Raw genomic sequence first — 114,792 nt, 5'->3', positions numbered from 1 at the left:
TGCGCTTCAACGGGATCGGCAAGACGTTTCCCGGGGTGAAGGCGCTGGATGGCATCAGTTTCGTCGCTCATCCGGGGCAGGTTCACGCCTTGATGGGCGAGAACGGTGCCGGCAAATCGACCCTGCTGAAAATCCTCGGCGGTGCTTACACGCCGAGCAGCGGCGACCTGCAGATCGGCGAGCAGACGATGGTCTTCAAGTCCACCGCCGACAGCATCGCCAGTCGGGTGGCGGTGATCCATCAAGAGCTGCATCTGGTCCCGGAAATGACCGTGGCGGAGAACCTGTTCCTCGGTCATCTGCCGGCCAGTTTCGGCCTGATCAATCGAGGCGCGCTGCGCCAGCAAGCGTTGGCCTGCCTCAAAGGCCTGGCCGATGAAATCGACCCGCAAGAGAAAGTCGGGCGCCTGTCCCTCGGTCAGCGACAGCTGGTGGAGATTGCGAAGGCGTTGTCCCGTGGCGCGCATGTGATTGCCTTCGACGAACCCACCAGCAGCCTGTCGGCGCGGGAAATCGATCGCTTGATGGCGATCATCGGGCGTCTGCGCGACGAAGGCAAAGTGGTGCTTTACGTGTCCCATCGCATGGAAGAAGTGTTCCGCATCTGCAACGCGGTGACGGTGTTCAAGGACGGCCGCTACGTGCGCACGTTCGAGGACATGAGCGAACTGACCCACGACCAGTTGGTGACGTGCATGGTCGGGCGCGACATTCAGGATATCTACGATTACCGCAGCCGCCAGCGGGGCGCTGTGGCGCTCAAGGTTGACGGTTTGCTCGGGCCGGGACTGCGCGAACCGGTGAGTTTCGAGGTGCACAAGGGCGAGATTCTCGGGCTGTTCGGCCTGGTGGGCGCGGGGCGTACCGAGCTGTTCCGGATACTCAGCGGGCTGACGCGCAACACCGCCGGACGCCTGGAGCTTCGTGGTCATGAGGTGAAACTGCGTTCCCCCCGTGATGCCATCGCGGCCGGGATTCTGCTGTGTCCCGAAGATCGCAAGAAGGAGGGCATCCTGCCGCTCGCCAGCGTCGCCGAGAACATCAACATCAGCGCACGCGGCGCCCATTCCACGTTCGGTTGCCTGTTGCGCGGCTTTTGGGAAAAGGGCAACGCCGACAAGCAGATCAAGGCGCTGAAAGTGAAGACGCCGAGCGCCGAGCAGAAAATCATGTACCTGTCCGGCGGCAATCAGCAGAAGGCCATTCTCGGCCGTTGGCTGTCGATGCCGATGAAAGTCCTGTTGCTCGATGAACCGACGCGCGGCATCGATATCGGCGCGAAAGCCGAGATCTACCAGATCATCCATAACCTGGCTGCCAGCGGCATCGCGGTGATCGTGGTGTCCAGCGACCTGATGGAAGTGATGGGTATTTCCGACCGCATCCTGGTGCTCTGCGAAGGCGCGATGCGCGGCGAGTTGTCTCGCGCAGAGGCCAATGAATCCAACCTGCTGCAACTGGCTTTGCCGCGCCAACGTGCTGACGGCGTGGCGAACTGAGAGGTGACTATGACCATCCAAAACAACGCTCTGCCCACTGCACGCAAACCTCTGGACCTGCGGCGCTTTCTCGACGACTGGGTGATGCTGCTGGCGGCGGTCGGGATCTTCGTGCTGTGCACGCTGCTGATCGACAACTTCCTGTCGCCGCTGAACATGCGCGGCCTGGGCCTGGCGATTTCGACAACGGGCATCGCGGCCTGCACCATGCTGTATTGCCTGGCGTCCGGGCATTTCGATTTGTCGGTGGGCTCGGTGATTGCCTGTGCCGGCGTGGTCGCGGCGGTGGTGATGCGCGACACCGACAGTGTGTTTCTCGGCGTGAGTGCGGCGCTGGTGATGGGGCTGATTGTCGGGCTGATCAACGGCATCGTCATCGCCAAGCTGCGGGTCAACGCGTTGATCACCACCCTGGCGACCATGCAGATCGTTCGTGGCCTGGCTTACATTTTTGCCAATGGCAAAGCGGTCGGCGTGTCGCAGGAGTCGTTCTTCGTCTTTGGTAACGGCCAGTTGTTTGGCGTGCCGGTGCCGATCCTGATCACCATCGTGTGCTTCCTGTTTTTCGGCTGGCTGTTGAATTACACCACCTACGGGCGCAATACCATGGCCATCGGCGGCAACCAGGAAGCGGCGTTGCTGGCCGGGGTGAACGTTGACCGGACCAAGATCATCATCTTTGCCGTGCACGGTGTGATTGGCGCGTTGGCCGGGGTGATTCTGGCGTCGCGGATGACCTCCGGGCAGCCGATGATTGGCCAAGGGTTTGAGTTGACGGTGATCTCGGCGTGCGTGCTGGGCGGGGTGTCGTTGAGCGGCGGGATCGGCATGATCCGGCATGTGATTGCCGGGGTGTTGATTCTGGCGATCATTGAGAATGCGATGAACCTGAAGAACATCGACACGTTCTATCAATACGTGATTCGCGGTTCGATCTTGCTGTTGGCCGTCGTGATTGATCGTCTCAAACAACGTTAACTTCGCTTTGTGGCGAGGGAGCTTGCTCCCGCTGGGCTGCGCAGCGGCCCCAAAATCACTGTTTTGATTCAGGATTTTGCGAGTGCTGCGCACTCGAGCGGGAGCAAGCTCCCCGCCACAGTGATTACTCCTTCCGTCACCTCCCTTAAAAAGTCCTTGCCCGCACCATCGCGTTTCGGTTATCACTTTGTACATGATTAGACAGGTACGATTTGACAAGAAACAACGGGTGGTCGACGAACTCATCCGGCGGATTGAAAGCGGCCTCATGGAGGACGGCTTTCTGTTGCCGGGCGAGCATCAATTGGCTCAAGAATTCAAAGTCAGCCGCGGCACGCTGCGTGAGGCCCTTGCCGAGTTGAAACGACGCAACTACATCGCGACCCAAAGCGGCGTCGGCTCCATCGTCACCTTCGACGGTGTGGTGCTCGATCAACGCAGCGGCTGGGCGCAAGCGCTCGCCGACAGCGGGGCGCTGATCAATACCGAAGTGCTGCGGCTGGAGGCCGTCACGCGGCCTGATTTGCTGCCGCGCTTCGGCACCGACCAATTCATCACCCTCGACCGGCGCCGTCGCTCCACCGATGGCAAGCTGGTGTCCCTCGAACGCTCATTGATGCCCGCCACCGGAGGCCTGGAAAGCCTGCCGCGGGTCGGCCTCATCGACAATTCCCTGACCATCACCCTGGCCGCCTACGGCTACATCGGTGAACGCGGCGATCAATGGATCGGCGCAGAACCCTTGAACGCCGAAGACGCCGCGTTGCTCGGTCGTCCGGTGGGCACCGTCTTCCTCAAAGCCTTGCGCACCACCTACGACCGGCAAAACCGGTTCATGGAACAGGTCGAAAGCTTGCTCGACCCGGTGCATTTTCGTCTGCACCTGCAGTTTGGAGAGTCGAAATGACCGCGCTCGACCGTGCGCTCGGCGCGTTCTACGGACTGGCCCTGGGCGATGCGCTGGGCATGCCGACGCAATCCCTGAGCCGCGCCGAGATCTCGGCGCGCTTCGGTGCGATCACTGATCTGCAAGACGCCGGCCCCGATCAGCCGATTGCCGCCAACATGCCCAAGGGCTCGATCACCGACGACACCGAACAGGCGATTCTGGTCGGTCAATTGTTGGTGGCCGGTGAGGGCCGGATCGAACCGGCCGTGCTCGCTCAGCGGCTGATCGAATGGGAGGCCGGGATGCAGGCCAAGGGTTCTCAAGACTTACTCGGCCCTTCGACCAAGCGCGCAATCGAAATGATCCTGGCCGGCCACTCGCCGGAAGAAGCGGGGCGCTACGGCACCACCAACGGCGCGGCGATGCGCATCACGCCGGTCGGTATCGCCACGGATGTCGCCCAGCCTGAACGTTTTATAAGCGCCGTCGTGCAGGCCTGCCAGGTCACCCACAACACCACGCTGGGAATTTCCAGTGCGGCGGCGGTGGCGGCAGTGGTTTCGGCCGGCATCAACGGCATGGACCTGGGCGAGGCGTTGAACCTCGGTCAGCAGATCGCCCAACAAGCCGAAAGTCATGGCCACTGGGTGGCGGGCGGACGGATTGCCTCGCGCATCAGCTGGGCGCGGACCATCAGCGTCGACAGTGACAAAGCGTTGCTGGCGGATTTGCTGTACGACGTGATCGGCACGTCGGTGGCTTCGCAGGAATCGGTCGTGGTCTCGTTTGCCCTGGCGCAACAAGTGGCCGTTGGTGAAATGAACGCCTTCGAAGCGCTGTGCATGGCCGCGAGCCTGGGCGGTGACACCGATACCATCGCGGCGATACTGGGCGCGATGCTCGGGGCCTGCCTGGGGCTTGGGAGTTGGCCGGTGGCGATGATCGAACAGGTCAAAGCCGTTAATGATCTGGAGCTGGAACCTTTGGTAAAAGGGCTTCTGGCCTTGCGCTGACTGACCTGGCCTCTTCGCGAGCAGGCTCGCTCCCACAGGTACCGTGCGGCTTGCATTATCCCTGTGGGAGCGAGCCTGCTCGCGATGGGCGCACCGCCTATTCGAATTGATAACCCCGCAATGGAAAGCACGAATACGGCCAGGATCGCCGGGATGTAGTTTCGTCTTCCGTCATTGCCCACAACCACAACAAAGGCAACAGGAGCATTTTCATGAGTTCATCGAACGCCGGGCAAAGCGCCGGGCAACTGGAAACCCGCGGCATCGAACCGGTGCCGGAAGCGGAGTGCAACGGTCACCCGCTGCAACTGTTCTGGGTCTGGTTCGCGGCTAACATTTCCATTCTCGGCCTGCCGCTGGGTGCCACGCTGGTGGCGTTTCGCGGGTTGGCGATCTGGCAGGCGATCATCGTTGCGATCCTCGGCGCCGCCGGTTCTTTCGCGGTGGTCGGGATCATCTCCATCGCCGGTCGTCGTGGTCGTGCACCGAGCCTGACGCTGTCGCGCGCCATCTTCGGGGTGCGCGGCAACATCGGCCCGACCCTGGTTTCGCTGATGTCGCGGCTGGGCTGGGAAACCGTCAACACCACCACCGCCGCCTTCGTGCTGCTGTCGCTGTGCTCAATCCTGTTCGGTTCGCCGGTGGAGGCCAAAAGCGCACCGGTGTTGACCCTGGTCTTCATCGCGATTTTCGTGCTGCTGACTTTGTCGGTTTCCGGCCTTGGTCACGCTACTTTGCTGGTGATCCAGAAGTGGGCGACTTATGTGTTCGGTGCGCTGAACATTCTGGTCGGCGGCTTCCTCTGCGCCACCATCGACTGGAGCGCGGTGTTCAACGCCACGCCTGCGCCTTTGAGCGCGATGATCATCGGCATCGGCACCATGGCCGCCGGCACCGGGATCGGCTGGGCCAATGCCGGTGCCGACATGTCGCGCTATCAGCATCGCAGCGTCAAAGCCGTGCGCCTGGTCGCGTCGGCGGCCTTTGGTGCGGGGATTCCGCTGGTGCTGCTGATTACCCTCGGCGGCCTGCTGTCGGTGGGCAACAACGACCTGGCCTCGGCCACCGATCCGATCATCGCGATCCGCGACATGCTGCCAACCTGGATGGCCGTGCCGTACCTGATCACCGCGTTCGGCGGGCTGCTGCTGTCGAACAACCTGTCGGTGTATTCCGCCGGATTGACCACGCTGACCCTCGGCCTCAAGGTCAAGCGCGTCTACGCCGTGGTGGTCGACATCGTCGCGATCTTCGCCGGTTCGATCTACTTCATGCTGATCGCCGACAGTTTCTACGGCCCGTTCATTACCTTCATTTCGCTGCTGGCGGTGCCTATCACGGCGTGGGTCGGGATCTTCGTCGTTGACCTGATACATCGTCATTACTACAGCCCCAAAGATTTGCTGGACGTCAGCCCGAGCAGTGCCTACTGGTACAACGGCGGTATCGAATGGCGCGCGTTTGGCGCGTGGGCGCTGGCGATCGTGCTGGGCTTCAGCTTCACCACCATTGGCACCACCGAACAAAACGTCTGGTTCCGCGGTTTTCTTTCGGATTCGTGGCTGGGCCATAACGGCCTGGGCTGGATCGTGACGTTCCTGGTGGCCGGCGGGATTTATTTTGTACTCGGTGGGGCCAGGGATCGTCGTGCCGCAATGACCGAGAACGCTCATGCCTAGATTGCTGCACACCGGCCAGGTCATCATCGACCTGGTCATGGCCGTGGACAAACTGCCGCAACCGGGCGGCGATGTGCTGGCGCAATCCGCCAGTTTCGAAGCCGGCGGAGGGTTTAACGTGATGGCCGCCGCCGCGCGTAACGGGCTGCCGGTGGTCTACCTCGGTCGTCATGGCACCGGTCGTTTCGGCGACCTGGCCCGTGAGGCGATGAAGGTTGAAGGCATTCGGATCGGCATCGCACACAAGGCCGAACGGGATACGGGGTTGTGCGTTGCGGTGACCGATGCCTCGGCTGAGCGCAGTTTCATTTCCTACATCGGCGCCGAGGGCGAATTGACCACCGAGGACCTGGCGAGCGTGCCGGCCGAGGCGGGTGACTACGTGTATGTCAGTGGCTACAGCCTGTTGCATGTCGGCAAGGCCCAGGCGCTGCTGGATTGGGTGCTGGGTTTGCCGAAAGTGATCAACGTGGTGTTCGATCCCGGCCCGTTGGTGGACTCGCCGGACGCGCCATTGATGCAGGCGTTGTTGCCGCGCATTGATCTGTGGACAAGCAACAGTGTCGAGGCACTGCGGTTTACCGGGGCGGCGGACATTGCCGAGGCGCTGGACAGGCTCACCGATCACCTGCCGGCCGAGGTGTTGATGGTGGTGCGCGATGGGCCGCAAGGGTGCTGGATCAGTCAGCGCGGCGAGCGAGAGCATCTGCCCGGTTTCAAGGTTGAAGCGGTAGACAGCAATGGTGCTGGCGATGCCCATGCCGGGGTGTTTCTGGCCGGGTTGGCGCGAGGGTTGTCGGCGAGTGAAGCGGCGCGGCGGGCGAATGCGGCAGCGGCGCTGGCAGTCACTCGGTGGGGGCCGGCGACTTCGCCTGGGACTGCTGAGGTGGATGCGTTAATCAGGAAGACTTTCGGCGCCTGACATAACGCTTTCGCGGGCAAGCCTCGCTCCTACAGGGATTTGGTCATACGCGGATTTTCGCTACCCTAACCTGTAGAAGCGAGGCTTGCCCGCGAAGGGGCCACTACATTCAATAAAAAAAATCAGGCTTCTACCCAGCCTTGCGCAACGCCTCAATCAACTCTTGTTTACGCATGCTCGAGCGCCCCGGAATCTTCTTCGAAGTCGCTTCCTTCCTCAAACTGTCAACCGTCTGCGTCTCTCGCGAAGCCTTGCTGTCACGCGAATGACCTTCGCGACTGGCCACCGCACGCCGTGACGATTCCTTGCGATCTTCTGATTTGGCACTCGCCGGTTTCTTGCGCCCGGAGCCCCCCTTGCGTTCGCCGCCACCGGACTGCTTGTTCACCGTTGCCCAGGCGCGCGCCTGCGCTTCATCCTTCGAGACACCTTTGTGCTCGTAGCCTTCTTCAATGTGCTCGGCCTTGCGCTTTTGCTCGGCGGTGTATTTGTCTTTGCTTCCACGAGGCATGGGATTTCTCCTGCTACTTGTAGAGTCGCTCAAACGGTCGCAGCCGCGCACGACTGCGACCTGATCCATCTTGTTAAACGTCCAGCTTGCGCGCCGCCTCAACCCCAGCCGCGCTGAGTTTGATCGGCAGTTGCAGCGAGTGTTCGCCGGCCTCGTTGCAGGTCACATGCCCGTGCTGAATCAGCCCGCGATCCTGCAGCGTGGCGAGGGTGCTGGCCACGATTTTCTCCCCCCGGTAATTGTCCAGAACCTCCTTGCCCAAGCCATTTGGATGGGCGTGCAGCAGACGGGTCAGGACTTCTTTCTCAAGGTTGTTATCGACGTTCATGGTTACCTCTTCATGGATGTGGATAGGTGAAACTCGCGTGGGCGAACTATTGGCTGGCGCCGCCTTCGGAACCCGAGCCACCGGTGGTGGTTTTCGAGCCCATGCCGGCGCCGGCGTTATCCGGTGTCTGGGTGTCCGGCATGTTCATGCCACCTTGGCGGCCCGTATCGTTGCCCTGAATCCGTGGGTCGGTGCCCGTTGACGGAGGCTGGCTGCTGTCGACGCCCGTGCCGTTGGTGTTCATGCCGGGCGAGCCTTGGGTGGTCGGATTTTTCTGACCTTCGACCGGGTTGGTCGGGCCGGTACCCGTGGCGGTGGTCGCCGCGAAAGCGGCAGAGGACAACAGCGTGGCGAGAGCGAGGGCGGTCAAGCGGGACATGATCATGGTGTCGTCTCCATTTAATTAGAGTCCTTACCTGATGTTGGTCCGCCCCCCGATTTGGATTGGTGCCTGATGAACGACGAACGGTTCAGGCCTGTTGCAACGATTTGCTGCTGTCGACCCGACGCCAGATCAAGCGGCCCAAGGTGATCAGCCAGTTCAACAGCCCTATGGCGAGAACTGTGAGTAGAAGTGTCGTCATTCCGTGTTCGACGATGATCTTCCCTGCGAGCAATGGAAAGCCGAATACACCGATGAAGTACGACAGGCTGAACAGCAACAACGATTGCGAAGTGGTGCCGTGGGGCGTTTCGTTCGCCGCCAGGCCATTGATCACCGAGTACGTCAGCCCGTAGCCGACCCCGAGCATCATCGCTGCCAGCACGTAGCTGAGCTCGCTATCGACCACGAAGCTGAACAGCACAATCGAACCCGCCATCACGCCTGACAGCAGGCACGAAGCGCGCAATGCATCGCGCTTGACCACGACCCCGGCGATCAACATCCGGCTGCTGATTGCCGCACCCATGAAGCCGAAAAAGAACAGCGAGTAATCCAGCGAGCGAGACGCTGCGTAACTGGTTTGAAAGCTCGACAGGCCGCCGAATACGCACCCGCCGAGGCCGACCATGATGATCGGAAACACTGCCCTGGACGACAGCACCTGAGTCGTCGCACGCCAGGAAATGCGGGCGACAGTGGCGGTAGGCGAGGGCGTTTTTTTCAGTTGCGAATGCAGCCGCCAGAACAGCAACACACCCATCAGGCTGGCCAACGCGGCAAGGTAAAAGGCGGCGGTGACGGGATAACCGAACGCACTGGCCGCGCGGCCCAACAGCGGCCCGCTGCCGATCCCGGTCATCATGCTGCCCGACAGCAGCGCAAAGTATTTCGCGCGTTGCGCGGGCGTCACCAGGCTCGCCACGATCATCGGCCCCAAGGTGTAAAACACCCCCCAGCCCAGCCCCAGCAGCAGTCCGAAAAACAGCAACAGATTGCCGAACCCCGGCGTCAGCGCGAAGCCCAGGCTGGCCGCCACCAACAACACGCCGAACAGCGCAATCGAACGCGCCGCGCCGAGCAGGTCAGACAGGTGCCCGGAGACAACTACCGCCGCAAATGTGCTGAGCATCGCCGCCGAAATCACACTGCCGGCATCATGTTCGTTGCCGCCCCGTGAACCGATCAACAGTGACAACAGGAAGGTCGAGCCGTAGGACAGCGACAGCAAATAACTGGCGAGGCAAAACAGGCCGAACACTCTGCTTGAGACGTGGGGCGTAGCGGTAGACATGACGCGGTTCCTTGACCCGATAAAAACGCTGACCCTCTATCTACCATGTACCTCGACATTGTTAGGTCTGGGGTTATCGATGCCAGGGTTAGCGCGGGCCGGAGTAATGCGCTCAGGTGATGCCGATTTCTTCCTTGAACAGCACCATAAAACCCTTCAGGCGCTCATGCCTGACGCGCGCCAGCCGCTGGCCGGTGATCGTCTGGAAACCGTCCGCCAGGTGCAGCAACTTGGTCTGAAAGTGATCGAGGCAAAAGCGTTTGTCATCGTAGTCCCGCGCTGTCGCTTCCGGGTCTTGCGGGTCGTAAAGGGCGCTGCCCATGCGTCCGGCGATATAGAACGTGCGCGCTACGCCGAGCATGCCGAGGGAGTCGAGGCGGTCGGCGTCCTGCAGGACTTTGGCTTCGAGCGAGGACGGGGTGATGTTGGCGGAAAAGCTGTGGGCTTCGATGGCGTGGGCGACTGCGCTGATTTTTGCACTTGGCCAAGCCATGTCGCTTAGCACGGCAGATGCTTTTTCAGCAGCCAGGCGTGAGGCCTGTGAGCGCAACGGCGAATTCTTTTCCACCGCCACGCAATCATGCAAAAGCACCGCCGCCAGCAGCACTCCGAGATCGCCGCCTTCTTCAGCATGAAGCGTTCGCACGTTGTGCCACACCCGTTGCAGATGGGCCCCATCGTGGGCGCCATCTTCCGAGGGTTCCAGTGCGTGGGGTAGCAGTTGCGCTGCGAGAAGTTGCAGCGGCGCGAAAGCATCAGTGGCCATGACTTTCCTTTGAAGTGAACGCGCTTTTGTGGCGAGGGCGCTTGCTCCCGCCGGGTTGCGAAGCAACCCCATCCCGGGAGCAAAGGTATTTCAGTTAAAACCGAGTTGCCAGCCTTTACGACTGCTTCGCACTCGGACGGGAGCAAGCTCCCTCGCCACAAACCACGCGCCGACTTAGTATGGCGTTTTCAACTTTCGACAAAGGCACGTCCATGACGATCGAGATCCGCCCGGCAACCCCCAGCGATGCACCGCAAATCCTCGGGTTCATCACTGAACTGGCCGACTACGAACGTGCCCGTCACGAAGTCATCGCCAGCGTTGCCGACATCGAACGCAGCCTGTTCAGCGAAGGCGCCACCGCCCATGGCCTGATCTGCCTGCGCGACGGCTTGCCGATCGGCTTCGCGGTGTTCTTCTTCAGCTATTCCACCTGGCTCGGCAGCAATTGCCTGTACCTCGAAGACCTCTACATCACCCCCCAGCAACGCGGTGGCGGCGCCGGTAAAACCTTGCTGCGCCACCTCGCCAAAATCGCCTGCGCCAATGACTGCGGGCGCTTCGAATGGAGCGTGCTGGACTGGAACAAACCGGCGATCGAATTTTATAAGTCGTTGGGCGCGCAGCCGCAGGAAGAGTGGGTCCGGTATCGGATGGATGGGAAGGTGTTGCGCGAGTTTGCTGAGGGGAGTTGATCCTACCCGTCTAGTCCGTCATCCTCTGCGCCTTTGCGCGCTCACGGATGACACCTGCAATGTCTATGACGTCTTCATCACTCGACACTCGTCATGTTCGCCATCGACTGTCCGGTTGGTTGAACGATGGTGGTGCATTTCCTTTGCGCCCTGATGGTTGCCACCATCGCTATAAAACTCAAAAGCAAGGAGCTTTAACTTGAGTGGAAAACCTGCTGCGCGCGTTACAGACCCTACTTCGTGCCCGTTACCCGGACATGGCACCAATCCGATTGTTTCTGGATCACCAGATGTTTTCTTCGATGGTCTGGCAGCTGCTCGCATGACGGACAAATCTGCCTGTGGCAGCCCGATTACCGGCGCTGTTTCGGGGACGGTATTCATCAATGGTCTCAACGCCGCAACCCTCGATAGCACGGGCGGGCACGGCAACGTAGTTATCGGCGGTTCCGGGACCGTTATCATCGGGCAAAGCGGAGGCGGAGCAGCTTTTAGTGGGTTGCTTCCGATGCCGGTGTATTTTACCGACAGATTACAAGTGGTGAATGACGCGACCGGTGGGCCGATTCCTTATCACCCCTATACCATTCAACGTGGTGACGGCAGCGAAGAGCATGGCGTGACGGATGCGTCCGGGTTTACTCACACAGTCAGTTCCCATTTGGCCGAGACCATTAAATTGTTTGTGGAGTGATTGGCATGGCGGGTGAAACTGCGGCGGTGAAACAAGCGTTACCTAAAAGAGAATAAAAATACATACATTGACCTGTAAGACTGATCAGGCTGTTAAGCAGGTGCCTGTCACCTTGCGAGACTTGGTTATATTTTTTATTGGTGGTGCGGGCGATCAGGAAAGTTACTACGGCACAGGGCCTAATAATATCGATTATGTGCGTCGAATTGCTGTTGACGACGCAAAACAACTAGAGATTTTGAAGCGCTGTCCTTCATGGGCGCTCAGTTATAATGCTTTTATTAGTGATGATGATCTTGAGCGCAATGTGTTGAGTAGAATACCTAATTGCTCCTCCGCGATTTACATCGTTGGTCACAGTCTCGGCGGCTGGAATGGTGCCCACCTTTCCAGTGTACTGACAGACAAAGGCTTCAAAGTAAAAATGCTGATTACACTGGACCCCGTGGGTGAAGGGAAAATTGTTTACGGCATCTCAAGTATCTATAGACGAGAGCCGATCCCCAAGGCTGACTATTGGGTGAATATTCGGGCAGCAGCGGTAGACTGGAATGCGTCGGATCTGGTCGCGGACTTTGGTGAACAGTGGGAAGTAACACAAGGACCCAATGTGATGGGGCGGGTGGATGTTAACCATGCTGATGCAGACAGAATGTTTGTGCAGACATTGCCAGGAGGCAAGTCTGCCCGCCAAATATTCAATGAATCGATTTTGAACTACTTCAGGGAGTGATTCTGGATGCATAAATTTTTTTTGTTTTTAGCAATCTTGATGAGTGCATCGTGTTCTCTCAATCACGGAAGACCTGTCGCAACACTTGAGTATTCCAGTGTAAACGAACTTCGTAATACTGGAATTTACCAGGTTTTTTTCAATTCCGATGTGGAGCTTATTGGATTGTTTAAGTCGCGAATAGGTGAGGGGTTAGTCTGTTCTTTAGAGGATGATCTTGATTTTAGCGAAGCGCACCATATAAAGCGTTCCGGGTTTGGTTTGGTGGAAAAAGTGAGTGAGTCTGCACCATTGCTCTATCGAGCGAATGTCATTTTTAGTGAGTCGGAAAGCGGAAAAGGAGGAGAGGATTATTTGGAAAGAGAGGCCCTTATTCCGCTATTGAAGAAGCGTGATTTAATTTCGTGTGTTTATCGAGTTCATACTACTACATACAATACGTACTTCTCCCAAGTCATGCACGTGCCGACCGCAGAGCTGTTGAAGGCTATTGCTCACCAGTAAAACGAATCCATGCGATTCGAGGATGTTTTGCCGGGGTAAACAGCCTCTCAATAACTCAGTCACTGGCTTCCCGATTACTCTTGATCAATCCGTCGAGGACTTGTCGAACAGTAATCTTGAAAGCCCCGGCCTTCCTCTCATCAAAGGCCGTTCGCCATGCCATATAACCCTGACTGAAATCCGTAATCTCTGCAGTTTCCCCCACCCGGTGGGTGATGCTGCGTTCCAAGGCTTTTGCCTGGAAGGGTAGGTGTGGCATTTCATTGAACTCGCTACCTGTCACCGGATTGATCATCTGAAAGCCATCGACCCTGATGTGAATAACCTTGCCCAATTTTGGATAATTTTCGATTTTCAGGATCGTCAGTGTCGATCCATCCTCGCCCGGCCGGTTTTTGTAGGCCCAGATATCGCCCACCTTCAATTCTTTCGATGCGCTGAATGCTGCGGTGGACCAGAGAGCACTGCAGAACAGCAGCGCCTTTAAAGCAATCTTCATTTTTCTTCCTTGAGGGCTGGGTGCCGTTCCGATGGCCGGGCATTTTAAGGCGTTGGCGAAGAAAATCCTGTCACACCTGTAAATCCCACAATATGGGAGTCATATTTATATATTGAGATTTCTCCGCGTCAGGGTTTATAGTCCAGCTCACTCACTGCCAATAAACAAAACAGGTGAAGCGATGCTGGCGCAATTGATCGCGCTCGATTGGGGGACGACCTCATTACGTGCTTACAAACTCGCCGCGGGTGGCCAGGTGCTGGAACAGCGTTCGCTGTCGTCCGGGATCATGCAGCTGCCCCGGACACCCCGAATCATCAACGGTCAGGAATGCGCCGACGGTTTTGAACTGGCCTTCGACGAGGCGTGCGGTGACTGGCTCGACGCGCAGCCGGATTTGCCGGTGATTGCCTGTGGCATGGTCGGCAGCGCCCAAGGCTGGCGCGAAGCGGCCTACTGCGATACACCGGCGAACGTCGCCAATCTCGGAAATTCCCTACAAACCCTTCGCAGTCTTCGCGGTGTTGATGTGCACATCGTGCCGGGCGTGATTCAGCGTTCGCGCTTGCCAAACGTGATGCGCGGCGAAGAAACCCAAGTGCTGGGTGTCCTGCAGAATCTGCCGGTCGAGCAGGGCGCTGACCTGTTGATCGGCCTGCCAGGCAGTCATTCGAAATGGGTGGAAGTGGCCGACGGCTGCATCGTGCATTTCGACACCTTCATGACCGGCGAGATCTTCGCCGTGCTCAGTGAACACAGCATTCTCGGGCGTACCCAGCAAAAGGGCGCGTCGTTTGATGACCAGGCGTTTGATCGCGGTGTGCAAGTGGCGCTGTCGGCGGAGGGCGAGATCGGTCCGTTGTCGACGCTGTTCAGCGCCCGCAGCCTCGGGCTGACCGGTGAGCTCTGCGCCACTGCCCAACCGGATTACTTGTCCGGCCTGCTGATCGGCCACGAACTGTCGGCGCTGGCCAACGTTCAGCGACGCCGACGCAACAGCGTTCACCTGCCTTCAATCATCCTCATTGGCAACTCCCAACTGTGTGCCCGCTACAGCCGGGCCCTCGACGCCTGTGGTTTTGCCCGCGTGACCCTGGCCGAACAAGCCACCGAACGCGGGTTGTGGCAATTGGCGGTCGCCGCCGGACTGATCGCCGCACACCCATCCCGTTCAACCTGACTGGAGGTCTGACATGCTCAAGCAAGCACTGGCGCAAAACGGTCTGATCGCGATCCTGCGTGGCCTGCGCCCGCAAGAAGCGGCCGCCATTGGCGAAGTCCTTTATGCCGCCGGATTTCGCGTCATCGAAGTGCCGCTCAATTCCCCTGAGCCCTACGACAGTATCCGCATCCTGCGCAGTACTTTGCCCGCCGATTGCCTGATCGGCGCGGGTACGGTGCTGACACCGGAACAGGTCGAGCAAGTGAAAGCGGCGGGCGGTCAGGTGATCGTCATGCCGCACAGTGATGCCAAAGTGTTGCGGGCAGCAAAAGCGGCAGGGTTGTACCTGTCGCCGGGCGTTGCTACGCCGACCGAAGCCTTCGCCGCATTGGCCGAAGGGGCGGACGTGCTGAAGATGTTCCCGGCCGAGCAGATGGGGCCGGCAGTCGTCAAAGCCTGGCTCGCGGTGCTGCCGGCCGGAACCATTCTGGCGCCGGTTGGCGGGATCACGCCGGACAACATGCAGGTGTTTATCGACGCCGGTGTGAAAGGTTTCGGATTGGGTTCCGGGTTGTTCAAACCGGGCATGACGCCTGAGGACGTGGCGGTAAACGCCAAGGCCTATGTCGCTGCATGGAACGCTCTGCGTTAAGACTTTCTGGCGCCGAGCGCGCTACATCTATAAGAGAGACAACAGATGAAAATCACCAAACTCACCACCTTCATCGTTCCGCCGCGCTGGTGCTTCCTCAAGGTCGAAACCGACGAAGGCGTGACCGGCTGGGGCGAGCCCGTGGTCGAAGGCCGCGCACATACCGTCGCCGCTGCCGTTGAAGAATTGTCCGACTACCTGATCGGCAAAGACCCACGCAACATCGAAGACATCTGGACCGTGCTCTACCGCGGCGGCTTCTACCGCGGCGGCGCGATTCACATGAGCGCCCTGGCCGGTATCGATCAGGCGTTGTGGGATATCAAGGGCAAGGCCTTGGGGGTGTCGGTCAGCGATTTGCTGGGCGGTCAGGTGCGGGACAAGATTCGCGTGTATTCGTGGATCGGTGGCGACCGTCCGGCGGACACCGCTCGCGCGGCGAAAGAAGCGGTCGAGCGTGGTTTCACGGCGGTGAAAATGAACGGCACCGAGGAGCTGCAATTCCTCGACTCCTTCGAGAAAGTCGACCTCGCCCTGGCCAACGTTGCCGCCGTGCGTGACGCGGTGGGCCCGAACGTCGGCATCGGTGTGGACTTCCATGGCCGGGTGCACAAGCCCATGGCCAAGGTGCTGATGAAGGAACTCGATCCGTACAAACTGATGTTCATCGAAGAGCCGGTGCTCAGCGAAAACTACGAAGCGCTGAAGGAACTGGCGCCGCTGACCAGCACCCCGATTGCCCTCGGCGAGCGCTTGTTTTCGCGCTGGGATTTCAAGCGTGTGCTCAGCGAAGGTTACGTCGACATCATCCAGCCGGATGCGTCCCACGCCGGTGGCATCACCGAAACCCGCAAGATCGCCAACATGGCCGAGGCCTACGACGTGGCGCTGGCGCTGCATTGCCCGTTGGGTCCGATTGCCCTGGCGGCGTGCCTGCAACTGGATGCGGTTTGCTACAACGCGTTCATCCAGGAGCAGAGCCTGGGCATCCATTACAACGAGAGCAATGACCTGCTCGATTACGTGAAAGATCCGCGAGTGTTCGATTACGACAAAGGCTTCGTGAAGATCCCGAACGGCCCGGGCCTGGGCATTGAGATCAACGAGGAATACGTGATCGAACGCGCCGCTGTCGGCCACCGCTGGCGCAACCCGATCTGGCGCCATGCCGATGGCAGTTTTGCTGAGTGGTGAGTTCCTCCTGACTCCACCATGGTGATCGTTCCCACGCTCTGCGTGGGAATGCCTCACCGGGCGCTCTGCGTCCGCTCTTGGGACGCGGAGCGTCCCTGGCTGTATTCCCACGCGGAGCGTGGGAACGATCACGACCTCAATAAACATAAGAAGAGGCATTCCCCATGCAACCGCAAACCCTTACCGGGCAGGCGTCGTTGGTGGCGCCCAGCCGCAAGCGTTTTTTCATCATGGTGCTGCTGTTCATCACCGTGGTCATCAACTACCTCGACCGCAGCAACCTGTCCATCGCCGCCCCCGCGCTGACCAGCGAACTGGGCATCGACCCGATCCACGTCGGGCTGATTTTCTCGGCCTTCGGCTGGACTTACGCCGCTATGCAAATCCCCGGCGGATGGCTGGTGGATCGGGTGCCGCCGCGCATCCTTTACAGCGTTGCGTTGCTGCTATGGTCAATCGCCACCGTCATGCTCGGCTTCGCCGCCAGCTTCATCGCACTGTTCGTGTTGCGCATGGCAGTCGGTGCCCTGGAAGCTCCGGCGTATCCGATCAACAGTCGGGTGGTGACCACCTGGTTCCCCGAACGCGAACGCGCCACGGCCATCGGTTTTTATACCTCCGGACAGTTTGTGGGATTGGCGTTCCTGACGCCGGTACTCGCCTGGCTGCAACATGAGTTTGGCTGGCACATGGTGTTTGTCAGCACCGGTGCGGTCGGTATTCTCTGGGCGGTGATCTGGTACGCGGTGTATCGCGAGCCACGGGACTTCAAAGGTGCCAATGACGCCGAAATCGAGCTGATCCGCGAAGGTGGCGGGCTGGTGGATATCCAGGCCGAGCAAGCCAAGGTCAAGGCGAAATTCAGCTGGACCGACCTCGGCATCGTTCTGACCAAACGCAAGTTGTGGGGCATCTACCTCGGTCAGTTCTGCCTCAACTCGACGCTGTGGTTCTTTCTGACGTGGTTCCCGACCTACCTGGTGAAATACCGTGGCATGGACTTCATCAAGTCCGGCCTGTTGGCGTCGCTGCCGTTTCTCGCCGCCTTTATCGGCGTGCTGTGTTCCGGGTTCTTCTCCGACTTCCTGATCCGTCGCGGCTACACCGTGGGCTTCGCGCGCAAGTTGCCGATCATTGGCGGCTTGCTGATTTCCACCTCGATCATCGGCGCCAACTTTGTTGAATCGACACCGCTGGTGATTGCCTTCCTCGCGTTAGCGTTCTTCGGAAACGGGCTGGCTTCGATCACCTGGTCGCTGGTATCAACGCTCGCTCCGGCGCGGTTGCTCGGATTGACCGGCGGGGTGTTCAACTTCATCGGCAACCTGTCGGCGATTACCACGCCGATTGTCATCGGTTTCCTGGCGACCGGTGATTCGTTCGCCCCGGCGATCACCTACATCTCGGTTCTTGCATTGATTGGCGCGCTTTCCTACATCCTGCTGGTCGGCAAGGTCGAGCGTATCAAGTTGTAGTGGCAGCCATCGGGCGACCATAATGCCGCCCGTTCACTCGCTCAACGGTAAAGGCTGGATATGCAGGAAGACGCCCCAAAAATCGCCAAGGACGCCGCGCCGACCGGCACTCAGACACTGCTTCGTGGCCTGGGTGTGGTTCAGGCCGTGGCCAGCGGCGCCCGCGATCTCAAGGAAATCGCCCGGCTGATCGGTACGACGCGCAGCACCACCCATCGTCTGGCCAGTTGCCTGGTGGACGAGCGTTACCTGCGCGTGGTGCCGCAAGTCGGTTACCTGCTGGGGCCGAAGCTGATCGAGCTGGGGTTCCAGGCGCGTGAAGAGTTGCCGCTGGTGACTCTGGCCGGGCCGTATCTGGACGAGTTGTCGGCGTTGACCGGCGACACCATTCACCTGGCGATTCGTGAAGGCGACGAGGTGCTGTATCTGCACAAGAATCCGGGGCGCAATGGCCCGGAAATGCGCTCGCGGGTCGGCCATCGCATGCCGTTGGCGCGCACCGGGATCGGCAAGGCCTTGATGCTGGATGACTCGCAGGAAGAATGGCAACGGCTGTACGAAGTCAGCCTGCCGGCGGGTGGGAAAAATCTGTTCTGGCCGCTGCACCCGGAGCAGTCCTGGGAGCAGTTTCAGCAGCGCATGGTCGAATACGTGGCCGGCGGTTATGCCTTCGATCTGGAAGATAACGAACCGTCGATTCGCTGTGTGGCGGCGCCGATCCGTGATGCCAGTAAACGAATCGTCGCCGCCATCAGCATCGCCAGCACCGTGCCGTACATGCCGCTGGAAAAAATGGCCGAGCTGATTCCCCTGATCAAAGGGGTCACGGCCCGGCTCTCGGCAGAACTCGGCGCGAAGGTTTAGACCTTCAACGTCGCCATGTCGATGACGAAGCGGTACTTCACGTCACCGGCGATCATGCGGGCGTAAGCCTCGTTGATCTGGCGGATGTCGAGCATTTCGATGTCGCAGGTGATGTTGTGCTCGGCGCAGAAATCCAGCACTTCCTGGGTTTCGGCAATGCCGCCGATCAGCGAGCCGGCCAACACGCGACGGCTCATCACCAGTTTGCCGGCGTGGACCGGTGGATCGACCGGTTCGATCAACCCCACCATAATGTGCACGCCGTCGAAACGAAGCGTATCGAGGTAGGGATTGAGGTCGTGCTGCACCGGAATGGTGTCCAGCAGGAAGTCGAAATGTCCTGCGGCGGCCTTCATCTGTTCGGCATCGGTGGACACGATCACGTGGTCCGCCCCTTGACGACGACCTTCTTCAGCCTTGCTCGCCGAGCGGGTGAACAGCGTGACTTCCGCGCCCATCGCCTTGGCGAACTTGATGCCCATGTGGCCGAGGCCGCCCATGCCGAGAATCCCGACCTTGTCGCCGGCCTTCACGCCGTAGTGCTTTAGCGGCGAGTAAGTGGTGATGCCGGCACAGAGGATCGGCGCGGCACTGGCCAGGTCGAGTTTCTCGGGGATGCGCACAACGAAATGCTCGCTGACCACGATGCTGTCGGAGTAGCCGCCCATGGTGTTGCTGCCATCGACCCGGTCCGGGGTGGCGTAGGTCATGGTCGGACCTTCGAGGCAGTATTGCTCGAGGTTGGACCGGCAGGCTTCGCAGCTGCGGCAAGAATCGACCATGCAACCGACGCCGACCAGATCGCCGACTTTATGTTGGGTGACGTTCGCACCTATCGCTGTCACTTTGCCTACGATCTCGTGGCCGGGCATCAACGGGTAAACGGCAATGCCCCACTCGTTGCGGGCCTGATGGATGTCGGAATGGCAGACGCCGCAGTAGAGAATATCGATTGCCACATCGTCGGCTCTTGGGCTGCGGCGTTCGAATTTCACGGGGGCGAGGGGAGTGGTAGCCGACTGGGCGGCGTATCCGATGGCGGTGTACATGGTGAACCTCGCAAAAGCAATGACAAGTGAGGCGGCGCATTTTGGGCGCCGTGCCTGCCACGGGCCATGGCGATTCCTCCGGGTGTCATGCCTATTCCTCCGGCATCAGCGTTCGTTTGATCAAATGGGCGATCAGACCTGCGATGATGCTTTCATCCCTTTTTCCGCGACTTTTTTGTGAAGATTTCTCATGTTGTTAACCCGTCATCTTGATGCGAATGCCACGCTGGTTTCGCTGATCGAGCCCCTGACCACTCGCGATGGTTTCGCTCCTACGGCGTTGCCGGGCGTCCAGGTTTTACGGGCCAGTCGCGATGTGGCCCGTGGTCCGCAGATCTACGAGCCGAGCCTGGTGATCATCGCCCAAGGCAGCAAACTGGCGTATTTGGGGCCGCGCACGTTGGAGTACGGCGCCGGGCACTACCTGATTCAGGCATTGCCGGTGCCGTTTGAGTGCGAAACGTTTTCGGCGCCGGATGGGCCGATGCTCGGGGTGTCCATCGCCATCGACCGAGTGTTGCTCGGTGAGTTGGTGTTGGCCATGGGCCTGGTGCCGGGGCGCACGGTTCCTGCGCAAACACTGGAGTCCATGACGTCGGCGGTGCTCGACGATGCGATGCGTGGTTGCGTGGAGCGGCTGTTGCGTTGCCTGCACGATCCGCTGGAATGCCAGGTCATGGGGCCGGCGCGGTTGCGGGAATTGTTGTTCGTCGCGTTACGCGGTCCGCAAGCCGATGTGTTGCGTGCGCTGGTGGAGCAGCAAGGGCAGTTCGCCCGGATTGCAGCCTCGCTCAACCATCTGCACGGGCATTTCACCGAGCCGTTGAATGTGGAAACCCTGGCCAGTTGCGCGAACATGAGCGCGTCGACCTTCCATGAGCATTTCAAGCGCAGCACGTTGTTGTCGCCGGTGCAGTATTTGAAGCGCTTGCGCTTGCTCAAGGCGCAGCAGTTGTTGCTCGCCGAGGGTTTGGGCGTGGCGCAGGTGGCGCATCGGGTCGGGTATCAAAGCACGTCGCAGTTCAGTCGTGAGTACAAGCGCTACTTTGAGCGTAATCCGGGGGATGAGCGCGCTGCCTGAGTGGGTAGTGGTTCCTCTGTAGGAGTGAGCCTGCTCGCGATTGCGGTGGGTCAGTCGACATTTATTCTGAATGACACAACGCAATCGCGAGCAGGCTCACTCCTACAGGGGGATTATGGTGTGGGGTAAATGGCGGGCAACAAAAAGGCCCCCATTCCGGGAGCCTTGATGTTCAGGCGTTCGGCTTACATGTTCGGGTAAGTCGGGCCGCCAGCACCTTCCGGCGCCACCCACGTGATGTTCTGTGCAGGGTCCTTGATGTCGCAGGTCTTGCAGTGAACGCAGTTCTGGGCGTTGATCTGGAAGCGCTTCTCGCCGTCTTCCTTGGTCACCACTTCGTACACGCCGGCCGGGCAGTAACGCTGGGCAGGCTCATCGTACAGCGGCAGGTTCTTGGCTATCGGAATGCTCGGATCGGTCAGCTTCAGGTGGCACGGCTGCTCTTCTTCGTGGTTGGTACCGGAGATGAACACCGAGCTGAGTTTGTCGAAGCTGATCTTGCCGTCCGGTTTCGGGTAGTCGATCTTCTTGCAGTCGGCCGCCAGCTTCAGGCAAGCGTAATCAGGTTTGGTGTCGTGCAAGGTGAACGGCAGTTTGCCGCCGAAGATGTTCTGGTCGAGCCAGTTGAAACCACCGCCGACGATGGCGCCGAACTTGTGGATTGCCGGGCCGAAGTTGCGGCTGGCGAACAGTTCGTCGTAGAGCCAGCTCTTCTTGAAGGCGTCGACGTAAGTGGTCAACTCTTCGGTGCCGTCTTTTTCAGCGAACAGCGCCTCGGCCACGGACTCAGCGGCGAGCATGCCGGATTTCATGGCGGTGTGGCTGCCTTTGATCTTGGCGAAGTTCAGGGTGCCCAGGTCGCAACCGATCAGTGCGCCGCCCTTGAATACCATCTTCGGCAGCGAGTTCAGGCCACCTTTGCAGATGGCACGAGCGCCGTAGCTGATGCGCTTGCCGCCTTCCAGGTACTGCTTGAGCACCGGGTGATGCTTGAGGCGCTGGAACTCGTCGAACGGCGACAGGTAAGTGTTGCTGTAGGAGAGATCGACGATCAGACCGACGACCACCTGGTTGTTTTCCAGGTGGTAGAGGAACGAGCCACCGGTGTTCTCGGTGCCCATGATGTCCATCGGCCAACCGGCGGTATGGACCACCAGGCCTGGTTGATGCTTGGCCGGATCGACTTCCCAGATTTCTTTCAGGCCGATGCCGTAATGCTGGGCGTCGGCTTCGCTGTCGAGGTTGAAGCGTTTGATCAGCTGCTTGCCGATGTGGCCACGGCAACCTTCGGCGAACAGCGTGTACTTGCCGCGCAGTTCCATGCCAGGGGTGTACAGACCTTCCTTCGGTTGGCCTTCGCGGTCAACGCCCAGATCACCGGTGATGATTCCGCGAACCACGCCGTTCTCGTCGAACAGCGCTTCCTGAGCGGCGAAGCCTGGGTAGATTTCTACGCCCAGGTTCTCGGCCTGCTGGGCCAGCCAGCGGCACAGGTTGCCCAGGGAGATGATGTAGTTGCCATCGTTGTGCATGGTCTTGGGCACAAAGAAGTCAGGAATTTTTTGCGCGCTGTCGGCGTTTTTCAGAACGAAGATGTCATCGCGGGTCACTGGTGTGTTCAGCGGGGCGCCGAGCTCCTTCCAGTCCGGGAACAATTCGTTCAGGGCGCGGGGTTCGAAGATCGCGCCGGACAGGATGTGTGCGCCGACTTCGGAGCCTTTTTCGACCACGCAGACGCTGATTTCCTTACCGGCTTCAGCAGCCTTCTGCTTCAAGCGGCAGGCGGCGGAAAGACCCGCGGGGCCGGCACCGACGATGACCACGTCGAATTCCATGTATTCGCGTTCCACAGGTTATCTCCTACTCAAGGCTCAACAGTTTTTTTTTCTAATTGGAGGTTTGGTGTCGCATCCATGAATTCCTGCGCAATGCGCGGAACAGGACAATCGTATGACCACCTTTCTCTCTGGGTGGCGCATTATATCTACACCACTCCTAGCGTCCAATACAAACGTTTGTTTGAATTGGCTCAAAGCCAGAGAAATCAAAGTCACGCGGCTTATGAACGGCTATTTTGCCGTATTGACCGGAATAGGCGTTCCGGTCAAGATACGGTCGGTTTTGCGCTCGCCGTAGGCTGACTGTTGGGTTCAAGAGCACCTCTAAAGACAGGGCGATGGCAGTACAGGGTGATGCGCAGCGCAGTTTTGGTGCGCAGTTTACACGCCGCGATAATGAATGACTCGTCGGTCACCACTGACGAACGGTCATCACGCCTCGTGAGCAAGGTTCACTCGATACACCTGCCAGCGTTTTTAGAGGTGCCCTTGCGCCGATGAGCATCAAACCGCCAGGTTCGCCTAGGCGACTTTCTTTTCACCGGAGAGTAACGAGGAATCCATGAAGGTTCTTGTAGCTGTCAAACGCGTTGTGGATTACAACGTCAAGGTTCGCGTCAAGGCGGACAATTCCGGCGTCGACCTCGCCAACGTCAAGATGTCGATGAACCCGTTCTGCGAAATCGCAGTGGAAGAAGCCGTGCGCCTGAAAGAGAAAGGCGTTGCGACTGAAATCGTCGTCGTCTCCATCGGCCCGACCACCGCTCAAGAGCAACTGCGCACAGCGCTGGCTCTGGGTGCTGACCGCGCCATCCTCGTCGAGTCCGCTGAAGATCTGACTTCCCTGGCCGTTGCCAAGCTGCTCAAGGCTGTTGTCGACAAGGAACAGCCTCAGCTGGTGATTCTTGGCAAACAAGCCATCGACAGCGACAACAACCAGACTGGCCAGATGCTTGCTGCATTGAGCGGCTACGGTCAGGGCACCTTCGCTTCGAAAGTCGAAGTGTCCGGCGACACCGTTGCCGTGACCCGCGAAATCGACGGCGGCGCGCAGACGGTTTCCCTGAAACTGCCGGCCATCGTCACCACCGACCTGCGTTTGAACGAGCCGCGCTACGCGTCCCTGCCAAACATCATGAAAGCCAAGAAGAAGCCTCTCGAAGTGCTGACTCCGGACGCTTTGGGCGTTTCCACCGCCTCCACCAACAAGACCGTGAAAGTCGAAGCGCCAGCTGCACGCAGCGCGGGTATCAAGGTCAAGTCGGTGGCTGAACTGGTCGAGAAACTGAAAAACGAAGCGAAGGTAATCTAAATGACTATCTTGGTTATTGCTGAACACGACAACAAAGTAGTGGCCCCGGCCACGCTGAATACCGTGGCTGCCGCTGCCAAAATCGGCGGTGACATCCACGTTCTGGTTGCCGGCCAGGGCGTTGGCGCCGTGGCTGAGGCCGCTGCGAAAATCGCTGGCGTGGCGAAAGTGCTGGTGGCCGACAACGCCGCCTACGCTCATCAATTGCCGGAAAACGTCGCGCCGCTGGTAGCCGAGCTGGGCGCTGGTTACAGCCATATCCTGGCTGCCGCCACTTCCAACGGCAAAAACATCCTGCCGCGCGTTGCCGCTCAGCTGGACGTTGACCAGATCTCCGAGATCATCTCGGTCGAAAGCGCTGACACGTTCAAGCGCCCGATCTACGCCGGTAACGCCATCGCGACCGTTCAGTCGAACGCTGCAGTGAAAGTGATCACCGTGCGTGCCACCGGTTTCGACCCTGTGGCTGCTGAAGGTGGTTCGGCGTCGGTTGAAGCGGTTGCTGCTGCTCACGACGCTGGCACTTCCAGCTTCGTTGGCGAAGAACTGGCCAAGTCCGATCGTCCAGAACTGACCGCTGCCAAGATCGTCGTTTCCGGCGGCCGCGGCATGCAGAATGGCGACAACTTCAAACACCTGTACGCCTTGGCCGACAAGCTGGGCGCTGCCGTGGGTGCTTCCCGCGCCGCGGTCGACGCAGGTTTTGTACCCAACGACATGCAGGTCGGTCAGACCGGCAAGATCGTTGCTCCACAGCTGTACATCGCCGTCGGTATCTCCGGCGCGATCCAGCACCTGGCCGGCATGAAAGACTCCAAAGTGATCGTTGCGATCAACAAGGACGAAGAAGCGCCGATCTTCCAGGTGGCCGATTATGGCCTGGTGGCTGACCTGTTCGAAGCCATCCCCGAGTTCGAGAAGCTGGTCTAATCCAGTCGCTTGACTTATAAAGAGCCCGACCTTTTGGTCGGGCTTTTTTTTGTTCCGGATTTGAGTGGAGAGTGTTGCCATGGATTTGCGTCGCGTGGGTGGCTGGTCATTACTGCTGGGGCTGACGGTGCTGCCGGCGCTAGCCGTGGCGGCAGGCAAGTGCGAACGCCTGGTGGTGACCGGAAGCCCGGACGCGCCGCCGTACTTGTGGCAAGACCCGCAAAACCCCAAGCACCTGATCGGCGCCAGCGCAGACCTGTTGCAACACGTGGCAGGGGAGTTGGGCATCAAAGTCGAACTGCTTTACGCCGGCAAGCGCGCCCAGGCCCTGGACGAAGTGCGCAGCGGACGCATGGACATGCTGGCCGACGCGCCGTTGACCGTCAGCGAGCTGGACACCCTGGATTACATCCATCCGCCGTTGCTGGAAAACGACTATCTGGTCTGGACCCGAAAAAACTCGGCATTGGTCTATAACCAGGCGCAAGACCTTCACGGCCATCCGGGTGCCGTGTCGGAAAAGTCTCGAATGACCCAGGCATTCGGCACTTTCGCCGACCAGCAATTGACCCTCGTGCGTACCCCGAACCTGACCCAGGCCTTTCAGAAACTGCTGCTGGGCGAGGTGGAGTTTGTCCTCGCCGGACGCTACTCGGGCATGGCCGCCGCGCAATCGCTGAGCATGGCCAACGACCTGATCGCTCGTCCCCAACCGGTCGACAAACCTGGCCTGTTCCTCGCGGTTTCCCATAACTCCGCCTGCAACGATCCGTGGTTGCGCGGACAGCTGGCCAAAAAGATGACAGAATTGCCCGCGTCCGGACTGACGGAAAGCGTGCTGCAACGCAATATCGAGCGTTGGACAGCGCAGCAACAGCAACCCGTCAGTACCCCAAAACAGTAGGGATTTTTAGTGAGTATTCGACCTCTTTTCGCTGCCCTGGCCGTTCTGGCTCTGGCGGGTTGTGCAGCCGATCCGGCGCCGAATGAACAAATACGCTTGACCGAACAGGCGCTTGAACAAGCCAAAGCCGTAGGCGCCACCGCCGCCGACGTGCCGGAACTCAAATTGGCCGAAGACAAGTTTTCCCGTGCCCAGGGCGACATGACGGATCAGTCCTACAGGCATGCGCGCATGCGGGCCGAGCAGGCTGAACTGGACGCGCGTCTGGCTGAAGCCAAGGTGCTGACCCTCAAGAGTGAGGAGCAGTTGAATGTGCTCAATACCCGCATCACTCGCCTGCGCAAGCAGCTGGGAGATGCCCAATGAGCCTCAAGTCCAAAGCACTCGGCGGATTGATCCTCGCAGGTTGTGCAAGCCTTTACGGCTGCGCCGGCCAACACAGCGAAACTGCATTGCAGCAGGCCGGGACTGACTTCCAGAAGGTCAAGGAAGACTCCAACGTGCTGCGAATCGCGCCCAAGGACGTGATTCGTGCCGGTGAATCCCTCGCCCGTGCTGATCGTCTTTCCAGTTACTGGGGCAGCGGTTCGGATGTGGTGCATTACGCCTACCTGAGCCAGCGCTACAGCGAAATTGCCCGTGAGCACACCAATCAGGTGCTCAACGAAGAGCGCGCGGCGAAGCTCGAACTGGAACGTCAGCGCCTGCAACTGGCCTTGCGCGAATCCAAATTGCTCAGCGTGCAGCAGCAAGGCAAGTGGCTCGAAGAACAGATTGTCGCCCTGGCAACCACCCAGACCGACCGTGGCCTGGTGATGACCCTGGGCGACGTGCTGTTCGACACCGGCGAAGCGGAGTTGAAGAATTCGGCGAACCGCGTGGTCCTGAAGATCGTGCAGTTCCTGCAGCTCAACCCCAAGCGCGTGGTCCGTATCGAGGGCTACACCGACAGCACAGGCGGCAAGCAGGACAACCTCAAGTTGTCCCGTGACCGTGCGCAATCGGTGGCGAACGTGCTGATGGACCTGGGTATCGACGACAAACGTATCAAAGTCGAAGGCTACGGCGATGAATACCCGGTGGACGTGAATGCTTCCGAGCGTGGTCGTGCACAGAACCGTCGGGTGGAAATTGTGTTCTCCGACGAAAAAGGCCAGCTCGGCGCCGCCCGCTAAGGGCTGCGTTACTGGAAAACCCGGCCTGCCTGACAGCGCCGGGTTTTTTTGCGCCTGCCAATTGGCTCTCAAAACAGTACAGTTTTTGCTGACACTGCACTGTACGGTCGACTATTGTGGCAACTGTCCCAGTACACTTCTAAACTGTTCCGGTATTGTTTCACACAAGAATAAAATGCCCGTGAAATCGAGTGCTGCGTCATGACCAATCTCTTGCTCTACCAACGTATTGCTCAGCAACTGGCCGAAGATATCCGTCGTGGTGTCTATCAACCGGGGGAACGCGTGCCTTCGGTGCGCAAGATGAGCTCGCAGCTCAACGTCAGCCATGCGACTGTTTTGCAGGCTTACGCCAATCTCGAGGATCAAGGGCTGATCCGCGCCCGGCCGCAGTCGGGTTACTACGTGCACCAGACGCCGGCCCTGACGGCGCCCACGCCGGACATCGCCCGGGTCGAGCGGCCCGGCCTGGTCACCCGTAGCAGCATCATTCAGCAAGTGCTGGTCGAATCCCGCCGCGAGGGTGTTTTTCCCTTGGGCGCAGCGGTGCCGAGCGTCGATTATCTGCCGGTCCGCGCCTTGCACCAGCAATTGGCAAAAGTCACCCGTTTCCATAGCCCGCGTGCCTTCAGCTACATGTTCAGCCCCGGTTTTGAACCGTTGCGCCGGCAGGTGGCGATCCGCATGCGTGATGCCGGCGTGGTGGTCGATCCGTCCGAAGTGGTGATCACCCACGGCTGTGTCGATGCATTGCAGATGTCTCTTCGCGTGCTGACCCGGCCGGGCGACCTGATCGCCGCCGAATCGCCCACTTATTACGGTTTGCTGCAATTGGCCGACTTGCTGGGTCTCAAAGTCATCGAGATCCCCAGCGACCCGGCGACTGGCATGAGCCTCGAAGCCCTGCAATTGGCGGCCAACCAGTGGTCGATCAAGGCGCTGGTACTGACCACGCGTCTGAGTAATCCACTGGGCGGTACCATGCCCGAAGAGCGGCAGAAACAACTGCTGCGCCTGGCCTCGGATTTCGATATCCAGATCGTTGAAGACGACATCTACGGCGAGTTGATGTTCGAACAAGGCCGGACCAAATCGCTCAAGGCCTACGATCGGCTGGATCGGGTGATTTATTGCTCGAGCTTCTCCAAGACCCTGTCACCGGGCGTGCGGATTGGCTGGATGATTGCCGGCAAATACCAGCAAGAGATTCAGCGTTTGCAAACGTTCAGCACGCATTCGGCGTGCAGCGTCACGCAGATGGGCATCGCCGCGTACCTGGAGAATGGCGGTTACGACCGTCACTTGCGCTACATCCGTCAGGAATACCGCAAGAACCTGAGCGCCTTCCAGTTGGCCGTGCAGCAGTATTTCCCGGAAGGCACGCAGATGACCCGGCCCACCGGCGGTTTCATTCTGTGGGTCAGTCTGCCGGGGCGGGTCAACACTCAGGAACTGCATGTGCGTGCGTTGCAGCAGGGCATCAGTATCGCGCCGGGGCTGATTTTCAGTAACACCGAGCAGTTCAATCACTGCATCCGCTTGAACTGTGGAACGCCCTGGAACCGTGAAGCCGAGCGCGCATTGATGACCTTGGGAATGTTGGCGACTCAACTGTGCCAGGAGACGACCAGCGGTTTCTGACAAGTGCGTCGGTCGTTTCGTACACGTGCTTGTCATGTTGCGTACAACAGGCGAGCATATGGCCCTCTGCCGTTAGCGTCGTTGGTTCCATGAAACCGATTTTTCCTGCCGCCTGCCTATCGATCTGCCTCCTCTTGACCGTTAATGTCCAAGGCGTCATGGCGGCTTCGACTCAGGAAAAGCCGGCAGCCAGCGCAACAACGTCGAAAAAACCGGTTGCCGCGAAGAAAACTACTGCGGTGAAAAAAAACGTCGCGCCAGTCAAAAAGAAACCGGCTGTGCTGAAAAAGCGGCCGCCGATTGCTTCAAAGTCGAAATCGGCCCGAGAAGTGGCGAAGACTCAACTCCCTTCCGCCGATCTGGACCTGAGCCTGCCTAAAGATTTGGTCGAAGAGCTGAAACCGGTCGGTACGGTCCCTATGCCACGACGCGACTCCGTGTTGCCGGAGATGTTCGGTGACAAGAACAGTCAATTTCAGCTCAACGGCCGGCTGCTCAGCAACGAAATGCAGTTGCAACTGCGCAATGAAGAGCGCCGGGACGTCGAAGGCGCAGCGCTGGATTTCGAGTTCAAACAGTAAATCTGCACTGATTCGTGACCCGCGACCCAGACGCTTTGTCGGAGACTGGTCAGTCACGTTCGTTTGAGCGTAAAAACCCCGGTCCAGGTAATTTAAAACAGCTGTTTTAGCGGTTACTCTGTGCCCCGTCCATTAACACATCACCCGTCGCGAGGAGCTTGTCGTCATGAAATGCCGTGAAGGCTGTGGCGCCTGTTGCATTGCCCCTTCCATCAGTTCACCGATTCCCGGCATGCCCAATGGCAAAGCCGCTGGCGAACGTTGCATCCAACTGTCTGTCGATAACCTGTGCAGCATTTTCGGCGATCCACAACGTCCTGCCGTATGTTCGGCGTTTGAAGCCGACGTTGAAGTCTGCGGAAGCAGCAGTGACGAAGCGATCAAGCTGCTGGGATGGTGGGAGCAGATGACGGCTGCATGATGTGTCCTGAGAACGGAACTTCAACAAAAAGGAATAAGACTATGGGTTCGCTGCATCGAATGGCTGTGCTGTGTGGTTTGACGGTGGTGCTGGCCACCACGGCTGCACAGGCCGAGGACTGGAAAGTCGCCAAGAATGAAGACGGCATCAAGGTGTCCCTGAGTGAAGTGGCCGGTTCCGATTACAAAGCGTACCAGGGCGTCACCCTGATGAAGACCACCATGGCCAAATTGCGCGCGCTGCAGGAAGACGTGGCAGGCGCCTGCACTTGGATTCACGACTGCAAGACCCAGAAGCTGCTCAAGCACGAAGGTGATCAGAACTGGACCTACACCCAGTTCAATACCCCGTGGCCGGTGACTCCGCGTGATTCGGTGTTGCATATCACCACCACCGAAGGCGCCGACGGCAGCCTGACCCGCAAGCTTGAAGGCATGCCGAAGTACGTGGCTGAGGAAAAGGGCTTCGTGCGAGTCACCAAGGTCGACGGTTTCTGGAAGTTCGTCCCCAAGGGTGACCAGATCGAAGTGACCTACCAGGTGCACACCGAGCCAGGCGGCAGCATCCCATCGATGGTCGCCAACAAGTTCGTGGTCGATGCGCCATTCAACACGCTCAAGGCCCTGAAAGAGCGCGCCGAGAAGTAATCGCACGCTGTTTCATGAAGCGCCCCGACCTCTCGGGGCGTTTTTTATTGGGCAATCGTCAGTTATGCGCAATCCATGTGGGAGCGAACCGGCTCGCGATAGCGGTTTCTCATCCGAAAGAGGTGTCGACTGATCCACCGCTATCGCGAACAGGCCGGCTCTCACCGGAATATTTTGTTTCCAGATATACGTTGCACAAAATTTTCACAACGCCTCCAAGACAATTCGCCCGCGTCAGCCTGCCGGGCACTAATCAATGGCAATGCTGCGGGTGATCGTGCAACATTTGCGCACCGCGCAAGCCCCGGGGCCGTGAACTGGCCAACAGAGGGCAGGGCGCCGCTTTATTTTTGAAACTTCAACTTCCAATGGGTCCTAAAACGACATGGCAAACCCGGACGCCCTGAGTCAGCAGCGAGCTTCTAGTCGCCTGCTGCAACCGACCGTCAAATCGCACCTGGCCTACACGCTGCTGTGCGCCATGGTCATGATGGTCATGTTCAGCCTGCTGCGCGTTGCGCTGCTGGTCTACAACCGCGAAATGATCCAGGATTCACCCGCCTCGACCTTCATCGAGGCGTTCGCCAATGGTCTGCGTTTCGACCTGCGCCTGGTGGTCTACCTCTGCATTCCGCTGATTCTGGCACTGTTCAGCGCCCGGGCCATGGCCGCTCGCGGATTCTTCCGCTTCTGGCTGACCATCGCAGCGAGCACCGCGCTGTTCCTGGGCTTGATGGAGATGGATTTCTACCGCGAGTTCCACCAGCGCCTCAATGGCTTGGTCTTCCAATATGTGAAGGAAGACCCGAAAACCGTGATGAGCATGCTCTGGTACGGTTTTCCTGTGGTTCGCTACCTGCTGGCCTGGGCTTTCGGCACGTTGATCCTGACCCTCGCGTTCAAGGGCGCCGACCGCGCGACCCGTCCTCGCGGCCCGTTCAGTGGCGGCAGCATCGGCGCGCGCCAGATCGCCCCGTGGTATACGCGAGGCGTCGTGTTCGTGGTCTGTCTGCTGGTTTGCGTGGTTGCCGCTCGTGGCACCCTGCGTCAGGGCCCGCCGCTACGTTGGGGTGACGTCTACACCACCGATTCGAACTTCGCCAACCAGTTGGGCCTCAACGGCACCCTGTCGCTGATCGCGGCGGCCAAGAGCCGGATGTCCGAAGAGCGCGACAACATCTGGAAAGCCACGCTGGACCAACCAGTGGCTCAGCAGACCGTCCGCGATATGTTGCTGACCCCAAGCGACAAACTGGTGGATGGCGAAACTGCTGCCGTGCGTCGTAACTACTCCCCGGCCGCTGACAAGACCCTGCCGATCAAGAACGTCGTTGTGATCCTGATGGAAAGCTTCGCCGGTCACTCGGTGGGCGCGCTGGGTCGTCCGGGTAACGTCACGCCGTACTTTGACAAGCTGTCCAAAGAAGGCCTGTTGTTCGACCGCTTCTTCTCCAACGGCACCCATACCCACCAGGGCATGTTCGCCACCATGGCCTGCTTCCCGAACCTGCCGGGCTTCGAATACCTGATGCAGACCCCGGAAGGCAGCCACAAACTGTCCGGCCTGCCACAGTTGCTCAGCGCCCGTGACTACGACGATGTGTACGTCTACAACGGTGACTTCGCCTGGGACAACCAGTCGGGCTTCTTCAGCAACCAGGGCATGACCAACTTCATCGGGCGTAACGACTTCGTCAACCCGGTGTTCTCCGACCCGACCTGGGGCGTCTCTGACCAGGACATGTTCAACCGGGGTCTGGAAGAGTTGAAGGCCCGCGACGGCAAGGACAAAAAACCGTTCTATGCCTTGCTGCAAACCCTGTCCAACCACACGCCTTACGCCTTGCCGACGCCTTTGCCGGTCGAGCGAGTGACCGACCGTGGCAGCCTCAACGAACATTTGACCGCCATGCGCTACTCCGACTGGGCGCTGGGTCAGTTCTTCGAGCAGGCGCGTAAAGAACCGTACTTCAAGGAAACCCTGTTCGTGGTGGTCGGCGACCATGGTTTCGGCAACGAGCAGCAGATCACCGAAATGGACCTGGGCCGATTCAACGTACCGATGCTGCTGATCGGGCCGGGCGTGCAGGAAAAATTCGGCCAGGTTGACCACACCGTGGGCACCCAGATCGACATCGTGCCGACCATCATGGGGCGTATCGGTGGCGACGTGATTCACCAGTGCTGGGGGCGTGACTTGCTGAACCTGCCGGAAGGCGACAAGGGCTTCGGCGTAATCAAGCCATCGGGCAGCGATCAAACCGTAGCGTTGCTGACCGCGGATCGCGTGTTGGTGCTGCCTAAGGAAATGCCGCCCAAGTTGTATCAGTACGAACTGGGCGCCAATTCGAAAGGCGAACTGATTCCGGCGTCGGCTGACGAAGCGGCCCTCAAGCAGAAACTCGAGTCGTTCATCCAGACGGCCACCAAGAGCCTGATCGACAACACCGCCGGTGTGGTTGACGGCAAGCCGGACTAAGTTTTCGGCGCAATAAAAAAGAGGCCCTTCGAGGGCCTCTTTTTTTTGCTGTTAAATCTTTATATCTTGCCAAGTAACAGCAGAATCAACAGCACCACCAACACCACGCCGATGATACCCGACGGGCCATAACCCCAACTTCTGGAGTGTGGAAAGACCGGCAAACCACCTACCAGCAGGAGAATCAGAATTACGATAAGAATTGTGCCCATGTCTATTTCCTTGTTGGAAGTGTTCTGGAATGACCTAGCTTTTAACTGTCAGTCGGACTGCAATAAACCCGAGCTGCTTACAAAATCCGACTGTCGCGTGCGTCGGAAAATTCCAAGTTTTTTTAATGTTTTTCGAAGAAAGCCTTATTTCGTTTTTGGCGGTGTTAGTTGATTCCGGCGCTCCCTCGGTTTGCTCGGACCATTCAGCAATCTGATGGAGCGTGGGTCGCGCAATGTCCTTCGCTACACTCAGCGCATCTTCCCCAGAACAACAAGGCTGTTTGCTATGCAAAATCGCATGATGATCACTGGCGCGGGCTCAGGCCTGGGTCGCGAAATCGCGCTGCGCTGGGCGCGTGAAGGCTGGCAGCTGGCCTTGTCGGACGTCAGCGAACCCGGTCTGCAGGAAACCCTGAAGCTGGTTCGCGAAGCGGGTGGCGACGGTTTTATCCAGCGTTGCGATGTGCGCGATTACAGCCAACTGACCGCTTTCGCCCAGGCCTGCGAAGAGAAACTTGGCGGCATCGATATCATCGTCAACAACGCTGGCGTGGCCTCGGGCGGGTTCTTCAGTGAACTGTCCCTGGAAGATTGGGACTGGCAGATCGCGATCAACCTGATGGGCGTGGTCAAGGGCTGCAAGGCCTTCCTGCCGCTGCTGGAAAAAAGCAAAGGCAAAATCATCAACATCGCGTCCATGGCCGCTCTCATGCAAGGCCCGGCCATGAGCAACTACAACGTGGCCAAGGCCGGCGTAGTGGCCCTGTCCGAAAGCCTGCTGGTCGAATTGGCGCAACAGGAAGTGGGCGTGCACGTGGTCTGCCCGTCGTTCTTTCAGACCAACCTGCTGGATTCCTTCCGTGGCCCGACTCCGGCCATGAAAGCCCAGGTCGGCAAACTGCTGGAGAGTTCGCCGATCACCGCGACGGACATTGCCGATTACATCTATGAGCACGTCGCCGCCGGTGAATTCATGATCCTGCCCCACGAGCAGGGCCGCATGGCCTGGGCACTCAAGCAGAAGAACCCGCAACTGCTTTACAACGAAATGACCACCATGGCCGACAAAATGCGCGCCAAGGCCAAACAAAACGCAGGCTGAACTTGCCCGTGCGCAACACCGTCGTTAGGGTGGCCGCAACCGGTCATCCTTACGAGACGTATGCATGCTCAATTACCTGTGGTTTTTCCTCGCGGCGCTGTTCGAAATCGCCGGCTGCTTCGCCTTCTGGATGTGGCTGCGCCAAGGTAAGAGCATGTGGTGGGTGGTGCCGGCGCTGCTCAGCCTGACGTTGTTCGCGCTGTTGCTGACCCGTGTCGAGGCGACTTACGCCGGTCGCGCCTATGCCGCCTATGGGGGCATTTACATCGTCGCCTCGATCGGTTGGCTGGCGGTGATCGAGCGAGTTCGTCCCCTGGGCTCAGACTGGCTGGGCGTGGCGCTGTGCGTGATCGGGGCCAGTGTGATTCTGTTCGGCCCGCGTTTCTCTGCTTCCTGAAGCGGCATTCAAACGATTTGTCAGACGTTTCCGTAAGGGGCATCTTCCTGCGCTGTAGGGCGGGACTGATTTGCCGCTGTTGCATTGAAGAGCGGCTGCGGGCCGGGCATCTTCGAGGGCCGGTAACCCTGAAGGATGAATGCCATGCTTGTACTCAGTCGCGTTGTGGGCGAGATGATTTCCATCGGTGACAACATTTCAGTGCGCATCATCGCCGTCAACGGAGGCAGCGTGCGCTTCGGTGTCGAAGCGCCACAAAACGTCAATGTGCACCGGGCCGAGGTCTACGATCGCATCCAGGTCAAACTGGCGAAAACCAAAAGACGCTGAGCGCCTCAGTCGAACAGGTGCTTGGGCACATCGTGCTTGAGCATCAACTGGCATTGCTCGCTGTCCGGATCAAAAACGATCAGCGCCTGCCCCTTGGTCAATGCCTGGCGAACACGCAATACGCGGGTTTCCAGCGGCGTGTCGTCACCATTGTCCGTACCGTCGCGGGTCACGAAGTCCTCGATCAGGCGGGTCAGGGTGTCGACTTCAAGTTGGTCGTAGGGAATCAGCATAGGCACCTCGGCTAAACAATGGCGCGATGCTACGGCGAATGATCGGTTGCGGCTAGCCCGGGACCTGATGTGGTACCTGATACACCGCCTTCGCGGGCAAGCCTCGCTCCTACTGGTTATGTGTCGATGCACGAAACCTGTAGGAGCGAGGCTTGCCCGCGAAGGCGATCTCTCAGACGCTGAAAAAGCCAGGGTCAGCTGTCTGTTCGTTGCCCCACCAGACTATCCACCGACGGCACCCGCGTATCGCTTTCCATCTGCGTGTCGTGCTCGATTTGATGACTGAACCGGTCCAGCGAGCCCTTTGCCGGCTGCGCATCACTGGCAAATACCGGCGGGCTCAGAATGTAGGCGCCGAGTAGACGACTCAGCGCCGCCAGGCTATCGATGTGCGTGCGCTCGTAACCGTGAGTGGCATCGCAGCCGAAGGCGAGCAGGGCGGTGCGGATGTCGTGCCCGGCGGTGACCGCCGAATGCGCATCGCTGAAGTAATAGCGAAACAGGTCGCGGCGCACCGGCAACTCGTTTTCACTGGCCAACCTGAGCAAGTGCCGCGACAGGTGATAGTCGTAAGGCCCGCCGGAATCCTGCATCGCCACGCTCACCGCGTGTTCGCTGGAATGCTGGCCGGGCGCAACCGGCGCGATGTCGATGCCGACGAATTCGCTGACGTCCCAAGGCAACGCAGCCGCCGCGCCGCTGCCGGTTTCCTCGGTGATGGTGAACAGCGGATGACAATCGATCATCAACTCCTCACCGCTGTCGATGATCGCTTTCATCGCCGCCAGCAGCGCCGCAACACCCGCTTTGTCGTCGAGGTGACGGGCGCTGATGTGACCGCTTTCGGTGAACTCCGGCAGTGGGTCGAAGGCGACGAAATCGCCCACACTGATCCCCAGGGAATCGCAGTCGGCGCGGGTGGCGCAGTAAGCGTCCAGACGCAACTCAACGTGATCCCAGCTGATCGGCAATTCATCTACGGCGGTGTTGAATGCGTGCCCGGAAGCCATCAGCGGTAGCACGCTGCCGCGAATCACTCCGTTGTCGGTGAACAGGCTGACACGGCTGCCCTCGGCAAAACGACTGGACCAGCAACCGACCGGGGCGAGGGTCAGGCGACCGTTGTCTTTCACCGCGCGGACCGCGGCGCCGATGGTGTCGAGGTGAGCGGAGACCGCACGGTCCGGGCTGTTTTTCTTGCCCTTGAGCGTGGCGCGGATGGTGCCGCGCCGGGTCATCTCAAAGGGAATGCCCAATTCTTCAAGGCGTTCGGCGACGTACCGCACGATGGTGTCGGTAAAGCCGGTCGGGCTGGGAATGGCGAGCATTTCCAGCAGGACTTTTTGCAGGTAATTGAGATCCGGTTCGGGAATTTTGCTGGTCATGGAAACTCCTGATGAGTAAAGAACATCGATGGTTTCGATGAGGGAAAAGTTGGGTGCCTGACCTGGCGCCTTCGCGAGCAAGATTCGCTCCTACAGGTAATACGCGTTCCTTTGTAGGAGCGAGGCTTGCCCGTGAAGGCGTCAGTCCAGCCGACCCGTGACTAGGAAACTGCCGGCTGACTGTGCGGAAACAGCAAATCCACAAACCGCTCGGCCGTCGGCTGCGGTTCATGGTTGGCCAGCCCGGCGCGTTCGTTGGCTTCGATAAACACGTATTCCGGTTGATCGGCGGCAGGCACCATCAGGTCGAGCCCGACCATGGGAATGTCCAGCGCCCGCGCAGCCCGTACGGCGGCATCGATCAGGGTCGGATGCAAGATCGCCGTGACATCCTCCAGAACGCCACCGGTATGCAGATTTGCCGTACGCCTGACGAACAGATGCTCGCCGGCCGGCAGAATACTGTTGTAGTCATAACCCGCCGCCTGCAGCGTGCGCTCGGTCTCATGGTCCCGCGGGATTTTGCTTTCACCGCTGGTGGCCGCCTGCCGACGCCGACTCTGCGCTTCGATCAGCGCGCCGATGGAATGCTGACCATCGCCCACCACCTCCGCAGGCCGGCGAATCGCCGCGGCGACCACCTCGAAACCGATCACTACAATTCGCAAATCGAGACCTTCGTGGAAACTTTCCAGCAGCACGCGGCTGTCGAACTGCCGGGCTGATTCGATGGCTTGCTGGACCTCTTCAATCGTCCGCAAATCCACCGCGACGCCTTGACCTTGCTCACCATCCAAAGGCTTGACCACCACCCGCTCGTGCTCGTCGAGAAACGCCAGGTTGTCGTCGGCGTTGCCGGCCAGTTGCTGCGAGGGCAGGTTCAAACCGGCGGCCTTGAGCACTTTGTGCGTCAGGCTTTTGTCCTGGCACAGGCTCATGCTGATGGCGCTGGTCAGGTCGCTCAGGGATTCGCGGCAACGCACCCGGCGTCCGCCATGGCTGAGGGTGAACATCCCGGCGTCGGCATTATCGACATGCACATCGATGCCGCGTCGATGGGCTTCCTCGACAATGATCCGCGCATAGGGGTTGAAATCGGCCTCAGGCCCAGGACCCAGAAACAGCGGCTGATTGATGCCGTTCTTGCGCTTGATGGCGAAGGTCGACAGGTTGCGAAAACCAAGCTTGGCGTAGAGACTTTTCGCCTGCCGGTTGTCGTGCAACACCGACAGGTCCAGGTAACTCAGCCCACGGCTCATGAAGTGCTCGATCAAATGCCGCACCAGCACTTCACCGACGCCGGGCCGCGAGCAGTGCGGATCGACCGCCAGGCACCACAGGCTGCTGCCGTTCTCTGGATCGTTGAACGCCTTGTGATGGTTGAGGCCCATGACGCTGCCGATGATCGCGCCGCTGTCTTCATCTTCGGCCAGCCAATACACCGGGCCGCCCTGATGTCGCGGCGTCAGCAAATTCGCATCAATGGGCAACATGCCGCGCGCCTGGTACAGCTGATTGATCGCCTGCCAATCAGTCTCGCTTTGCGCCCGGCGAATGCGAAAACCGCGAAACACCCGGGTTGACTGACGGTAATCGCTGAACCAAAGACGCAAGGTGTCGGAAGGGTCGAGGAACAGTTGCGCCGGTTCCAGCCCCAATACTTGCTGGGGGGCGGCCACGTACAAGGCGATGTCGCGCTCACCGGGCTGCTCGTTGAGCAACTCTTGCGCCAGGCTCGCCGCGTCCGGGAAGGTATGGCCGATCAGCAACCGGCCCCAGCCGCAATGCACCGCAATCGGCGCCGCGCCCAGTTCACTGCCGTCTTCGGCCAGCCGTGCCTGCAAACGTTCATAGGAGGGGGACTGACCGCGCAACAAGCGTTGGCTGTAAGCCGTGGCGTGGGGTTTCATCGATCAGATTCCTTGTTCACTGAGCCACAGGTTCAGCGCCGCCAATTGCCACAGCTTGGAGCCGCGCAACGGAGTCAGCTGGCCTTGCGGATCGGTCAGCAGGCGGTCGAGCATGGCCGGGTTGAACAGGCCGCGATCCTGGCTTGGATCGAGCAGCAGTTCGCGCACCCAGTTCAGCGTATCGCCCTGCAAATGCTTGAGGCCCGGCACCGGAAAGTAACCTTTCTTGCGGTCAATCACTTCGCTTGGAATGACCAGTCGAGCAGCCTCTTTCAAGACTTGCTTGCCGCCGTCCGGCAGTTTGAATTTGCCCGGCACCCGGGCCGACAATTCCACCAGGCGATAGTCGAGAAACGGTGTGCGCGCTTCCAGGCCCCAGGCCATGGTCATGTTGTCGACACGCTTGACCGGGTCGTCCACCAACATGATCGTGCTGTCCAGACGCAGGGCTTTATCCACCGCCGCCTCGGCGCCGGGTTGTGCGAAATGTTCCTTCACGAAGTCACCGGCAGCGTCATTGGCCGTCAGCCATTTCGGTTGCACGGTGGCGGCGTAATCCTCGTAGCTGCGATCGAAGAACGCATCGCGATAGGCCGCGTACGGATCGGCGGCGCCATCGACTTGTGGGTACCAGTGATAGCCGGCGAACAACTCGTCCGCGCCCTGGCCGCTCTGCACCACTTTGCAATGCTTGGCCACTTCCCGTGACAGCAGGTAGAAGGCGATGCAGTCATGGCTGACCATCGGCTCGCTCATGGCGCGGAACGCCGCGGGCAGTTGCTCGATGATCTCTTTTTCGTCGATGCGCAGTTGATGGTGCTGCGTGTTGTAGTGCTTGGCGATCAAGTCCGAATACTGGAACTCATCACCACGTTCGCCGCCGGCATCCTGGAAACCGATAGAGAAGGTCGACAGGTTTTCCACGCCGACTTCACGCAACAGACCCACCAGCATGCTCGAATCGACACCGCCCGACAGCAGTACGCCGACGTCCACGGCCGCACGTTGACGGATCGCCACCGCGTCGCGGGTGCTGTCGAGTACACGGTCACGCCAGTCTTCGAGCGTCAGGTTCATCTCGTCGGCGTGTGGGCCGTAAGGCAGGGTCCACCAGGTTTTCTGCTCAGTGGTACCGTCTGCTTCGATGCGCATCCAGGTGGCCGGTGGCAGTTTTTCGATGCCGGCCAGCAAGGTGCGCGGTGCCGGGACCACGGCGTGGAAATTCAGATAGTGATTGAGTGCCACCGGATCGAGGATCGGGTTGATGTCGCCGCCTTTGAGCAACGCCGGCAGCGCCGAGGCAAAGCGCAGGCGCTGGCCGGTGCGCGACAGGTACAGCGGCTTCACGCCGAGACGGTCACGCGCGATAAACAGGCGCTTGGCGTCGCGTTCCCAGATCGCGAAGGCGAACATGCCATTGAGTTTCGGCAGCAGTGCCTCGCCCCAGGCGTGATAACCCTTGAGCAGCACCTCGGTGTCACCACCGGAATAGAAGGCATAACCGAGGCTTTCCAGTTCGGTGCGCAGTTCCGGGAAGTTGTAGATCGCGCCATTGAAGGCCAGGGACAAACCCAATTGGTTGTCGACCATCGGCTGCGCCGAGCCGTCCGACAGGTCCATGATTTTCAGGCGACGGTGGCCCAGGGCAATCGGCCCCTGGCTGTGGAAGCCCCACGCGTCAGGGCCGCGAGGGGCCAGGTGATGGGTGATTCGTTCAACGGCTGCAAGGTCCGCAGGTTGATGATCAAAGCGTAACTCGCCAGCTAATCCGCACATAAAGTCCTTACCGGTTTTTCCGTTGGGGAGGGTCAATCGATACCCGCCAAAAACGGCGGGTACTCAGAAACTGACCCGGTGGGATCGTGGGAGTTTTAGATCGATAAGTAATAAGAGGGAATGTGCAGGGAGGCGCCTTCAGCCGAAAACGCCGGTCCGCACGGGATAGATCGATCGATTAAACCGAAAGAATGCGGATTCATTTACCCCGAATCAGGCGCCGCAAGGCGAAACGATTCGGATGGCACGCCTCGGCCACGGCTCTGGGTAATGGCAGCGGTTCGTTGTCGAGCCAGGCCGCGAGCAACTCGCCTGACAACGGCGCGGTAATCAGCCCTCGTGAGCCGTGGCCGCTGTTGACGTACAAACCGTCCAGCCATGGACATGGGGTGTCTGGCGTTTGCCGGGCGTCCTTGCTCAGGGCGATGTAGGCGTCGGCGAAGGCCTGGCGGTCAGACAAAGGGCCGACAATTGGCAGGTAGTCGGGGCTGGTGCAGCGGAACGCCGCGCGACCTTCAAGTGCCTCGGGTTGCAGGGCCTCTGCGCCGAGTCGGGCGACCAGATCCACCGAGATTTCTTCGAGCATCTGCAGGTTGCCGGCATGCTCGGCCGTGGTGGGCGTCAGGTCGTCGTTGTTGAAATCAAAACTGGCACCCAGGGTGTGTTCACCCAGGCGGGCCGGCGCGACATAACCTTCGGCACATACCACGGTGCTCAGGCTCTGGCTTGCAGGTGTTTGGGGCAGGCGGGTGATCTGTCCACGAATCCGTTTGAGCGGCAAGTCGCTGCTGAAGTCGAAACGCTTGATCTCGGCGGCGCCGGCCAGCACCACCACCGCTGCGTTGGCCAGCAGCCTATGACCCTCCCACGCTTGCCATTGCCCTTCGACACGACGCAGTTCCAGTACATCGTGATGGGGCAGGAACCGGATATTCGGATGTGCCGCTTGCCATGCGCACAGGGCGGGCGGATGCACCCAACCGCCTTCGGGGTAAAACAGGCCACCCGATTGCAACGCGATGCCCGCGCGGATCTGCGCGTGTTGCTGATCGAGTGTGTGCAGCAAATCCTCGGGAAACGCCGCCGCCAGTTGTGCCTGACGTTCGGCCTCCTTGGCGTTGAAGGCCAGTTGCAGCACGCCGCAATCGTCCCAGTCGACGCCTCGGTGCAAGTGCTCAAGCAAACGCCGGGTGTGACCGAATCCACTGACAATCAACTGTGACAAGGCCGTGCCATGGGCCGAGAGCTTGAGGTACAACACGCCCTGGGGATTGCCCGACGCTTCCTGTGCCAGCGCATCGTGGCGCTCCAGCAAACTGACTTGCCAGCCCCGTGCCGCCAGGCTGGCGGCGGTGGCGCAACCGGCCAGTCCTGCGCCAATCACCAAAGCGTGACGTTCGCCGGTCAACGGCGTTGGGCGGGCAAACCAGGGTTTCGCAACGACAGGCGTGGGGGTTTCTGCAGGCCAGCCCAGAAACACACCGCGCAGGATTTCCCATTTGTGACCGATGCCGGGCGTGCGCTTCATCTTGAAACCCGCCGCGTTCAACAGACGGCGCACCCAACCGGTGCTGGTGAACGTGCTAATGGTCGAGCCGGGCGCTGCCAATCGAGCCAGTTCGGCAAACAACTCGGCGGTCCACATGTCGGGATTTTTCGCCGGGGCAAAACCGTCGAGAAACCACGCATCAACCTGCGCGTCCAGCTGCGGCAATTGCTCCAGCGCATCGCCGATCAGCAACGTCAGGGTCACACGACCGTTGTCCAAGACCATTCGCTGGAAGCCTTGATGGATCGCCACGTATTGCGCCAGCAATTGATCGGCAAACGGCTTGAGCTCCGGCCACAAAGCCAGCGCACGCTGCAGGTCTGGCTGGCTCAGCGGGTACTTTTCGACACTGATAAAGTGCAGGCGCGCACCGGCCACGGCGTGCTGTTCGAACAACTGCCAGGCGCAGAGGAAGTTAAGTCCGGTACCGAAACCGGTTTCGCCAATGACCAGTCGACCGCCGTCGGCCAACGCGGCGAAGCGTTCACGCAAACCGTTCTGTTCGAGAAATACGTAGCGGGTTTCTTCAAGGCCTGACTTGTCCGAAAAATAGACATCGTCGAACACCCGCGAATACGGGCGACCCTGGTCGTCCCAGTCGAGTTGGGCGTGAGGTAATACAGGTTTCATGGCAGGCTCGGCAACGGCAAGGCGGTCATTCTAGCTGATCGAGGTGGTGATGCCTGATCCATGGCAGTGTCGGGTAGTGGTGCCACAGGCAATCGCCACAAAAAGCCGACCGCCAAGGAATTTTCTGTGATGACGGACAGCCCAATCCGCTAGTCTTGGCGCAATCAGGAAAGGGAGTCGTCCATGTTCGAATCTGCTGAAATCGGTCACGCCATCGACAAAGAAACCTACGACGCTGAAGAACCGGCACTGCGTGAAGCGTTGCTCGAAGCGCAGTTCGAACTTCAACAGCAAAAGCGCTTTCCGGTGATCGTCCTGATCAACGGCATTGAAGGCGCCGGGAAGGGCGAGACGGTCAAGCTGCTCAACGAGTGGATGGACCCGCGTCTTATCGAAGTCCGCACTTTCGATCAGCAGACCGATGAAGAGCTGGCGCGACCTCCGGCCTGGCGCTACTGGCGAATGCTCCCGGCCAAGGGGCGCATGGGGATTTTCTTCGGCAACTGGTACAGCCAGATGCTCCAGGGCCGGGTCCATGGACTGTTCAAGGACGCGGTGCTGGATCAGGCGATCAACCAGTCGGAGCGCTTTGAAAAGATGCTCTGCGACGAAGGCGCGCTGATTTTCAAGTTCTGGTTTCACCTCTCCAAGAAGCAGATGAAGGCGCGCCTCAAGGCACTCGCCGACGACCCTTTGCACAGCTGGCGCATCAGTCCGCTGGACTGGCAACAATCCCGGACTTACGACAAGTTCGTGAAGTACGGCGAGCGCGTGTTGCGTCGCACCAGCCGCGACTACGCGCCCTGGCACGTGATTGAAGGCGTGGATGTGCATTACCGCAGTCTGGCGGTGGGCAAGATCCTGCTCGAAGGCCTGCAAAGTGCCTTGAAACGATCCAGAATCCATCCGGCCAAGGTCAACGCTGCGCCGCTGCCGATCCATGTCGATCAGCTCAACTTGCTTGACAGCCTCGACTTGAGCCAGCGTCTGGACAAGGAAGATTACGAAGAACAACTGATTACCGAGCAGGCGCGATTCTCCGGCCTGATGCGTGACAAACGCATGCGCCAATTCGCCTTGATCGCAGTGTTCGAAGGCAATGACGCGGCGGGCAAGGGCGGTGCAATCCGGCGCGTGGCCGCGGCGCTCGATCCACGTCAGTACAGCATCGTGCCGATTGCCGCGCCCACCGAGGAAGAACGGGCGCAACCGTATTTGTGGCGCTTTTGGCGGCACATTCCGGCCAAGGGCAAGTTCACCGTATTCGATCGCTCGTGGTATGGCCGGGTATTGGTCGAGCGCGTCGAAGAACTCTGTCCGCCCGCCGACTGGCTGCGGGCCTACAGCGAGATTAACGATTTCGAAGAGCAGATTTCCGAATCGGGCGTCATCGTGGTCAAGTTCTGGCTGGCCATCGACAAGGAAACGCAACTGGAGCGTTTCGAATCCCGTGAAGACATTCCCTTCAAGCGTTTCAAGATCACTGAAGACGACTGGCGCAATCGGGACAAGTGGGACGCTTATCGCGCGGCCGTCGGCGACATGGTTGACCGCACCAGCACGGAAATCTCGCCATGGACGCTGGTGGAGGCCAATGACAAGCGCTGGGCCCGGGTCAAGGTCCTGCGCACGATCAACCTGGCGCTGGAAGCCGCGTTCGAAAAATCAGACAAGCACGACAAGAAGGCCAAAAAACGCAAGTCGTGAGCCGATGGTTACGCATACGCGGGGTGAATGATTGTCGCGGTCGGTTATGGGGTGGACTTATGCTCGGTCCACTCCCAACCGATAACAACAATGAGGTATGCCATGCGTGAAGTGGTGATCGTCGACAGCGTGCGGACCGGCCTGGCCAAATCCTTTCGCGGCAAGTTCAACCAGACCCGTCCGGATGACATGGCGGCGCATTGCGTCGATGCCTTGTTGGCGCGCACCGGCATCGACCCGGCCAGTGTCGAGGATTGCATCGTCGGCGCGGGCTCCAACGAAGGCGCCCAGGGCTATAACATCGGTCGCAACGTCGCGGTGTTGTCACGCCTGGGTATCGGCACCGCAGGCATGACCCTCAACCGTTTCTGCTCGTCGGGCTTGCAGGCCATCGCCATCGCCGCCAACCAGATCGCGTCGGGCTGCAGCGACATCATCGTGGCCGGTGGCGTCGAGTCGATCAGCCTGACCATGAAAAGCGTCAACACCGACCACCTGATCAACCCGCTTCTGAAAGAGCAGGTGCCGGGCCTCTATTTCCCGATGGGCCAGACTGCTGAAATCGTTGCACGTCGTTACGACGTCAGTCGCCAGGAACAGGATCTGTATGCCCTGCAGAGTCAGCTGCGTACGGCCCAGGCTCAGGCCGCTGGTTTGTTCGATGATGAAATCGTGCCGATGGCGGTGAAGTATCGGGTTGAAGACAAGGTCACCGGCCAGGTGCAGATCCTCGACGGGATCGTCGACCGCGACGACTGCAACCGCCCAGACACCACGCTGGAAAGCCTGGCCGGGCTGAAACCGGTATTTGCCGAAGACGGTTCGGTCACGGCGGGTAACTCGTCGCAGCTGTCCGATGGCGCTTCGATGACGCTGGTCATGAGTCTGGAAAAAGCCCTGGCGCTGGGTCTCAAGCCCAAGGCGTTCTTCCGTGGTTTCACGGTGGCCGGGTGCGAACCGGACGAGATGGGCATCGGTCCGGTGTTCTCGGTGCCGAAATTGCTCAAGGCCAAGGGTTTGCGGGTGGGTGACATTGATCTGTGGGAGCTGAACGAAGCGTTTGCGTCGCAGTGCCTGTACAGCCGCAATCGCCTGGAAATCGATAACGACAAGTACAACGTCAATGGCGGCTCGATTTCCATCGGCCACCCGTTCGGCATGACCGGCTCGCGTCAGGTCGGGCACATTGTGCGTGAGTTGCAGCGGCGCAACTTGCGGTATGGCGTGGTCACCATGTGCGTGGGTGGCGGGATGGGGGCGACGGGGTTGTTCGAAGCGGTGCGCTAAGTCCGCAAGACTTCTGTTGCCTGATTAACCGCTATCGCGAGCAGGCTCGCTCCCACATTGGATCTATGGCGCGCATCAGAACCCTGTGGGAGCGAGCTTGCTCGCGATGGCAACACCTCGGTCTATCGATCTAGACTCACAAGCTGCATCCGCGCGATGTAAGCCTGAATCTCCCGTGCAGCCGCCTGCGGATTATCAAACGGTCCCTCCAGCGTGTTTTCCCGGGTGCTGAAAAATAGTTCTCCATTCACACGACATACCCGGTCGCAACGAAAGTGCGTGGCGGGGGCGGTGTCCTGGGCGCGCTTGCCGTACATGGCGGTCTCCTGAGGGATGTTCCGGTTAGCGGATCCAATGAGCTTATGCATGAACCACTTGCGGCGCCTGACCAACTGATCGGCGGCACTTCGCCAGATTAATGGTGCGACCTGCACAGTTTCATTCGCGGCCCGTCGCCAACTGTCCCTGTGTCACGCCGAGGTCTGCGCCTAGAATGGTGTTTCTTGCCATCTGGCTTTGGGGTTCGCATGCACATTTCATCCGGTCGCTGGGTTTACGGTCTGTTCCTGGCCTTGCTGACCGCAGTCCTGTGGGGAATCCTGCCGATCAAACTCAAGCAAGTCCTGCTGGTGATGGACCCGGTGACGGTGACCTGGTTTCGCCTGACGGTGTCCGGTGGTTGTCTGTTCATTTATCTGGCGGCGACCAGGCGCCTGCCCAGTCGCAAAGTCCTCGGCCCGCGCGGTGGCTGGCTGGTGTTGATGGCGGTGCTGGGCCTGGTCGGCAACTACGTGTTGTACCTGATGGGCCTGAACCTGCTCAGCCCCGGCACCGCGCAACTGGTGGTGCAGATGGGCCCGATCATGTTGCTGATCGCCAGCCTGTTTGTATTCAAGGAACGGTTCAGTGTGGGGCAGGGGATTGGTCTGCTGGTGCTGCTGATCGGTTTCGCGCTGTTCTTTAATCAACGTCTGGCCGAGCTGTTGACCTCGCTGACCGATTACACCGCCGGCGTGTTGCTGGTGCTGCTGGCTTCGACGGTCTGGACGTTTTACGCACTGGGGCAGAAGCAATTGCTGACGGTGTGGAATTCGTTGCAGGTGATGATGGTGATCTACCTGTTCTGCGCGCTGTTGCTGACGCCTTGGGTGCATCCGCTGGAGGCGCTGCAGTTGAACCCGTTGCAAGGCTGGTTATTGCTGGCGTGCTGCATGAACACCTTGATCGCTTATGGCGCCTTTGCCGAAGCGCTGGCCCATTGGGAAGCTTCGCGGGTGAGTGCGACGCTGGCGATAACACCGTTGGTGACGTTTGGCGCAGTGGCCGTGGCCGCGTGGGCATGGCCGGAATATGTGCATGCCGAGACGATCAATGGCCTGGGGTATGGCGGGGCGGTGTTGGTGGTGGTGGGGTCGGCGTTGGTGGCGTTGGGGCCTTCGTTGATTGCCGGGCTCAGGGCTCGGCGAGTACGGATAGCCGCAGGTTGAACCGCGTTATCGTTCTTCGCGAGCAGGCTCGCCCCCACATTTAACCGAGTTCTATCAGAAGAATGCGGCCCCCTGTGGGAGCGAGCCTGCTCGCGATGGCTGATTGTCAGGCGCTACACACTCAGCCCTTGGCGCCCGCTTCCAACATATTCTCCGGCCTTACCCACGCATCAAACTCTTCATCCGTCAGATACCCCAGTTGCAATGCCGCCTCTCGCAAGGTCAGCCCCTCGCTGTAAGCCTTCTTGGCAATCTCCGCCGATTTGTCGTAGCCGATATGCGGGTTCAGCGCGGTCACCAGCATCAGCCCACGCTCCAGGTGCTCGGCCATTTTCGCCGCGTCCGGTTCCAGGCCGGCGATGCAATGCTGCTGGAAGTTACTGCAGCCATCGCCCAGCAGGCGGATCGATTGCAGCAGGTTGTGGATGATCACCGGTTTGAACACGTTCAGTTGCAAGTGCCCCTGACTCGCCGCAAAACCAATGGCGACGTCGTTGCCCAGGACTTGGCACGCCAGCATCGACAGCGCTTCACACTGGGTCGGATTGACCTTGCCCGGCATGATTGAGCTGCCCGGTTCGTTGGCCGGCAGTTTCACTTCGGCAAAACCTGCACGCGGCCCGGAACCTAGCAGACGCAAGTCGTTGGCGATTTTCATCAGGGTCACGGCGAGGGTTTTCAGCGCGCCCGACAGGGTGGTCAGCGGCTCATGGCCGGCCAGCGCGGCGAACTTGTTCGGCGCGGTAACGAACGGCAGGCCGGAAAGGGCCGCCAACTCCGCAGCGATCGCTTCACCAAAACCGTGGGGTGAGTTCAGCCCGGTGCCAACCGCGGTGCCGCCCTGCGCCAGTTCACAGACCGCCGGCAGTGCGCTGCGGATTGCCCGTTCGGCGTAATCCAGTTGCGCGATGAACGCCGAGAGTTCCTGGCCGAAGGTGATCGGCGTGGCGTCCATCATGTGGGTGCGGCCGGTCTTGACCAGTTTCATGTGCCGCGCCGCCAACTCGGCCAGGCCGCCGGAGAGTTCACTGATTGCCGGTAGCAAATGCTGCTGCACTGCCTGGGCGGCGGCAATGTGCATGGCGGTCGGGAAGCAGTCGTTGGAGCTTTGCGAGCGGTTGACGTGATCATTGGGGTGAACCGGGGTCTTGCCACCACGCGGGTTGCCGGCCAGTTCGTTGGCGCGGCCGGCGATCACTTCGTTGACGTTCATGTTGCTCTGGGTGCCGCTGCCGGTCTGCCAGACCACCAGCGGGAACTGGTCGTCGTGGCTGCCGTCGAGCACTTCGTCTGCGGCCTGTTCGATCAGGCGGGCGATGTCGGCGGGCAGGTCGCCGTTGCGGTCATTGACCCGCGCCGCGGCTTTCTTGATCAGGGCCAGTGCGTGCAGCACGGCCAGGGGCATGCGTTCGTTGCCAATGGCGAAGTTGATCAGCGAGCGTTGCGTTTGAGCACCCCAGTAGGCCTCATCCGGGACTTCCACCTGGCCAAGGCTGTCGGTTTCGATACGGCTCATCTTGCACACTCCTGTAGGTCGATAGCGCAGTTTAGGCCGTGATCGCCGGCCGTGGTTCCATCAGTCTGTTTTTTGACCGTTCGCCCCCTCTAATTCAGGCCTGACAAGGCTTGGGGTTGAGTGACACACTTTTTTAGGCGCAGAATGGTCGCCCTTGGGGTTTTACCTCGCCTGCTAGAAAAGGAAACTCGATGACTCGTCTTCGTGCCATCTGTACCGCGGTTGCACTGGTTTGCGCCAGCGGCCCTGTTTTTGCCGATACCGCCAGCCACAACGCCAGTGCCGAAGCTTTCCTGACCCTGGCGCACGCTGACAAATTGGGCACTCCGGTGTACATGCAAGTGCAGCAAATGTTCGCTCAGCGCTTTGAACAGACCAAAGCCCCTGAATCGAAAAAAGCCCTGCTGGAAACCTATCAAGCCAAGGCCAACGCCGCTCTGGACGCAGCCATTGGCTGGAACAAGCTGAAGCCAGACATGGTCAAGCTCTACACCACCAACTTCAGCGAATCCGAGCTGAAAGACCTGGTCGCGTTCTACAAGTCGCCACTGGGCAAGAAAGTCCTGGAAAAAATGCCGCAGCTGACTCAGCAGTCGGCCCAGATGACTCAAGCCAAGCTGGAAAGCGCGGTGCCTGTGGTCAACAAGCTGTTGGCTGACATGACTGCCGAGCTGGAGCCTAAAGGCGCCGCCGCTCCAGCCAAGAAAAAGCCTTAAGCGGAGCCCGGTATGACCATGCAACAACGCATCGAATCGACGCTGGGCTTGTTACAGCCCGAGCATCTGCAAGTGCTGGATGAAAGCCACATGCACAGCCGTGGGTTGCAGACCCACTTCAAGGCGGTGGTGGTCAGCCAGCAGTTTGAAGGGCTCAACCGCGTCAAGCGTCACCAGAAAGTCTACGGTACGCTCGGCGAGCTGATGGGCGAGTTCCATGCGTTGGCGTTGCATACCTACACGCCTGAAGAATGGGCACAGATCGACGCGGCCCCGGCCTCGCCAACCTGCGCTGGCGGCAGCTAGGAGCCAGGTTTGCCCGCGAAGGCGTCCTCAAGATCGCCTTCGCGGGCAAGCCTTGCTCCTACAGAAGCACTTATTTTTGATAGACTGCCCAACGCGCCGCTCACCCGGCGCGTTTTTTTTATTCCGGTTCACCCTTTGCGAGGGTAGCCACCTGGAGAAACACCCATGACACAACAGATTGTCGTGGCGGCACTGTATAAGTTCGTCACTCTGGAAGATTACGTTGCCCTGCGCGAGCCACTGCTGCAAGCCATGGTCGACAATGGCATCAAGGGCACGCTGCTGATCGCCGAAGAAGGCATCAACGGTACCGTGTCCGGCAGCCGCGAAGGTATAGACGGGCTGATGGCCTGGCTCAAGAACGACCCGCGCATGGACGACATCGACCACAAAGAGTCGTACTGCGACGACCAGCCGTTCTACCGCACCAAGGTCAAGCTCAAGAAAGAAATCGTCACCCTCGGCGTCGAAGGCGTGGACCCGAACAAACAGGTCGGCACCTACGTCGATCCACAGAACTGGAATGCGCTGATCAGCGACCCTGAAGTGCTGTTGATCGACACCCGCAACGACTACGAGGTTTCGATCGGCACCTTCGAAGGCGCCATCGACCCGAAAACCACCAGTTTTCGCGAATTCCCCGACTACATCAAAGCCCACTTCGACCCGGCCGTGCACAAGAAAGTCGCGATGTTCTGCACCGGCGGCATTCGTTGTGAGAAGGCCTCTAGCTACATGCTCAGCCAGGGTTTCGACGAGGTCTATCACCTCAAGGGCGGTATCCTGAAGTACCTTGAAGAGGTGTCGCAGGAAGAAACCAAATGGCAGGGCGACTGCTTCGTGTTCGACAACCGCGTGACCGTGCGCCATGACCTCAGCGAAGGCGACTACGATCAATGTCATGCCTGTCGTACGCCGGTAAGCGTCGAAGACCGCACGTCCGAGCATTACGTGGCCGGCATCAGTTGCCCGCATTGCTGGGATACGCTGAGCGAGAAAACCCGTCGCAGCGCCATTGATCGGCAGAAGCAGATCGAACTGGCCAAGGCGCGCAACCTGCCTCACCCGATCGGCTACAACTACAAGCAAACTCCTTCAGAGGCTTGAACCATGTCTGCCCAACGCCTGCTCTATGTGATGGACCCGATGTGTTCCTGGTGCTGGGGCTTTGCGCCCGTCGCCAACGCGCTGGTCGAGCAGGCGCAGGCTGCAGGGGTGGACGTGCACCTGGTGGTGGGCGGCTTGCGCACCGGCAGCGGCTCCGCATTGGAGCCGACTACCCGGCGCTACATCCTTGAGCATTGGCAAGCCGTCACCCAGGCCACCGGCCAACCGTTCAAGACCGAAGGCGCATTGCCTGACGGTTTTGTCTACGACACCGAGCCTGCCTGCCGGGCGTTGGTGACCGCGCGTAGCCTGGCGCCGGATTGCGCGTGGAAACTGCTCGGCCTCATTCAGCACGCGTTCTATGCCGAAGGCCGAGACGTCACCCACGCCAGTGTCCTGGTCGAGTTGGCCGAGAAAGCCGGCCTGCCGCGCATCGAGTTTGCGGCCGCGTTCGACCGTGCCGATCAGCACGCCGCGACTGCTGCCGATTTCACCTGGGTCCAGGACCTCGGCATCGCCGGATTCCCAACGCTGTTGGCCGAACGTAGCGGGCAACTGGCGCTGCTGACCAATGGCTATCAACCCTTGAGTGAATTGTCGCCATTGCTCGGCCGTTGGCTGGAGCGCGCTGCCTGTGCATGACCTGCCCGATGACACGCCAGCTCCCAAGCGTGTCGATCGGCTGAGTTGGGCTGAAATCCGGCGGCTGGCACTTCACCATAAAAAATCCCTGTGGATCGCCAATGGCGTGGCGGTGCTGGCCACCCTGTGCAGCGTGCCGATTCCGTTGCTGCTGCCGTTGCTGGTGGACGAAGTGCTGCTGGGGCATGGCGATTCCGCGCTGAAAATCATGAACCACGCGTTGCCGGAAGGCTGGCAGAAAGCGGCGGGCTACATCGGCCTGATGCTGCTGGTGACCTTGTTGCTGCGCTGCGGCGCCTTGCTGTTTAACGTGGTGCAGGCGAAGTTGTTCGCGGCGCTGGCCAAAGACATCGTGTATCGCATCCGCATACGGCTGATCGAACGGCTCAAGCGTATTTCCCTGGGGGAATACGAAAGCCTGGGCAGCGGCACGGTGACCACGCACCTGGTCACGGACCTGGACACGCTGGACAAATTTGTCGGCGAGACACTCAGTCGATTCCTCGTGGCGATGCTGACGCTGGTCGGCACTGCAAGCATTCTGATCTGGATGCACTGGAAGCTGGCGCTTTTGATCATGTTGTTCAATCCGCTGGTGATCTACGCCACGGTGCAACTGGGCAAGCGGGTCAAGCACCTGAAGAAGCTCGAGAATGACAGCACCTCGCGTTTCACCCAGGCCCTGACCGAAACCCTCGACTCGATCCAGGAAGTGCGTGCCGGCAACCGTCAGGGGTTTTTCCTCGGGCGTCTGGGGCAGCGGGCCCGGGAAGTGCGCGATTATGCGGTGACCTCGCAGTGGAAGACCGATGCGTCGAACCGTGCCAGTGGCTTGCTGTTCCAGTTCGGCATCGATATTTTCCGCGCTGCGGCGATGCTCACCGTGTTGTTCTCCGACTTGTCCATCGGGCAGATGCTGGCGGTGTTCAGCTACCTGTGGTTCATGATCGGTCCGGTCGAGCAACTGCTCAATTTGCAATACGCCTATTACGCCGCCGGCGGTGCGCTGTCGCGGATCAACGAGTTGCTGGCCCGCGCCGATGAGCCGCAATACCCCGGCGGTGTCGATCCGTTTCAGGGGCGGGACACCGTGGGCATCGAAGTCCAGGGCTTGAGTTTCGGATACGGCGACGAGTTGGTGTTAAACCAGATGGACCTGTCCATCGCCCCCGGTGAAAAAGTGGCGATTGTCGGTGCCAGCGGTGGCGGCAAGAGCACCCTGGTGCAGTTGCTGCTGGGGTTGTACACGCCCCTTGCCGGGACCATCCGCTTCGGTGGCTCGACCCAGCAGGAGATCGGCCTGGAGACCGTGCGCGAAAACGTCGCCGTGGTCCTGCAACACCCCGCGCTGTTCAATGACACGATACGCGCCAATCTGACGATGGGCCGTCTGCGCAGCGACGAGGCCTGCTGGCAAGCGCTGGAGATTGCCCAGCTGAACCAAACGGTTCGAGAATTGCCTGATGGTCTGGACAGCATTGTCGGACGCTCTGGCGTGCGCTTGTCCGGTGGTCAGCGGCAACGGCTGGCGATTGCGCGGATGGTGCTGGCGGAACCCAAAGTGGTGATTCTCGACGAGGCCACCTCGGCGCTGGACGCTGCCACCGAATACAACCTGCACCTGGCGCTGGCGCGGTTCTTGAGCAACCGCACCACGCTGATCATTGCGCATCGGTTGTCGGCGGTGAAACAGGCTGATCGGGTGCTGGTGTTCGACGGCGGGCAAATTGCCGAGGATGGTGACCATCAGCAACTGATTGCCGAAGGTGGGTTGTACGCCAAGCTTTATGGCCATTTACAGCAGCATTAGTGACAGCCCGCGTCAGGTTTGCGGCAAGTGCATGCAAAATACGGGCGCTGGCTTGCCGGGATCGAATACGCACCCTAGTCTAGCTGTAGCGATCACGTTGGATGATGATCTGGCAGTGCTAATACAAGGGACCTCATGAAGCAAAAGCGGACTCTCGGAACCCCTAGGTTATTGGGCATCGTCTGGCCATTTATTGCCGTAGTGCTATTTCAAGCGCTGTTGGGCGGGGTCAGTCTCTATGTACTTTCGGCAGTTCGCGGCTATGTGGCCGGGGAGAGCCTGTGGTCCAAGGGCCAGAAGGACGCCATCTATTACCTCAATCTCTACGCGGACAGTCGCGACGAGGCCATTTTCCTCAAGTACCAGAACGCCATTGCCGTACCCCAGGGTGGTCACGAGTTGCGCGTGGCGCTGGATCACCAGCCACCGAATATCGAAGCCGCACGGGTGGCGATTCTCAAGGGTGGCAATCATCCCGACGACGTCTCCAGCGTGATCTGGCTGTACCTCAATTTCAGGCATTTCAGTTACCTTGAAAAAGCCATCGACCGCTGGACGGTGGGTGACGCGTATCTGGTGCAACTCGATAACGTCGCCCAAGAGATGCACCGGCGCATTACCGAAAATAAGGCGTCGGACGCTGACATCAAACGCTGGAAAGACCAGATTTTTGCAATCAACGATGGTGTGACGCCTGCCGCCACCGCCTTCAGCGATGCCTTGGGCGAGGGCTCGCGCTTGATTCTGCGCCTGCTGCTGGTCACGAACCTGGCCACGGCCCTGGGCTTGATTGCATTAGCGCTGATGCGTACCCACAAACTGCTCAAACAGCGCCATGCCTTTGCCGAGGCCTTGCAGTTGGAGAAAGACCGGGCGCAGATCACCCTGCAATCCATTGGCGACGGGGTGATTACCACGGATGTCGACGGTGCGATCGCCTACATGAACCCGGCGGCCGAGGCGTTGACTCACTGGAAGGGCGAGCAGGCCATCGGCTTGCCGCTGGCGGCCTTGTTCAATCTGCTGGATGACAACGCTCAGGCTGACGGCTTTACCTTGATCGAGCACATATTGAGCGGTCAGCTCAGCGGCGCCAGCGAGCATTCCAAACTGATCCAGCGCCTTGACGGCAGCACCGTCTCGGTCACCCTGGTCGGGGCGCCGATCCGCAACGCCGACAAGGTCAGTGGCGCCGTGCTGGTGTTGCATGACATGACTCAGGAGCGCCAGTACATCGCCAATCTGTCCTGGCAGGCGACCCACGACGCCTTGACCGGGCTGGCCAATCGTCGCGAGTTCGAGTATCGCCTGGAGCAGGCGCTGCACAACCTGACCCGATACTCTGGGCGCCACGCCTTGATGTTCCTCGATCTGGACCAGTTCAAACTGGTCAACGATACCTGCGGCCATGCGGCGGGTGACGAACTGCTTCGGCATATCTGCGCGCTGTTGCAATCAGGCTTGCGCGAAGGTGACACGCTGGCCCGGCTGGGTGGCGACGAGTTCGGGATTTTGCTGGAAGACTGTCCGCCGGAAGCGGCCGAGAAAATTGCCGAGAGCCTGCGCCATACCGTGCAGAACCTGCACTTTGTGTGGAAAGGCCGGCCATTCGTCACAACGGTGAGCATCGGGATGGTTCATATCGCGCAAACCCCGACCACCCTCGAAGCCTCGCTGCGTGCTGCCGATATGGCCTGTTACATGGCCAAGGAAAAAGGGCGTAACCGTGTTCAGGTGTATAACGCCGATGATTCGGAACTGTCCCTGCGTTTCGGTGAGATGGCGTGGGTACAGCGCCTGCACATGGCCCTGGAAGAGGATCGCTTTTGCCTGTATTCCCAGGAAATCGCACCCCTTGGTCATACCGAACACGGCGGCGGGCATATAGAAATCCTGTTGCGTCTACATGATGAAGCCGGGCGCATGATATTACCGGACAGTTTTATTCCGGCTGCCGAACGTTATGGTCTGATGACCGCACTTGATCGTTGGGTGGTGCAGAACGTCTTTAAGATCATTGCCCAATGTATTGCCGAAGAGCGCAAAGGTCCTTTGGCCATGTGTGCGATTAATCTGTCAGGCACTACTATCGGAGATGACGCGTTTCTGGACTTCCTGAGGGAACAGTTTGTTGCATGGTCCATTCCACCTGAAATGATTTGTTTTGAAATTACAGAGACCAGTGCAATTTCCAATTTGGGAAGTGCAATTAGATTTATCAATGAACTCAAAGGTTTAGGTTGTCACTTTTCGTTGGATGACTTCTGCGCCGGTATGTCCTCATTCGCCTACTTGAAACATTTACCTGTAGACTTCTTGAAGATCGATGGAAGTTTCGTAAAGGATATGCTGGACGACCCGATTAACCGCGCCATGGTAGAAGTGATCAATCACATCGGCCATGTCATGGGTAAGCGCACGATTGCCGAGTTTGTAGAAACACCCCAGATCGAGCAGGCATTGCTGGAGATCGGGGTCGACTTCGCTCAAGGGTATGTCATTGAACGCCCGCATCTGTTTACCTGCGATAGTTTGCAAAGTCGTCCTGCCCGGCCTCAACCTTTGTTATTCAAGGCGCCCGGCACGTTCCGTTGAAATCTCTTGCTGATCCTAACAATCACAATCAAAAGGAGCCCGACAGTGATCGACACATTCAATCGAACCGGACCACTCATGGAAGCTGCAAGTTATCCCGTATGGGCGCAACAGCTCATCAAGGACTGCAGCGAGAGTAAGCGCCGGGTTGTCGAACACGAACTGTATCAGCGCATGCGAGACAATAAGCTCGGCGCAAAAACCATGCGGCAGTACCTTATTGGTGGCTGGCCCGTCGTTGAACAGTTCGCGTTATATATGGCACAAAACCTGACCAAGACTCGTTTTGCCCGCCACCCCGGTGAAGACATGGCGCGTCGTTGGTTGATGCGTAACATTCGTGTCGAACTTAACCATGCCGATTACTGGGTTAACTGGAGTCGGGCCCATGGGGTCAGCCTGGAAGACTTGCAGGCGCAACACGTTGCACCTGAACTTCACGCCTTGAGCCACTGGTGCTGGCACACCAGTTCGGCGGATTCGCTGATTGTCGCCATTGCCGCGACCAACTATGCCATCGAAGGTGCGACTGGAGAGTGGTCGGCATTGGTCTGTTCCAATGGTGTCTACGCGGCCGCGTTCCCGGAGGAAGATCGCAAGCGGGCCATGAAGTGGTTGAAGATGCACGCTCAGTACGATGATGCCCATCCCTGGGAAGCGCTTGAAATCATCTGCACATTGGCGGGCCTGAACCCGAGCAAATCCCTGCAAGTGGAATTGCGCCAGGCTGTCTGCAAGAGTTACGACTACATGCACCTGTTCCTGGAGCGCTGCATGCAGTTGGAACACTCTGAAAAGGCTCCGGTCGCGCGTGAGCGCATGGCATTGGCCGAAAGCTGATCCATAGGTATTACAGGCAAAAAAATGTGGGAGCGGCGTTGCGGCGATCCGAGCAAGTCGGATCGCCGCACCGCCACTCCCACATTAGTTATGTGGCTCAGCTGAAGGATTAACCCGCCATGGCCAACCGGTTACGCCCTTCGCGCTTGGCGACATACAGCGCGCTGTCGGCCCGACGCAACAAACTATCGGCCGATTCGCCGGGCAGCAGGGTCGAGCAACCCAGGCTGACCGTCAGCTCGATCTGATTGCCATCGGCTTTGTAACTCTGCGCCTGTGCCGCAAACCGCAGTCTTTCGCCGACCATGGCGGCGGCTTCCCGACTGGTGTTGGACAGGAGGATCAGGAACTCTTCGCCACCAAAACGGAACACCATGTCCACATTGCGCAGCTGGTTCTTGATCGAGGCTGCGACGCTCTTGAGTACGTCATCGCCCGCACTGTGGCCGAAATTATCGTTAACGTTTTTGAAGTGATCGATGTCCAGCATCAGCAGTGACAACGGCATCAAGTGGCGCCGCGACATCTCGATTTCACGCTCTAAGGTCTGATCCATGGCGATGCGGTTGCCGGTATCGGTCAACGGATCGCGCAGTGCACTTTGCGTCGCCGCACGGTAGAGCAGGGCGTTACGCATCGGGAACAGGAGCGTGGACAGCAGCGATTCCAGATTGCCTTGTTCGTGGTCGCTGAACCGCTGATTGCGGCGGAACACCAGTTCACCCAGGTTCTCGCCTTCATGGCTGAGGCTGTAAGTGACGGAATGGTGGCCGCGATGCCCGAATTCCAGACGCAAGTCGCTGGCCGAGTGCTGATAAGTCAGCGCATCCAGCGGCACCAGGCGTTGAATCTCGCGGAAGAAAAGTCCGAGAATGCGTTGTGGCTCAAGACTGGTCTGCAGTTGCTGGCCAAGTTGCTGGCGCACTTGTGCAAGGCTGAATGGCCGCTCCAGAATGGGAGGTTGCTGACCAAAGCCCAGGCGTTGCAATTTGGCGCTGTCGAAGTCAATTGCGTTGGTCTGGGATGGTGATTTCATATGGCGTGAGCCCCTAAGCAGTAAGGCTGTCTTACAGGCTGGGTGAGAGCGGCTTTGGGCTGCGCGTCATACTGGTCCATCAGTCCCGTAGGACATTTGGCGCAAGTTTAGTCCGCTTTGCCGAATATAAGTAACCTATCGACTGAGGCGTCCGCCCGATTGCTTTCACACGGCGTGTCTGAGCAAAATTAGAGCGAAAGTCATGCCAATGAGTTCCTTTGAATAAAAATCCTTGAAAATCAACAAGTTGAAGGATTTCTGAAGGGTTTCAGGCAGAAAGGGCGGCGGCGTATTGACTTAAACCACTGCACTTGCGGGGTGCTTTCAGGGCCGCGCCGGGAACCCGGCGCGGTACAAAAAGCGACGTGCGGTTGTTACTGTGCGTTGAAAGCCTGGCCGTTGATGCCAGTGCTGTCCGGACCCATCAAGTAAAGGTAGACCGGCATGATCTCCTCGGGCGTAGGGTTGTTCAGCGGATTTTCACCCGGGTATGCCTGGGCGCGCATGCTGGTGCGGGTAGCGCCCGGGTTGATGCTGTTGGAGCGCACCGGCGCCACGGTGTCGACTTCGTCGGCCAGGGTTTGCATCAGGCCTTCGGTGGCAAACTTGGACACGCCATAAGCGCCCCAGTACGCGCGACCCTTACGACCGACGCTGCTGGAGGTGAACACCACCGAAGCGTCCTGAGACAGCTTGAGCAGCGGCAGCAAGGTGCTGGTGAGCATGAACATGGCATTGACGTTGACGTGCATGACGCGCATGAAGTTCTCGCCGGACAGCTGCTCGATCGGCGTGCGCGGACCAATGATCGACGCGTTATGCAGCAAACCGTCGAGGTGGCCGAACTCTGTTTCGATCATCGCGGCCAGCTCATCGTATTGATGAGGCAACGCGGTTTCCAGGTTGAACGGTATCACCGCAGGCTGTGGATGCCCGGCGGCTTCGATTTCGTCATAGACCTGAGTCAGATTGGCTTCGGTCTTGCCCAGCAGCAGTACGGTTGCACCATGGGCTGCGTAGGTTTTCGCCGCCGCAGCGCCAATGCCGCGACCTGCGCCGGTAACCAGGATGACCCGGTCCTTGAGCAATTCAGGGCGGGCGGAATAATCAAACATAAGAAACCTCACAACAATTCAACACAAAGGCGGGCACCGAAACTGTGGCGAGGGAGTTTGCTCGCGTTCGACTGCAAAGCAGTCGTAAATCACCAGATACGGTGTGCCTGACAGAATGCGTTTGTAGATAGAGGAGGCGCTTCGCGCCCCAGCGGGAGCAAGCTCCCGCGCCACAAAATCTGCGGTACTCAGCAGCTGCAAAGAGCGCTATCGAGCACCTTGCGCAACTCAAGCGGATGATCCACCACCACATCCGCCCCCCAATGCCGCGGGTTGTCGTCCGGGTGAATGTAGCCGTAGGTCACGGCAGCCGTTTTGGTGCCGGCATCGCGACCGGACTCGATATCGCGCAGGTCATCGCCCACAAACAGCACGCTGGCCGGGTCCAGGTCGAGCATCTTGCACGCCAGGATCAACGGCTCAGGGTCCGGCTTGCTGTTCTTGACATGGTCCGGGCAGATCAGCAGTGCCGAGCGCTCGGCCAGGCCAAGCTGCTGCATGATCGGCTCGGCGAAGCGCAGCGGCTTGTTAGTGACCACGCCCCAGATCAGGTTGGCTTTCTCAATGTCGACCAGCAGTTCGCCCATGCCGTCGAAGAGTTTGCTGTGAACCGCGCAACCGGCGAGGTAACGCTCCAGAAACTCCAGGCGTAATTCCTCGAAACCCGGTGATTCCGGGTCCATGGAGAAGGTCACGGCGACCATCGCCTTGGCCCCGCCGGAAATCTCGTCGCGGATGTGCTTGTCGTTCACCGGCGGCAAGCCGCGATCGGCGCGCATCGCCTGGCAGATGGCGATGAAGTCCGGCGCGGTGTCGAGCAGCGTGCCGTCCATGTCGAAAAGGACTGCTCTGATACGCATCGGCTTACTCCTCGCGCAGGGTCTGGATCATGTAGTTGACGTCCACATCGGCCGCCAGCTTGTAGTGCTTGGTCAGCGGGTTGTACGTCAGCCCGATGATGTCCTTGACGGTCAGGCCGGCCATGCGGCTCCAGGCACCCAGCTCGGAAGGGCGGATGAATTTCTTGAAGTCGTGAGTGCCCCGCGGCAGCAGCTTCATGATGTATTCGGCACCGATGATGGCGAACAGATACGCCTTCGGATTGCGGTTGATGGTGGAGAAGAACACCTGGCCGCCCGGTTTGACCATTTTGAAGCAGGCGCGGATCACCGAGGACGGATCCGGCACGTGCTCCAGCATTTCCAGGCAGGTGACCACGTCGAACTGCTCAGGCATTTCCTCGGCCAGCGCTTCGGCGGTGATCTGCCGGTACTCGACGCTCACGCCGGATTCCAGCTGATGCAATTGCGCGACCGCCAGCGGCGCTTCGCCCATGTCGATGCCCATGACGGTGGCGCCGCGCTGAGCCATGGCTTCGCTGAGGATGCCGCCACCGCAGCCCACATCGAGGACTTTCTTGCCGGCCAGGTTGACCCGTTCGTCAATCCAGTTGACCCGCAGCGGGTTGATGTCGTGCAGCGGTTTGAACTCGCTTTCGCGGTCCCACCAGCGATGGGCCAGGGCTTCGAATTTGGCGATTTCGGCGTAGTCGACGTTGCTCATGGTTTAAGTCCTCTAAAACTTGAAAAATCCTGTTGCCCCGGAAGTCAGTCCGGGGAGGCTTACTGTTCGGTGTGGCCGCTGATGCGTTGACCCCAGGCCTTGGCGGTGGCGCAGAGCTGCTCCTCGTCCAGGCGAGTCAGGCGACGGTCGTCGAGCAATTGTTTGCCGGCGACCCACAGATGTTTCACGCAGTCGCGGCCGGTGGCGTATATAAGCTGCGAAACCGGATCGTAGATCGGTTGCTGCGCCAGGCCCGAGAGGTCGAACGCGACGATGTCCGCGGCTTTGCCAACTTCCAGCGAACCGGTTTCAGTCTCGATCCCCAGCGCACGGGCGCCATTGAGGGTGGCCATGCGCAGTGCGCGATGGGCGTCCAGCGCAGTGGCCGAGCCAGCGACAGCCTTCGCCAACAGCGCGGCAGTGCGGGTTTCGCCGAGCAAGTCGAGGTCGTTGTTGCTGGCCGCGCCATCGGTACCGATGGCGACATTGACGCCAGCCTGCCAAAGACGCTCGACCGGGCAGAAGCCGCTCGCCAGCTTGAGATTGGACTCCGGGCAATGAATCACATTGGTGTTGCTTTCTACCAGCAGCACCAGGTCTTCATCGCTGATCTGGGTCATATGCACGGCCTGGAAGCGCGGGCCGAGCAATCCCAGGCGGCCGAGTCGGGCCAGGGGGCGCTCGCCGCGCTGCTCGACCGATTGCTGCACTTCGAACGCGGTTTCATGGACGTGCATGTGAATCGAGGCGTCCAGTTCTTCGGCGATCACCCGAATCTTCTCCAGGTTTTCGTCGCCCACGGTGTAGGGCGCATGGGGGCCGAACGTGACTTTGATCCGCTCGTGGTGCTTGAGATCGCCGAACAATTCGACGCCCTGACGAATGGCCTCGTCCGCCGTGCTGGCCCCTGGAATCGGGAAATCGAGGATCGGAATGGCGATTTGTGCGCGTATGCCACTGTTATGGACACGTTCGCTGGCAACCTTCGGGAAGAAATACATGTCAGAGAAACAGGTGATGCCACCTTTGATCTGCTCGGCGATCGCCAGGTCGGTGCCATCGCGTACAAAATCTTCGTCGACCCACTTGGCTTCGGCGGGCCAGATGTGGTTTTCCAGCCAGGTCATCAGCGGCAGATCGTCCGCCAGGCCCCGGAACAGCGTCATCGCCGCATGCCCGTGGGCATTGATCAGGCCGGGGCTGAGCAATATGTCCGGCAACTCACGAACTTCGGTTGCGTTAAGCTTCAGCGCAGCCGCTCGTGGGCCGATAAACACGATGCGCCCATCGCGAATGCCCAGGCCGTGCTCTTTGAGGACAACACCAGCGGGTTCGACGGGTACCAGCCAGGTCGGCAGCAATAACAGGTCGAGCGCAGCGGCAGTGTTCGGCATCGAGGGTCGGTTCCAGTGCTTTTGTAAAGGATGGCGAAGTATACCCGAGCGTCTTCGCGGGGGGATCGCTATAATCGGCGGCTTTTGTTCATGAGTGCGGGGTGTGGGATGCGCGATCGACTGTTGGCTGCGGAGAAGGTGAAGGCCATCGATTGGCGTGATGGCGCCCTGTACCTGCTGGATCAGCGTATTTTGCCGTTCGAGGAAACGTGGATCGCCTGCACCAGCGCCGCAAGCGTGGCCGAGGCCATTCGCTTGATGGTGGTGCGCGGCGCGCCGGCCATTGGCATCAGTGCGGCCTATGCGATGGTGCTGTCGGCCCGCGCTCGCATAGCTGAGGGTGGTGACTGGCAGGCCGAGTGGGAAGAGGATTACGCATTGCTGGCTGATTCCCGTCCAACGGCGGTGAATCTGTTCTGGGCCTTGGGGCGCATGCGTGACCGCCTGGATCGTCTCAAGGGCGATGCGGATCCTCTCGCGGCGCTGGAGGCGGAAGCCATCGCCATTCATGAAAGCGATCGCGAAGCCAACCTGACCATGGCGCAACTGGGTGTGGACCTGATCCGCAAGCACCAGGGCAACGCGCAGGCGATCCTGACCCACTGCAATACCGGCGCACTGGCCACCGGCGGTTTCGGCACCGCGTTGGGGGTGATTCGCGGGGCCTTTATCGAAGGCATGGTTGAGCGCGTCTACGCCGACGAAACCCGCCCATGGTTGCAAGGTTCGCGATTGACCGCCTGGGAATTGGCCAATGAAGGCATTCCCGTGACCGTCAACGCCGACTCCGCCGCCGCGCACATCATGAAAACCAAGGGTGTGACCTGGGTGATTGTCGGCGCAGACCGGATCACCGCCAATGGCGATGTGGCCAACAAGATCGGCACGTATCAGCTGGCAGTCAACGCCATGCACCACGGCGTGCGCTTCATGGTGGTGGCGCCGAGTTCGACCATCGACATGAACCTGGCCAGCGGCGACGAGATTCCTATCGAAGAGCGCGATGGTCGCGAGTTGCTGGAGGTCGGCGGCAAGCGGGTCGGGGCTGAGGTTGATGCCTTCAACCCGGTGTTCGACGTGACCCCGGCGGACCTGATCGATGCGATCGTCACCGAGAAAGGCATCGTCGAGCGCCCGGACACGGCGAAAATGGCGCTGTTGATGTGCCGCAAGCGTCTGCATTGAGAGCGTCCGGCGCCTTGTAAATCGACATCGCCAGCAGGCTGGCTCTCACAGGTTTTTTGATCGACACCGATCCTGTGGGAGCCAGCCTGCTAGCGATGAGGCCCTAAAAGTCAACAAACATCCGTAAATCAGATGCCAATTCTGCATTCGGAGCGGCTCTAAGCCTCTCTCGTCCCCTTTCAGCCTGCCACCAGTCAACTAACTACACTCCATGCGCATCTGGGGGATAGGTGCGTGGCGGCTCTTGTGATAACATCCGGCGTTTTCCGAGGCAGTCCCGCGGGGTTGTCTTTACTGCGCAAATCCATGGTTCAACTTGTTGATTTGTCGTAAGTCGGTGCATGGCACTCAGCCTGCAGCGGCGAGCTTCGTTCGTCCCATATGGATGTGACGAAGTTTCACCAGAAAAAGGAATCGAGCTTCTCATGGGCGAACTGGCCAAAGAAATCCTCCCGGTCAATATCGAAGACGAGCTGAAGCAGTCCTACCTCGACTACGCGATGAGCGTAATCGTCGGGCGGGCCTTGCCGGATGCGCGCGATGGCTTGAAGCCCGTGCACCGGCGTGTGCTGTTCGCGATGAGCGAGCTGGGCAACGACTTCAACAAGCCGTACAAGAAATCTGCCCGTGTTGTCGGTGACGTGATCGGTAAGTATCACCCGCACGGTGATACCGCGGTGTACGACACCATCGTCCGCATGGCGCAGCCATTCTCGCTGCGCTACCTGCTGGTAGACGGGCAGGGCAACTTCGGTTCGGTGGACGGCGACAACGCCGCCGCCATGCGATACACCGAAGTGCGCATGACCAAGCTGGCGCACGAGCTGCTGGCTGACCTGCACAAAGAAACCGTGGACTGGGTGCCGAACTACGACGGCACCGAAATGATTCCGGCGGTCATGCCGACCCGTATTCCCAACCTGTTGGTCAACGGCTCCAGCGGTATCGCCGTGGGCATGGCGACCAACATCCCGCCGCACAACCTCGGTGAAGTCATCGACGGTTGCCTGGCGCTCATCGACAACCCTGAGTTGACCATCGATGAGCTGATGCAATACATCCCCGGTCCGGACTTCCCGACCGCCGCGATCATCAACGGTCGCGCCGGCATCATCGAAGCCTACCGCACCGGTCGTGGCCGCATTTACATGCGCGCCCGCTCGATCATTGAAGACATCGACAAGGTCGGTGGCCGTCAGCAGATCGTCATCACCGAACTCCCTTACCAGTTGAACAAGGCCCGTCTGATCGAGAAGATCGCCGAGCTGGTAAAAGAGAAGAAGCTCGAAGGCATCACCGAACTGCGCGACGAGTCCGACAAGGACGGTATGCGCGTCGTGATCGAGCTGCGTCGTGGCGAAGTGCCTGAGGTGATCCTCAACAACCTCTACGCCCAGACCCAGCTGCAAGCCGTTTTCGGTATCAACATCGTCGCGCTGATCGACGGCCGTCCGCGGATCCTGAACCTCAAGGACCTGCTGGAAGCCTTCGTTCGTCACCGTCGCGAAGTCGTTACCCGTCGTACCGTGTTCGAACTGCGTAAAGCGCGCGAACGTGGCCACATCCTGGAAGGTCAAGCGGTTGCCCTGTCGAACATCGACCCGGTCATCGCCCTGATCAAGGCTTCGCCAACGCCGTCGGAAGCCAAGGAAGCGCTGATCAAGACTGCGTGGGAATCCTCCGCCGTGGTCGCGATGGTTGAGCGCGCCGGTGCCGATTCGTGCCGTCCAGAGACCCTGGATCCGCAATACGGTCTGCGCGAAGGCAAGTACTTCCTGTCGCCGGAACAGGCACAAGCCATTCTGGAACTGCGTCTGCACCGTCTGACCGGCCTGGAACACGAAAAGCTGCTGGCCGAGTATCAAGAGATCCTCAACCAGATCGGCGAGCTGATCCGCATCCTCAGCAGCGCCACGCGCCTGATGGAAGTGATCCGCGAAGAGCTGGAAGTGATCCGCGCCGAATACGGCGACGTGCGCCGCACCGAGATTCTCGATGCCCGTCTCGACCTGACCCTGGGTGACATGATCCCGGAAGAAGAGCGCGTCGTGACCATTTCCCACGGTGGCTATGCCAAGACCCAGCCATTGGCTGCGTACCAGGCTCAGCGTCGTGGCGGTAAAGGCAAATCGGCTACCGGCGTGAAGGATGAGGACTACATCGCTCACCTGCTGGTCGCCAACAGCCACACCACGCTGCTGCTGTTCTCCAGCAAAGGTAAAGTGTACTGGCTGAAAACCTACGAAATCCCGGAAGCGTCCCGCGCGGCCCGTGGTCGTCCGTTGGTCAACCTGCTGCCGCTGGACAGTGATGAATACATCACCACCATGCTGCCGGTCGACGAATACACCGAAGGTCACTTCATCTTCATGGCCACTGCCAAAGGCACCGTGAAGAAGACCCCGCTGGAATCCTTCAGCCGTCAACGCAGCGTCGGTCTGATCGCGCTGGAGCTGGACGAAGGTGACGTACTGATTTCAGCTTCCATTACCGATGGCAGCCGCGAAGTCATGCTGTTCTCCGACGGAGGCAAGGTCACTCGCTTCAAGGAAACCGACGTTCGCGCCATGGGCCGTACCGCTCGCGGTGTCCGCGGCATGCGTCTGCCGGAAGGTCAGAAGCTGATTTCCATGCTGATTCCGGAAGAAGGCAGCCAGATCCTCACCGCTTCGGCCCGTGGTTTCGGCAAGCGCACGGCGATCACCGAGTTCCCTGAATACAAACGTGGCGGTCAGGGCGTTATCGCCATGGTCAGCAACGACCGTAACGGCCGCTTGGTCGGTGCAGTCCAGGTGCTCGACGGCGAGGAAATCATGCTGATTTCCGACCAGGGCACCCTGGTGCGTACCCGCGTCGACGAAGTGTCCAGTCTGGGACGTAACACCCAGGGCGTGACCCTGATCAAACTGGCCAGTGATGAAACGCTGGTCGGTCTGGAGCGGGTGCAGGAACCGTCGGAAGTCGAAGGCGAAGAGCTGGAAGATGAAGAGGGGGCGGTGTTCGACGGCGAGGTCGTGATCGACGACGTGGTTGAAGATCAGCAACTCGACGCCGCTGCTGACGAAGAGCCACAAGAGTAAGTGGACAAACAGGGGGCGGATGAAAATTCGCCCCCTTGTTGTTTGTCCGAACGGAAAATTTCGATATCAGTGGAGAACCCTTGTGGGAGCGAGCCTGCTCGCGAATGCAGGCGCCGCGGTACCTCTGAAACACCGTGGTGATGCATTCGCGAGCAGGCTCGCTCCCTCAGGTTTCTGCTTCGGCAGGGCCCTGTGTCGATTGATGTTGTGATTTATTGCGTGATTACCACCAAATCAGAGCGAGATTGGATGTGAGCAAGAGAGCCTATAACTTCTGTGCCGGTCCTGCGGCACTTCCCGAAGCTGTCCTGCAGCGCGCCCAGGGTGAACTCCTTGATTGGCACGGCAAGGGCCTGTCGGTCATGGAGATGAGCCATCGCAGTGATGAGTTCGTGTCCATCGCCACCAAGGCCGAGCAGGATCTGCGTGATCTGCTGAATATCCCCTCGAACTATAAAGTGCTGTTTCTGCAAGGTGGCGCCAGCCAGCAATTTGCTCAGATTCCTCTGAACCTGTTGCCGGAAAGCGGCACCGCCGACTATATCGACACCGGTATCTGGTCGCAGAAAGCCATCGAAGAAGCCTCGCGCTACGGCCGCGTCAACGTTGCCGCTACTGCCAAGCCTTATGACTATTTCGCCATTCCCGGTCAGAACGAGTGGAGCCTGTCGAAAGACGCGGCCTACGTTCACTACGCACCGAACGAAACCATTGGCGGCCTGGAATTCAGTTGGGTCCCGGAAACTGGCGACGTTCCGCTGGTGGCCGACATGTCTTCGGACATTCTCTCGCGCCCAATCGATGTTTCGCGCTTCGGCATGATCTACGCCGGCGCGCAGAAAAACATCGGCCCGAGCGGCATTGTCGTGAACATCATTCGCGAAGACCTGTTGGGTCATGCCCGCTCCCTGTGCCCGACCATGCTCAACTACAAGGTCGCGGCCGATAACGGCTCGATGTACAACACCCCGCCTACCCTGGCCTGGTACCTGTCCGGTCTGGTATTCGAGTGGCTGAAAGAGCAGGGTGGTGTTGAAGCTATCGGCAAGCTCAACGAAGTGAAGCAGCGCACGCTGTACGACTTCATTGACGCCAGCGGCTTGTACAGCAACCCGATCAACAAGTCGGATCGCTCGTGGATGAATGTGCCGTTCCGCCTGGCTGACGACCGTCTCGACAAGCCATTCCTGGCCGGTGCCGACGAGCGTGGCCTGTTGAACCTCAAGGGTCACCGTTCCGTGGGCGGCATGCGTGCCTCCATCTATAACGCCGTCGACATCGTTGCGGTCAACGCACTGATTTCGTACATGGCAGAGTTCGAGAAGGAACACGGCTAATGTCTGAGCAAGAACTCAAGGCACTGCGCGTTCGCATTGATGCCCTGGACGCCAAAGTCCTGGAGCTGATCAGTGAGCGTGCACGCTGCGCCCAGGAAGTTGCGCGAGTAAAGATGGCCTCGCTGGCCGAAGGCGAAGTGCCGGTGTTCTATCGTCCTGAGCGTGAAGCTCAGGTGCTCAAACGCGTAATGGAGCGCAATCAGGGGCCGTTGGGCAACGAAGAGATGGCGCGTTTGTTCCGCGAAATCATGTCGTCGTGCCTGGCCCTCGAACAGCCGCTGAAAGTGGCGTACCTAGGCCCTGAAGGCACCTTCACTCAAGCCGCCGCCATGAAGCATTTCGGCCACGCGGTGATCAGCAAGCCGATGGCGGCGATCGACGAAGTGTTCCGCGAAGTGGCGGCCGGTGCGGTGAATTTTGGCGTGGTCCCGGTGGAAAACTCCACTGAAGGCGCGGTCAACCACACCCTCGACAGCTTCCTCGAACACGACATGGTCATCTGTGGCGAAGTCGAGCTGCGGATTCACCATCACCTGTTGGTGGGTGAAAACACCAAGACCGACAGCATCAGCCGCATCTACTCCCACGCCCAGTCCCTGGCCCAGTGCCGCAAGTGGCTGGACGCGCACTACCCGAATGTCGAGCGCGTGGCGGTGTCGAGTAATGCCGAAGCAGCCAAGCGGGTCAAGGGTGAGTGGAACTCGGCGGCGATTGCCGGCGACATGGCCGCCAGCTTGTATGGGCTGACCCGCCTGGCCGAGAAAATCGAGGATCGCCCGGACAACTCCACGCGCTTCCTGATGATCGGCAGCCAGGAAGTACCGCCGACCGGCGACGACAAGACGTCGATCATCGTCTCCATGAGCAACAAGCCCGGTGCGCTTCATGAGTTGCTGGTGCCGTTCCACGACAACGGTATCGACCTGACGCGAATCGAGACCCGTCCGTCGCGCAGCGGTAAATGGACCTACGTGTTCTTCATCGACTTCGTCGGCCACCACCGTGATCCGTTGATCAAAGGTGTACTGGAAAAGATCAGTCAGGAAGCAGTAGCACTCAAAGTGCTGGGTTCTTACCCGAAAGCAGTTCTCTAAGGGGTAGCAAATGAGTGGCAACTTCCTCGCTCTGGCGCAGCCGGGCGTGCAACAACTTTCGCCTTACGTTCCGGGCAAACCCGTGGACGAACTGGCGCGTGAGCTGAACATCGATCCAGCCAGAATCATCAAGCTGGCCAGCAATGAAAACCCGTTGGGCGCCAGTCCAAAGGCGCTGGCAGCCATTCGCGACGAACTGGCCGAGCTGACCCGCTATCCGGACGGCAACGGTTTTGCGCTCAAGACCCTGCTGGCCGAGCAGTGCCGCGTCGAGCTGAATCAGGTGACGCTGGGCAACGGTTCCAATGACATTCTGGAACTGGTGGCGCGTGCGTACCTGGCGCCCGGCCTGAACGCGGTGTTCAGTGAGCATGCGTTTGCTGTTTACCCGATCGCCACGCAAGCCGTCGGCGCGACGGCCAAAGTGGTCCCGGCCAAAGACTGGGGCCATGACCTGCCGGCCATGCTGGCTGCGATCGATGCCGATACTCGTGTGGTATTCATCGCCAACCCGAACAACCCGACCGGGACCTGGTTCGGTGCCGAGGCGCTGGACGAGTTCCTGCAGGACGTACCGGAGCATGTGCTGGTGGTGCTGGACGAGGCGTACATCGAATACGCCGAGGGCAGCGACTTGCCGGATGGCCTGGACTTCCTGGCGGCGTACCCGAATCTGCTGGTTTCGCGCACGTTCTCCAAGGCTTATGGCCTGGCGGCACTGCGGGTCGGTTATGGCTTGTCCACTGCGGTGGTTGCCGATGTGCTGAATCGCGTGCGTCAGCCGTTCAACGTTAACAGCCTGGCCCTGGCCGCTGCGTGCGCTGCACTGCAAGATGCCGATTACCTGGCTGAAAGCCGTCGCCTGAACGAAGCCGGCATGCAGCAACTGGAAACGGGGTTCCGTGAGCTGGGGCTGAGCTGGATTCCTTCCAAGGGCAACTTCATCTGCGTCGATATGGGGCAGGTGGCTGCGCCGATCTTCCAGGGGTTGCTGCGCGAAGGCGTGATCGTGCGTCCGGTGGCCAACTACGGCATGCCGAACCACCTGCGCATCACCATCGGTTTGCCCGCTGAAAACAGCCGCTTCCTTGAGGCGCTGACCAAGGTTCTGGCTCGTGGTTGATGTCACTGCACTGCAACCTGCTGGCCCTATGATCGGTCGCCTGGTGGTGGTCGGCCTGGGGTTGATCGGCGGTTCGTTTGCCAAGGGGTTGCGCGAAAGTGGCCTGTGCCGCGAAGTGGTCGGGGTCGATCTCGACCCGCAGTCGCGCAAGCTCGCGGTTGAGTTGGGCGTAGTGGATCGCTGCGAAGAAGACCTGGCGATTGCTTGTCAGGGCGCGGATGTGATCCTGCTCGCCGTGCCGATCCTTGCCATGGAAAAAATGCTTGGCCGCTTGGCCGGCATGGACCTGGGGCAGGCGATTCTGACCGATGTTGGCAGCGCCAAAGGCAATGTGGTGCGTGCCGCGACCGAAGCGTTTGGCGGCATGCCGTCGCGTTTTGTGCCGGGCCATCCGATTGCCGGTTCCGAGCAGAGCGGGGTGGAAGCCTCCAATGCCGAGCTGTTCCGTCGCCATAAAGTGATTTTGACACCGCTGGATCAGACCGATCCGGCCGCGTTGGCAGTGGTCGACCGTTTGTGGCGTGAATTGGGCGCCGATGTCGAGCACATGCAGGTCGAGCGTCACGACGAAGTGTTGGCGGCAACCAGCCATTTGCCACACTTGCTGGCGTTCGGTCTGGTCGATTCACTGGCCAAACGCAATGAAAACCTTGAGATCTTCCGTTACGCTGCGGGCGGTTTTCGCGATTTCACAAGAATCGCGGGAAGCGACCCGGTCATGTGGCACGACATCTTCCTCGCCAACCGCGAAGCTGTCCTGCGCACACTTGATACATTTCGCAGCGACCTCGACGCCTTGCGCGACGCGGTCGATGCAGGGGATGGGCACCAATTGTTGGGCGTATTCACTCGCGCCCGGGTTGCCCGCGAACATTTCAGTAAAATCCTGGCCCGCCGGGCTTATGTGGACGCTATGAACTCCAACGACCTGATTTTCCTGGCTCAACCTGGTGGCCGCCTGACTGGGCGGATTCGTGTACCGGGCGATAAATCGATTTCCCACCGTTCGATCATGCTCGGCTCCCTGGCTGAAGGCGTCACCGAAGTCGAAGGCTTCCTCGAGGGCGAAGACGCCCTGGCGACCTTGCAAGCCTTCCGCGACATGGGCGTCGTGATCGAAGGTCCGCACCACGGTCGCGTGACCATTCACGGCGTCGGCCTGCATGGCTTGAAGCCTGCGCCGGGCCCGATCTATCTGGGCAACTCCGGCACCTCGATGCGTCTGCTGTCGGGCCTGCTGGCTGCGCAGGACTTCGATAGCACCCTGACCGGTGACGCCTCGCTGTCCAAGCGCCCGATGAATCGCGTGGCCAATCCGCTGCGTGAAATGGGCGCCGTGATCGAGACCGCCGCTGAAGGTCGTCCACCGATGACCATTCGTGGCGGCAACAAGCTCAAGGGTCTGACTTACACCATGCCGATGGCCAGCGCCCAGGTGAAATCCTGCCTGCTGCTGGCCGGCCTGTACGCCGAAGGCAAGACCACCGTCACCGAGCCGGCTCCGACCCGCGACCACACCGAGCGCATGCTGCGCGGCTTCGGCTATCCGGTCACCGTTAACGGTGCGACCGCTTCGGTTGAGTCCGGCCACAAGCTGACTGCGACCCACATTGAAGTGCCGGGCGACATCTCGTCTTCCGCGTTCTTCCTGGTGGCGGCATCGATCGCCGAAGGTTCGGAGCTGGTGCTCGAGCACGTCGGCATCAACCCGACCCGTACCGGCGTGATAGACATCCTGCGTCTGATGGGCGCTGATATCACCCTGGAAAACCAGCGTGAAGTCGGCGGCGAGCCGGTGGCGGATCTGCGCGTACGGGCAGCTAAACTCAAGGGTATCGAGATTCCCGAAGCACTGGTTCCACTGGCCATCGACGAATTTCCGGTGCTGTTCGTGGCCGCGGCCTGTGCCGAAGGGCGCACCGTGTTGCGTGGCGCCGAAGAGCTGCGAGTCAAGGAGTCGGACCGTATCCAGGTCATGGCGGATGGCTTGCTGGCGCTGGGCGTCAAATGCGAACCGACCCCGGACGGCATCATCATCGACGGCGGCCTGATCGGCGGCGGCGAAGTGCACGGTCACGGCGATCACCGGATTGCCATGGCGTTCAGCGTTGCTTCGCTGCGCGCCACCGCACCGATTCGCATCCATGACTGTGCCAACGTCGCAACCTCGTTCCCGAACTTCCTCGCGCTTTGTGCGCAGGTCGGCATTCGTGTTGCACAAGAGGCTCAGTCGTGAAAATCATCGCACCGGTCATCACCATCGATGGGCCAAGCGGCTCTGGCAAAGGCACGGTCGCCGGGATACTGGCCAAGCGTCTGGGCTGGAATTTGCTGGATTCCGGTGCGCTCTACCGTCTGTTGGCGTTCGCTGCGCATAACCACGGCGTTGACCTGACGAATGAAGAACTGCTGAAAAAGCTTGCCGCTCATCTGGATGTGCAGTTCATTGCGGCGACCGAAGGTCAACTGCAGCGCATCATTCTGGAGGGTGACGAAGTCAGCGATGTCATCCGTACGGAAAGCGTCGGCTCGGGTGCGTCCCAGGTGGCTGCATTGCCCGCGGTACGCGAGGCGCTGCTTCAGCGTCAGCGGGCGTTTCAGGAATCGCCGGGGTTGGTCGCCGATGGGCGCGACATGGGCACGGTGGTTTTTCCGGACGCGCCGCTGAAGATATTCCTCACTGCCAGTGCCGAGGAGCGTGCGCGCCGTCGATACTTGCAGTTGAAGGGCAAAGTCGATGGTGTTAGTCTGTCGAGTCTGCTAGATGAGATCCGTGCACGCGATGAGCGTGACACCCAGCGAGCGGTAGCCCCGCTCAAGCCGGCGGCTGACGCCATACAGCTGGATTCCACGGAGTTATCCATCGATCAGGTGCTGGAACGCATCATGAGCGAGATCGCCATTCGCGATATCGCCGGGTGACCAAGAAGCTCTGCAGGGGACCAGTCATAGTCTTGCAGTGCTTCTTTAAATGAACATAACCCACGTCGTCTGGGATGTGGAGATGGGCGTATCCTTCGCCCTTATTCAACAGGAATTAAAATGAGCGAAAGCTTTGCGGAACTCTTTGAAGAAAGCCTAAAAACCCTGAACCTTCAGGCAGGCTCCATCATCACCGGTGTTATCGTTGATATCGATTACCAAGCTCGCTGGGTAACCGTTCACGCTGGCCTGAAGTCTGAAGCACTCATCCCGCTTGAGCAGTTCTACAACGATGCTGGCGAACTGACTATCAACGTCGGTGACGAAGTTCACGTTGCTCTGGACTCGGTTGAAGACGGCTTTGGTGAAACCAAGCTGTCCCGTGAAAAAGCCAAGCGCGCTGAATGCTGGATTGTTCTGGAAGCAGCCTTCGCAGCCGAAGAAGTGGTCAAGGGCGTTATCAACGGTAAGGTTAAAGGCGGCTTCACTGTCGACGTTAACGGCATCCGTGCGTTCCTGCCAGGTTCTCTGGTTGACGTCCGTCCTGTGCGCGATACCACGCACCTGGAAGGCAAAGAGCTGGAATTCAAGGTCATCAAGCTTGACCAGAAACGCAACAACGTTGTCGTTTCCCGTCGTAGCGTCCTCGAAGCCGAGAACTCCGCTGAGCGTGAAGCTCTGCTGGAATCCCTGCAGGAAGGCCAACAAGTCAAAGGTATCGTCAAGAACCTCACCGATTACGGCGCATTCGTCGATCTGGGTGGCGTCGATGGCCTGCTGCACATTACCGACATGGCTTGGAAGCGTATCAAGCATCCTTCCGAAATCGTCAACGTTGGCGACGAGATTGATGTCAAGGTTCTGAAGTACGATCGCGAACGCAATCGTGTTTCCCTGGGCCTCAAGCAACTGGGCGAAGATCCATGGGTTGCTATCAAAGCCCGTTACCCAGAAAGCACTCGCGTTACCGCTCGTGTAACCAACCTGACCGACTACGGCTGCTTCGCTGAGCTGGAAGAAGGCGTTGAAGGCCTGGTACACGTTTCCGAAATGGACTGGACCAACAAGAACATCCACCCTTCGAAAGTCGTACAAGTCGGCGACGAAGTGGAAGTTATGGTTCTGGACATCGACGAAGAGCGTCGTCGTATCTCCCTCGGCATCAAGCAGTGCAAATCTAACCCATGGGAAGATTTCTCTGGCCAGTTCAACAAGGGCGATAAAATCTCCGGCACCATCAAGTCGATCACCGATTTCGGTATCTTCATTGGTCTGGACGGCGGCATCGACGGTCTGGTTCACCTGTCCGACATCTCCTGGAACGAAGTGGGCGAAGAAGCCGTTCGCCGCTTCAAGAAGGGCGACGAGCTGGACACCGTTATCCTGTCGGTTGACCCAGAGCGCGAGCGCATCTCCCTGGGTATCAAGCAACTGGAAAGCGATCCGTTCTCCGAGTACGTTCAAGAGAACGACAAAGGCGCAATCGTTAAAGGCATCGTGAAAGAAGTTGACGCTAAAGGCGCCATCATCACTCTGGCCGACGATATCGAAGCGACTCTGAAAGCCTCCGAAATCAGCCGTGACCGCGTTGAAGACGCGCGTAACGTTCTGAAAGAAGGCCAGGAAGTAGAAGCCAAGATCATCAGCGTTGACCGCAAGAGCCGTGTAATCCAGCTCTCCATCAAGTCGAAAGACGATGCTGAAGAGAAAGAAGCCATCCAAAGCTTGAAAGACAAGCCTTCGGATAGCATCGCTGCTGGTCCTACCACTCTGGGCGACCTGTTGCGTGCACAAATGGAAAAACAGAACTAAGTTCTGTCAGACCATAGAAAAAGGGCGACTTCGGTCGCCCTTTTTTGTGCCTGGGATTTGGGTTTGTCGGGTGATTCGTGCGCGGGGTGGCCGCTCTTGAAACCAATGATCCTTCTGTGTTGTCTCTTTCTTTAATCGGATCAATCGCTTATTTGCAGCTAGTCTTTAGCTCAAGAGAACGATAGCCGGGCAGGGCATCTGCCATAAGGAAGTGAATGAACAACCTCATTGTCGCAATGGCAGTCTTGATGCTGGCGGGTTGCGGTACGAATGCCAAGACTCATGCCGTGCGTGGAGTCAGTGGCGTAGAGATAGATTGTTCGGGATTGGGTTCTGGATGGGAGAAGTGCCGTAAGCGCGCGGACAAAGAGTGTAAGGCGGCGGGCTATAAGGTAGTAGCAAGGTCCGATGATGCCAAGGATGAGGATGAATACCCTTTCGGCTTCAATCCCGCGGGGTATCTGACGCGCACCATGCTGGTTATTTGTCGCTGAGCTAGATCGCGTCGTAGTTCCTCGTAATTGGGCGGTCATTGCTGGTGAAAATATGTGAAAACCCGGGCTATTCAAATTCCCCCGGGCATGCTAAAACCTTTGAAGCGCTTTTCCTAGCTGCTTGAAAAAGAAGGGAAAAATATGACGAAGTCGGAGTTGATCGAACGAATTGTCACCCATCAAGGGCTGCTCTCATCCAAGGATGTGGAGCTGGCTATCAAGACTATGCTTGAACAAATGTCCCAATGCCTGGCGACCGGGGATCGTATTGAGATCCGGGGTTTTGGCAGTTTTTCTCTGCACTACCGTGCACCGCGGGTGGGGCGTAATCCTAAGACAGGTCAGTCGGTTAGCCTGGATGGCAAGTTTGTGCCGCATTTCAAGCCGGGGAAGGAATTGCGCGATCGGGTGAATGAGGATGAGGATGATGTCTAGGTCATAAGAAGGAAATGCTTTTGAAAACGTTACTGCGGTGGTTCCTGTTCCTCATTGTGCTGTCGGTGATTCTGGCTGTAGTCGTTTTTGTGCTTGAGAATCAGCAATCTGTCATAATCACTTTTGCCGGCTGGTCTAGCGTAGAGGTTTCTGTTTCTAGTTGTTTGATTGTGGCGCTGCTGGTCGGGATGGCCATAGGGCCGGTACTGGGATTTGCCTTAAGGTATCGACGTGGTGTTCGGAGCGCTCGGAAATTTAGTTAACTATTGGCGCAGTAGCCTTTAAAAAGAATGGGTTGGATGAAGTATATGCAAGAAAATAGCTCTGAGAGCCAAAGCTTGAATGAAATTGATTTATTCGATTTTCTAAAAGGGATTTGGGAGCAGCGTCAGCTAATTGCTGTTGTTACGGCGTTGTTTTTGTGCGCAGCAGCCGCATACGCTTGGTTAAGTGAGCCCGTCTATGAGGCGCGAGCTTATGTATTGCCGCCAACCCAGAGTGATATTGAGAACTTTAACCTGGGGCGATCAGAGAGTTCCGAGCTGAAGCCTTATTCGGTAAAGAATGTTTACAGTTCGTTCGTCAGCAACTTACAGTCGGAATCATTGCGGCGTGATTTTTTTAAAGAAGTTTATTTGCCCTCGTTAGGTGAGTCTGATCGTCAAAAGTCGCAAGATACTTTGTATCGTCAATTCTTGAAGGAAATTACTGTCATTCAACCGACTAAAGAATTTCCTGATCGATTCTCTGTGTACGCGCTGAGTAATAACTCTGAAATGTCGGTGAAATGGTTGCGTGAGTACATTGATAGGGCCAGTGTTGCAACGGAAAAAGAGATCATCAAGAACTACTCCAAAGAAGTCGAGATGCGAGCCCGTAATATCGCCGTGCAGATTCAGATGTTACGGGATAACGCAGCGAATAAGCGCAGGGATACGGTTTTACAGTTGCGTGAGGCGGAGCGGGTCGCTGGTGCCATTGGCTTGGAAAATCACCAGATCATATTAGGTGGTGTCACCGGGGAAATAGCTGGCTCGGTTGATCCACGGCTAATTTATCTGCGTGGCACAAAGGCGTTGGCGGCCGAGGAAAAAACTCTTCAAGCGAGAGAGTCGGATGATCCGTTTATCGGTGATTTGCGCAAGCTTCAAGGCCAATATGATTTCTACAAAGCTTTGAACGTGAAAGCTGAGGACGTAGCTGTGTATCGAGTGGATGGTGTCATTCAGCCCCCTGATTCGCCAATCAAACCCAAAAAGGCGTTGATTTTGGTGCTAGGTCTTGTCTTAGGGGGGAGCTTGGGTGTGATTCTGGGCTTGGTTCGCCAGTTCTGGATGCGCAACAGAAACAAAATAGCTTAAAGGGCTCGGCCACCAATAGCATTGGTGGCTGATATATAGAAGTTGATGTCAAAGTCACTTGCCAAAATCGGTCTAGCGCAGTGTGCGGTAGATGCTCAAAACCCCTCTTCTCGGCTAACGGATTTAGCTCCAGTGGTCGTATAATCCACGGCTTTGGCGCCTAAAGGTCTTGTTAGGAGGCATAATACCTCTTTGTTGACCACGGGATTCACTCCTGTACTCGTGCAGCTATGAGACCCGATCTGTCGGATTGGGCGGGTGATTAGGACTAAAAACGGTGTCAGGATGTTCACTCCACAGGCAGTGGGTCCGAGTCGCCGGAGCAGGCAATAGTGTTGGGATATGGATATGAACATTCGCGGCGCAGCCAGTAATACCGAGTCGCTCGCAGGGGCGTGGTATTTGGTGCAATGCAAATCCAGACAGGATCAACGAGCTGAGGAAAACCTTTTGCGTCAAGGGTATGCCTGCGCCCGTCCTGTCTGCCTTCGTGGCCGGATCGTGCGAGGCCGGCGCGAGTATGTCCAAGAGTCTCTATTTCCAGGTTATCTATTCATCAACCTGCCTGCCAATGCCAGTTGGTCCTCTGTACGTTCAACCCGCGGTGTCGGTCGTCTTGTCAGTTTCGGAGGCATGCCTTTGCCTGTGTGCGCAGATCTGGTGATGCAATTGCAGGCCCGTGCCGAGCCAATAGAATGCCTCCCATTCAATAGTGGCGACAGCGTGAGAATTCTTGATGAGGGATTTGCAGAGCTTGAAGCAGTATTTCTGACGATGGATGGTGAAGAACGAGCCATCCTATTGGTTGATTTTTTGAACCGCCAGCAGCAGGTGAGCCTGTCGTTGGCAAAAATTTCAGCGCTCTGATTTCTGTCGTTAATTAGATAGCGTATTGGAGTAGCTGTTGACATTGCCGAGCCCACGTTTTCAGGAATTCGACGGAAAATCCTGGGGCGGTAGCGTGTCTTTATCACCGATGTTTCGCTTGGCTCTAGCATAAGTCATCAGAAGCATCAATCATTTTATCGCTCATCAGCCTGAGCCGGAGCAAGTTTGATGTCCCAGCAAATGAAGACCAGCATCACCAAATTTAAGAACAAGGAGGCTTTGATCGGTATCGTCGGCCTTGGGTACGTCGGGCTACCCCTGATGCTGCGTTATAACGCTATCGGGTTTCGGGTATTAGGCATTGATATCGACGAACACAAAGTCGCCAAGCTGAATGCTGGTGAAAGTTACATCGAGCATATCCCTGCAAATAGAATTCAGAACGCCCGCACCACAGGCTTTGAGGCAACGACAGATTTTAGCCGTGCTTCGGAATGCGATGCCCTTATTTTGTGTGTGCCAACGCCGTTGAACAAGTATCGTGAGCCCGATATGAGTTTTGTCATTAACACCACGGATGGCCTGAAGCCCTATATGCGCGCAGGTCAAATCGTCTCTTTGGAAAGCACCACCTATCCAGGTACAACTGAAGAAGAGTTGCTGCCACGTGTTCAAGAGGGCGGTTTGGTTGTAGGTGAAGACATCTTTCTTGTCTATTCACCTGAGCGTGAAGATCCGGGTAACCCGAATTTTGAAACGCGCACTATTCCAAAAATCATCGGAGGTGATACTGCGGCTTGCCTTGAGGTCGGTATTGCTCTCTATGAGCAGGCCATCGATCACGTAGTTCCGGTAAGTTCTACGAAGGCAGCTGAAATGACCAAGCTGCTGGAAAACATCCACCGCGCTGTGAACATTGGCTTGGTCAATGAAATGAAGATCGTTGCCGATCGGATGGGGATTGATATCTTTGAGGTTGTCGACGCTGCTGCGACCAAACCTTTCGGGTTCACTGCTTACTACCCGGGACCAGGTCTGGGCGGACACTGTATCCCTATCGACCCATTCTATCTGACCTGGAAGGCTCGGGAATACGGGCTTCACACAAGGTTTATCGAGCTCTCAGGCGAAGTGAACCAAGCCATGCCCGAATACGTTCTCAGCAAGTTGATGGACGGATTAAACGATTCTGGCAAGGCCCTCAAAGGTAGTAAGGTTCTGGTGTTGGGTATTGCTTACAAGAAAAACGTTGATGACATGCGTGAGTCGCCGTCAGTTGAGATCATGGAATTGATTGAAGGAAAAGGCGGTTCTGTGGCGTATAGTGATCCCCATGTACTTGTTTTTCCTAAAATGCGTGAACATCATTTTGAACTGAGCAGTGAAGTACTTACTGCGGAAAGTCTTGCCGGATTTGATGCTGTCGTACTCGCTACTGATCACGACAAGTTTGATTATGACCTTATCAAGCAGCACGCGAAGTTGATTGTCGACAGTCGAGGCAAATACCGAGTTCCTGAGAAACATATTATTAAGGCTTGAGTGCTGTCACAGTATTTGTTCGAGATAAATGGCGGATTGCCATAGAAGAGGTCAAATGAAGAATTTTGCTCTAATCGGTGCCGCGGGCTATATTGCTCCTAGGCATATGCGCGCAATTAAAGATACCGGGAACATTTTGGTGTCTGCCTACGATATAAATGATTCTGTAGGCATCATAGATAGTATTTCGCCTCAAAGTGAATTTTTTACTCAGTTTGAGCGTTTCCTTGAGCATGCCCATCAACTCAAACGTAATGCGAAAACAGCGCTGAATTATGTAGCGGTATGCTCGCCAAACTATTTGCATCATTCACATATCGCAGCCGGGCTTCGATTGGGTTGTGACGTAATCTGTGAAAAGCCTTTGGTGCCAACTCCGGAGATTCTGGATGAGCTTGCATTGGTCGAACAAGAGACCGGTAAGCGCGTTTACAACATTTTGCAACTGCGCCATCACAAATCGATTCTCGATCTTAAAGAGAGAGTCGCCAGAGATAATGCGTCTGAGAAGTATGATGTTGAATTGACGTATATTACTTCTCGTGGCAATTGGTATATGGAGAGCTGGAAGGGCGACCCACGTAAGTCCTTCGGACTAGCAACAAATATCGGCGTGCACTTTTACGATATGTTGCACTTCATTTTTGGTAAGTTACAGCGCAACGTTGTTCATTTTACTTCCGAGCACAGGGCTGCTGGATATCTTGAATACGAGAAAGCGCGCGTACGTTGGTTTCTCTCGATCGACGCGAATGATTTACCTGATTCTGTGAAAGGGAAAAAACCTACGTATCGATCCATCACTGTGAACGGTGATGAAATCGAATTCTCTGAAGGATTTACTGATCTGCATACGGTCAGCTATAAGGAGATTTTGAACGGGCGTGGCTACGGTATTGAGGATGCTCGCCACTGTGTCGAAACAGTGAATACTATTCGTTCCAGCCAGACTGTTGAGCCGGCAAATGGGGAGGGTCACCCCTTCCTGCTTGGCGTTTAAAGATCGTCTATCTGCACCTCTAGCAATTATCAAGCGACATAATTGGTTGCTAGGAGGTGCAGCAATGAGGTGGATCTCTGGAACAAATCAATCGAGAAAAAATGTCCTAATGGGATGAGCTACCATCGATTGGCTGCAGACCAGAAAACAATAGTTTTTGTAATGGCAAACCCTGGAGTGTGAAGTGAATTTCTCCGTTCATAGCAGCGCAATAGTCGATGAAGGGGCAGTCATCGGTGAAGGCTCCCGCGTCTGGCATTTTGTTCATGTTTGTGGTGGGGCTCGAATTGGCAAGGGCGTCTCATTAGGCCAAAACGTCTTTATCGGTAATAAGGTTGTCGTTGGAGATTTTTGCAAGATTCAAAACAACGTTTCGGTCTACGACAACGTTACGCTGGAGGATGGCGTATTCTGCGGACCGAGTATGGTTTTTACTAATGTTTATAACCCTCGCTCCCTAATAGAACGCAAAGACCAGTACCGGGATACATTGGTGCAAAAAGGCGCTACGTTGGGCGCGAATTGTACGATTGTTTGCGGCGTTGTCATCGGGAAGTTTGCGTTTGTCGGCGCAGGGGCGGTTATCAATCGGGATGTGCCAGCCTACGCTTTGATGGTGGGAGTTCCTGCTCGCCAAATAGGCTGGATGAGTGAGTTCGGGGAGCAGCTGAAGCTTCCTGTAAGAGGTTCTGGCGAAGTGAAATGTGAGCATAGTGGAGCTTCCTATGTTCTCGCTGACAATGTCGTTACAAAAGTGGATGCGTGAGTCTAATGATTGAATTTATTGATCTAAAACGGCAGCAGTCCCGAATTAAAACTAAGCTTGATGCTGCGATCCAGAAGGTCTTGGCGCACGGTCAGTATATTTTGGGGCCAGAAGTTTCTGAGTTGGAAGAAAAACTGGCAAGTAAGGTAGGCGCCAAATATTGCATTACCTGCGCCAACGGTACAGACGCGCTTCAGATCGCTCTGATGGCTTTAGGTGTAGGACCTGGTGACGAAGTTATTACTCCCGGGTTCAGCTATATTGCAACGGCAGAAGCAGCTGTCATATTGGGCGCAAAGGTCGTATATGTGGACGTTGATCCATTGACATATAACCTTGACCCCGATTTATTAGAGTCAAAAATCACAGTTAATACCAAGGCCATTATTCCCGTTTCCTTGTATGGCCAATGTGCGGACTTCGATGCAATTAATGCTGTAGCGGAGAAGTACCAGATTCCGGTCATAGAAGACGCAGCGCAGAGCTTTGGCGCAGTGTACAAAAATCAGCAGTCATGCGGGTTGACGACGATTGCTTGCACAAGCTTTTTTCCAAGTAAGCCACTGGGCTGCTACGGGGATGGCGGAGCTATGTTCACCAATGACGAAAAGCTAGCCGTTGTACTTCGTCAAATAGCGCGCCATGGTCAAGATCGTCGGTATCACCATATCAGAATTGGTGTTAATAGTCGGATTGATACTTTGCAAGCAGCAATCCTGCTTGAGAAATTATCTATTTTTGATGAGGAAGTTGAGCTTCGACAAATGGTCGCAGCACGTTATGATCGACTATTAGCAGAGGCGGGAGTTAAATCGACGCCGCACGTTCACCCTCATAATAAAAGTGTTTATGCTCAATATACTATACGCGTAGAACATCGCGAGCAGTTGCAGAAAACGCTTAAGGATGACGGGGTGCCGACGGTAGTGCATTACCCTATTCCTCTGAACAAACAACCTGCAGTCGCTGATGAATCCGCCTCCTTACCTGTTGGAGACGAAGTAGCTCGCACCGTGCTGAGTCTTCCGATGCACCCTTATCTTAGCGAAACGGACCAATTGCGAATTGTTGAGTCTTTAAGACGAGCGCTTGATGCATAAGCAATGATTTTGCGTATGAGCCCTGCTTTACAGGTGTCGTGCCGCAATAATATTTAGATTGATTGAGTGCTGAGTGTGTCGATGCGATTCTGGAGAAGCTTGGGACGGTATAAGTCAAATGATTTTATTAGAGCCGTTAGCGTGCTGGTCGGCGGAACTGCGTTAGCTCAAGTCATAATGTTACTTTTGCTTCCACTACTGACCCGGCTATATACCCCTGAGGATTTTAGTGTCTTATCAATATACTTAGCCTTGCTTAGCGTTATCTCTGTAGCGGCGACGTTGAGGTTTGAGTTGGCTATTCCAATTCCTGAGGACGATGCGGAAGCGATAAATATACTGTTTTTGGGCGTATTTTCATCATTGTTCATTGCGATGATAGTAGGGCTTGTGATGAGTTTTTTTTCGGCCGAACTCTCATTGATATTTGGTAAACCCAGCTTGCAATATTATTTATGGGTCTTGCCTATAGGGATATTTTTTGCAGGTTGCTACAGCGCATTGCAGTTTTGGGCTAGTCGTATGAAAAGGTTCGCCGATATTGCAAAAACAAAAATACAACAAGCTGCTGCGGCTGCAACAGTGCAGTTGTTATTTGGGGTGTTTGCCAGTAGCCCTCTAGGTTTGATTTTAGGACAAACGATAAATAATGGCGCGGGTGCAGTCGGGCTTGCACAAAAAAGTAAATCAGTAGATAGAGCTTTGTTGAAAAGCGTGAATCTACGAAAAATGTTCGAGTTATTTAAGAAATATGATCGGTTTCCGAAGTATTCGATGCTCGAAGGATTGGCAAATAACGCTGCAATACAAGTGCCTGTCATTATTATTGCGAGCTTAGCTGCAGGGCCCGAGGCCGGATATTTGCTTTTGGCAATGCAATTAATGCAGGCCCCCGTTAGCCTCGTAGGGAGTGCAGTTTCTCAGGTGTATTTGTCCAAAGCCCCAGAGATGCAACGAGCAGGTAATCTTTCGGATTTCACTTCCGATACGCTTATAGGCTTGATTAAGGTAGGGGTCATCCCTCTTGTAATTGCTGGCGTAGCGGCGCCATATGCGTTCCCGTTCATTTTTGGCGAACAGTGGCATCGAGCGGGTGAGATAATTCTATACATGGTTCCCTGGATCGCAATGCAACTGTTGGCGTCTCCCATTTCCATGGCTCTTCACATTACGAATAATCAGCCTGCAGCAATGTTATTACAGTTAAGCGGCTTATTACTTCGAGTAGGGGCTGTTGCAGTTTGTGCGCTTTGGTTTAAAAACATATTAACTGAAGTCTATGCGGTTTCCGGGTTCTTGTTTTACGCAATCTATCTGATAGTCCTGATGAAAGTGACCAAGGTAAAAGCATGGGAGTTACTTTGCAAAGTAAAATTTATTGCTGGATTTGCAGTAATTGTGTTTTTGGCTGCGCTGTTTTACGTGATGCGTCAGCGTTTCTTTTAAAGTAAGAGGTGTCTATGTTTTTTTATAATTTAACAAGCACCCGAGTGGCTGTTTTCTTGTTTGTACTGGCTGTATCGCTGGTCTATATGTGGCTTCCGCTTTTCGTGAATTTTGCTTTGTTATCCAGCGAGTATTTTTTGAAACTCGCCTTTATGACGTTCTTCTCTATTATCAGCCTGCTTGTTGGGTATAGTATTCCAATTTTCGATTCTCGTTTCAGGCCACAGGCGGTCAGGATACGAGTGGGCGTCAATACTGTTCATTTTTTTGTTTGGACTGTGTTTGTGGTTTTTTTGGTGATTACTCTATATACCGCGCCGGCCATTCCGATACTATCGGCATTGGCGGGTGCAGATACAGACGAGTTGAGCATTCAACGTGGAGCCTTTCTTAAGGGGCGAGAGGGCGCAGAAGTTGCATTAATATACATTAGCACAATCTTTGTAAGTGCATTTTTGCCTTACAGCCTAGCGAAGATGTTTATCGATAGGCATAAATTTCGCTATATCGTCCTCCTTATCTTTTTTGGATATTCAATAAGTTTTTTGCAAAAAGCGCTTTTCTTGAATGCCCTTTTGCCGTTGTTTTATGTAGCGTCACAGAGAAAAAAATCAGTTTGACAACCGCGTTGATGATCGTTGTAGGGTGCAGTGCGGTTTTGTATCTCGTGACTATATTGTCTATGGGGGGGGCGGCTAACTCTAGCGTCGTAGTTGAAAGCGGCGGGGTTTCAAGTCCAGATTTTTACAGCTCCAAATACCTTCCGTCTGGAGCGATTGATCACTTGGTGTGGCGTATCGTCGCTGTTCCAATGTTTACAGCCGCAGATACCTTGGTTGTTTTAAAACAACAGTTCGATGATCTTCCGTTGCTGGGTGCTACGAGTACGTTCTTTTCCGGATTGTTTTCGTTGGATCGCGTTTATTTAGAGAAGCTTGTCTTTGAGTACGAGTGGGGATGGAACGAAACAGCAAACTCTAATGCAGTGTTTTTTACTGAGGGGTTTGCTAATTTCGGCTGGTTTGGTGTCTGGGTTTATTCTTTTTTTGTTGGGCAAACATTTCGGTGGTTTAAAACCTCTGATGATCACGCATTCAAAGCTTTATGGCTTATATATTTCTTAGGTTTATTTACGGGCGGTCTGATTGGAACGCTGTTAAGTAACGGATATCTGCTGATGTTTTTGGCAAATTTCTTCTTAAGAGTTCGGGATAAAGAGTCCGTTACCGTGCGGGCTAACTAGTTTTCTGAAATTTTGATTAAAGGAGCTCGCATGAGTGACCTGAACGTTAGCGTAGTGGTTGCAGTAAAAAATGAAGAGAAATACGTCCAGTCGGCGATGCTCAGCATTCTCAAACAACAAGGTTTGATTTTTGAGCTGATCGTGGTGGATGACGGTTCTGAGGATGAAACATACAATATTCTATGTTCGCTCGCCGCAGAACATACAAATATGCGGTTGTTAAAAAACCCGAAGGCGGGTAAATGCTCTGCATTCAATTATGGTGTGTCTCACGCTGCGGGCCGTTTTACCTGTATTTATGCAGGTGACGATCTAATGCCCGAAGGGAGCCTCGCCGCGCGCTTTGCTATGGTCTCAGGTTTCGGTGAGGCCGATGCAGTTGTCGGTTTGTGCAAGTTGATTACGCTTTCTGAAAACAAGAAATTCGATGGACACCTCGTTCCTAAGCGTGCAGGCCAGGGGGGATTGACTGGCGTATCTTATATGATGAGCCAGCAAGTGGTTTCCAAAATATTTCCAGTTCCCGAGATACTTCCGAATGAAGATACTTGGATGGAGTTGGCAGTAACTCACTTTGTAGAATGGAATATCGTTCATTCCGATATTGTGGGTTGTATGTGGCGTGTCCACAGTGGAAATAGCATTAACATGCTTGTGGACTTTCCTGCTTATAATAAAAAGCTAACGCCGCGGATGGCTGCAATTGGTCTATTTTACGAGCGCCACTCCTCGGAATTATCAGAAAATTCCAGAGATGAGCTTTATCAAAAGGTTAAGTGCGAGACGAGTCGCTCGCGGGGCGATATAGTTGGTATTTTGCTTTCGAAAACGAGTTTGATTAATAGGTTGAGAGCGCTGTCGGCGTGCAACAGCTTTTTTTATAATCTTCGAAAAAAATTGTACGGACTTCTCTCCGGCTGGTGAGAGTACAATTCGTGACCGCTTGGGGTGATCTATGAGTTTGAAAGAATATAACATCTGCCGTACATGCATTATGGATACCAGCGATCCTAATATCGTTTTTTCGGAAGATGGGCAGTGCGAGTATTGCTTGAATTTTGCGCAGAGTATCCGGCCTAATTGGCACACCGATTCAGTTGGTGAAGCTGAATTGATGAAAATCGCTGATAAAATTAAAAGAGAGGGCGAAGGAAAAGATTTTGACTGCATCATTGGTTTGAGTGGTGGACTGGATAGTTCGTACCTAGCCTATGTTGCAAAAGAAAAAATGGGCTTGAGACCTCTGCTTTTCCACGTAGATGCGGGTTGGAATACGGACCAGGCTGTTGGTAACATAGAGAAACTTGTCGATGGCTTAGGTTTGGATCTCTATACCGAAGTAATCAATTGGGAAGAAATGAAAAGCCTGCAGGTTGCCTTTTTAAAGGCTCAGGTGCCCGACCAAGACATTCCTCAGGACACCGCTTTTTTTTCCGGTTTATATAAATTTGCAAAGGCGCATAAGATAAAGTATGTGCTCACCGGTGGTAACTACTCTACCGAGTGTTGCCGTGAGCCCGAAGAGTGGGGAGCCTATCCGGGTATTGATAAGACACTTATCACTGATATTCATACCAAGTTCGGATCTCGGAAATTGAAAAGTTTCCCGATTGTCGACGTTCTGTCTTATAAGATTTATTATCGGTATGTGTTGGGCATGCAAGTGGTTCGCCCACTCAATTTGCTTCCTTACATTAAAAGTGAGGCAGAGGAAACGCTTGAGAAATTGTTTGGCTGGAAGCGGTTCCAGCATAAGCATCATGAATCAAGGTTTACTCGTTTTTACGAGGATTATTGGATGCCTCGTAAATTTGGTTATGAAAAACGTAGAGCTCACTTTTCCAGCCTGATTATGACTGGTCAGCTCACGCGGGAAGCTGCGCTGGAGCGAATTTCCAAGCCCGAACTGGACGAGAAATTCCTGAAGTCTGAATTTGAGTACGTTGCTCATAAATTGGACTTGACTGTGCCAGAGCTTCAGAGCATTTTCGAGGGCTCCAATAAGACGTGCCTAGATTACAAAAACAAGCGCTTCTTGATCGGAATAGGCTCTCGAGTGCTCAGCGCGCTTGGTTTGGAAAGAAGACTCTTCAGATGATAACAATCATAGATTATGGCCTGGGCAATATTCAGGCGTTTGTCAATGTCTATAGACGCTTGCACATCCCTGTATCTGTAGCAAGATGTGCTGCTGATCTCGACGGTGCTACCAAGCTAATCCTGCCGGGCGTTGGCGCATTTGACCATGCCATCGAACGTCTGGACGCTTCTGGCATGCGGCCAGCGCTGGACGAACTCGTACAAAAGGCAAAGATCCCCGTATTGGGGATCTGCGTCGGTATGCAGATTCTTGCCGATAGTAGTGATGAAGGCTCGTTGCCTGGCTTGGGTTGGGTTCCAGGTAGCGTGCGTTCGTTCAAGGCCATACCTCAGCTTTCGGAGCTGCCCCTGCCTCACATGGGCTGGAATGATGTTGTACCTTCTGCGGATTCGGCGCTATTCAAAGGGTTTGAACTGGAATCACGTTTCTATTTCCTTCACTCTTTCTTTTTTGATTGTTTGCAGCCCGAGCATATAGCCGCGACTTCCTCGTACGGGTTGGATTTCAGCTGTGCTGTCCGCGCTGATAATGTGTATGGAGTGCAGTTTCATCCTGAGAAAAGCCACCACTTCGGCGTTGGTCTACTGAAAAATTTCGCGGAACTATGAAATGTTAAGACCTCGAATAATTCCATGCCTTCTGATTCAGGATGGTGGGCTGGTTAAAACAGTAAAGTTCAAGGATCCCAAGTATGTTGGCGATCCAATCAATGCCGTAAAAATATTCAATGAAAAAGAAGCTGACGAGCTGATTGTCATTGATATTGATGCAACGGTTAATAACGTTGAACCTAACTACCAGCAAATTGCCAAGCTTGCAGCCGAGTGTCGGATGCCGTTGTGCTATGGCGGCGGTATTCGTACGGCTGAGCAAGCCAAAAAAATTATCGCCTTAGGCGTTGAAAAAGTAGCGATCAGTTCTGCAGCGCTGGAGAATCCTGCCTTAATCACACAAATTGCAGAAGAGATTGGTAGCCAAAGCGTCGTTGTCGTCCTTGACCACAAGTCGCGGTTGCTTAGTAAATCCAGCGATGTATGGACTCACAATGGTACTCGTAATACCAAGCGCAGTGTCTTGGACGTGGCGATCGAGGTCGAAAAGCTGGGAGCGGGCGAGATCGTGATCAACTCGATCGACAACGACGGCCGTATGAAGGGCTACGACATAGACCTTGCCCTCAAACTGCGTGAGGCGGTTCATATACCCATCACCATCCTAGGTGGTGGTGGGTCGCTTGAGGATATGCGCAGCGTAGTCGCCGCCTGTGGTGTCGTGGGTGTCGCAGCAGGTAGTTTCTTTGTGTTTAAAGGTAGCTATCGTGCGGTACTGATCAGCTACCCAAGTGCACAACAGAAAGACGAATTAATTTATTCAGCTCTTCGAACTAAGTAACATCGCCTGGTTCGCGGTAAGGGTAGCTCATTATGTTTAGTGGAAAGAAACTTCTTATCTCCGGTGGCACCGGGTCCTTCGGCAACGCTGTTTTAAAGCGTTTCCTGGATACCGATATTGCTGAAATTCGCATTTTCAGTCGGGACGAAAAAAAACAGGATGACATGCGCAAGCGCTACAGCAACCCGAAGCTAAAATTCTATATCGGTGATGTGCGTGATTATCAGAGCGTTCTGAACGCGACCCGTGGCGTTGATTATATTTTTCACGCCGCAGCGCTTAAGCAGGTTCCATCTTGTGAGTTTCACCCGATGGAAGCAGTAAAAACCAATGTTATCGGTACTGATAACGTGTTGGAAGCTGCGATACAGAATGAAGTTAAGCGAGTCGTTTGCTTAAGTACCGACAAAGCCGTTTATCCTATCAATGCGATGGGTATCTCCAAAGCCATGATGGAAAAGGTGATGGTCGCCAAATCCCGCAATGTGGATGAGACAAAAACTGTCATTTGTGGCACTCGCTACGGGAATGTCATGGCCTCCCGTGGGTCAGTTATCCCGCTGTTTATCGAGCAGATTCGTGCCGGTAATTCCTTGTCAATTACAGACCCTAACATGACTCGTTTCATGATGACGTTAGCCGATGCTGTCGATCTGGTTTTGTATGCCTTTGAGCATGGTAACAACGGTGATCTCTTCGTCCAGAAGGCGCCAGCAGCGACAGTGGAAACGCTCGCTCGCGCCTTGACGGCAATGCTGGGGCAGCCCGAACATCCGATCCAGATCATCGGAACGCGCCACGGCGAAAAACTTTACGAAGCGCTGTTGAGCCGGGAAGAGATGGCTTGCGCAGAAGATATGGGTGACTACTTCCGTATACCTCCGGATTTGCGAGATCTGAACTACAGCAAGTTTGTTGAACAAGGCGAAGAAAAAATCTCCACGATGGAGGATTACAACTCGCATAACACCGAACGCCTCGACGTTGAAGGCATGCAGAAATTGCTGCTGAAACTGGATTTTATGCGCGCGATTCAGCGCGGCGAACACGCGACTCCCGAGGAATAAGGCATGAAAGTATTGATCACCGGTGCCAACGGGTTCGTCGGTAAAAACCTTGTTGCTCATTTGAAAGAGCGAAAAGACGTCGAGGTGCTGCGGTTCTGTCGCGAGGACAATATTGCCAGCCTGCATTCACTCGTATCAGAGGTGGATTTTATTTTCCACCTGGCCGGTGTCAATCGTCCTCAAAGTGTTGAAGAGTTTAAAGTAGGTAATACGGATTTAACGCAGGCCCTATGCGCTGCTGTTGCTGCCACAGGTCGCCGCATTCCTTTGCTTTATACATCTTCAATTCAGGCTGAATTAAGCAATGCTTACGGCTCGAGTAAACGAGATGCGGAAGAAGCGCTACTAAATCTTTCCAACCAAAACGGCAGTCGCGTACATTTATTTCGATTGCCAAATGTATTTGGGAAGTGGGCGCGACCTAATTATAACTCCGCCGTCGCGACCTTTTGTCACAACATCGCGCATGGACTACCTATCAGCATAAATGATGCTGACGCCAAGATTTCGCTTGTTTATATCGATGACGTCATTAAATGCTTTGTCGCTGTCATGGATGGTGAGCAATCTGGTGATCCATATGTCGTCGTTGATCCTCAATATTCAACCACAGTAGGTGAGCTTTCAGCTCAGCTCCATGAGTTTAAGACAAGTCGACAGTCGATGATCACGGAACGTGTGGGGACCGGTTTGGTTCGCGCACTGTATTCTACCTATCTCAGCTATTTACCCCCTGAAGATTTCACCTACGAAGTTCCTAAATATGGAGATGATCGTGGCGTCTTCGTCGAGATGCTTAAAACCAAGGATTCTGGCCAGTTTTCTTATTTTACTGCCCATCCAGGCATTACCCGAGGCGGCCATTACCATCACTCCAAAACAGAAAAATTTCTCGTTATCAAGGGCAAGGCCTGTTTCCGGTTTCGCCACATAGCATCGGGCGAGTTCTACGAACTCTTCACTGATGGGGACACACCGGAAATTGTTGAAACTGTACCTGGCTGGAGCCACGACATCACGAATGTTGGTGAGAATGAAATGATCGTGATGTTATGGGCGAACGAGATTTTTGATCGTGAGCTTCCAGACACATACACTATGCCTGTGGGCACCCAGGCCTGATTGAATTAGGGATGAGCATCGCAATGAAGAAGTTGAAAATCGTTACCGTCGTTGGCACTCGCCCTGAGATCATTCGTTTGTCACGAGTCATCGCCGCGCTGGATAAGTACTGTGAGCACGTACTCGTCCATACGGGTCAGAATTATGACTATGAGCTGAACGAAATATTTTTCCAGGACCTGGGGATTCGCAAACCGGATCATTTTCTCAATGCGGCAGGTAGCAGCGGCGCGGAAACGATCGGGAACGTGATTATCTCGGTGGACCGTGTGCTCGCGTCTGTTCAACCTGAAGCTCTTCTGGTGCTGGGTGATACCAATAGCTGCATGGCGGTTATCCCTGCCAAGCGACGCAAGATTCCAACGTTCCACATGGAAGCGGGTAATCGTTGTTTCGATATGCGGGTACCCGAAGAGATCAATCGGCGGATCGTAGATCATACGGCTGACATTAATCTAACCTACAGCACCATTGCGCGCGATTACCTGCTCAAAGAAGGTCTGTCGCCCGACATGGTGATCAAGACAGGGAGCCCGATGTTCGAGGTCTTGAATCATTACCGCGATGGTATCGAGGCGTCGGATGTATTGCAGCGTTTGGAGCTCGAATCCGGTAAGTTTTTTGTAGTGAGTGCACACCGCGAAGAAAATATTGACTCTGACAAGAACTTTCTAAAATTGGTCGATGTTCTAAATACGGTTGCAACGAAATTTGGTTTTCCTGTCATTGTTTCTACTCACCCGCGTACCCAGAAGCGTGTCGATGCAATGGGTATCGTATTTCATGAGAATGTTCAGCTCCTCAAGCCGTTGGGGTTCAAGGACTACAATAAACTTCAACTTGAGTCCAAAGCAGTGCTTTCCGATAGCGGGACGATCAATGAAGAGTCTTCGATTCTCAATTTCCCAGCGCTGAATATTCGCGAAGCCCACGAGCGTCCAGAGGGTATGGAAGAGGCCGCTGTGATGATGGTGGGACTCGAGGTTGAGCGGGTATTGCAAGGGTTGATGATTCTCGAAACGCAGGCTTCTGGTAGAGAGCGTACTTTGCGTCTGGTTACGGACTACAGCATGCCCAATGTTTCTGAGAAAGTGGCAAGGATCGTACACAGTTATACTGATTATGTTAATCGGGTCGTCTGGAAGCGTTACTAATTCGAGTTGTGATCATGCCTGAAAGTAAATTGAGGATCCTGGTGGTCACGCAGTATTTTTGGCCAGAAAATATGCGTATCAACGATTTAGTTCGCGACTTTACCGAAAAAGGACATTCGGTCACCGTGTTGACTGGTTTACCTAATTATCCCGAAGGTAAGGTGTTTGAAGAATATAAAGCGTCGCCGGGGCGCTTTAACCATTACTTTGATGCCAAGGTGGTCAGAGTGCCTATGCTCGCGCGAGGCAAGCGCAGTATTAGTTTGGTATTGAATTATTTCAGTTTCTTCACAAGTGCCTCGACGATTGGTGCTTTTAAACTGCGTGGCGAAAAATTTGATGCGGTATTCGTTTATGCCGTTTCGCCGATCATGGCTGCCATTCCAGCGCTGGTGATGGGGCGCATAAAGAAAGCACCGGTGTTTGTCTGGGTACTCGATCTTTGGCCGGAGACACTGAGAGCGGTAGGGGTCCTCAAACACCCCGCTTTACTGTCTATGGTCGGAAAAATGGTGTCATGGATTTACAATCGCACTGATTATTTACTTCTGCAGTCACATGGTTTCTTCGAGAACGTCAAAAAATATTGTACGAAGGACATAGCGTCTCAACGAATGGTCTATTTTCCAAGCTGGGCGGAAGATGATTTTTCTTCATCTGCAGCTCACGATTCGACTTTGTTGCCTCGTGACAACACGGTATTCACGGTTGTGTTCGCGGGCAATCTCGGTGAAGCGCAAGATCTTCCAGCGGTGTTGGATGCTGCTGAGGAGTTGCGCGATAAAGTCGTAATGCGGTGGGTAATTGTTGGCGATGGACGAATGAGCGAATGGTTGAGTCAACAAGTTCACTCCCGCGGCTTGAATAACGTATTGCTATTGGGGAGGCATCCTTTGGAAGAGATGCCAGGCTTGTTTGCAAGTGCGGATGCCTTGCTCGTTTCCCTCAAAACCAATGACGTATTTGAAAAAACCATACCTGGAAAAGTACAAGCCTATCTGGCATCGGGCAGACCCCTGTTGGGGATGATCAATGGCGAGGCCGCTAGAGTGATTGATGATTCTGGAGCGGGTTTTACTTGTGCATCCGGCGACGCCAGTGGGCTTGCGAGCATTACCTTGGCACTCGCGAAGACGGACGCGGTTAAATTGAAAGCGATGGGGCAATCCGGTCGTCAGTATTATTTGAGCAACTACTCCAAACCTCTTCTTTTAGCCAGGCTTGAAGATCTTTTCCGCAACGCCACCCTACGAAAGGCCACCCGCTGATGCAGCAAACCATTTTACTGACTGGGGCGACAGGTTTCGTCGGGGGAGCCATTCTCAAACGGTTACATCACGAGAACAAACACTCTGTAGTGGTTGCTGTTCGAGACGAGTCACGAGTGCCCATCAATGGGGTTTCGAAGGTATGTATCGAGTCCTTCGATGGCGTTACACGTTGGGAAGAACACTTGAACGGGTCGAACATAGTGATTCACTCCGCGGCTCGGGTGCATGTCATGAATGATGTAGAAGCCGATCCGTTGGCAGCGTTCCGTAAAGTAAACGTTGAGGGAACGTTGAATCTCGCCAGACAAAGCGCCGCCGCAGGTGTACGACGCTTCATTTTCATCAGTTCAATCAAGGTAAATGGGGAAGGGACAGTTCCTGGTACTGCTTACGGTGCAGATGATGTTCCTGCCCCCGTGGACCCTTATGGCATTTCGAAAATGGAAGCCGAGCAGGGCCTTCGCGAACTGGCGGCGGAAACTGCGATGGATGTGGTTATTATCCGCCCGGTGCTGGTCTATGGACCAGGCGTAAAAGCCAACTTCCTCAATATGATGCGCTGGTTGGACAAGGGGGTTCCTCTGCCTTTTGGAGCGATCTATAACAGTCGAAGTCTGGTCGCGCTTGATAATCTGGTGGACTTGGTATTGACGTGCATCGATCATTCAGCCGCAGCAAACCAGACCTTTCTGGTGAGCGATGGAGAGGATTTGTCCACTACCGCGTTGCTGAGCAAGATGGCGAAGGCGCTCAACAAGCCAGCTCGACTCATACCGGTACCGAGTTGGATACTTCAGAGTGGCGCCACTCTATTGGGTAAAAAAGGGCTTTCTCAGCGACTGTGCGGGTCGTTGCAGGTCGATATTACCAAGACTCGTAATCTTTTAGGCTGGACGCCCCCACTAAGTGTTGATGAGGCGTTGGCGAATACAGCTAAGCATTTTCGGGAACATCAATAACAATGATCTACTTGTGGCTGGTACCGGCAGTTGCCGTTCTTTCTTTTTTGTTGACTGGTGCTCTGCGACGGTATGCATTGGCTCGAAGCATCATCGATATCCCTAATGCACGAAGTTCACATACGATACCAACGCCGCGCGGCGGCGGGGTGGCGATCGTGGTTACCTTTCTGGCGTCGCTTCCAGTTTTCGGTATGTTCGGTCTGGTACCTTGGCAGCAGTTAATCGCGGTAGGCGGTGCAGGGGCGCTGCTAGCTGTTATTGGTTTTATGGATGATCACGGGCACATCGCCGCCCGTTGGCGTCTGTTGGGTCATTTCGGCGCCGGCATATGGGCTCTGGCCTGGTTGGGTGGCTTTCCTCCCGTTACCTTGTTCGGTATCAGTCTGGAACTGCATTGGTTTGGACATATTCTCGCTGCGATTTATCTAGTCTGGCTGCTGAATCTGTACAACTTCATGGATGGAATTGATGGTATCGCGAGTGTTGAGGCATTGTGTGCTTGCCTTGGTGCTTGTCTGCTTTATGGGCTAAGCGGCGCCCCGGCCCTGATCTGGGGACCGCTGATACTCGCTGCGGCAGTAGTCGGATTCCTGTACTGGAATTTCCCGCCTGCACGGATATTCATGGGGGACGCAGGGAGCGGGTTTCTAGGCATTGCATTGGGGGTTCTGTCGCTCCAGGCTGCTTGGGTTTCCTCGGATTTATTTTGGGCGTGGGTGATCCTGCTAGGCGTGTTCATAGTCGACGCAACGTTTACCTTGATACGTCGATTGCTTCGTGGCGATAAGGTCTATGAGGCTCACCGTAGCCATGCCTATCAGTTCGCTTCCCGTCGATTTGGCAAGCATCTACCTGTAACACTGGCTGTCGGCGCCATCAATCTGTTTTGGCTGTTGCCTGTGGCCTACTCTGTGACGCAACTCGGCCTGGACGGTGCTTGGGGGGTAATTATCGCCTACGTTCCGCTGATTATCCTTGCTTTGAAATTTCATGCAGGCCAGCTCGAAGTGACTACAGCCGCGTGATCCAGCTTGGGTGCCTGATTTAGAAGGTGCCGGCTGCGAGCGAATATGTACAATGATCGAGTGATGTCAGTTTAGGAGCGGTACAAGGTGTTTGAAGCGTTTATGGATCGATTGCGTGCGTTGTTGCTGGGGCTGCCGCGCCGTCAGAAACGACTGATTCAGGTGCTGGCTGATGTAGTCCTGGTATGGATGGCACTTTGGCTGGCGTTTGTCGTGCGTCTGGGGATTGATGAAATGATCAATCCCATCACTACACACACCTGGCTTTTTGTAAGCGCTCCGCTGGTAGCGATTCCGCTGTTCATTCGATTTGGTATGTATCGCGCGGTGATGCGCTATTTTGGCAATGATGCGCTTATAGCAATCATCAAGGCTGTGAGTCTTTCTTCATTAATCCTAGGCTTTATTGTCTATTGGTATAGCAATCACCAAAACGTGGTGCCGCGTTCGATCATCTTCAACTACTGGTGGTTGAGCCTGGTGATGATCGGAGGGTTGCGCCTGGCAATGCGGCAGTACTTCCTCGGTGACTGGTTTTCGGCTGCCCAGCACGTCCCTTTTACAAATCGTGACGATGGTCTGCCGAGAGTCGCGGTTTATGGTGCAGGGGCTGCAGGTAACCAGCTGGTAGCTGCGTTAAGGATGGGCCGCGTCATGCGGCCGGTCGCCTTTATCGATGATGATGACAGCATTTCAAATCGGGTCATCTCGGGTCTGCAGGTTTACAAGCCTCGACACATCGAGCAGATGATCCACGCTACAGGTGCTCAAGAAATACTGCTTGCGATTCCTTCCTCTTCCCGTGGTCGGCGTCGCGAGATTCTTGGTTTCCTTGAAGGCTATCCATTGCACGTGCGCAGCGTACCTGGCTTCATGGACCTGGCGAGTGGCAGGGTGAAAGTAGATGACATTCAAGAAGTCGACATCGCTGATTTGTTAGGTCGTGATGCTGTGCCAGCGCAGGAAGATTTGCTCGAGCACTGCATTGAAGATAAAGCCGTCCTCGTAACCGGCGCGGGCGGTTCAATCGGCTCAGAGCTGTGCAGGCAGATTCTCGCGCAGTCGCCAACCACCCTTATTTTATTCGACCACAGTGAATTCAATCTCTATTGCATTTTGGCAGAACTGGAGCAGCGCATAAGCCGTGAGTCGTTATCGGTAAGGCTATTGCCTATATTGGGCTCCGTGCGTAATCAGGCCAAGTTGCTGGATGTCATGAAGACCTGGCGCATTGATACGGTATATCACGCAGCAGCTTATAAGCATGTGCCTATGGTCGAACACAATATTGCTGAAGGCGTGCTGAATAATGTCATGGGGACGCTCAACACTGCGCAAGCTGCATTGCAGGCGGGCGTTGCTAACTTTGTGTTGATATCCACTGATAAGGCCGTGCGTCCAACGAATGTAATGGGCAGCACCAAGCGGCTTGCTGAGCTAACGTTGCAGGCGTTAAGTCGTGAAATTGCGCCGGTTTTGTTCGGAGACAAATCCAAGGTTTCGCGGGTCAACAAAACTCGTTTTACGATGGTTCGATTTGGAAATGTTCTGGGCTCTTCTGGCTCGGTCATTCCGCTTTTTCACAAACAAATCAAGTCAGGCGGACCTTTAACGGTTACTCATCCGAAGATTACACGTTATTTCATGACTATTCCCGAAGCGGCGCAGTTGGTGATTCAAGCCGGGTCGATGGGACAGGGGGGAGACGTGTTTGTCCTGGATATGGGGGAGCCTGTTAAAATTGTTGAGCTTGCAGAAAAGATGATCCACCTCTCAGGCTTGAGCGTTCGATCGGAAAAAAATCCAAACGGTGACATCGCTATCGAGTTTACGGGGTTACGTCCAGGCGAAAAGCTCTACGAAGAGTTATTGATTGGCGATAACGTAGAGGCGACCAAGCATCCCATGATAATGACAGCGAACGAAGATCACTTGTCCTGGGATGTGCTTAAGGCCAAGCTGACTGATTTACTAGCTGCGGTAGAACAAGACGACTATTCAAGGGTGCGACAATTGTTGCGTGATACCGTCAGTGGTTATGCGCCTGATGGAGAGATTGTTGATTGGATATATCAGCAGCGTAGGCTTGAACCTTAGATATGTGTTCGGTGAGCGCTGATTTAAGAGATACGCCCGCAATCCCTGCGGGCGTTTTTTTTGAAATGATGAGTCGCTCGGTTTGCTGGAATTGATAATGACTTGTTTTGTCTAGATGCACGCAATTGCATTGTTTACAGAGCATTTGTGGTTTCTTTAAAATTAATACCATGATATCGAAGCGAGTTGTGTTCGGTTGGTACAATGAATAAAGGCTGAGGCAGTTTATGAGTATTCACGGCGGTGTTTCCGATTTGGCGATTCCTGAACCTAACGCGGTAAACCGCCCGACGATTACTGAATATTGTTTGGTTGCACTTACTGTCGTTGGGGCCATCAGTATTCTTGTTTGGCTGATGGTTTACAGTCAATATGGCTTTGACTTTACTGACGAAAGCTTCTATTTGGTATGGGTGGCAACACCACGACTATATGACTGGTCGTTATCGCAGTTTGGATTTATTTATCATCCATTTTATCTGCTTTTTGGAGGAGATGTTGTACGGCTGCGGATGTTTAATGTATTGCTCACTCTGGCTTTGAGTTGGCTGCTGGTTGATAAGATTCTGAAAGAGTTTTTTTCGAATAATATCGCTGGCTACATTCAGCGACTGGCAATGTCTTTTGGTTTTGCAGTGGGTGGCCTGGTTTTTTTTAGCGTATGGGTACTTTCTCCTAGTTATAACAGCCTGAATTTTCAAGCATTACTGATAGTGGCGGCAGGTTTGTTTTCGGCGCAGGCGAAGATAGATAAAGAAAGCATTGCTGGTTGGGTATTTATCGGAGTTGGTGGATGGTTAGTTTTTATGGCCAAACCTAGTAGTGCCGCTTCCCTCGTGGTGTGTGTTTTTATTTGTTTGTTGCTCGCAAGGAAAATCAACGTCCGCTTGATGTTGCTTTGTTCTGCTGTCGTGTTATTTTTGTTGCTTTTAAGTGCGCTGCTGATTGATGGTTCTGTAGTCTCGTTCGTAGGGCGGATTCAAAGAGCGATGGTTTTCGTTGACTATATAGGAGGCGGACATACAGTTGCACAAATATTGAGGGTTGACGATTTTTTGCTGACTCAACAAGATGTACTGCTTTTTCGCATAGCACTGCTTGTTTCTCTTGTCGTACCGATTTCTTTATATGTTAGTCACAGAGTTAGCCGTTTGTCAGGACTCTGTTTTGCGTTCCTGATGTCGTGTGCGGTAATTGCGGTGTTAACCGGTGAGTATATTGTCAAGCTGGAATACAGCAATTTTCATGGGTTGTTGATATTGGCTATTCCGTCGTCAATGCTGTTATTGGGAATCTGCTTTTGTAGACATCGGTTTTTTCTGGATTCATCTCTTTCCCGTTTTTTTATAGCGTTGGCGTTTGCATTATTTCCATATATTTATGCCTTTGGTACCAATAACAACTACTGGCAAGTGGGCAGCTTAGCTGGTTTTTTTGGTTGCTAAGTGGGCTGGTCCTGTTAGCCCCAGCATTGCGCGGTGAAAAAACAGTTCTTATCCTCGCGCCACTCGCGTTGGCTACTCAGCTGATTGTAGTTGTATTGGTGCAAACGGGGATGGAGTCGCCGTATAGGCAAACACAGCCGTTGAGATTGAACTCTTACTCAGTAGAAGTAGGGGAAGTTGGCACGACCCTTGTTTTGTCTGAGGAATATGCGGGTTACTTGATAGAAGCCAGGAGTGCTGCCTTACAGGCAGGCTTTCAGCCTGGTACCCCGGTAATTGACTTGAGTGGACAATCACCAGGGATGCTTTACGCGATGGGTGCAACCAGTATTGGACAGGCTTGGATGATCGGCGGTTATCCAGGTAGTTTTAAAATGGCAAGTGAAGCATTGAAGAGGGTCCGCTGTGACCAGTTGGCTGCGGCTTGGCTTCTAACTGAGCCTGAAGGCCCACGAAGTCTTTCTGATAATCTGGTATCCAGCTTCGGAGCTAAGCCTTCAGATTATGAGGTGGTGGGCTCTTGGAAAACAGCCAAAGGTGCGGGAGGGTTCGATCAGCGTCCGGCGCAACAGTTATTGAAACCTATTAAAAATCTCGACACGTCGATCAAGGCGTGTATTGAAAGCAGGAATTGATTCTTAGAGCTCAGTATCAGCGACATATCTGATGAAAAGATGAGGCCGTGATCTGAAGCAAGGCTCAAGGCTAGCTCATTTTCAAGCCAGTTCGGTTAGCTTAAACGAATACGCCGATGTCGCAGTGAACCTGATCTGAACCATACAAGCCGCTATGCTTGTATTACTCGGGCGCGCTTGTTGGGTGCATGATAGGTATATATTTGGTAACTGATACATTTTTGACAAGCTCACGTCATGACCTAAGTTTAGGAGGCAGCTTGGGAAAAGCTGCTTTCTCAATCGATGTCATGGAGCTTCATTTATGCGTACTGGCTATTTCTACTCTCTGGTTTTCGCCCTGCTGACCAGCGCCTCTATTGCAGCCATCGCCGCGCCTGCGGCAAAACCGGAGGCTGGCAATGCACCTCTGATGCTGGAAGTTGCACCCAAGTCTCAGTCAGGCAAAGTCGATCTCAATGGAGCGGATGCACCCACGCTGCAGCGTGAGCTATCCGGTATTGGGGAGGCCAAAGCCAAGGCGATTGTTGCTTATCGTGACAGTAATGGGCCATTTTCGTCCGTGGACGAATTGCTGGAAGTGAAGGGGATAGGCAAGGCGATTCTGGATAAGAACCGCGAGAAGCTGGAAGTGAACTAAGCTTTAGATAAACGCCCAAGAGGCCGGTCATTGACCGGCCTTTTTGCATTTTGGCGTTAAGGACGGCGGCTTGCCTTCTATCGGTATGTAAAAAATTACGACTATCATATTGTCTTTGGATTATGCATATAATAATTCCTGAGTCCGCCAAAGCAGACGCTCATCTTCCAATCGCATCCTCCCAGGAGCACGCTAATGAATTCTGTCCAGACCCAAGGAACCGCCCTCGTCACCGGAGCCTCCTCCGGAATCGGCGCCATCTACGCTGAGCGGTTGGCGGCGCGTGGTTTTGATCTGTTGCTGGTCGCTCGCGACGAGGAACGCTTGCAGGCAGCGGCGAGCAAGTTGCGCGCCGAGCATGGTGTCCAGGTCGAAGTACTCAAGGCAGACCTCACACAAAAAGATGACGTTCTGAAGCTCGAACAGCGTCTACGCAGCGATTCGAGTATCAGCCTGCTGCTCAACAACGCCGGTGTCGCAGCAGAAGGTCTGTTGGCCAATTCCGACATGGACCAGATGGAAAAGCTGATCCAGCTCAACGTCACCACCGTCACGCGCCTGGCATCGGCAGCGGCCGCCGCTTTCGCAAAGGCTGGCCGTGGCACGATCATCAATATCGCCTCGGTAGTGGCGTTGTTTCCTGAGCGATTCAACGCGACTTACAGCGCGAGCAAGGCTTATGTGTTAAGTCTGACGCAGTCGTTGAACGCGGAACTGGACGGTACCGGGGTCAAGGTCCAGGCGGTGTTGCCAGGCGTAACACGCACCGAAATCTGGGAGCGCTCCGGTATCGACGCTACTCAGATTCCCGCAGACATGGTGATGGAAGCCGGGGAGATGGTCGATGCGGCATTGTCCGGTCTGGACCAGGGTGAGTTGATCACCATTCCATCGTTGCCGAACGCCTCCGAGTGGGATGACTTTGTAAAAGCTCGTCTGGTGATGGCCCCGAATCTTTCCAAAAGTACGGCCGCCACGCGTTACAAGTGAGGCGTCTTCAATCGGCTTGAGGTAATTGCGGTATGAGTAATCGTCGAGTGGTTGTAACGGGCATGGGCCTGGTGTCCCCGCTGGGTAGCGATGTCGAGGTGGTCTGGGGGCGCCTGTTGGCTGGACGCTCCGGGTTGCGTCAGTTGCCTGACGAAGTGGTCGCTGATCTGCCGGCCAAGGTCGGCGGCGCGGTGCTCTCCATGACGGAAGATCCCGAGGCGGGTTTCGACCCGGACCGGGCGACGCCGCCCAAAGAGCAGAAAAAAATGGACCGCTTCATTATGTTTGCCATGGAGGCCGCGCGCCAGGCGGTGGAGCAGTCCGGTTGGCAAGCGCAAGACGCTAATGCTCAGGAGCGCACCGCGACGATTATCGGCTCGGGCGTGGGTGGTTTCGGCGCAATTGCCGATGCGGTCCGTACAACCGACAGCCGCGGTCCGCGACGTTTGTCGCCATTTACCATTCCTTCCTTTCTGGTCAACCTCGCGGCCGGTCATGTGTCGATCCAGCATGGTTTCAAAGGCCCGCTGGGTGCTCCGGTGACAGCGTGCGCGGCCGGGGTCCAGGCGATTGGCGATGCGGCGCGGCTGATTCGTTGTGGTGAGGCGGATATCGCCGTGTGCGGGGGCGCGGAAGCCGCGATCGATCGGGTCAGCCTCGCCGGCTTCGCGGCTGCGCGTGCCTTGTCCAGTGGTTATAACGACACCCCGGAGCGTGCCTCTCGGCCATTCGACAGTGGTCGTGATGGTTTCGTGATGGGGGAAGGTGCTGGCCTTCTGGTGATCGAATCGCTTGAACATGCCCTTGCCCGTGGCGCTCAACCCTTGGCCGAACTGGTCGGATACGGCACCAGTGCCGATGCCTATCACCTGACTGCCGGCCCCGAAGATGGCAGCGGCGCGCGTCGGGCAATGTCGCTGGCCCTGGCCCAGGCGGGCATTTCTGCCGCACAGGTGCAGCATCTCAACGCTCACGCCACCTCGACCCCGGTTGGGGACCTTGGAGAATTGGCAGCCATCAAGTCATTGTTCGGTTCGGACAACAAGATCGCGGTGACATCGACCAAGTCCGCCACCGGGCATTTGCTGGGGGCGGCGGGCGGGATTGAGGCGATCTTCACGCTGCTGGCGATCCGCGATCAAGTCGTGCCGCCCACCCTCAATTTCGAAAACCCGGACCCGGCGGCGCAAGGCGTGGACATCGTCCACGGTCAGGCGCGGCCGATGGCGATCGAGTATGCACTGTCCAATGGCTTCGGGTTTGGAGGGGTCAATGCCAGCGTGCTCTTCAAACGCTGGCAGGATTAATCCCAGGGCTGTTTGAGAAATTCGCGTGTCACGTCGAGAATCCGCTGGGCCATCTCCGGATTCTCGACACTGCGCGACAACAACAACGCCCCGACCAGGGCCGACATAATGAAGATGCTGCGGTCGGCGGCATCTTCGCCTTCAAGCGTGCCTTGCACTTGTTCCAGCCTCGAATTGAGCACCACGTCAGAGGTCGGACTGGGTTGTCCGCGCAAGCCAAGCTCCGAGGACATGGTCGGCAGCGGGCAACCCTGGTCGGGTGACGTCTGGTGCCATTCAGACAGATAGGTGTCGATGAATGCTTCCAGCGGGTGCTCCTGCGCGAACAGCTCGGCGCAGATGGCGTCGCACTGTTCGCCGGCGGCCTGCAGGGCCTTTTCCACCAGTTCGTCCTTGGACTTGAAATGCGAGTAGAACCCGCCGTGGGTCAGCCCCAGCGCTTTCATCAGGGGTTGCAGGCCGGTCGCGCCAATACCGTCGCGGCGAAATCGCGCCGATGCTTCCTTGATGATGCGTTGATGGGTCTGGGCTTTATGGTCCTGCGAGTAACGCATCTGAAATCTCCGCAACAATGCGCCATCTTAACCAATGAAAATGGGATGGTGACTGTACTTCTACTTCTAAAAAGCATGCAGATGCGACCAACTTCGTCCTGCCGCATCGATTCAGCTGGCACGAATAGTGATTACTTGTCAGCTGACGATTGTTGAACAATCACGAGGCGATGAGCATGAACAGTGGACTGTCCCTGGCCGATCACATCACATTGGAGTTGCGCGCCGACATCATAGGCGGTCGCCTGCTGCCTGGTATGGCGCTGGTGGAAAACGAATTGGTGTTTGCCTACAACGCCTCCCGTAACACCATTCGTGAAGCATTGCATCGCCTGGGGCAGGATGGACTGACCCGTTACGTGCGCAACAAGGGCGTGATGGTGCGCAAGCTGGGTCAGGATGATGTTCGGGATTTGTTCAAGGTCCGGCGTACCCTGGAACTGCAAGCCATCAGCGTGAGCCCGCCATTGCGCGATGATCAATCGGGCCGGATGCTCGAGGCGCTGGAGGCCACCGAGCTGGCCCGGGAACGTGAGGACTGGCGCGCCGTCGGCACCCACAGCCTGGCGTTTCATCAACACATCGTCGGGTTGCTGCGCAGCCCATTGTTCGATGAGTTTTTCACCAACGTCGTTGCGCAACTGCGCCTGGCGTTCTGCGCCGCGCCCGATGAATCACGTTTTCAGGCGCCCTGGCTGGCTCGCGACCGGCAGATCCATGACTTTCTCGCTGAGGGCGACAAGCGCGCCGCCGCAGACGCCATGAGCGCTTACCTCGATGACTCTGAACACCTTCTGTTGCGAATGCTTGCCCCAACCCCCCATCACTGATCGAGGATGTGTGTCATGTACAAAGACTATCCGGCGGCCTATCAAGTCAGCAAAGGCTCGGCCTTGCAGGTGGACAAAGCCTTCTACGAACGGATTCGCGACACCAGGGAAGGCCGCACGCTGATCGAGCAGTTTGAAGTGCCGATCCGCACCGGTCGCGCCTGGAACGTGCCGGCCGGGCACGTGTTTCGTGTGACCACGCCGGTCGGCCCGCAAGTCGGCGACTTCAACGTCTGGAACGCCAACGACCCGCGCGAGCGTTTGTGGGCGGCGCGGACCCGGCAACTGCAGGGCGCCCATGTCAGCACCCATGACCGGCTCTGGTCGAACCTGCCTTTTTTACGGCCGCTGGTGACCATCACCGACGACAGCCTGGCCGATTACGGCATCGATGAACATGGGGGGCGTTTGCACGATTTGCTGGGTACTCGCTGCGATCCCTATGTGAACAAAATGCTCACCGGCGAGGACTTCCATCATCACTGCCACTCCAACCTGACTCGCGCCGTGTTGCCCCATGGCCTGACCGAGTTCGACGTGCATGACGTGCTGAACATTTTCCAGTGTACGGGCCTGAACCACGACGACATGTACTTCATGAAGGCCTGTCCGGCGCAGAAGGGCGATTACCTGGAGTTCTTTGCCGAGATCGATCTGCTGTGTGCGCTGTCGACCTGTCCGGGAGGGGACCTGTCACTGGCCATGTGGGGGCCGGATGCGCAGGATCCGCTCAGCGTCTGTCGCCCGCTGGGCGTGGAGATTTATCGGTTGGAGGATTCATTGCTCGAGGGCTGGAGCCAGCCTGAACGTGCTGCGTATAAAGGGCTGCATGGCTTGCACATCGCCAAGGCCGACTGGGAAAAATAATCGGACGTAGGAGCGAGGCTTGCCCGCGAAGGCGTCCCTGAGATCGCCTTCGCGGGCAAGCCTCGCTCCTACAGAAGCTGTTCAGTAGTTTTTTAGCGGTCCTGCGCATCCTTGGCGTCCGCTTCCGCGTTGCGTTCCGCGACACGTTTACGTTGCTCTTCGGTCAGTTCGACCTTGTTGGCAGTGTCACGCAGCATCATCAAACCACCAACGATCGAGCCGATTGCAACGACCAGAATCAACCAGGCATACCAGGGCATAGGGCTCTCCTTGAGGGCAGGCCGATTGGCGGGTTTCGCCAATCGATCGTGCATACCACTTTGAGCGATTTCATATCGCGGTGGTTCCATTCTATGCCTGATCTGTCGGTAACACCTGAGACCATTCAGCGTCCGGTCAACATCGCGTCGGCCGGTGCATCCGCGCGCAATTGCGCGGTGAGCATGAAGTACACGAAGCCCACCGCCATGAAGCCGAGGAAGATCAAGCCGATCAACGTGTTGAACCAGGCCATCGCCACCAGGCACACCACCGCCAGGATCAGCGCAATCATCGGCACCAGCGGGTAGCACGGCGCGCGGAAGGTACGCTCCAGGTTCGGTTCGGTTTTACGCAACTTGAACAGGCTGAGCATGCTCATAATGTACATCACGATTGCGCCGAACACCGCCATGGTGATCATCGCCGCGGTCAGCGTCATGCCACCGAGATTGATCAAACCATCGCTGTAGATCGCCGCGATACCGATTACGCCGCCGGCAATGATCGCCCGATGGGGTGTCTGGAAGCGCGACAGTTTGGCCAGCGACGCCGGAAGGTAACCGGCGCGGGCGAGGGCGAAGAACTGCCGCGAGTAGCCGAGGATGATCCCGTGGAAACTCGCCACCAGGCCGAACAGGCCGATCCATACCAGCATGTGCAACCAGCCCGAGCTTTCGCCGACCACGGTTTTCATGGCTTGTGGCAGCGGGTCGTTGATGTTCGACAGGGTGCGCCAGTCGCCGACGCCGCCGGCAAAGAACATCACGCCCATGGCCAGCAATACCAGGGTCAGGATGCCGCTGATGTAGGCCTTGGGAATCGTGCGTTTCGGATCCTTGGCTTCTTCGGCGGCCATCGCTGCGCCTTCAATGGCGAGGAAGAACCAGATGGCGAAAGGAATCGCCGCGAACATCCCGGCAATCGCCGGCGCCCCGAACACATCGGAACCGGCCCAGCCATTGAGCGCAAAGTTGCTGAAACTGAACGCCGGAGCGACCACGCCCATGAACACCAGCAGTTCCGCCACGGCCAATACACAGACAATCAACTCGAAGGTGGCGGCCAGTTTCACGCCGAGAATGTTCAGGCCCATGAACACGATGTAGGCGCCGACCGCTGCGTGCTTCGGGTCGAGGGCCGGGAATTGCACATTCAGGTAAGCGCCGATAGCCAAGGCAATTGCCGGCGGGGCGAAGACGAACTCGATCAGCGTCGCCAACCCGGCGATCAATCCGCCTTTCTCGCCAAAGGCGCGGCGGCTGTAGGCAAAGGGGCCGCCAGCATGGGGAATCGCCGTGGTCAGTTCGGTGAAGCTGAAGATGAAGCAGGTGTACATCGTGGCGACCATGAACGAGGTCACCAGGAACCCGAGTGTTCCGGCCACGCCCCAGCCGTAACTCCAGCCGAAATACTCACCGGAAATCACCAGTCCGACCGCAATACCCCACAGGTGCAACGTGCCCAGCGTGGGTTTGAGTTGTGTGTTCATGCGTTTGCTCCCTGAACGGTTTGAAAAGCGTCGGGGGGAGGCGTTTGCAGTGGGCGTGCCAGTGTTGTGATAGCAGTCGTAAAGCGTAAAAAGGTGTCGTATCGGGGATGTACGGTGCTGGATGCATGCATTTTGGTGCGCTAGTTGGGGGCGTTGTCGTGTGTTCTGCCGTCTTCGCGGGCAAGCCTCGCTCCTACAAGGGCGAGCGCTCCACGGACCTGTAGGAGCGAGGCTTGCCCGCGAAGGGGCCCGCTCGGACATCGCCGTAACGAAGGCATAAACCCACTCTTTACGCATTCTTTATGCCCCGCCACACCCCTCGGTCTCGTTCCTTTACAGCCTCCCTGCCGACAATGACTCCACACGCGGCAATACGCCGTAACACGGAGAACTTCCATGAGCGTTCTGGACGGGGTGTCACTGCTATTGGCAGTGGGGCTGTTCATTTATCTGTTGGTTGCGCTGTTGCGCGCGGACCGGAACTAGGAGCGGCTATGCACAGTTATGACTATTGGCTGATCCTGGCCTTCTTTGCCGTGGTGCTGATCCCGGCACCGTTCCTTGGGCGGTTCTACTACAAGGTCATGGAAGGCCAGCGCACCTGGCTTTCGCCGATCCTCGGACCGGTCGAACGTGGTTGTTATCGGGTGGCCGGCGTTGATCCGCAGGCCGAACAGAGCTGGCAGAAATACACCTTGGCCTTGCTCGCCTTCAACCTCGCGGGCTTTTTGCTGTTGTTCGCGATCCTATTGTTCCAGGATCACTTGCCGTTGAACCCGCAAAACCTGCCGGGTCAGGAGTGGACGCAAGCGTTCAACACCGCCGTCAGCTTCATGACCAATACCAACTGGCAGTCCTACAGCGGCGAAGCGACCCTGAGCTACCTGAGTCAGATGGTCGGCCTCACCGTGCAGAACTTCGTCAGCGCCGCCACCGGCCTGGCGGTATTGGTTGCGCTGTGCCGCGGTATTGGTCGCAAGTCGAGCAAGACCCTGGGCAACTTCTGGGTCGACATGACCCGCGCCACCCTCTACGGCCTGTTGCCGCTGTGCCTGCTGCTGGCGCTGTACCTGGTCTGGCAGGGCGTGCCGCAAACCTTCGCGCAGTACGTGAATGCCGTGACCATGCAAGGCGTCGATCAGGTGATTCCGCTCGGTCCGGCCGCCAGCCAGATTGCGATCAAGCAACTGGGCACCAACGGCGGTGGCTTCTTCGGCGTCAACTCGGCGCACCCGTTCGAGAACCCGACAGCGTGGAGCAACCTGTTCGAAGTTGGCTCGATCATTCTGATCCCGGCTGCCCTGGTGTTCACCTTCGGCCACTACGTCAAAGACCTGCGTCAGAGCCGCGCGATCATCGCCTGCATGCTGGCGCTGTTCCTGATCGGCGGCGCGACTTCGTTGTGGGCTGAATACCAACCCAACCCGACCCTGAACAACGTCGCCGTCGAACAGACCGCGCCGCTGGAAGGCAAGGAAGCGCGCTTCGGCACCACCGCCACGGTGCTGTGGTCGGTGACCACCACCGCAGCGTCCAACGGCTCGGTCAACGGCATGCACGACAGCCTCAACCCGCTGAGCGGCATGGTCGCATTGGTCAACATGATGGTCGGCGAAGTGATCTTCGGCGGCGTCGGCGCGGGGCTTTACGGCATGTTGCTCAACGTGTTGATCGCGGTGTTCCTCGCCGGCCTGATGATCGGTCGTACCCCGGAATACCTGGGCAAGAAACTCCAGGCGAAGGAAGTCCAGTTGCTGGTTGTGACCTTGCTGGTGATGCCGCTCGGCGTGCTGGTGCTTGGCGCGATTGCCGCTAGCCTGCCCGGTCCGGTCGCTGCGGTGAGCAACCCCGGTGCCCACGGCTTCAGCCAGTTGCTGTACGCCTACACCTCGGCCGGTGCCAACAACGGTTCGGCCTTCGGCGGCTTCGGTGCCAACACCGCGTTCCACAACCTGATGCTGGGACTGGGCATGTTGATCGGTCGCTTCGGTTACATCCTCCCGGTACTGGCGTTGGCCGGCAGCCTGGCGATGAAGAAAACCGCACCAATCGGCCAGAACAGCTTTCCGACCCATGGTCCGATGTTTGTGATCCTGCTGACCGTGACCATCTTGTTGGTGGGTGGTTTGACCTTCCTGCCGGCGTTGGCGCTGGGTCCTATCGCTGAACACCTGAGCATGGGCTTCTAAGGAGTCAATGATGAATATGCCTGTAAACAAACCGGCGGCCGTCAAGGCGACGGAACAGCCAAAAACCGCGATCTCGGCCCTCTGGCGCCCGGCGCTGGTGCAAGCCTTCGTCAAGCTCGACCCACGGCAATTGCAGCGTGCACCGGTGATGCTGGTGGTTGAACTGACCGCGATCCTGACCACCGTGCTGTGCTTCATTCCCGACAGTGCCGTGCCGACCTTCGTCGCTGCGCAAATCGCCCTGTGGCTGTGGTTCACCGTGCTCTTCGCCAACTTCGCCGAAGCCTTGGCCGAAGGTCGCGGCAAGGCCCGCGCCGACAGCCTCAAGGCCGGCAGCGAAGGCTTGAGCGCCCGCCGTAAAACCAGTAACGGCACTTTTCAAGTGGTACCGGCCACCAGCCTGCGCAAGGACGATGTGGTGCGCGTTGAAGCCGGGGAAATGATCCCCGGTGACGGCGAGGTCATTGAAGGTATTGCCGCCGTCAACGAAGCGGCGATCACCGGCGAATCCGCGCCAGTGATTCGTGAGTCCGGGGGCGACCGTTCGGCTGTCACCGGCAACACTCGCCTGGTCTCTGACTGGCTGCTGGTGAAGATTACCGCCAACCCCGGCGAGTCGACACTGGACCGCATGATCGCCCTGGTCGAAGGCGCCAAACGCCAGAAAACCCCGAACGAAGTCGCGCTCGACATCCTGCTGATCGGCCTGACCCTGATCTTCCTGCTGGTAGTCGTCACCCTGCAACCGTTCGCCCACTTCGCCAACGGCAGCCTGCCGCTGGTGTTCCTGGTGGCGTTATTGGTCACGTTGATTCCGACCACCATTGGCGGTTTGTTGTCCGCCATCGGTATTGCCGGGATGGACCGTCTGGTGCGCCTGAACGTGATCGCCAAATCCGGTCGCGCCGTGGAAGCGGCGGGGGACGTTCACGTCCTGATGCTGGACAAGACCGGCACCATCACGTTCGGTAACCGTCGCTGCACCGCAGTGCATCCGGCGCCGGGCGTCACCGCCCGTGAACTGGCGGAGGGCGCATTGTTTGCCTCGCTGGCCGATGACACGGCTGAAGGTAAGTCCATCGTCGAGTACCTGCGCGGCACTCAGCCACAACCTGAGCCCGCCGCCGAGTTGCTGACGGCCGTGCCATTCAGCGCGGAAACCCGTCTGTCCGGTGTCGACTATCAGGGGCGTGTATATCGCAAAGGCGCGGTGGATTCATTGCTGGCCTTCGTCGGTGTGAAACGCGCCGACCTGGCCGCGCCGCTGTCCCGTGAAATCGACAAGATCGCTCAAAGCGGCGGTACCCCGTTACTGGTCTGCGCCGACGGCAAATTGCTCGGTGTGATCCACCTCAAGGACGTGGTCAAGCCCGGCATCCGCGAGCGTTTTGCCGAGCTGCGCAAACTGGGCATCCGCACGGTCATGGTGACCGGCGACAACCCCCTGACCGCCGCTGCCATTGCTGCCGAAGCGGGCGTCGATGACGTGCTGGCCGAGGCTACGCCAGAGAAAAAACTGGCGCGCATTCGCCACGAACAGAACGACGGTCGCCTGGTTGCCATGTGCGGCGACGGCGCCAACGATGCCCCGGCTTTGGCCCAGGCTGACGTCGGCATGGCGATGAACGACGGTACGCAAGCAGCGCGCGAGGCGGCGAACATGGTCGATCTCGACAGCGACCCGACCAAGCTGCTGGACGTGGTGCAGATCGGTAAGGAATTGCTGGTGACCCGCGGTGCGCTGACGACGTTTTCCATCGCCAACGACGTGGCCAAATACTTCGCGATCCTGCCGGCGCTGTTCGCCTCGATTTACCCGCAATTGGGCGTGCTGAACGTCATGCACCTGGCCAGTCCGCAGAGCGCGATTCTCTCGGCGATCGTGTTCAACGCCTTGATCATTGTGGTGCTGATTCCACTGGCGCTGCGTGGGGTTCGAGTGCAGGCCGCGAGCGCGGCGGCGTTGCTGCGACGCAATCTGCTGGTCTACGGATTGGGCGGGATTGTGGTGCCGTTCGCGGGGATCAAGGCGATCGACATGCTGCTGACGGCGTTGCACCTGGTTTGACGGTCGGGAGCTGTGGTGGGGTTTTTGTGGCGAGGGCGCTTGCTCCCGCTGGGCTGCGAAGCGGCCTCATCCCAGACACCGTGTTTGTTCAGGTACACCGCATTTGTCGGGTTGACGACTGCTTCGCAGTCGAGCGGGAGTAGGCTCCCTCGCCACAAGTGACGTGTGTGCCTGATGAATGTTCTTTGAATTCGAGGATTTTGAAATGTCCACAATGATACGTCCGGCCCTGAGCTTGCTCGTGCTGATGACCCTGATCACCGGCGTCGCTTACCCCTTGGTCGTCACCGGCGTCGCCCAGGTCGCGTTCCCGGATCAAGCCAATGGCAGCCTGGTGCGTGACGCCGGCGGCAAGGTCCGTGGTTCTTCGCTGATTGCCCAGGATTTCGTTGGCGATGCCTGGTTTCATCCACGGCCATCGGCGGGTGCGTTTGCCACCGTGTCGAGCAGCGCCAGCAACCTTTCTCCGAGCAATCCGGCGCTCGCGACTCGGGTGATCGACGATGCCAGCAAACAGCTGGTGCCCGGTCAGGGGCCAGTACCGTTGGCCATGCTCACTACCTCCGGCAGCGGCCTCGATCCCCACTTGCCACCGGCGGCGATTGCCTATCAACTGGCGCGTGTTGCGGCGGCGCGTAATTTGCCGGTGTCTACGCTTCAGCAATTGATGAATGCGCACATTGAGCAGCCACTGGTGGGGCCGCCGGTGGTGAATGTGTTGGCGCTAAACATCGCGCTGGAAAACCTGTAGAAGATGATGCGTTCCCACGCTCTGCGTGGGAATGCATCAACGGACGCTCCGCGTTCGGCTCTGAAGGGGACGCGGAGCGTCCCGAGCTGTATTCCCACGCGGAGCGTGGGAACGATCAATCAAGATAAGGCAATGACAAATGAGTGACTCCGGCCGCGCCGACGCGCTGTTAGCAGACCTGCCCCGCGATGGCCGTGGCCGGCTCAAGGTTTTCCTCGGCGCCGCACCCGGTGTCGGCAAGACCTACGCCATGCTGCAAGCGGCCCACACCCAATTGCGCCAGGGCGTGAAAGTCATCGCCGGCGTGGTTGAAACCCACGGCCGCGCCGAGACCGAAGCGCTGCTCGGCGGCTTGCCGCAGCAGCCCTTGGTGCGCTTGGAATACCGAGGCGTCACGCTCGAAGAAATGGACCTCGACGGTCTGCTCGCGGCCAAGCCGAAATTGGTGCTTGTGGACGAACTGGCCCACACCAACGCCCCTGGCAGCCGTCACGCCAAGCGCTGGCAAGACATCCAGGAATTGCTCGCCGCCGGCATCGACGTGTTCACCACGGTCAACGTTCAGCACCTAGAAAGCCTCAATGATCAAGTGCGCGGGATCACCGGCGTGCAGGTTCGCGAAACCCTGCCGGACTGGGTGCTGCAAGAAGCCTACGAACTGCTGCTGATCGACCTGCCGCCACGCGAACTGCTTGAGCGTCTGCGTGAAGGCAAGGTCTACGTGCCGGAGCAGGCGCGGGCGGCCATCGACGCCTTCTTCACCCAGACCAACCTCACCGCCCTGCGCGAACTGGCAATGCAAACCGCCGCTGCGCAGGTGGACGATGACCTGGCCCAGGGATATCGACAACTTGGCCAGGCCGCGCCAGCGGTGCGCGGTCGATTGTTGGTCGGCGTCGATGGCGATGCTCAGGCCGAACGCCTGGTGCGCCACGCCAGCCGCGTCGCCCAGCGTCGGCATCTGCCGTGGAGCCTGGTGCACGTGGACAACGGCAGCGTGCGCGACGAACAATCGCGCCTGCGCCTGCAAAGTGCCCAGCAACTGGCCGAGCGACTGGGCGGCGAAGTGGTGTTACTGCGCGCCGGTGAAGTCGCAAAAACATTGATCCAGCACGCTGCCGAACGCCGTGCCAGCCTGGTGCTGGTCGGTCAATCGCGCCAGCGTTTGCGTCGGCGCTTGTTCGGCGGCGGTCTGGCATCACGCTTGCTGCGTGATGCGCGGGGGCTGGAAATCAACGTCCTCGACAGTGATCACGAACAGCATCAGCCGCGTCAGCGTTCGGCGCATTCGCTGGTGTGGTTCGACTACGCGCTGGCGGTCGTGGCGACGGTGCTGGCCACTGCTTTGGCCTGGGCCGTGGCGAGCGTCTTGCCGCTGCCGAATATATCGCTGGTGTTCCTCGCCGCCGTGTTGCTGGTGGCGGTGCGCAGCAGCCTGGGCCCGGCGCTGGCTTGTGCGGCGCTGTCGTTTCTGACCTATGACTTTCTGTTTATCCCGCCGAATTTTTCGTTCGCCATCCAGCGCGAAGAAGACGTGCTGACTTTGCTGTTCTTCCTGCTGATGGCGGCCCTCACCGGCAACCTCGCGGCGCGGCAACGGCGGCAATTGCAAGCATTGCGCGACACCCAGGAAGAGACCACCGAACTGCTCGACCTGTCGCGCAAACTCACCGCCGCCACCGACCGCCAGGCCGTGGTCAGCGCTGCGGCCCAGCACCTCAATGGCTGGAGCGATCTGCAACTGTGCCTGCTCAACCGCGACGGCCAGGGTGGCTGGAAGGTCGAGACCGGCGGCCCGCTGGAGTTTTCCGAAGCCGAGCGCGCTGCCGCCGATTGGGCCTGGCAACACGACCAGCCGGCGGGCGCAGGCACCGGCACGCTGCCGTTCGGGCGTTGGTGGTGGTGGCCGTTGTCGGTGGAAGACGGACCGTTGGCGCTGCTCGGTGTGTGCGCCAAAGAAGGCCAGACCTTGAGCGGTCAGCGTCGGCGTTTGTTGACGGCGTTGAGTCAACCGCTGGCCCAGGCCTTGGCTCGCGCGCAACTGGCCGAAGACCTGGAAGCGGCGCGCCTGCACGGCGAAACCGAGCAGTTGCGCAGCGCCTTGCTGGCGTCGGTGTCCCACGATTTGCGCACGCCGCTGACCTCCATGCGCGGCAGCATCGACAGTCTGCTGGCCCTCGGTGAAGCCATCCCGCTGGAGGATCGCCGCGAACTGCTTGAAGGCACCCGCGATGAAGCCGAGCGCCTCGACCGTTACATTCAAAACCTGCTGGACATGACCCGCCTCGGTCACGGTGCGTTGAAGCTGGCGCGGGACTGGGTGTCGCCGGCCGATATTGTCGGCAGTTCGCTCAATCGTCTGCGCGCGGTACTGGCGCCGTTGCAGGTCAGCACCGAAGTGCCGGCCGAATTGCCGCTGCTGTATGTGCATGCCGCGTTGATCGAGCAGGCGCTGGTCAACGTGCTGGAAAACGCCGCGCGTTTTTCTCCGCCTCACGGCCGTCTGCAATTACGCGCCGGCGCCGATGACAGCGAGCTGTTTTTCTCGGTCAGCGACGAGGGGCCAGGGATTCCGGAGGAAGAGCGGGCGAAGATTTTCGACATGTTCTACACCGCTGCGCGTGGTGATCGGGGCGGGCAGGGCACCGGCCTGGGGTTGGCGATCTGTCAGGGCATGGTCGGCGCGCATGGCGGTCGGATCAGCGTCGCGGACGGCATTGAAGGGCGCGGCACCTGCATCACACTGCACTTGCCATTGCAGGAACAGCCGGGCCTTGAAAGTGAAGCCTGATACCCTTTGGACATCTCCATGCCACGATCAGAAACCATGAGCCAGACCGCGACCATTTTGGTCATCGACGACGAACCGCAAATCCGCAAATTCCTGCGCATCAGCCTCGCTTCTCAGGGTTACAAGGTACTGGAGGCCGGCAATGGCAACGAAGGGCTGGCCCAGGCGGCGTTGAACAAACCCGACTTGCTGGTGCTCGATCTCGGCCTGCCGGACATGGACGGCCAGCAAGTGCTGCGCGAGTTTCGCGAATGGTCGACGGCGCCGGTGCTGGTGCTTTCGGTGCGTGCCAGCGAAGGGCAAAAGGTGGAAGCGCTCGATGGCGGTGCCAACGATTACGTGACCAAGCCGTTCGGTATCCAGGAATTCCTCGCCCGGGTGCGTGCGTTATTGCGTCAGGCCCCCGTTGGCGAGGCTCAGCAAGCGGCGCTGACGTTTGGCCCGCTGACCGTGGACCTGGCCTATCGCCGGGTGCTGCTCGATGGCACCGAAGTCGCGCTGACCCGCAAAGAGTATGCGGTGCTGGCGCAACTGGCCCGGCATCCCGGGCGGGTGATCACCCAGCAGCAACTGCTGAAAGATATCTGGGGGCCGACCCATACCGAGGACAGTCATTATTTACGGATTGTGGTGGGGCATCTGCGCCAGAAGCTGGCGGATGATCCGACTCAGCCACGCTTTATCGTTACCGAAGCGGGGGTTGGTTATCGGTTGTTGAGTGAGGGAAGTCTTTAGCTTTTTGGTGTCCGGTCTATTGTCTTCGCGGGCAAGCCTCGCTCCTACAGGGCTTGAGTCGTTCACAAAGCTCGCGAACGACTCAAGTCCTGTAGGAGCGAGGCTTGCCCGCGAAGAGGCCACCGTCATCCGAAAGCTTCAGGCATCCCGCTCATTCTCGTATCTATCCAGCGTATCCCGCGCAATCTCCCGCCCCAGCGCGATCAACTCCGGCGCCTTGTAAAACTCGAAAAACCGGCACACCCGTTTCGGCACGTTGATCAGGATGTCCGGCGGATACCCGGCGATCTTGTACTGCGCCAACGACGTCTGCATCACCTCGAAACTCTGGTTGATCAGGTCCAGCAACGACGCCGGGCCCACGTTGTCGATGATGAACGAACCTGTGGCGGATTTCGGTGCACCTTCGCGTTCGGGGGCGGCTGCCGGTTGCTGGGCTTCGGGTTCGGCGGATTCGATCCAGGGGTTGATGTCGGCCGCTTCGGCCATCAACGCTTCCTTTTCCAGCAGCAGCAATTGTTCGGCCTGCTTGCGGCGGAACGGCATTTTTGAACCCAGGGAATTGATCAGGCTGTCGAACCGCGTCTTGAACGCGGGCGGACGCTGAATCACCGGCAGTTTATAGTGTCGCTGGTTGGTGGAGTTGAGGTTGACCGCAATGATCAGGTCGCAATGGCTCGACACCACGGGCACGATCGGCAAAGGGTTGAGAATGCCGCCGTCCACCAGCATGCGATTGCCCTGCATCACGGGTGTGAACAGGCTCGGAATCGCTGCCGAGGCGCGCATGGCCTGGTGCAGGCAGCCTTCCTGGAACCAGATTTCCTGCTGGTTGGTCAGGTCCG

The 114,792-nt window shown here is 57.3% G+C and carries 108 protein-coding genes (2 of these 108 only partly in view); 83 read left to right on the top strand and 25 right to left on the bottom strand.

What is annotated here, in order from left to right:
* From araG to AB4N91_RS18400, 6 genes are all read left to right on the top strand, one after another.
* Positions 1–1,499 carry the 3' portion of an L-arabinose ABC transporter ATP-binding protein AraG gene (gene araG, locus AB4N91_RS18425; RefSeq protein ID WP_154912849.1) on the top strand. It extends 46 nt beyond the left edge of the window, so only the last 1,499 of its 1,545 coding nucleotides appear in the window; the start codon falls outside the window, past its left edge; its stop codon occupies positions 1,497–1,499.
* Between the two features lie 9 nt (positions 1,500–1,508).
* Complete coding sequence (gene araH, locus AB4N91_RS18420) at positions 1,509–2,477, top strand: L-arabinose ABC transporter permease AraH (protein WP_010461824.1); 969 nt, start codon at positions 1,509–1,511, stop codon at positions 2,475–2,477.
* A 193-nt stretch (positions 2,478–2,670) separates the two neighbouring features.
* Positions 2,671–3,384, top strand: a complete 714-nt coding sequence (locus AB4N91_RS18415) for a GntR family transcriptional regulator (protein ID WP_042932288.1) — start codon at positions 2,671–2,673, stop codon at positions 3,382–3,384.
* On the top strand, positions 3,381–4,379 hold the full coding sequence (locus AB4N91_RS18410; protein WP_077747989.1) for an ADP-ribosylglycohydrolase family protein: 999 nt from the start codon (positions 3,381–3,383) through the stop codon (positions 4,377–4,379). The genes AB4N91_RS18415 and AB4N91_RS18410 overlap by 4 nt, the downstream gene beginning before the upstream one ends.
* Before the next feature lie 212 nt (positions 4,380–4,591).
* The gene (locus tag AB4N91_RS18405; protein WP_077747988.1) at positions 4,592–6,058 is read left to right on the top strand and encodes a purine-cytosine permease family protein; all 1,467 of its coding nucleotides are present in this window, start codon (positions 4,592–4,594) and stop codon (positions 6,056–6,058) included.
* The gene (locus tag AB4N91_RS18400; RefSeq protein ID WP_083374746.1) at positions 6,051–6,980 is read left to right on the top strand and encodes a PfkB family carbohydrate kinase; all 930 of its coding nucleotides are present in this window, start codon (positions 6,051–6,053) and stop codon (positions 6,978–6,980) included. Before AB4N91_RS18405 ends, AB4N91_RS18400 begins: the two co-directional genes overlap by 8 nt.
* A gap of 130 nt (positions 6,981–7,110) precedes the next feature.
* Here AB4N91_RS18400 and AB4N91_RS18395 read toward each other — a convergent pair whose 3' ends face one another.
* From AB4N91_RS18395 to AB4N91_RS18375, 5 genes are all read right to left on the bottom strand, one after another.
* The gene (locus AB4N91_RS18395; RefSeq protein WP_010461813.1) at positions 7,111–7,491 is read right to left on the bottom strand and encodes a Rho termination factor N-terminal domain-containing protein; all 381 of its coding nucleotides are present in this window, start codon (positions 7,489–7,491) and stop codon (positions 7,111–7,113) included.
* A 73-nt stretch (positions 7,492–7,564) separates the two neighbouring features.
* Positions 7,565–7,819: a hypothetical protein gene (locus AB4N91_RS18390; protein WP_010461811.1), complete on the bottom strand. Its 255-nt coding sequence runs from the start codon at positions 7,817–7,819 to the stop codon at positions 7,565–7,567.
* Positions 7,820–7,865: 46 nt separating this feature from the next.
* Positions 7,866–8,204 carry a hypothetical protein gene (locus AB4N91_RS18385; RefSeq protein WP_010461809.1) on the bottom strand — a complete coding sequence of 113 codons (339 nt, stop codon included), beginning with the start codon at positions 8,202–8,204 and terminating at the stop codon, positions 7,866–7,868.
* 85 nt (positions 8,205–8,289) lie between these two features.
* The gene (locus AB4N91_RS18380) at positions 8,290–9,495 is read right to left on the bottom strand and encodes an MFS transporter (RefSeq protein ID WP_145308727.1); all 1,206 of its coding nucleotides are present in this window, start codon (positions 9,493–9,495) and stop codon (positions 8,290–8,292) included.
* Positions 9,496–9,607: 112 nt separating this feature from the next.
* A complete protein-coding gene (locus AB4N91_RS18375; RefSeq protein WP_200667951.1) occupies positions 9,608–10,261 on the bottom strand; it encodes an HD domain-containing protein in 654 nt (217 codons plus the stop codon).
* 212 nt (positions 10,262–10,473) lie between these two features.
* Here AB4N91_RS18375 and AB4N91_RS18370 point away from each other — a divergent pair, with 212 nt between their 5' ends.
* The 4 genes from AB4N91_RS18370 (at position 10,474) to AB4N91_RS18355 (ending at position 12,887) form a co-directional block, all read left to right on the top strand.
* On the top strand, positions 10,474–10,956 hold the full coding sequence (locus tag AB4N91_RS18370; RefSeq protein WP_010461803.1) for a GNAT family N-acetyltransferase: 483 nt from the start codon (positions 10,474–10,476) through the stop codon (positions 10,954–10,956).
* 199 nt (positions 10,957–11,155) lie between these two features.
* A complete protein-coding gene (locus AB4N91_RS18365) occupies positions 11,156–11,650 on the top strand; it encodes a PAAR domain-containing protein (RefSeq protein WP_460111490.1) in 495 nt (164 codons plus the stop codon).
* 112 nt (positions 11,651–11,762) lie between these two features.
* On the top strand, positions 11,763–12,383 hold the full coding sequence (locus tag AB4N91_RS18360; protein WP_460111487.1) for an alpha/beta hydrolase: 621 nt from the start codon (positions 11,763–11,765) through the stop codon (positions 12,381–12,383).
* Between the two features lie 6 nt (positions 12,384–12,389).
* Positions 12,390–12,887: a hypothetical protein gene (locus AB4N91_RS18355; RefSeq protein ID WP_460111485.1), complete on the top strand. Its 498-nt coding sequence runs from the start codon at positions 12,390–12,392 to the stop codon at positions 12,885–12,887.
* A 55-nt stretch (positions 12,888–12,942) separates the two neighbouring features.
* Here AB4N91_RS18355 and AB4N91_RS18350 read toward each other — a convergent pair whose 3' ends face one another.
* Positions 12,943–13,386 (bottom strand): hypothetical protein, encoded by a 444-nt coding sequence (locus AB4N91_RS18350; protein ID WP_010461794.1) that lies wholly within the window; start codon positions 13,384–13,386, stop codon positions 12,943–12,945.
* A 181-nt stretch (positions 13,387–13,567) separates the two neighbouring features.
* On the opposite strand from AB4N91_RS18350, the gene AB4N91_RS18345 reads away from it, so the two are divergent.
* The 5 genes from AB4N91_RS18345 (at position 13,568) to AB4N91_RS18325 (ending at position 18,733) form a co-directional block, all read left to right on the top strand.
* Positions 13,568–14,566, top strand: a complete 999-nt coding sequence (locus AB4N91_RS18345) for a 2-dehydro-3-deoxygalactonokinase (RefSeq protein ID WP_460111482.1) — start codon at positions 13,568–13,570, stop codon at positions 14,564–14,566.
* Positions 14,567–14,579: 13 nt separating this feature from the next.
* A complete protein-coding gene (locus AB4N91_RS18340; protein ID WP_077747979.1) occupies positions 14,580–15,200 on the top strand; it encodes a 2-dehydro-3-deoxy-6-phosphogalactonate aldolase in 621 nt (206 codons plus the stop codon).
* 45 nt (positions 15,201–15,245) lie between these two features.
* Positions 15,246–16,394 (top strand): galactonate dehydratase, encoded by a 1,149-nt coding sequence (gene dgoD, locus AB4N91_RS18335; protein WP_008152275.1) that lies wholly within the window; start codon positions 15,246–15,248, stop codon positions 16,392–16,394.
* A 164-nt stretch (positions 16,395–16,558) separates the two neighbouring features.
* The gene (locus AB4N91_RS18330) at positions 16,559–17,869 is read left to right on the top strand and encodes an MFS transporter (RefSeq protein WP_010461785.1); all 1,311 of its coding nucleotides are present in this window, start codon (positions 16,559–16,561) and stop codon (positions 17,867–17,869) included.
* Positions 17,870–17,929: 60 nt separating this feature from the next.
* Positions 17,930–18,733, top strand: coding sequence for an IclR family transcriptional regulator (locus AB4N91_RS18325; protein ID WP_010461783.1), 804 nt, complete (start codon positions 17,930–17,932; stop codon positions 18,731–18,733).
* On the opposite strand, the gene AB4N91_RS18320 is transcribed toward AB4N91_RS18325, so the two are convergent.
* Entirely contained in the window at positions 18,730–19,782 is a 1,053-nt protein-coding gene (locus tag AB4N91_RS18320; RefSeq protein ID WP_145308719.1) for an NAD(P)-dependent alcohol dehydrogenase, read from the bottom strand. The genes AB4N91_RS18325 and AB4N91_RS18320 overlap by 4 nt on opposite strands.
* A gap of 190 nt (positions 19,783–19,972) precedes the next feature.
* Here AB4N91_RS18320 and AB4N91_RS18315 point away from each other — a divergent pair, with 190 nt between their 5' ends.
* Positions 19,973–20,863 (top strand): AraC family transcriptional regulator, encoded by an 891-nt coding sequence (locus tag AB4N91_RS18315; RefSeq protein ID WP_010461779.1) that lies wholly within the window; start codon positions 19,973–19,975, stop codon positions 20,861–20,863.
* Between the two features lie 185 nt (positions 20,864–21,048).
* Here AB4N91_RS18315 and AB4N91_RS18310 read toward each other — a convergent pair whose 3' ends face one another.
* Positions 21,049–22,713, bottom strand: a complete 1,665-nt coding sequence (locus tag AB4N91_RS18310) for an electron transfer flavoprotein-ubiquinone oxidoreductase (RefSeq protein WP_010461777.1) — start codon at positions 22,711–22,713, stop codon at positions 21,049–21,051.
* Between the two features lie 550 nt (positions 22,714–23,263).
* Here AB4N91_RS18310 and AB4N91_RS18305 point away from each other — a divergent pair.
* The 10 genes from AB4N91_RS18305 (at position 23,264) to AB4N91_RS18260 (ending at position 32,791) form a co-directional block, all read left to right on the top strand.
* Complete coding sequence (locus tag AB4N91_RS18305; RefSeq protein WP_010461775.1) at positions 23,264–24,013, top strand: electron transfer flavoprotein subunit beta/FixA family protein; 750 nt, start codon at positions 23,264–23,266, stop codon at positions 24,011–24,013.
* Entirely contained in the window at positions 24,014–24,943 is a 930-nt protein-coding gene (locus AB4N91_RS18300; RefSeq protein WP_010461774.1) for an electron transfer flavoprotein subunit alpha/FixB family protein, read from the top strand.
* A 79-nt stretch (positions 24,944–25,022) separates the two neighbouring features.
* A complete protein-coding gene (locus tag AB4N91_RS18295; protein ID WP_154912856.1) occupies positions 25,023–25,847 on the top strand; it encodes a substrate-binding periplasmic protein in 825 nt (274 codons plus the stop codon).
* A gap of 9 nt (positions 25,848–25,856) precedes the next feature.
* On the top strand, positions 25,857–26,213 hold the full coding sequence (locus tag AB4N91_RS18290) for a DUF4398 domain-containing protein (RefSeq protein WP_010461770.1): 357 nt from the start codon (positions 25,857–25,859) through the stop codon (positions 26,211–26,213).
* Positions 26,210–27,022, top strand: a complete 813-nt coding sequence (locus tag AB4N91_RS18285; protein ID WP_077747974.1) for an OmpA family protein — start codon at positions 26,210–26,212, stop codon at positions 27,020–27,022. Before AB4N91_RS18290 ends, AB4N91_RS18285 begins: the two co-directional genes overlap by 4 nt.
* 201 nt (positions 27,023–27,223) lie before the next feature.
* Positions 27,224–28,663, top strand: coding sequence for an aminotransferase-like domain-containing protein (locus tag AB4N91_RS18280; RefSeq protein WP_010461766.1), 1,440 nt, complete (start codon positions 27,224–27,226; stop codon positions 28,661–28,663).
* Positions 28,664–28,752: 89 nt separating this feature from the next.
* A complete protein-coding gene (locus AB4N91_RS18275) occupies positions 28,753–29,244 on the top strand; it encodes a hypothetical protein (RefSeq protein WP_042932282.1) in 492 nt (163 codons plus the stop codon).
* A gap of 166 nt (positions 29,245–29,410) precedes the next feature.
* Positions 29,411–29,665: a YkgJ family cysteine cluster protein gene (locus tag AB4N91_RS18270; RefSeq protein ID WP_010461764.1), complete on the top strand. Its 255-nt coding sequence runs from the start codon at positions 29,411–29,413 to the stop codon at positions 29,663–29,665.
* Between the two features lie 41 nt (positions 29,666–29,706).
* Positions 29,707–30,312: an START domain-containing protein gene (locus AB4N91_RS18265; RefSeq protein ID WP_460111471.1), complete on the top strand. Its 606-nt coding sequence runs from the start codon at positions 29,707–29,709 to the stop codon at positions 30,310–30,312.
* A gap of 385 nt (positions 30,313–30,697) precedes the next feature.
* On the top strand, positions 30,698–32,791 hold the full coding sequence (locus AB4N91_RS18260) for an LTA synthase family protein (protein WP_010461762.1): 2,094 nt from the start codon (positions 30,698–30,700) through the stop codon (positions 32,789–32,791).
* 59 nt (positions 32,792–32,850) lie between these two features.
* Here AB4N91_RS18260 and AB4N91_RS18255 read toward each other — a convergent pair whose 3' ends face one another.
* Positions 32,851–33,009 (bottom strand): DUF3309 family protein, encoded by a 159-nt coding sequence (locus AB4N91_RS18255; protein WP_169858239.1) that lies wholly within the window; start codon positions 33,007–33,009, stop codon positions 32,851–32,853.
* A gap of 280 nt (positions 33,010–33,289) precedes the next feature.
* Between AB4N91_RS18255 and AB4N91_RS18250 the strand changes: the two genes are divergently transcribed.
* The 3 genes from AB4N91_RS18250 (at position 33,290) to csrA (ending at position 34,832) form a co-directional block, all read left to right on the top strand.
* On the top strand, positions 33,290–34,105 hold the full coding sequence (locus AB4N91_RS18250) for an SDR family oxidoreductase (protein ID WP_200667956.1): 816 nt from the start codon (positions 33,290–33,292) through the stop codon (positions 34,103–34,105).
* A 64-nt stretch (positions 34,106–34,169) separates the two neighbouring features.
* Complete coding sequence (locus tag AB4N91_RS18245) at positions 34,170–34,502, top strand: YnfA family protein (protein ID WP_077747972.1); 333 nt, start codon at positions 34,170–34,172, stop codon at positions 34,500–34,502.
* 144 nt (positions 34,503–34,646) lie between these two features.
* Positions 34,647–34,832, top strand: a complete 186-nt coding sequence (gene csrA / locus AB4N91_RS18240; protein WP_010461752.1) for a carbon storage regulator CsrA — start codon at positions 34,647–34,649, stop codon at positions 34,830–34,832.
* A 5-nt stretch (positions 34,833–34,837) separates the two neighbouring features.
* Here csrA and AB4N91_RS18235 read toward each other — a convergent pair whose 3' ends face one another.
* From AB4N91_RS18235 to mnmC, 5 genes are all read right to left on the bottom strand, one after another.
* The gene (locus AB4N91_RS18235; protein WP_010461751.1) at positions 34,838–35,065 is read right to left on the bottom strand and encodes a YheU family protein; all 228 of its coding nucleotides are present in this window, start codon (positions 35,063–35,065) and stop codon (positions 34,838–34,840) included.
* Positions 35,066–35,259: 194 nt separating this feature from the next.
* The gene (locus AB4N91_RS18230) at positions 35,260–36,450 is read right to left on the bottom strand and encodes an osmoprotectant NAGGN system M42 family peptidase (RefSeq protein ID WP_010461749.1); all 1,191 of its coding nucleotides are present in this window, start codon (positions 36,448–36,450) and stop codon (positions 35,260–35,262) included.
* Between the two features lie 161 nt (positions 36,451–36,611).
* A complete protein-coding gene (ngg, locus tag AB4N91_RS18225; RefSeq protein ID WP_460111463.1) occupies positions 36,612–38,360 on the bottom strand; it encodes an N-acetylglutaminylglutamine synthetase in 1,749 nt (582 codons plus the stop codon).
* Positions 38,361–38,363: 3 nt separating this feature from the next.
* Positions 38,364–40,136 carry an N-acetylglutaminylglutamine amidotransferase gene (locus tag AB4N91_RS18220; protein ID WP_010461733.1) on the bottom strand — a complete coding sequence of 591 codons (1,773 nt, stop codon included), beginning with the start codon at positions 40,134–40,136 and terminating at the stop codon, positions 38,364–38,366.
* A 199-nt stretch (positions 40,137–40,335) separates the two neighbouring features.
* Positions 40,336–42,315 (bottom strand): bifunctional tRNA (5-methylaminomethyl-2-thiouridine)(34)-methyltransferase MnmD/FAD-dependent 5-carboxymethylaminomethyl-2-thiouridine(34) oxidoreductase MnmC, encoded by a 1,980-nt coding sequence (mnmC, locus tag AB4N91_RS18215; protein ID WP_460111460.1) that lies wholly within the window; start codon positions 42,313–42,315, stop codon positions 40,336–40,338.
* Positions 42,316–42,498: 183 nt separating this feature from the next.
* On the opposite strand from mnmC, the gene pap reads away from it, so the two are divergent.
* Together pap and AB4N91_RS18205 are read left to right on the top strand one after the other, a co-directional pair.
* Entirely contained in the window at positions 42,499–44,022 is a 1,524-nt protein-coding gene (gene pap / locus AB4N91_RS18210) for a polyphosphate:AMP phosphotransferase (RefSeq protein ID WP_077747970.1), read from the top strand.
* 102 nt (positions 44,023–44,124) lie between these two features.
* Positions 44,125–45,309 (top strand): thiolase family protein, encoded by a 1,185-nt coding sequence (locus AB4N91_RS18205; protein WP_221108757.1) that lies wholly within the window; start codon positions 44,125–44,127, stop codon positions 45,307–45,309.
* A 122-nt stretch (positions 45,310–45,431) separates the two neighbouring features.
* Here the strand turns inward: AB4N91_RS18205 and AB4N91_RS18200 are convergent, their stop codons facing one another.
* Positions 45,432–45,626 carry a DUF6316 family protein gene (locus AB4N91_RS18200; protein ID WP_042932915.1) on the bottom strand — a complete coding sequence of 65 codons (195 nt, stop codon included), beginning with the start codon at positions 45,624–45,626 and terminating at the stop codon, positions 45,432–45,434.
* A gap of 210 nt (positions 45,627–45,836) precedes the next feature.
* Here AB4N91_RS18200 and AB4N91_RS18195 point away from each other — a divergent pair, with 210 nt between their 5' ends.
* Entirely contained in the window at positions 45,837–46,796 is a 960-nt protein-coding gene (locus tag AB4N91_RS18195; protein WP_010461711.1) for a DMT family transporter, read from the top strand.
* Between the two features lie 121 nt (positions 46,797–46,917).
* On the opposite strand, the gene AB4N91_RS18190 is transcribed toward AB4N91_RS18195, so the two are convergent.
* The gene (locus tag AB4N91_RS18190; RefSeq protein ID WP_102595638.1) at positions 46,918–48,312 is read right to left on the bottom strand and encodes a class II fumarate hydratase; all 1,395 of its coding nucleotides are present in this window, start codon (positions 48,310–48,312) and stop codon (positions 46,918–46,920) included.
* A 191-nt stretch (positions 48,313–48,503) separates the two neighbouring features.
* Here AB4N91_RS18190 and AB4N91_RS18185 point away from each other — a divergent pair, with 191 nt between their 5' ends.
* The 7 genes from AB4N91_RS18185 to AB4N91_RS18155 all read left to right on the top strand — a co-directional run bounded on the left by AB4N91_RS18185 (position 48,504) and on the right by AB4N91_RS18155 (position 56,328).
* Entirely contained in the window at positions 48,504–49,028 is a 525-nt protein-coding gene (locus AB4N91_RS18185; protein ID WP_010461709.1) for a DUF2059 domain-containing protein, read from the top strand.
* Positions 49,029–49,040: 12 nt separating this feature from the next.
* Positions 49,041–49,334 (top strand): BolA family protein, encoded by a 294-nt coding sequence (locus AB4N91_RS18180; protein WP_010461708.1) that lies wholly within the window; start codon positions 49,041–49,043, stop codon positions 49,332–49,334.
* A 165-nt stretch (positions 49,335–49,499) separates the two neighbouring features.
* On the top strand, positions 49,500–50,441 hold the full coding sequence (gene trhO, locus AB4N91_RS18175; RefSeq protein ID WP_460111452.1) for an oxygen-dependent tRNA uridine(34) hydroxylase TrhO: 942 nt from the start codon (positions 49,500–49,502) through the stop codon (positions 50,439–50,441).
* Between the two features lie 39 nt (positions 50,442–50,480).
* Positions 50,481–51,083, top strand: coding sequence for a DsbA family protein (locus AB4N91_RS18170; protein WP_169858238.1), 603 nt, complete (start codon positions 50,481–50,483; stop codon positions 51,081–51,083).
* Positions 51,076–52,893, top strand: a complete 1,818-nt coding sequence (locus tag AB4N91_RS18165) for an ABC transporter ATP-binding protein (protein ID WP_311098838.1) — start codon at positions 51,076–51,078, stop codon at positions 52,891–52,893. Before AB4N91_RS18170 ends, AB4N91_RS18165 begins: the two co-directional genes overlap by 8 nt.
* A 135-nt stretch (positions 52,894–53,028) precedes the next feature.
* The gene (locus tag AB4N91_RS18160; protein WP_424481665.1) at positions 53,029–55,488 is read left to right on the top strand and encodes an EAL domain-containing protein; all 2,460 of its coding nucleotides are present in this window, start codon (positions 53,029–53,031) and stop codon (positions 55,486–55,488) included.
* A gap of 78 nt (positions 55,489–55,566) precedes the next feature.
* On the top strand, positions 55,567–56,328 hold the full coding sequence (locus AB4N91_RS18155) for a TenA family transcriptional regulator (protein ID WP_409201932.1): 762 nt from the start codon (positions 55,567–55,569) through the stop codon (positions 56,326–56,328).
* Positions 56,329–56,437: 109 nt separating this feature from the next.
* Here AB4N91_RS18155 and AB4N91_RS18150 read toward each other — a convergent pair whose 3' ends face one another.
* The 5 genes from AB4N91_RS18150 to AB4N91_RS18130 form a co-directional block, all read right to left on the bottom strand.
* Positions 56,438–57,364 carry a GGDEF domain-containing protein gene (locus AB4N91_RS18150; RefSeq protein WP_077747962.1) on the bottom strand — a complete coding sequence of 309 codons (927 nt, stop codon included), beginning with the start codon at positions 57,362–57,364 and terminating at the stop codon, positions 56,438–56,440.
* Between the two features lie 374 nt (positions 57,365–57,738).
* Positions 57,739–58,479, bottom strand: coding sequence for a YciK family oxidoreductase (locus AB4N91_RS18145; protein WP_007899713.1), 741 nt, complete (start codon positions 58,477–58,479; stop codon positions 57,739–57,741).
* A 188-nt stretch (positions 58,480–58,667) separates the two neighbouring features.
* Positions 58,668–59,339, bottom strand: a complete 672-nt coding sequence (gene mupP, locus AB4N91_RS18140) for an N-acetylmuramic acid 6-phosphate phosphatase MupP (protein WP_077747960.1) — start codon at positions 59,337–59,339, stop codon at positions 58,668–58,670.
* 4 nt (positions 59,340–59,343) lie between these two features.
* On the bottom strand, positions 59,344–60,042 hold the full coding sequence (gene ubiG / locus AB4N91_RS18135) for a bifunctional 2-polyprenyl-6-hydroxyphenol methylase/3-demethylubiquinol 3-O-methyltransferase UbiG (RefSeq protein WP_010461694.1): 699 nt from the start codon (positions 60,040–60,042) through the stop codon (positions 59,344–59,346).
* 59 nt (positions 60,043–60,101) lie between these two features.
* The gene (locus AB4N91_RS18130) at positions 60,102–61,436 is read right to left on the bottom strand and encodes a TRZ/ATZ family hydrolase (RefSeq protein ID WP_458369347.1); all 1,335 of its coding nucleotides are present in this window, start codon (positions 61,434–61,436) and stop codon (positions 60,102–60,104) included.
* 108 nt (positions 61,437–61,544) lie between these two features.
* Here AB4N91_RS18130 and mtnA point away from each other — a divergent pair, with 108 nt between their 5' ends.
* The 36 genes from mtnA to fabF all read left to right on the top strand — a co-directional run bounded on the left by mtnA (position 61,545) and on the right by fabF (position 101,412).
* A complete protein-coding gene (mtnA, locus tag AB4N91_RS18125) occupies positions 61,545–62,621 on the top strand; it encodes an S-methyl-5-thioribose-1-phosphate isomerase (protein ID WP_460111446.1) in 1,077 nt (358 codons plus the stop codon).
* 425 nt (positions 62,622–63,046) lie between these two features.
* A complete protein-coding gene (gene gyrA / locus AB4N91_RS18120; protein WP_154912860.1) occupies positions 63,047–65,701 on the top strand; it encodes a DNA gyrase subunit A in 2,655 nt (884 codons plus the stop codon).
* Positions 65,702–65,952: 251 nt separating this feature from the next.
* Positions 65,953–67,038, top strand: a complete 1,086-nt coding sequence (gene serC, locus AB4N91_RS18115; protein ID WP_010461687.1) for a 3-phosphoserine/phosphohydroxythreonine transaminase — start codon at positions 65,953–65,955, stop codon at positions 67,036–67,038.
* Complete coding sequence (pheA, locus tag AB4N91_RS18110; RefSeq protein WP_010461684.1) at positions 67,038–68,132, top strand: prephenate dehydratase; 1,095 nt, start codon at positions 67,038–67,040, stop codon at positions 68,130–68,132. The genes serC and pheA overlap by 1 nt, the downstream gene beginning before the upstream one ends.
* A 10-nt stretch (positions 68,133–68,142) precedes the next feature.
* A complete protein-coding gene (gene hisC / locus AB4N91_RS18105; RefSeq protein ID WP_010461683.1) occupies positions 68,143–69,255 on the top strand; it encodes a histidinol-phosphate transaminase in 1,113 nt (370 codons plus the stop codon).
* Positions 69,256–69,283: 28 nt separating this feature from the next.
* Complete coding sequence (locus tag AB4N91_RS18100; protein WP_154912878.1) at positions 69,284–71,491, top strand: bifunctional prephenate dehydrogenase/3-phosphoshikimate 1-carboxyvinyltransferase; 2,208 nt, start codon at positions 69,284–69,286, stop codon at positions 71,489–71,491.
* On the top strand, positions 71,488–72,177 hold the full coding sequence (cmk, locus tag AB4N91_RS18095) for a (d)CMP kinase (protein WP_010461679.1): 690 nt from the start codon (positions 71,488–71,490) through the stop codon (positions 72,175–72,177). Before AB4N91_RS18100 ends, cmk begins: the two co-directional genes overlap by 4 nt.
* Before the next feature lie 120 nt (positions 72,178–72,297).
* Positions 72,298–73,989, top strand: a complete 1,692-nt coding sequence (gene rpsA, locus AB4N91_RS18090) for a 30S ribosomal protein S1 (protein ID WP_008148721.1) — start codon at positions 72,298–72,300, stop codon at positions 73,987–73,989.
* 215 nt (positions 73,990–74,204) lie between these two features.
* Positions 74,205–74,483, top strand: a complete 279-nt coding sequence (locus AB4N91_RS18085) for a hypothetical protein (protein WP_102594002.1) — start codon at positions 74,205–74,207, stop codon at positions 74,481–74,483.
* Between the two features lie 141 nt (positions 74,484–74,624).
* Positions 74,625–74,918, top strand: coding sequence for an integration host factor subunit beta (ihfB, locus tag AB4N91_RS18080; RefSeq protein WP_154912861.1), 294 nt, complete (start codon positions 74,625–74,627; stop codon positions 74,916–74,918).
* A gap of 20 nt (positions 74,919–74,938) precedes the next feature.
* Positions 74,939–75,181, top strand: coding sequence for a lipopolysaccharide assembly protein LapA domain-containing protein (locus AB4N91_RS18075; protein ID WP_154912862.1), 243 nt, complete (start codon positions 74,939–74,941; stop codon positions 75,179–75,181).
* 36 nt (positions 75,182–75,217) lie between these two features.
* The gene (locus AB4N91_RS18070; RefSeq protein ID WP_224795540.1) at positions 75,218–76,279 is read left to right on the top strand and encodes an LPS O-antigen chain length determinant protein WzzB; all 1,062 of its coding nucleotides are present in this window, start codon (positions 75,218–75,220) and stop codon (positions 76,277–76,279) included.
* 348 nt (positions 76,280–76,627) lie between these two features.
* Positions 76,628–77,146 (top strand): transcription/translation regulatory transformer protein RfaH, encoded by a 519-nt coding sequence (gene rfaH, locus AB4N91_RS18065; protein ID WP_154912880.1) that lies wholly within the window; start codon positions 76,628–76,630, stop codon positions 77,144–77,146.
* Positions 77,147–77,347: 201 nt separating this feature from the next.
* A complete protein-coding gene (wbpA, locus tag AB4N91_RS18060; protein WP_154912881.1) occupies positions 77,348–78,649 on the top strand; it encodes a UDP-N-acetyl-D-glucosamine 6-dehydrogenase in 1,302 nt (433 codons plus the stop codon).
* A 55-nt stretch (positions 78,650–78,704) separates the two neighbouring features.
* A complete protein-coding gene (wbpB, locus tag AB4N91_RS18055; protein WP_154912863.1) occupies positions 78,705–79,649 on the top strand; it encodes a UDP-N-acetyl-2-amino-2-deoxy-D-glucuronate oxidase in 945 nt (314 codons plus the stop codon).
* A gap of 184 nt (positions 79,650–79,833) precedes the next feature.
* Positions 79,834–80,415: an acyltransferase gene (locus AB4N91_RS18050; RefSeq protein WP_154912864.1), complete on the top strand. Its 582-nt coding sequence runs from the start codon at positions 79,834–79,836 to the stop codon at positions 80,413–80,415.
* A gap of 5 nt (positions 80,416–80,420) precedes the next feature.
* Positions 80,421–81,515, top strand: coding sequence for a DegT/DnrJ/EryC1/StrS family aminotransferase (locus tag AB4N91_RS18045; RefSeq protein WP_154912865.1), 1,095 nt, complete (start codon positions 80,421–80,423; stop codon positions 81,513–81,515).
* A 99-nt stretch (positions 81,516–81,614) separates the two neighbouring features.
* Positions 81,615–82,961: a lipopolysaccharide biosynthesis protein gene (locus AB4N91_RS18040; RefSeq protein WP_460111437.1), complete on the top strand. Its 1,347-nt coding sequence runs from the start codon at positions 81,615–81,617 to the stop codon at positions 82,959–82,961.
* Between the two features lie 14 nt (positions 82,962–82,975).
* Complete coding sequence (locus tag AB4N91_RS18035) at positions 82,976–83,581, top strand: hypothetical protein (protein ID WP_460111434.1); 606 nt, start codon at positions 82,976–82,978, stop codon at positions 83,579–83,581.
* Positions 83,582–83,628: 47 nt separating this feature from the next.
* The gene (locus AB4N91_RS18030; protein WP_460111431.1) at positions 83,629–84,204 is read left to right on the top strand and encodes a hypothetical protein; all 576 of its coding nucleotides are present in this window, start codon (positions 83,629–83,631) and stop codon (positions 84,202–84,204) included.
* A gap of 30 nt (positions 84,205–84,234) precedes the next feature.
* The gene (locus AB4N91_RS18025) at positions 84,235–85,128 is read left to right on the top strand and encodes a glycosyltransferase family 2 protein (protein ID WP_154912867.1); all 894 of its coding nucleotides are present in this window, start codon (positions 84,235–84,237) and stop codon (positions 85,126–85,128) included.
* Positions 85,129–85,159: 31 nt separating this feature from the next.
* Positions 85,160–86,302 (top strand): N-acetyl sugar amidotransferase, encoded by a 1,143-nt coding sequence (locus AB4N91_RS18020; RefSeq protein ID WP_154912868.1) that lies wholly within the window; start codon positions 85,160–85,162, stop codon positions 86,300–86,302.
* Positions 86,299–86,913 carry an imidazole glycerol phosphate synthase subunit HisH gene (gene hisH, locus AB4N91_RS18015; protein ID WP_154912869.1) on the top strand — a complete coding sequence of 205 codons (615 nt, stop codon included), beginning with the start codon at positions 86,299–86,301 and terminating at the stop codon, positions 86,911–86,913. The genes AB4N91_RS18020 and hisH overlap by 4 nt, the downstream gene beginning before the upstream one ends.
* A 1-nt stretch (position 86,914) precedes the next feature.
* A complete protein-coding gene (locus tag AB4N91_RS18010; protein ID WP_154912870.1) occupies positions 86,915–87,697 on the top strand; it encodes an AglZ/HisF2 family acetamidino modification protein in 783 nt (260 codons plus the stop codon).
* Positions 87,698–87,729: 32 nt separating this feature from the next.
* A complete protein-coding gene (locus AB4N91_RS18005; RefSeq protein ID WP_154912871.1) occupies positions 87,730–88,764 on the top strand; it encodes a polysaccharide biosynthesis protein in 1,035 nt (344 codons plus the stop codon).
* Between the two features lie 3 nt (positions 88,765–88,767).
* Entirely contained in the window at positions 88,768–89,886 is a 1,119-nt protein-coding gene (wbjC, locus tag AB4N91_RS18000; RefSeq protein ID WP_154912872.1) for a UDP-2-acetamido-2,6-beta-L-arabino-hexul-4-ose reductase, read from the top strand.
* 23 nt (positions 89,887–89,909) lie between these two features.
* Positions 89,910–91,040: a non-hydrolyzing UDP-N-acetylglucosamine 2-epimerase gene (gene wecB, locus AB4N91_RS17995; RefSeq protein ID WP_102594036.1), complete on the top strand. Its 1,131-nt coding sequence runs from the start codon at positions 89,910–89,912 to the stop codon at positions 91,038–91,040.
* 14 nt (positions 91,041–91,054) lie between these two features.
* Positions 91,055–92,308: a glycosyltransferase family 4 protein gene (locus AB4N91_RS17990; protein WP_102594018.1), complete on the top strand. Its 1,254-nt coding sequence runs from the start codon at positions 91,055–91,057 to the stop codon at positions 92,306–92,308.
* Positions 92,308–93,270 (top strand): UDP-glucose 4-epimerase family protein, encoded by a 963-nt coding sequence (locus AB4N91_RS17985; protein WP_102594019.1) that lies wholly within the window; start codon positions 92,308–92,310, stop codon positions 93,268–93,270. Before AB4N91_RS17990 ends, AB4N91_RS17985 begins: the two co-directional genes overlap by 1 nt.
* 2 nt (positions 93,271–93,272) lie before the next feature.
* On the top strand, positions 93,273–94,298 hold the full coding sequence (locus tag AB4N91_RS17980) for an MraY family glycosyltransferase (RefSeq protein ID WP_154912873.1): 1,026 nt from the start codon (positions 93,273–93,275) through the stop codon (positions 94,296–94,298).
* A 102-nt stretch (positions 94,299–94,400) separates the two neighbouring features.
* Positions 94,401–96,395 (top strand): polysaccharide biosynthesis protein, encoded by a 1,995-nt coding sequence (locus tag AB4N91_RS17975; RefSeq protein WP_102594037.1) that lies wholly within the window; start codon positions 94,401–94,403, stop codon positions 96,393–96,395.
* 227 nt (positions 96,396–96,622) lie between these two features.
* Positions 96,623–97,840: a hypothetical protein gene (locus AB4N91_RS17970; RefSeq protein ID WP_460111422.1), complete on the top strand. Its 1,218-nt coding sequence runs from the start codon at positions 96,623–96,625 to the stop codon at positions 97,838–97,840.
* Positions 97,841–98,034: 194 nt separating this feature from the next.
* Positions 98,035–98,475 carry a hypothetical protein gene (locus AB4N91_RS17965; RefSeq protein WP_460111420.1) on the top strand — a complete coding sequence of 147 codons (441 nt, stop codon included), beginning with the start codon at positions 98,035–98,037 and terminating at the stop codon, positions 98,473–98,475.
* Between the two features lie 304 nt (positions 98,476–98,779).
* Positions 98,780–99,115, top strand: coding sequence for a ComEA family DNA-binding protein (locus tag AB4N91_RS17960; protein WP_154912875.1), 336 nt, complete (start codon positions 98,780–98,782; stop codon positions 99,113–99,115).
* 195 nt (positions 99,116–99,310) lie between these two features.
* A complete protein-coding gene (locus tag AB4N91_RS17955; protein WP_154913289.1) occupies positions 99,311–100,105 on the top strand; it encodes an SDR family NAD(P)-dependent oxidoreductase in 795 nt (264 codons plus the stop codon).
* Between the two features lie 32 nt (positions 100,106–100,137).
* Positions 100,138–101,412, top strand: a complete 1,275-nt coding sequence (fabF, locus tag AB4N91_RS17950) for a beta-ketoacyl-ACP synthase II (RefSeq protein WP_010461652.1) — start codon at positions 100,138–100,140, stop codon at positions 101,410–101,412.
* Here the strand turns inward: fabF and AB4N91_RS17945 are convergent.
* Positions 101,409–101,966, bottom strand: a complete 558-nt coding sequence (locus tag AB4N91_RS17945; RefSeq protein ID WP_010461651.1) for a TetR/AcrR family transcriptional regulator — start codon at positions 101,964–101,966, stop codon at positions 101,409–101,411. The two genes, fabF and AB4N91_RS17945, sit on opposite strands and share 4 nt — an antisense overlap.
* Before the next feature lie 176 nt (positions 101,967–102,142).
* Between AB4N91_RS17945 and AB4N91_RS17940 the strand changes: the two genes are divergently transcribed.
* Both AB4N91_RS17940 and AB4N91_RS17935 read left to right on the top strand, forming a co-directional pair.
* A complete protein-coding gene (locus AB4N91_RS17940; RefSeq protein ID WP_083374716.1) occupies positions 102,143–102,796 on the top strand; it encodes a GntR family transcriptional regulator in 654 nt (217 codons plus the stop codon).
* A gap of 15 nt (positions 102,797–102,811) precedes the next feature.
* On the top strand, positions 102,812–103,663 hold the full coding sequence (locus AB4N91_RS17935; RefSeq protein ID WP_077747932.1) for an urea carboxylase-associated family protein: 852 nt from the start codon (positions 102,812–102,814) through the stop codon (positions 103,661–103,663).
* A 92-nt stretch (positions 103,664–103,755) separates the two neighbouring features.
* Here the strand turns inward: AB4N91_RS17935 and AB4N91_RS17930 are convergent, their stop codons facing one another.
* On the bottom strand, positions 103,756–103,923 hold the full coding sequence (locus tag AB4N91_RS17930; RefSeq protein ID WP_010461642.1) for a DUF2897 family protein: 168 nt from the start codon (positions 103,921–103,923) through the stop codon (positions 103,756–103,758).
* Positions 103,924–104,048: 125 nt separating this feature from the next.
* Complete coding sequence (eat, locus tag AB4N91_RS17925; protein ID WP_145308670.1) at positions 104,049–105,413, bottom strand: ethanolamine permease; 1,365 nt, start codon at positions 105,411–105,413, stop codon at positions 104,049–104,051.
* A gap of 396 nt (positions 105,414–105,809) precedes the next feature.
* Between eat and kdpF the strand changes: the two genes are divergently transcribed.
* The 6 genes from kdpF (at position 105,810) to AB4N91_RS17895 (ending at position 113,947) form a co-directional block, all read left to right on the top strand.
* Positions 105,810–105,899, top strand: a complete 90-nt coding sequence (gene kdpF, locus AB4N91_RS17920; RefSeq protein ID WP_007899818.1) for a K(+)-transporting ATPase subunit F — start codon at positions 105,810–105,812, stop codon at positions 105,897–105,899.
* An 8-nt stretch (positions 105,900–105,907) separates the two neighbouring features.
* Positions 105,908–107,602, top strand: coding sequence for a potassium-transporting ATPase subunit KdpA (kdpA, locus tag AB4N91_RS17915; RefSeq protein WP_154913291.1), 1,695 nt, complete (start codon positions 105,908–105,910; stop codon positions 107,600–107,602).
* 10 nt (positions 107,603–107,612) lie between these two features.
* On the top strand, positions 107,613–109,670 hold the full coding sequence (gene kdpB, locus AB4N91_RS17910) for a potassium-transporting ATPase subunit KdpB (protein WP_154913293.1): 2,058 nt from the start codon (positions 107,613–107,615) through the stop codon (positions 109,668–109,670).
* Positions 109,671–109,875: 205 nt separating this feature from the next.
* Complete coding sequence (kdpC, locus tag AB4N91_RS17905) at positions 109,876–110,421, top strand: potassium-transporting ATPase subunit KdpC (RefSeq protein WP_221108786.1); 546 nt, start codon at positions 109,876–109,878, stop codon at positions 110,419–110,421.
* 139 nt (positions 110,422–110,560) lie between these two features.
* Positions 110,561–113,212: a DUF4118 domain-containing protein gene (locus tag AB4N91_RS17900; RefSeq protein ID WP_460111410.1), complete on the top strand. Its 2,652-nt coding sequence runs from the start codon at positions 110,561–110,563 to the stop codon at positions 113,210–113,212.
* A gap of 36 nt (positions 113,213–113,248) precedes the next feature.
* Positions 113,249–113,947: a response regulator gene (locus AB4N91_RS17895; RefSeq protein WP_172792626.1), complete on the top strand. Its 699-nt coding sequence runs from the start codon at positions 113,249–113,251 to the stop codon at positions 113,945–113,947.
* Positions 113,948–114,085: 138 nt separating this feature from the next.
* On the opposite strand, the gene AB4N91_RS17890 is transcribed toward AB4N91_RS17895, so the two are convergent.
* On the bottom strand, positions 114,086–114,792 hold the 3' portion of the coding sequence (locus AB4N91_RS17890) for a patatin-like phospholipase family protein (protein ID WP_010461624.1). 334 nt of this gene lie beyond the right edge of the window; 707 of the gene's 1,041 nt are visible here — the last part of the coding sequence; the start codon falls outside the window, past its right edge; it ends in the stop codon at positions 114,086–114,088.

This window comes from Pseudomonas sp. H3_D04, from assembly GCF_054669175.1.
This window is presented reverse-complemented; position numbering and strand designations above follow the sequence as displayed.

Excerpts from the sequence above, each read along its gene's own strand:
- AB4N91_RS18235 (WP_010461751.1), bottom strand. The coding sequence starts at position 35,065 with ATGCTGATTCCCTACGACCAACTTGAAGTCGACACCCTGACCCGCCTG.
- araH (WP_010461824.1), top strand. The coding sequence starts at position 1,509 with ATGACCATCCAAAACAACGCTCTGCCCACTGCACGCAAACCTCTGGAC.
- AB4N91_RS18205 (WP_221108757.1), top strand. The coding sequence starts at position 44,125 with ATGCGTGAAGTGGTGATCGTCGACAGCGTGCGGACCGGCCTGGCCAAA.
- AB4N91_RS18320 (WP_145308719.1), bottom strand. The coding sequence starts at position 19,782 with ATGTACACCGCCATCGGATACGCCGCCCAGTCGGCTACCACTCCCCTC.
- AB4N91_RS18390 (WP_010461811.1), bottom strand. The coding sequence starts at position 7,819 with ATGAACGTCGATAACAACCTTGAGAAAGAAGTCCTGACCCGTCTGCTG.
- AB4N91_RS18045 (WP_154912865.1), top strand. The coding sequence starts at position 80,421 with ATGATTGAATTTATTGATCTAAAACGGCAGCAGTCCCGAATTAAAACT.
- gyrA (WP_154912860.1), top strand. The coding sequence starts at position 63,047 with ATGGGCGAACTGGCCAAAGAAATCCTCCCGGTCAATATCGAAGACGAG.
- AB4N91_RS18330 (WP_010461785.1), top strand. The coding sequence starts at position 16,559 with ATGCAACCGCAAACCCTTACCGGGCAGGCGTCGTTGGTGGCGCCCAGC.
- rfaH (WP_154912880.1), top strand. The coding sequence starts at position 76,628 with ATGAACATTCGCGGCGCAGCCAGTAATACCGAGTCGCTCGCAGGGGCG.
- AB4N91_RS17955 (WP_154913289.1), top strand. The coding sequence starts at position 99,311 with ATGAATTCTGTCCAGACCCAAGGAACCGCCCTCGTCACCGGAGCCTCC.
- trhO (WP_460111452.1), top strand. The coding sequence starts at position 49,500 with ATGACACAACAGATTGTCGTGGCGGCACTGTATAAGTTCGTCACTCTG.
- AB4N91_RS18270 (WP_010461764.1), top strand. The coding sequence starts at position 29,411 with ATGAAATGCCGTGAAGGCTGTGGCGCCTGTTGCATTGCCCCTTCCATC.
- AB4N91_RS17990 (WP_102594018.1), top strand. The coding sequence starts at position 91,055 with ATGCCTGAAAGTAAATTGAGGATCCTGGTGGTCACGCAGTATTTTTGG.
- AB4N91_RS18195 (WP_010461711.1), top strand. The coding sequence starts at position 45,837 with ATGCACATTTCATCCGGTCGCTGGGTTTACGGTCTGTTCCTGGCCTTG.
- rpsA (WP_008148721.1), top strand. The coding sequence starts at position 72,298 with ATGAGCGAAAGCTTTGCGGAACTCTTTGAAGAAAGCCTAAAAACCCTG.
- AB4N91_RS18300 (WP_010461774.1), top strand. The coding sequence starts at position 24,014 with ATGACTATCTTGGTTATTGCTGAACACGACAACAAAGTAGTGGCCCCG.
- AB4N91_RS18020 (WP_154912868.1), top strand. The coding sequence starts at position 85,160 with ATGAGTTTGAAAGAATATAACATCTGCCGTACATGCATTATGGATACC.
- AB4N91_RS17900 (WP_460111410.1), top strand. The coding sequence starts at position 110,561 with ATGAGTGACTCCGGCCGCGCCGACGCGCTGTTAGCAGACCTGCCCCGC.
- AB4N91_RS18350 (WP_010461794.1), bottom strand. The coding sequence starts at position 13,386 with ATGAAGATTGCTTTAAAGGCGCTGCTGTTCTGCAGTGCTCTCTGGTCC.
- AB4N91_RS18275 (WP_042932282.1), top strand. The coding sequence starts at position 28,753 with ATGAAACCGATTTTTCCTGCCGCCTGCCTATCGATCTGCCTCCTCTTG.
- fabF (WP_010461652.1), top strand. The coding sequence starts at position 100,138 with ATGAGTAATCGTCGAGTGGTTGTAACGGGCATGGGCCTGGTGTCCCCG.
- kdpF (WP_007899818.1), top strand. The coding sequence starts at position 105,810 with ATGAGCGTTCTGGACGGGGTGTCACTGCTATTGGCAGTGGGGCTGTTC.
- AB4N91_RS18280 (WP_010461766.1), top strand. The coding sequence starts at position 27,224 with ATGACCAATCTCTTGCTCTACCAACGTATTGCTCAGCAACTGGCCGAA.
- AB4N91_RS18295 (WP_154912856.1), top strand. The coding sequence starts at position 25,023 with ATGGATTTGCGTCGCGTGGGTGGCTGGTCATTACTGCTGGGGCTGACG.
- AB4N91_RS18085 (WP_102594002.1), top strand. The coding sequence starts at position 74,205 with ATGAACAACCTCATTGTCGCAATGGCAGTCTTGATGCTGGCGGGTTGC.
- AB4N91_RS17975 (WP_102594037.1), top strand. The coding sequence starts at position 94,401 with ATGGATCGATTGCGTGCGTTGTTGCTGGGGCTGCCGCGCCGTCAGAAA.
- AB4N91_RS18260 (WP_010461762.1), top strand. The coding sequence starts at position 30,698 with ATGGCAAACCCGGACGCCCTGAGTCAGCAGCGAGCTTCTAGTCGCCTG.
- AB4N91_RS18410 (WP_077747989.1), top strand. The coding sequence starts at position 3,381 with ATGACCGCGCTCGACCGTGCGCTCGGCGCGTTCTACGGACTGGCCCTG.
- dgoD (WP_008152275.1), top strand. The coding sequence starts at position 15,246 with ATGAAAATCACCAAACTCACCACCTTCATCGTTCCGCCGCGCTGGTGC.
- AB4N91_RS18370 (WP_010461803.1), top strand. The coding sequence starts at position 10,474 with ATGACGATCGAGATCCGCCCGGCAACCCCCAGCGATGCACCGCAAATC.
- hisC (WP_010461683.1), top strand. The coding sequence starts at position 68,143 with ATGAGTGGCAACTTCCTCGCTCTGGCGCAGCCGGGCGTGCAACAACTT.
- AB4N91_RS18345 (WP_460111482.1), top strand. The coding sequence starts at position 13,568 with ATGCTGGCGCAATTGATCGCGCTCGATTGGGGGACGACCTCATTACGT.
- AB4N91_RS18315 (WP_010461779.1), top strand. The coding sequence starts at position 19,973 with ATGTTGTTAACCCGTCATCTTGATGCGAATGCCACGCTGGTTTCGCTG.
- mupP (WP_077747960.1), bottom strand. The coding sequence starts at position 59,339 with ATGCGTATCAGAGCAGTCCTTTTCGACATGGACGGCACGCTGCTCGAC.
- mtnA (WP_460111446.1), top strand. The coding sequence starts at position 61,545 with ATGCGCGATCGACTGTTGGCTGCGGAGAAGGTGAAGGCCATCGATTGG.
- AB4N91_RS18220 (WP_010461733.1), bottom strand. The coding sequence starts at position 40,136 with ATGTGCGGATTAGCTGGCGAGTTACGCTTTGATCATCAACCTGCGGAC.
- AB4N91_RS18395 (WP_010461813.1), bottom strand. The coding sequence starts at position 7,491 with ATGCCTCGTGGAAGCAAAGACAAATACACCGCCGAGCAAAAGCGCAAG.
- AB4N91_RS17980 (WP_154912873.1), top strand. The coding sequence starts at position 93,273 with ATGATCTACTTGTGGCTGGTACCGGCAGTTGCCGTTCTTTCTTTTTTG.
- AB4N91_RS18025 (WP_154912867.1), top strand. The coding sequence starts at position 84,235 with ATGAGTGACCTGAACGTTAGCGTAGTGGTTGCAGTAAAAAATGAAGAG.
- ubiG (WP_010461694.1), bottom strand. The coding sequence starts at position 60,042 with ATGAGCAACGTCGACTACGCCGAAATCGCCAAATTCGAAGCCCTGGCC.
- AB4N91_RS18190 (WP_102595638.1), bottom strand. The coding sequence starts at position 48,312 with ATGAGCCGTATCGAAACCGACAGCCTTGGCCAGGTGGAAGTCCCGGAT.
- pap (WP_077747970.1), top strand. The coding sequence starts at position 42,499 with ATGTTCGAATCTGCTGAAATCGGTCACGCCATCGACAAAGAAACCTAC.
- AB4N91_RS17940 (WP_083374716.1), top strand. The coding sequence starts at position 102,143 with ATGAACAGTGGACTGTCCCTGGCCGATCACATCACATTGGAGTTGCGC.
- AB4N91_RS18170 (WP_169858238.1), top strand. The coding sequence starts at position 50,481 with ATGTGTTCCTGGTGCTGGGGCTTTGCGCCCGTCGCCAACGCGCTGGTC.
- ihfB (WP_154912861.1), top strand. The coding sequence starts at position 74,625 with ATGACGAAGTCGGAGTTGATCGAACGAATTGTCACCCATCAAGGGCTG.
- wbjC (WP_154912872.1), top strand. The coding sequence starts at position 88,768 with ATGAAAGTATTGATCACCGGTGCCAACGGGTTCGTCGGTAAAAACCTT.
- hisH (WP_154912869.1), top strand. The coding sequence starts at position 86,299 with ATGATAACAATCATAGATTATGGCCTGGGCAATATTCAGGCGTTTGTC.
- pheA (WP_010461684.1), top strand. The coding sequence starts at position 67,038 with ATGTCTGAGCAAGAACTCAAGGCACTGCGCGTTCGCATTGATGCCCTG.
- AB4N91_RS18010 (WP_154912870.1), top strand. The coding sequence starts at position 86,915 with ATGTTAAGACCTCGAATAATTCCATGCCTTCTGATTCAGGATGGTGGG.
- AB4N91_RS17935 (WP_077747932.1), top strand. The coding sequence starts at position 102,812 with ATGTACAAAGACTATCCGGCGGCCTATCAAGTCAGCAAAGGCTCGGCC.
- AB4N91_RS18265 (WP_460111471.1), top strand. The coding sequence starts at position 29,707 with ATGGGTTCGCTGCATCGAATGGCTGTGCTGTGTGGTTTGACGGTGGTG.
- mnmC (WP_460111460.1), bottom strand. The coding sequence starts at position 42,315 with ATGAAACCTGTATTACCTCACGCCCAACTCGACTGGGACGACCAGGGT.
- AB4N91_RS18415 (WP_042932288.1), top strand. The coding sequence starts at position 2,671 with ATGATTAGACAGGTACGATTTGACAAGAAACAACGGGTGGTCGACGAA.
- AB4N91_RS18100 (WP_154912878.1), top strand. The coding sequence starts at position 69,284 with ATGATCGGTCGCCTGGTGGTGGTCGGCCTGGGGTTGATCGGCGGTTCG.
- eat (WP_145308670.1), bottom strand. The coding sequence starts at position 105,413 with ATGAACACACAACTCAAACCCACGCTGGGCACGTTGCACCTGTGGGGT.
- AB4N91_RS18400 (WP_083374746.1), top strand. The coding sequence starts at position 6,051 with ATGCCTAGATTGCTGCACACCGGCCAGGTCATCATCGACCTGGTCATG.
- AB4N91_RS17985 (WP_102594019.1), top strand. The coding sequence starts at position 92,308 with ATGCAGCAAACCATTTTACTGACTGGGGCGACAGGTTTCGTCGGGGGA.
- AB4N91_RS18005 (WP_154912871.1), top strand. The coding sequence starts at position 87,730 with ATGTTTAGTGGAAAGAAACTTCTTATCTCCGGTGGCACCGGGTCCTTC.
- AB4N91_RS17945 (WP_010461651.1), bottom strand. The coding sequence starts at position 101,966 with ATGCGTTACTCGCAGGACCATAAAGCCCAGACCCATCAACGCATCATC.
- AB4N91_RS18145 (WP_007899713.1), bottom strand. The coding sequence starts at position 58,479 with ATGTTTGATTATTCCGCCCGCCCTGAATTGCTCAAGGACCGGGTCATC.
- AB4N91_RS17930 (WP_010461642.1), bottom strand. The coding sequence starts at position 103,923 with ATGCCCTGGTATGCCTGGTTGATTCTGGTCGTTGCAATCGGCTCGATC.
- AB4N91_RS17960 (WP_154912875.1), top strand. The coding sequence starts at position 98,780 with ATGCGTACTGGCTATTTCTACTCTCTGGTTTTCGCCCTGCTGACCAGC.
- kdpB (WP_154913293.1), top strand. The coding sequence starts at position 107,613 with ATGAATATGCCTGTAAACAAACCGGCGGCCGTCAAGGCGACGGAACAG.
- AB4N91_RS18250 (WP_200667956.1), top strand. The coding sequence starts at position 33,290 with ATGCAAAATCGCATGATGATCACTGGCGCGGGCTCAGGCCTGGGTCGC.
- AB4N91_RS18375 (WP_200667951.1), bottom strand. The coding sequence starts at position 10,261 with ATGGCCACTGATGCTTTCGCGCCGCTGCAACTTCTCGCAGCGCAACTG.
- AB4N91_RS18325 (WP_010461783.1), top strand. The coding sequence starts at position 17,930 with ATGCAGGAAGACGCCCCAAAAATCGCCAAGGACGCCGCGCCGACCGGC.
- wbpB (WP_154912863.1), top strand. The coding sequence starts at position 78,705 with ATGAAGAATTTTGCTCTAATCGGTGCCGCGGGCTATATTGCTCCTAGG.
- AB4N91_RS18285 (WP_077747974.1), top strand. The coding sequence starts at position 26,210 with ATGAGCCTCAAGTCCAAAGCACTCGGCGGATTGATCCTCGCAGGTTGT.
- kdpC (WP_221108786.1), top strand. The coding sequence starts at position 109,876 with ATGTCCACAATGATACGTCCGGCCCTGAGCTTGCTCGTGCTGATGACC.
- AB4N91_RS18200 (WP_042932915.1), bottom strand. The coding sequence starts at position 45,626 with ATGTACGGCAAGCGCGCCCAGGACACCGCCCCCGCCACGCACTTTCGT.
- AB4N91_RS18245 (WP_077747972.1), top strand. The coding sequence starts at position 34,170 with ATGCTCAATTACCTGTGGTTTTTCCTCGCGGCGCTGTTCGAAATCGCC.
- wbpA (WP_154912881.1), top strand. The coding sequence starts at position 77,348 with ATGAAGACCAGCATCACCAAATTTAAGAACAAGGAGGCTTTGATCGGT.
- AB4N91_RS18155 (WP_409201932.1), top strand. The coding sequence starts at position 55,567 with ATGGAAGCTGCAAGTTATCCCGTATGGGCGCAACAGCTCATCAAGGAC.
- AB4N91_RS18305 (WP_010461775.1), top strand. The coding sequence starts at position 23,264 with ATGAAGGTTCTTGTAGCTGTCAAACGCGTTGTGGATTACAACGTCAAG.
- ngg (WP_460111463.1), bottom strand. The coding sequence starts at position 38,360 with ATGAAACCCCACGCCACGGCTTACAGCCAACGCTTGTTGCGCGGTCAG.
- AB4N91_RS18385 (WP_010461809.1), bottom strand. The coding sequence starts at position 8,204 with ATGATCATGTCCCGCTTGACCGCCCTCGCTCTCGCCACGCTGTTGTCC.
- csrA (WP_010461752.1), top strand. The coding sequence starts at position 34,647 with ATGCTTGTACTCAGTCGCGTTGTGGGCGAGATGATTTCCATCGGTGAC.
- AB4N91_RS17895 (WP_172792626.1), top strand. The coding sequence starts at position 113,249 with ATGAGCCAGACCGCGACCATTTTGGTCATCGACGACGAACCGCAAATC.
- kdpA (WP_154913291.1), top strand. The coding sequence starts at position 105,908 with ATGCACAGTTATGACTATTGGCTGATCCTGGCCTTCTTTGCCGTGGTG.
- AB4N91_RS18405 (WP_077747988.1), top strand. The coding sequence starts at position 4,592 with ATGAGTTCATCGAACGCCGGGCAAAGCGCCGGGCAACTGGAAACCCGC.
- AB4N91_RS18355 (WP_460111485.1), top strand. The coding sequence starts at position 12,390 with ATGCATAAATTTTTTTTGTTTTTAGCAATCTTGATGAGTGCATCGTGT.
- AB4N91_RS18380 (WP_145308727.1), bottom strand. The coding sequence starts at position 9,495 with ATGTCTACCGCTACGCCCCACGTCTCAAGCAGAGTGTTCGGCCTGTTT.
- AB4N91_RS18070 (WP_224795540.1), top strand. The coding sequence starts at position 75,218 with ATGAAGTATATGCAAGAAAATAGCTCTGAGAGCCAAAGCTTGAATGAA.
- wecB (WP_102594036.1), top strand. The coding sequence starts at position 89,910 with ATGAAGAAGTTGAAAATCGTTACCGTCGTTGGCACTCGCCCTGAGATC.
- AB4N91_RS18185 (WP_010461709.1), top strand. The coding sequence starts at position 48,504 with ATGACTCGTCTTCGTGCCATCTGTACCGCGGTTGCACTGGTTTGCGCC.
- AB4N91_RS18035 (WP_460111434.1), top strand. The coding sequence starts at position 82,976 with ATGTTTTTTTATAATTTAACAAGCACCCGAGTGGCTGTTTTCTTGTTT.
- AB4N91_RS18180 (WP_010461708.1), top strand. The coding sequence starts at position 49,041 with ATGACCATGCAACAACGCATCGAATCGACGCTGGGCTTGTTACAGCCC.
- AB4N91_RS18160 (WP_424481665.1), top strand. The coding sequence starts at position 53,029 with ATGAAGCAAAAGCGGACTCTCGGAACCCCTAGGTTATTGGGCATCGTC.
- AB4N91_RS18230 (WP_010461749.1), bottom strand. The coding sequence starts at position 36,450 with ATGACCAGCAAAATTCCCGAACCGGATCTCAATTACCTGCAAAAAGTC.
- AB4N91_RS18340 (WP_077747979.1), top strand. The coding sequence starts at position 14,580 with ATGCTCAAGCAAGCACTGGCGCAAAACGGTCTGATCGCGATCCTGCGT.
- AB4N91_RS17970 (WP_460111422.1), top strand. The coding sequence starts at position 96,623 with ATGAGTATTCACGGCGGTGTTTCCGATTTGGCGATTCCTGAACCTAAC.
- AB4N91_RS18130 (WP_458369347.1), bottom strand. The coding sequence starts at position 61,436 with ATGCCGAACACTGCCGCTGCGCTCGACCTGTTATTGCTGCCGACCTGG.
- AB4N91_RS18150 (WP_077747962.1), bottom strand. The coding sequence starts at position 57,364 with ATGAAATCACCATCCCAGACCAACGCAATTGACTTCGACAGCGCCAAA.